Source organism: Komagataeibacter xylinus (assembly GCF_009834365.1).
GTDB lineage: Bacteria > Pseudomonadota > Alphaproteobacteria > Acetobacterales > Acetobacteraceae > Komagataeibacter > Komagataeibacter xylinus_D.
The window spans coordinates 57,195-172,537 of sequence record NZ_CP041350.1 but is presented as its reverse complement, the minus strand read 5'-3'; the positions used below and the strand labels follow the sequence as shown (position 1 = coordinate 172,537).

Genomic DNA, 115,343 nt, shown 5'->3' with positions numbered 1-115,343 from the left:
ATCAAGATCGGCAATCACCATCCCCTCGCCTTCCGTCAGCGGTGTGCCGAGCAGCTTCCCTTCAGGCGAGACGATGGCCGTGAAGCATCCACCCCGCAGCGGCCCTTCCAGCGCAGGGTCGCCCGCTATTTCCTTGATCTGCTCTTCCGTCAGCCAACCCGTAGCGTTCACCACAAAGCAGCCGGATTCCAGCGCATGATGCCGGATGGTGACTTCCATCTGGTCGGCAAATATCTGCCCTACCAGCGAGCCGGGGAACTGGGCGCAATGGATTTCCTCGTGCTGGGTCATCAGCGCGTAGCGGGCGAGCGGATTGTAATGCTCCCAGCAGGCCAGTGCGCCGATGCGACCGACCGCACTCTCTACCACTTTCAGCCCGGAACCATCGCCCTGCCCCCAGACCATGCGCTCATGGTAGGTGGGCGTGATCTTGCGGCGTTTGAGCAGGATTTCACCCGTAGCGTCGAAGATAATCTGGGTGTTGTAGAGCGTGCCAAAATCGCGCTCGTTTACGCCCAGCACGACGACCATGCCGGTCTGGCGCGCAGCCTCTGCCACCATGTCGGTGACCGGACCGGGAATGACGACAGCGCGTTCGTAGAGTTCCAGATGCTCCCCACCGAAGCGGAAAGCCGGCTGGATGAACGAGAAATAGGGGTAATAGGGCACGAAGGTTTCAGGAAAGACCGCCAGTTTCACGCCTTTTTCGGCGGCCTCGCGGATGGCCTGACAGACTTTCCGGGCAGTCCCCAGACCATCGTCACCAAGGACGGGGCTGATCTGGATGGCTGCGGCGCGAACGATACGGGACATGGCTTGCGGTCCTCCCTTCGGCCTTTAGAGGGTCCAGGTATTGAGGATGAAGGCGTTGTCGCGACGGGCCAGCAGGATGATGTCGAGCACGTCCTGCGGATTGATGGGCGTGATGCCGGGGATCAGGTTCTGCTCGCCGTAGCCATAGAGGGCCTGAAGCGCGAAGCGGCAGGCATAGACTTTGCCGCCCTCTTCGAGGATTTTTGCGATCTGCTTGTTGCAGTTCATGTGCCCCGGAAAGGCTTCGTCGCCCAGACGGGGAAAGCCGCGCTGCACACCAAGGGTCACGCCCGGCCCATACAGCAGCACCGACGTCTCGAAGCCCTTGCGGATCAGGCGGGTGGCCTGCAGCAGGTTTACGAACCCGACCGAGCCTTCATTGGCGACGGTGTGGAAGGTTATGAGGGCTTTTTCGCCGGGTTTGGCTTTGATGTCCTCAAAGACCTTGTTTTCATAATTGACGAAACAGTCGCCGTCTTTGTACGGAGCGTGTTCGACTTTCGGCATGGTATCTCTCCCGTGTGCTGCGGTCTCCGGCAGGGAGCCGGGGCTGACCGTGTTGCCGAGGCAAACGTGGCACGGGATGGCAGAGAGCCAAAATATTATATGCCTCATGAAAAGGGTACAAACGGATCAAATCAGATCACATGCCGCCATCCTGCCAAAACAGAGACATACAAAAAATATACGACAACCATACAATCGTAAGGGGCATCCATAAGAATCTGTTTTAGCTTGATTTTATAATCACGCAGTCGTGAATGAAGTGCCTTTTTGTTTTTCCATATGCCCGCATGGCGCACCCCGGAATCAGATGTTCCGATCGATTCCAGACACTGCGCGCAGGTCACACAATATCAGCGAAGCCGGGTGAGCGTTTGTGTTGCAGGACCGACAGCACGCCATGCAGGGATTCCTCAAGGCTTGCAGCATCCGGTGCGCTGCCCAATGCAATGCGCGCCCGCTGCGGCGGCTCGCCGCTGATGGTGAAAACGGTGCTGGGCACCAGCGCCAGGCCTTGCCTGCGGGCATACGCCACAAAATCCGCACTGCCCCACCAGTCCGGCAATTTCAGCCACACATGCGGGCCGTCGGGGTTCATGCAGTGCCCCTCACCCAGAACCTTGCGGGCAATGGACTGGCGCAGGCGCAGCTCCTTGCGGATGGCATGCAGGATTGTATGCGCCTGCTCCGTCTGCATCCATCGCGCCGTGAGCGCGCTGAGCAGACCGGCATTGGTGAGCGCGATCGCCCGGATGGCTGCCGTAACGCGCCGGGTCATGTCCGCATTGGGCAGGGCAACATAGGCCGTGCGCAGGCCGGGGCTGAGCGTCTTGGCGAGGGTGGCCACGTAGCTGACACGGCTATGGTCGAGGGCCGCCAGCGCCGGGAGCGGGTTGTCCATCAGCAGGCTGTAGGGATCATCTTCCGCAATATGCAGATGATGGCGCTGGGCGACCTTCAGGATGTCCCTGCGCCTTTGCAGCGACATGGTGGCCGTGGTGGGATTGTGGATGGTCGGGATACAGTAAAGTAGCCGGGGATGATGTTCGGCGCAGACCCGATCCAACTGGTCCGGCATCATGCCTTCCATGTCGCTATCCACACCAACCAGAATAAGGTCAAACTGCGCTGCTATGGTCCGGATGCCCGGATAGGCAATACGGTCGGTGACAATGACATCGCCGGGCTGGGTATGGGTGCTGACAATGGCCGCCAGAGCGCTCTGGGCACCCGGTGAGACAAGAATTTCGTCCGTTCGCCGCTGGCCGATCACGGGCGCGATCCATTTCGCGCCAAGCTGGCGCTCCTCCAGAGTGCCACCCGTCACCCGGTATGACATCAGGCTGTTCAGATCCTGCTGCTTCAGGATGGCCGTAATATCGCTCTGGATAAGCCGCTGAAGCGGCGGATCCTGCGGGATCGGCGGCAGGTTCATGGTCAGATCCACCACAGCCGGTCCCGTATGGCGCCAGTGGCTTTCCCCCGCACCGACACGCACAAAAGTGCCCCGCCCGACCGTTGCGTCAATCAGACCGCGTCGGCGGGCCTCGGTAAAGGCGCGGGTCACGGTCGTCAGATTGGTGCCAAGATATTCTGCGATCGTTCGCTGTGGCGGTAGCCTGTCCCCTTCCCGCAGGTCGCCCTTGCGGATGGAAAGCGCCAGGGCATCGGCCAGCGTCATGTAAATCGCGTTCCGACTCCGGCTGATCTCTTCTTTCCAGTGGGCGAGATAGGGGTATGCGGACATGGGATGGAATTTCCATATATTCGATGAGATTCCATTCGACCATATACCATACAATCCGTGCAATAATGATCGATACAGATTAATGGTTGGGTGCTCCGTCCAGGTCATCACGCCACTTCGTCGCGTTAATGTCCTCTCCAAAGAGTTAAGTTCACGTAGTTCTATCACTCACTGTTTAAAGCGATCCGACCAGACCCACATCCGTTCGATCCGGAGCCAATAGGTTCATAAGCAAAATGTATCGTTCCATTATCTCTTTGCTGATCGCAGTTGAGGCTGCGTCCGGAATGGGGGTAAGCGGACCGTCCGACTACGGTTCATCTGAATGTGCAACTGGACACGCCAGGACAGCCGTCATGCCATCGGAGCAATATAGAGAACCATTATCGCGTGGGTTAGTCCGAGAGGGCAATGACAATTTTCCCGACATGGCTACCAGTCATGAGATGGTCAAATGCCTCCCTTGCCCGAGCAAAGGGAAACACACTGTCGATCACAGGCCTAGGCCGGACGCGGTCCATGCGCGCGCAAGGTCTTTCACCATCGGTCTGTCACCCACAGGGGGCGTTACATAGAACGGGCACAGATATCCGCTAAAGCCCGGAATCCCCGAACGAGACGGTCTGATGGAAGCCGAATGACAGCTGTGCGGCGAGGATAAGCCGGAGTTGCCTTGCCGCCTTATCAGTCGACCACCCGAACAAGTACCTTGCCAGTGACGGCCCCCTGTTCGAGAGCGGTGTGTGAGTCTGCTGTGCGGTGGAGGGGCACGATCAGGCCAATCACAGGCTTGTAGGCTTTTGCTTCGAGACAGGCGGTGATGTCGATGATAGCAGCCTGCTTGGCCGACAACGGCACGGTGTAGATATAGACGAACCGGAAGACGGCACCGGCGATCATCGCGCGCAGCAGCGGGATCGAACTTTCATCCGCCGCGTCGCGCATCGCGTAGGAGCTGATGACTCCACCGTTCGCCAGACAGTCGAGATCCAGGTCGAGGTTCTCGACGAGATTGACGTCGACAATCCGATCAATGCCTTTGCCCGCCGTGGCGTCCCGTATCCTGGCCGGGACGTCTTCGCCGCGCAGGTTGAGGACTAAATCAGCTCCAGCTTCACGTGCGATTGCCTCGTGCTGCGGTTTGCGGACCGTCGTCGCAACCCACGCTCCCGCCCATTTGGCGAGATGGATCGCGGCCGATCCGACCACCCCGGCACCGCCATGAACCAGAACCCGCCGGCCCTTGAGGTCTCCGTCGGCAAAGAGGCAGCGATGCGCGGTCAACGCCGGAATGCCAAGAGATGCGCCGATTTCATACGACGTCGTGGCCGGCAGCGGCACCGCATTGGCGGAAGGAACGACGACATAATCAGCCGCTGTTCCCTCGGCACGACCTGCCTGCGCTTCAAAGATCCACACACGTTCCCCAATCCTCGATGCCGGGACGCCCATGCCCACAGCTTCGATCACACCGGCACCATCCTGGTGAGGAATGATGCGTTCATAGGGCATAGCAGACGAGAATCCGGTCCGTGCTTTCATATCGGTCGGATTAACGCCAGACATGTGTACGCGCACGAGAACGTCGCCCGCCTTGGGCGAGGGAGTCGGGAGATTGCCGAGGATCAGGACATCGTCCGCCGCACTCTGGCGGTCGTAGTAAATGGCACGCATGATCAATTCCTACTGTTGGAGGACGCCACAAAGCGGACGCTACAGAGCAGAAAATCTTCACATGCAGGCTTTTATGCAAGAAGGCACTTATTTGATATATAGAGATAGATAGTATACTAATAGCCTTATGACATCAGATCCGAAGCCTTTTCGCTGTGCCGTCGAAGTCACAGTCGAAGTTGCCGGCGGCAAATGGAAGCCGCTGATCCTTCATTATCTCCTCGGCGGGACGAAGCGGTTCGGTGAACTACGCCGCCTGATTGGTGGGGTGACGCAACGCTCGCTCACGCTCCAACTCCGGCAGTTGGAAGAACATGGCGTGATCCGTCGTGAGGTGTTCGCGGAAGTGCCTCCCCGGGTTGAATACTCGCTCACGGAGCGGGGCAGGACGCTTGCGCCTGTCCTGGAAGCGATGAAGCTGTGGGGCGAAAATTACGCGGCTCAACAGCTATAGGCGAGCCGCGCGGGTCTGACAGAGCCCAATCCTCCCGCGCCATGTAGCCATGTCCGCGTCGGGGAAACTCAGGGCTGCGCTCGGCGTCCGAAACGAGGCGTGGGCCGTCTGTCTGTTCAACATGGACGGAGCAGGCAGGTGGATAAGGGGGGGAAGCCGAATGTCTGCTTCAGAACTGGCCTGATCATAAACTGCCACCATGGGAGCACGTATAGTCCTTGAATTTTCCATGAGGATTTTTCAGATTCTGACACGTGAGGATGAGGCCGTATAACTATTTCGGGTAATCTTCCGTCAAATGCAGAATCGACTGGCTGCGAAAAAAGTCAGGAGAACTAATTATCAAACGGAGAAAGTGCTTCAATAATTCGGCATTCTGAAATATTACCTCCCCCGCATGATTCTATCATCGTAGAAAGTTCATGGCGCAATGCGATGAGATCCGCAATTTTGCGCTCAATTTCTGCCATATGGTCACGAGCAATTCTATCAACTGTCTTACAATCCTGGGTTCCCTGATCCGTTAGGGATAATAGAGCTCTTACCTGGTCTAATGAAAAACCCAGATCCCGAGATCGACGAATAAAAGACAGTCTCGCGAGTGCCTCATCATCATAAGTGCGATAATTGCCATCGGTCCGCTGTGGCGGAGCCAGAAGACCGATCCGTTCGTAATAGCGGATCGTCTCGACTTTGGTATTCGTCGCCTTCCCCAAGGCACCAATCGATCGCATTCCCTGCCTCTTGACCCTGTAGTTGCTACAGGGAGCATACATTAAAACAGATGATTCGTCAGGGAGGCGCTGGATGGCAGGAGGATGCTGTGGTGGATGCACAGATACGCCGCTACCAATCAATAAATCATGGCGGAGAGCGCTCCTGATCGCGCTTTTTCTCAATGCCAGCATGTTTGCCGTTGAAGCTGGGGCTGGCGTGTCGGTTGGATCTGCATCCGTACAGGCGGACGCGATTGATTTCCTTGGCGACAGCGCCAACTACGCAATAAGCCTCAGTGTTGCCGGAATGGCATTGCGATGGCGAGTTGGCGCGGCCTTTCTGAAAGGCCTGACCCTGTTCATGGCTGGGCTATGGGTAATGGCCAATGCTGGGTGGATAGTAATGAACAGCAACCATCCGCCTCACCCAGACGCAATGGGCGGCATTGGTCTGCTTGCCCTCGCGGTCAATCTGGCCTGTGCCCTCATATTATGGACACACCGGAAAGGTGATGCCAACCGCCGTTCTGTATGGATCTGCTCTCGTAATGATGCGATCGGAAATGTTGCCGTTGTGCTGGCAGCTCTGGGCGTGTTTGGCACTCGTTCTGCGTGGCCGGATATTGCGGTAGCTGCCATCCTTGCGATGCTTGGTATTAGTGGAGGTGTGCAGATTATGCGACAATCGAGAGTAGAACTAACAGATAACAAATCAGATATATCACGACATATCAATGTATAAATCATATAATACTCTAGAATATATTAAGCAGGTAAGGAGACGCACACGCTATAATGCGGCATTCATTCTCCTGATTTTTCCCCTGCTCTGTGGCTGTACAAATAGTGATCACTCAAATATTTCGCCGGAATCAGATGTCCAGAAATTTTCCAGCCGTCAATTTACGGATGCCGGATTGCAAGAATTCATTACAAAAGTTCTCGGACCAAACGTATCGAGTCAGGAAAACGCATGGGGCATCACTCGCCTGACGCTTGCTACCTTGTATTTTCATCCCGATATCCTTGTAGCTAAAGCTGAACTGGAAACGGCTCGCGCTGGAATCAAGACAGCCGGTCAACTGCCCAATCCCAGTTTCACGGTGCTGGGTGGCCCATCGGCTCATTACGTCGGCTACGGCGCGTCAATACTGATCGAATTTTTCGGCAGGCGTTATCACCGTATCAAAGAAGCCAGATATCGGGCTGCCGTCGCGCAATGGGAAGTCATCAATACTGCATGGAAACTACGCAGCGACACGCGGTCTGCTCTTCTCGGCGTCTGGGCTGTATCCGGGCGCCTCAAGCTTGTGGAAGAGACTGCGGCAGCTAAACGCGAACTCTTTACCCTGGAACAGGCACGTTTTGATCAGGGGCGAGCATCCGCTCTCGAAATATCGCAGGTACGGACGGAAATGATCCATGCCGAGTTGTCTGTCAGTGATCTGCGGCGCGAGTATGCCGTCCGTAAGGCAGCTCTGGCAGGAGCAATCGGGGTTCCTGCCGAAGCACTTGATTCCATTGCTCTTGATACAAAAGCATTTGATGTCTGTCCCGACCTCATGGAATACCGCGATTCACAGGACATGAGATACCAAGCCGTAATGCAACGCGCGGATCTGCGGGAACTTCTTGCGTCTTATGACGCCGCCCGACAGGCTCTACGGGTCGAAGTTTCCCGACGCTATCCCGATGTCACCATCAGTCCCGCCTATAACTGGGATATTTCAAATCGCTTTGAGGTAAATCCCTCTCTGCAAATTCCGATTTTCAATCAGAACGAAGGCCCCATAGCTGAAGCTGTTGGGCAGGAGCATGAGGCGGCGGCTCGTCTCCGGCGTGCAGAGAACACGGTGTTTAAGTCCATCTCGCAGGCTACGGCCAATTACCGCGGCACGACATCAATTCTGCTACAGGCGGATGAACTTGCCAAAACCGTACGGGTAAGGCTGAACCAGATGCAGCACCGCCTTCAGTCAGGCGCAATCGACCGACCAACGATGGTTATGACTCATATAGAGCAGATTCAAGCAGAGACCGCTCTTCTTGAAGCAGAAATTCAGCAACGGCAAGCCATAGGTCAGATCGAAGATGGCATGCAGCAGCCCATTTTTGATCACACCAGTGCCGCGCAGGTTTCCGGCCTGCTTGAAAATAACCAAAGGAACTCACCATGAAAGCGAGGGCCTTCTGGCTGCCTCTTGTAGGTCTTTCTGTCTTCCTAGTTCTAAACGTGGCGGACATTGCTGTTGCAGATGATGATGATCCACCAGTTTCGGTTCTTGGCGCAGAGGCGACCGTGACGGTCTCCCCGGAAGCAGTTACGAAGAGTGGCATCGCTTCTGCACGACCCAGCATCGTGCCTTGGAGAAAGTTGGTTCCCGCCTATGGTTACGTTCTGAACGCAACACAACTTATCACTCTTGTTAGTGATTATGCTGACATGAAAGCGCGGCTGGAGAGCATGCAGGCACAGCAGACGCTTGCCCGTGCGAAACTCGATCGTGACAAAGGACTGTATCGCGACCGGCAGAATATCTCTCAGGAACAATTCCAGGAGACAACAGCCAGATTTCAGTCCAACTCAGCTATGGTAAAAGCAGAACAGGTCCGGGTGAATAACGCACTTAATATTATCAGACAGCAATTTGGTTCGGTCATATCTGACGCTACCGAAAAAAATACAATTTTCATTACACAGTTACTTCAACAACAAGTGGTCTTGGTCAAGGTGACCCTTCCACCAGATACGGATCTACCAACCCCACCAAGTCAGGCGGATGTGACCGATTATGGAAACACGGGTGGACACGGGACAATGCTCCACTATTTGTCTCCTGTAACCATGACCGATCCTGCTATTCAGGGGCGTAGCTTTTTCTATTTTGCGTCGGCTGAAAGTCAGCTTGTCGCGGGCATGAATGTTTCCGTTCTCCTGCCTACCGAAGAGGAACGTCCCGGTATCCGGATACCTGCATCAGCTATTATCTGGCTGCAAGGTAAGTCGTGGATATACCGTGATAACGGACACGGAAAATTTACACGCCTACCCCTTACGACCGACGTGCCGGACCGAGAAGGTGGCTACCTGATCCAAGATACTCCAGGACAAATCACACACGAAACGCAAATCGTCGTAGAGCGTACGCAATTACTTCTGTCTGAAGAATTCCGAGCTCAGCTTGAATCAGGAGACGATGACGACTGATGACGGGACGTTCTTTCAGCCTTCAGGCAGCTATTATCGGGTTTTCGATCCGCTTCCGGGGCGTGGTTATCGCAACCGCATGTCTGTTGTTCTTCTATGGCCTGTATGGCTTGAGACATGCCAGCTATGATGTGTTTCCGGAATTCATTCCGCCACGGGTCACGATCCAGACCGAAGCCGCTGGTTTTACGCCGGAACAGGTCGAAACATTGGTTAGTCGCCCAATGGAAATTGCCCTGACCGGCCTCCCGGGTATTCAGCGCGTGCAATCGACTTCGATTCAGGGACTGTCAGTCGTCAACGTCCTGTTTGCGACATCGACCGATATTTATCGCGCCCGGCAACTGGTCGGGGAACAAATGAATGTTGTTGCACAGCAATTGCCAGCCGGTGTTCATGCTCCGACTATGACGCCACTGACCTCATCCGCCGGTCTGGTACTGGTGATTGGTCTGACGTCGGAACAACAGTCCCTCATGCAGTTGCGCACGCTTACTGACTGGTCATTAAGGCCGCGTCTGCTGGCGTTGCCTGGTGTGGCTGGAGTCAGTGTGTTTGGCGGGGAGCGTCGGTCACTCCAGATACAGGTACATCCAGACCAACTCATCTTGCATCATATCGGACTTGATGACGTCCTTGCGGCTGCCCAGGAAGCAACTGGCATACAGGGGGCCGGCTTTATTGATACCCCGAACCAAAGAGTCGTTCTTCAGTCTGACGGTCAGGCCCTGACGCCAGAAAGTCTGGCCCGCACTGTGATTGTCCGCTCTGATAATGGTGCTGTCACACTGGGCAGTATTGCCACTGTAACTGAAGCCCCTATTCCCGCCTTCGGCGCGGCCAGTATCGAGGGAAAAACAGGCATTGTGGTTAATATATGGGAACAGTACGGTGCCAATACGATGGCTGTGACCCGGGAAATCGAGGCGGCACTTACCGATTTCCGCCCGCAATTGCAGGGACAGGGGATTACATTGCATGCTGACCTGTTCCGACCCGCCAATTTCATTACGACCGCATTGGGGAATGCCACACGAGCATTGCTTCTGGGCGGTTTTCTGGTGGTTGCCGTAATCTTTCTTTTCCTTTTTGACCTGCGAACCGCTGCAATCTGTTGCGCCACCATACCTTTGGCTATTCTGATAGCCCTGTCGTTGCTGGAGACACTCGGGGTTACTTTGAATGCCATGACCCTGGGGGGCTTGCTATCGCCATCGGCGAGGTCGTGGATGACGCCGTGATCGGGGTCGAAAATGTTACACGCCGATTGCGTGAGAACCGGCTTCTGGTCCAGCCCGCATCTACAGCGCGCGTCGTACTCGATGCATGCGTTGAAGTCCGCAGTGCAGTGGTTTACGCGACCTTTGCTGTCATTATCGTTTTCTTGCCTGTCATCGCCCTTCCCGGACTTTCGGGACGACTGTTTGCTCCACTGGCAACAGCTTATGTTCTTGCGGTCATGGCTTCTCTTGCCGCTGCTGTAACCGTTGTACCTGCACTCTGCGCATGGCTCTTGGCGACGCCTGGAGAAACCCGGAGAGAGCCCCCCTGGCAGGATGGACCGCCAGAGCTTATGAACGTCTTCTGGCCAGATTAATGCGCCATCCCCGATTTGTTATAGGCGGGATGATCCTGACCACCTTGATAGGGTTTGCGGCCCTTCCATTCCTTGAAAGCGATTTCATTCCTGATTTCAAGGAAGGTCACCTTATCATTCATATGACGGCTGCTCCGGGGACTTCCCTGGAACAGTCTCTGAAATTAGGTAGACAGGTTACAGAAAAACTTCGTCAGCTTCCCGAAATCCGTTCGGTTGCTCAGAGAGTCGGACGCGCCTCGCTGGATGAGGACACGTATGGACCACATACCAGCGAGTTTGAGGTTGATTTGAATCAGGTGGATGGGAAGGCTTCCCGACAGATTGATGCCCGCGTTCGCAAAGCGCTTGACGGGTTCGTTGGGGCCAGTTTTTCTGTCAGTAGTTTTTTGACGATGCGCGTAAACGAAACCCTTTCTGGTTCGTCTTCGGCTGTGGCAATCAATATTATTGGCGATGATCTGGATGTATTGGATATCCAGGCAAATAATATTGTCCGCATGTTGCATCAGATACATGGCGCAACAGATGTCCGGATAGAAGCACCCCCTGGTGTTCCGGAACTTGCTATTCGGCTACGCCCTGCTGATCTGGAGCGCTGGGGGCTTCGGTCGGCGGATGTACTCCGATCCATCCATACAGCCTGGCAGGGTGAAACCGTGGGGCAGATATACGAGCGTTCTGCGGCTTTTAATGTTATGGTTCGTCTTGATGACGCAAGTCGTAATGATGTTGCGTCTGTCGGCTTCCTGCCACTGCATACTGTTCACGGAAACTACGTACCACTCCGCGCTGTCGCAGACATATATGAGACGAACGGTCGCTATCAGGTGTCACATCTGGGAGCACAGAGAACACAGACTGTCACCGCAAATGTTACAGGACGATCAACTCAATCTTTCGTTCAGGACGCACGCACGGCTATAGCAAAAAATATCAAACTGCCTCTTGGAACCTACGTTCAGTTTACATCCGCAGCGGAAGCTGAATCACAATCACGCAAGGAACTGTTTATAAATTCCGGGCTCGCTGCCATAGCGGTCATGATTCTGCTCTCAATAATCACACAAGGATGGCGCAATCTCGCTCTGATACTCGTCAATCTTCCCTTCGCATTTGTCGGCGGCATTCTGGCAATCATTGTTTCCGGCACAACGCTAACTCTTGGGGCAACAGTCGGCTTCGTTACTCTATTCGGGATTACGCTTCGGAATTCGGTGATGATGATTTCGCATTTTGAGACTTTGGTCGAGCGGGAACATCTCACATGGGGAGTAACAACAGCGCTCCGGGGGCCAGAGACCGCGTCGTCCCCGTACTCATGACATCGCTCGTTACGGCGCTTGGACTGGCGCCTCTGGCTGTTGATATGAATGCGCCTGGGCGGGAAATCGAAGGACCTATGGCAGCTGTCATTCTTGGAGGGCTCATGACATCAATGATACTTAACCTGTTTGTTTTGCCTATTCTTGCTGTCAAATTTGGTAGTTTTTCTGAAAACGAAACGGGAGTTCCGGAAACCTTGTTCAAGTGACAGGTATGGGCCACTGCTGCACAGAACTACTTGAAGATTATGTCCGATATGCCAATAGAACCCAGAATGAAAACTGCTTCCGTATCACGCTCGGCCACCATTCGGTCTGACTCGACCTTCTGGTTGGGTTCGGAATTGCCTTCATGAATCTTGACGCTGTCCAGAAAATCTGGATTGCCGCCCGCACCGAACATCATCGTGTCAAGGCCGAAAACCGAAAGCATCGTTGCCCGATCCAAATGATTTATACCAAGGGCTACTGTCGCTGACTCATCTGTGAAGTGACGCGAAGGGCCTGTTCTGATTCTGTCGTGAGAGGGAGGATCGGGAATGGCTGGTGCGATTGCCTTACGGACGGATTATACGGCTTCTGCGTTACGGCGTCTGGCCTCTCGTACGCGGGATGCGAATGTTGCACGGCGCCTTTTGTCTCTGGCTGCGGTGCGCGACGGTGCCAGCCGGGGCGAAGCGGCGCGGATCGGCGGGATGGACCGGCAAACCCTGCGGGACTGGGTGCACCGGTTCAATGCTGCGGGGCCGGATGGCTTGCACGATCAGTGGCGCAACGGGTCGGTCTGCCGCCTGACAGCGGACCAACTGGCAGAATTATCGGCGCTGGTCACGACAGGGCCTGACCGTGCCCGGGACGGCGTGGTGCGCTGGCGTCGGGTCGATCTTCAGCGGGTCATCGAAGAGCGTTTTGGCGTCTCCTATCACGAACGCCATGTCTCCGCCCTGTTGAAGCGGCTTGGGTTCAGCCACGTCAGCGCGCGTCCGCGTCACCCCGGACAGGATCCGTCCGTCATGGACGCGTTTAAAAAAACTTCCCCACGATCCTGAGCGCCCACACCGGGCATCTGCCCAGAGGCAGGCGGATTGAACTCTGGTGGCAGGACGAGGCCCGCATCGGGCAGAAAAACGGTCTTGTCCGGCAATGGGCGCGGCGTGGCACCCGACCACGCCAGCCTGCCGATCAACGCTATGAGAATGCCTGGCTGTTCGGCGCCATCTGCCCCGCACTCGGCAAGGCGGCAGGCCTGGTGTTGCCGTTTACCGGCACGGCCAGCATGCAACTGCATATCGAGGAAATCTCACGCTGCGTCGCACGCGGAGCGCATGCCGTCGTCCTGCTCGATCGTGCCGGCTGGCATACGACACCCAAACTCAGACTGCCGCGCAACGTCAGCCTGATCTTCCTGCCGTCCCGCGCGCCCGAACTGAACCCGGTCGAGAATATCTGGCAGTTCCTACGCGCCAACTGGCTGTCCAACACCGTGTTCAGCGGCATCGAACACATCATCGAAGCCGCATGCACCGCATGGAACAACCTCACCGCCCTGCCACAGACCATCCGATCCATCGGCCTCAGAAAATGGGCTCATATAGGTCAAAGGTGATAGCCCGTAGTATTATACTCCCTGCCCAGTGGCTTCGGGCGTGTCTTGCTACGGCCAACCTAAGCGCCTGTATTCTTGCTGGTTATTTCCCATAACGATCACCCCACTCTCGGCTCCAAGTGATAGCGGGGGACTGCGCGGACTATGTCCGTTATGCGAAAGGCGAGCCAACCCACTTTTATGTCCGACATGAGGCGTAAGCGGACCCACACGTAGATAAAACTGTGATCGTGCTTTGTAACGTAATTAAGGGCTTTTTTCGCACCAATAAGGGACATTCGCATAATTAAGAGGATCAATAACGTGCTGAAATGTATAGGTATTCACTAATATAATTAAGGGTTTTCGACAAAAATCCCAAAATGCGCCTGTTTCCGAGCCTTTTCGCCAAGCCTGTCTGTGTGCCCCTTCCCTGCTGCCCAAGTGACGGCCAGGGGCCATACGCGCGGGCAAGCCTGCCATGCTGAGCGACGTCCGGATCCTCGGCGCCAGCAGGCGCGCGCAGGCCGCGCTGCACGACCGTGTTGACCCCCTGACGCGGCAGCGTCTGGCCGGCATCGAATTGCCGGACGGTACCTATTCCCCGGATACCCCCCTCGCCCAGAACGTGCCGTATGCGTCGGCGGCCCAGCAGATGGCTCAGGACCATGTGGCCGATATCCCATCAGGGTTTGAACTGGCCGTCGGGCTGGAAATCGATGATGGCACCCCCTGTTTCCTGGCCTGGTTCCGGCCGCTCCAGCCCGTAGGGGCCTGTCCCGGGACGGCAGACGCAGCGCCCCCTGCGCCGGTTGGCCAGCCACCTGCTGCCGTCGCGCAATGGTTTTCCGTCGTCTCGGCACAGCCCGTACCCGAACATGACGGCCGCCTGGCCACGGCCCGTCAGGCGGCCGATGCCTATATGCACCGCAGCAAGGCCGAGAACACACTGCGCACCTATCGCGCTGCCGTGCGGTCCTGGTGTCGCTGGGCGGCCGGTCATGCCCTGCCCGCCCTGCCGGCCCGCAGCGAGGATGTTGCCGCCTATCTGGCCGACATGGCGCTGCAGGGGCGCAGGACCAGCACCATCGACCTGCATCGTGCCGCCCTGCGCTACCTGCACCATCTGGCGCAGATTGCCGTACCCACCGCCCACCCGATGGTGACCGCAACCCTTGCTGGCATCCGGCGGGAGGCAAAGGAGACCCTGCCCCGCCAGAAAACCGCGCTCACCTGGGACAGGCTGGTCCGGGTCGTCGAGGCCATCAGTCCCCACGATCTGGTCGGTGCGCGGGACCGGGCCATTCTTCTGCTCGGTTTTGCCGGTACGTTCCGACGCTCCGAACTTGCCGCACTGAAAGCGGACGACCTTACGGTGGACGAGGATGGCATGCAGATCCGGCTGGGCCGGTCCAAGGGGGATCTCCAGCGCAAGGGCGCGCTGATCGGCATCCCGCGGGGCCTGACCCGGAACTGCCCGGTTCTGGCATACGAGACCTGGCTCCGGCAGGCCGGGATCACGGAAGGTCCGGTCTTCCGGCGCATCTGGTCCGCGCGGGACCGCAGGGCGGGCACTACTCCCGTCGGGACCCCGCCCAGGATCGGGCCGCACGCCCTGTCGGACCGGGCGGTCACGGACATCATCCGCAAGCGATGCGGCGACACCCACCTCGAGGGGGACTTTGGCGGGCACAGCCTGCGCCGCGGGGCCATCACCACGGGGGCGAAAGACGGGTATGATCTCCTGGAGCTGAAGCGCTTCTCGCGGCACAAAAGCCTTCAGGTCGTCGAGACCTATATCGACACGGCCAGCATCAAGGCCCGGCACCCGGGAAGATCGAGATTCTGAGACTGTCTTGACCCCTGCCGCCGGAGCGCTTCAACTCGCCTTCAACCGCAACACGTCAAGAGGAATCAAACAGAGGAAACAGCGTGATGGGAATGAACTGCCCCGGGTTTACCGGAGAACGATTTGTTCAATAATCAGGCAGTGATATCAAGCCTGCTCTGATCTGCGTAGAAGGCCCGTTCGACTTCGGCAGGAGGCCTATAGCCGAGTGGCGCCCGCAGGCGTTCGACAGTGCAACGCGCAACCTGCCACTTCTCACGCTGCAGGCCGTGCCAGATCTTGCGCGCACTATAAACAGCACGGTTGTCCCGCTAGATCCGGCGGATATGTTCCATCAGTTCCCCATCGTATCGAACACGTATGCTGGCCCTAGTGTCCTGATCGAGAAGTTTCGCTGATTTTGGTAGTACGGAGGCAGAATCGCTTGACGGCCTGCAGGATGTCGTCGGCGGATCTGGTCCATTTGAAGGGCTTGGGCTGTTCGTTATGGACGGCGATGAAAGCCCTGATGTCGGCCTCCAGGGCTTCGGTCGAACGGTGAATGCCGCGCCTGATCTGCTTTTCAGTGACGAGAGCGAAAAACCGCTCCACCTGATTGATCCATGAGGCCCCGGTCGGCGTAAAATGAACGTGCCAGCGCGGGCGCCTGGCCAACCAGTCACGGATCAGCTTCGTCTTGTGGGTGGCATAGTTATCCATCACCAGATGGATATCGAGGTCAGTCGGCACATTGGTTTCGATCTGGTCAAGGAATTTGCGGAATTCCGTGGATCGGTGCTTCGGATAACACTTTCCAATGATGGTGCCGGTGGCAATGTCGAGAGCTGCGAACAGTGAGGTCGTACCGTGGCGGGTATAGTCATGTGTCCGCCGCTCGACCTGGCCGGGCCGCATCGGGAGCATGGGCTGGCTGCGATCCAGCGCCTGGATCTGGCTCTTCTCATCCACGCACAGTACCAGCGCACGCTCCGGCGGTGCCATATACAGACCAACGATGTCGCGGACCTTCTCCACGAAGAGGGGGTCGTTCGACAGTTTGAAGGTCTCTGTTCGATGCGGCTGTAACCCGAACGCTTTCCAGATGCGATGGATCGTTGACGGTGCATATCCCACGGCCTGTGCCATCGAGCGCAGCGACCAATGCGTAGCACCGCGCGGGGTTTCTTCCAGTGTCCGGCGGATCGTCTCCGCGATTTCCCCGTCGCCGATCGAGCGTGGTGTCCCCGGCCGGGGTTCATCGTAAAGCCCGTCCAGACGGTCCGTTGCAAAACGCCGGCGCCACTTGCCAACCGTGTTGATGTCCGCGCCCGTCAGGTCACGGATCGCCTTGTTCTCATGCCCATCGGCTGCGGCAAGGACAATACGGGCTCGCCGCGCAAGCGCCTGGCCCGTCTTGCGCGCCCTTGCCAGAGATTCCAGTTCCTGACGCTCCAATGCCGTCAGTTCAATCGCAACCGCTACACGTCCCATTCGATTACCCCTGCCATCAGGATAATCATATAAACTTCTCGATCAGGACACTAGTTCAAAGCAAAACGGCATATGTAGCAGCGTGACCTATCTCTCACTTCTTTCATGCCTTGAAAAAGAACGTCGATGATCCGCTTGTACCGTATCGTCATCTCCACATGATTAACAGGTCGGCCTCCTGAACATTTGAGGATGAGCGCCATGGCAGCGTCCTGGTCTATCCCGATGCTGCGATCCGTCTTGCTGTCATAGGCTAGAGCCGCCAAGGTGCGGCAATGCTCAGTCTTACCATGTCCAGCGAACGTCTCACTGCAGCGAGTACGTTCCATGACGATCTTTCGGATGAAACGTCGGCCACATGAAGACAGCGGAATTGGTTGCTGCCCCCTCATCGACATAGCACGCCTTGCGATCGCTCGTAGTGGACGATGAGGAAAAACGACGCATTATCCAAGTCCCCAGTCAGGGTGAATGCATGTTCGATAGGTTTCCTGAACTTGGGGGGAGTGCAATCAAGGAACCGACCACGATCTCGATGACCAACGACGTCCAGAACCACTGCTCATAAAAATCCGGTACGCGCCATCTGATGTTCTGACGTCCGAACATCAGCATCTGCTCCAATGCCCTGAAGTTCACGCATTTTGCGATGGAATGTATTACTCCCATCCAAGAATGATCTTACAAATTCCGCCTGAGAATGTTCTGACGTCCGAACATTGAGCATAAGGATGAACTAGAACCAGAAGACTATCGTAACACGTCGCACAGCAAAATATCATCCTCCATTATATCTTTGATCGCTATCTCCTCGGCTGATTTATGCCTCGTTTTAATGATTCGTCCGCTTTGACAAAGCCTCATTCAAGACACAAGTAATCTATAACATGGTCCTAAGTTGCCACTTCAGTCATGCCGCACCTGGGCCGGATTAGATGTTTGACGAGAAGCAGGCAACATTGATCGTATCTCTCGAAGACCAATTTAGGGCTTCATATCAGCCCATATGCCGTCGATTTTTTCCTTGACAAGAAAGACTGATAACAATCAACATCAACCATCATCGTTGACGTTGATGCTATTTTACGCATCAAAAGTCTGTCTGGGGAAGCCATAATGAACGGTCAAACATTTCGAAATAGCCGACTGACTTTGCGATTAAGTCAGGCCGACATCAAAGATGAACTCAACCGCAGACTTGGCCGAAGCTATGATAAGCCCAAGATTAGCCGGTGGGAAAACGATAAAGAACCAATCCCGGATGATGTCGCCGAGGTGATACGTAATATGGCTGGCGCAGTTCAAGATTCTGCAAGAATACTTGTGCTGGCAAACCAAAAAGGCGGCGTTGGGAAAACAACGTCATCGCTCAACCTCGCATACGCGTTGTCATCACTGGGAGGGCGCGTTCTTCTCATTGATATGGATCCACAAGCCACAGCTACAGCCGGGATACTCGCTGGCGCCAGTGTTGAACTTTATCATCAAGGCAAAACGACCGCTCACCTCATCCTTGGTGGAAAACCCCTTTCTGAGATCGTGGTTGCGGCGGGCACGCTACCAGACGGACGCGAACTGCCTTTCGATTTCATCGCCAGCCATATTGACCTAGCCGAAACGGACGGCCGGAGAGAACCCGGTTTTGACGCCGCGCTACGGGAAGCCATTGATCCTGTCCGTGAGGACTACGACTGGATCGTGATCGATGCACCTCCCAATCTCGGCATGCTTACATGGATGAGCCTTGCTGCTGCCGATGATGCAATTGTCCCTGTGAGAACCGAGCCTTACGACACAATGGGCGTTGGCCTGATTATCGGCACCATCGGCAAGATCCAGCGTCGTCTGAATCCAGGGCTTCGACTCCTTGGTATTTTACCGACCCAATATAACGCACGCAAATCTGTGGACCGCGAAGTCCTTCAACACTTATGTTCCATGATGAAAGACCGCGCTCCAGTTCTGGAACCCGTGCCTTCAAGCGCTGTGTACGGTCATGCTGCACGCGCAGGCAGGATTGCGTTGGAGTCCTCTTCTTCAGCAGCCGCAACGGCACCATACCTTCGACTGGCACAAGCACTCCAAACGAAGACAGATTTTCCGCTTGCAGATATCGAACAGCCTGAAAGTAATGCGTGATGGCAACCCGACGCAAAACAAAAGCCCCGTCTCCTATTCTCGGCGTAGCCGCTGGTCTCATTGACGACGCCAGCAACAGTTTTGTTCGCCAGGACGGAAAATTTCGACATACATTCGAAGTTCCTTTGACAGAAGTGGCGCCAGATCCGGACCAACCGCGAAAAAGTTTCGACGACGAGAGTATCGCAGCACTAGCAGAAACCATGGTCGCTGAAGGACAGCTTCAACCCATTCTTGTACGTCGTGTCACGAACTCACAATCCGACAAACGATGGGTCATAGTCGCGGGCGAACGCCGTTGGCGAGCAGCGCAACATGCTGGCTGGTCCAGCATGCTTGCAATTGAACACGACGGTGATGCTGAAGTCGCAGCGCTCATTGAGAACCTTCAGAGAGTGGACCTAAACCCTCTGGAAGAAGCAACCGGCATCCAACGACTGATTGAAAAAAGAGGCTGGAACCAGAGCCAGGCAGGTGAAGTTCTTGGAAAAAGTCGCGGCGAAATTAGCTCTATCCTGAAAATCCTGACGCTCCCAACCGATATCCTTGAAGAGTTGACGTCAGAGCGAGGTGTGGCACGAAATACCCTTGTGGAACTCGCACGAGTCCCGGATCCTGTGAGACAACAAGAGCTCATTGAACAAGCCAGAACCGGACAACTCACAGTAAAAGCTATTCGACTGGGTCGAGCTGACCTCGAACGGCCAGAATCCGCACCGACCCGCAAACCTTCTGGATTTACGTTTACATCCGTAGACAGGATGGCCCAGCGTCTAAGTGAAGTCCGTGCCCAACAACTCCCGCTTAATTCGGAAGACCGTGAACGCTTGCGAAGACTCCGGGCCGAGATTGATCAGGTGCTGGGTGATGAAAATACGTAACACTGACGAGAGAATCATTGACCCTGGCTGTATTAACCGGTTTGTTTGCATTCGGAACATCGCGCACAAAAGGCAAGGCTGGGGTAGATAATGGCTAGCAACGAAGCTGACCTGTTTGTCGACTCCCTAATAGGGGCTCCGTTAAAGGATGACAGAGCCCTTATGGAATATCCGTTCTTCAGCATCCAGAAGCAACCGCGCATGGAGCCTCTGGTATATGACGACGGGAAAATACAAATTACCATAGAACCTGGCCCAAAAGGGCTTGCGACGATTTGGGATAAAGACATACTTCTTTATGTCGTCTCTCTTATCAATGAACGCATTGAGCGAGGAATGACTGTCGACCATACAGTCCGCTTCGCTGCGCATGATCTCCTGCGCGTCACCGGTCGAGGAACAGGTAAGCGCAGCTACGACCTTTTGCTCGATGCGCTTCATCGTCTGAGATCTACAAATATCATGACAACCATCGAATCTGCAGACGAACGCGACCGGCGCGGGTTTGGCTGGATAGAGACATGGCGCGTAGTCGAGCGGAAAACATCGACTGGACGTAAAATTATGGCAGCCATTGAAATTACGCTCAATGACTGGATGTTTCGTGCCCTCGTCAAGGAACGCAGGGTGCTGACAATTAACCCCACTTATTTTAGTCTCGATAGTGGCCTGGGGCGCCGTATTTATGAAATCGGACGAAAGCATCTTGGTAACCAGGAAATATGGAAAATTAGTCTAGATAAACTCGCCAAGAAAATCGGTACTACACGCGAATTACGATTTTTCAAAAGAGATCTTCTCAAAATTATAGGCGATGACGTTATCCCCGATTATCAGCTATCCCTCGAAGTAGGTCCAAGGGGAGGGCGTCCCGTAGTGATTTTTGAACATCGAGAATCACAATCTTAGCGATAAAATATGAGCAGGACATGTGCGCGATGTTCCGAACCATGAGACGCTGTCGCGTTTGTTTTCCTAGGCTGCTGTGAAGCGCAAAATACCTAAGATATCAAGCCTGCTACTTATCGGATGCCATAACTTGTCATCGCCCAAGGAATCACACGCACGGACGTCCGAACGCCAGAGACCTACCTTAAACGTGCGCGATGTTCCGAATTCATGGCGTTTGGGCAGAGACTGCGCCTCGTAAACACCTTGGGCAACTATCGGCGTGAACTTGATGACCGAATTAGCAAGGTGAAGATCGTTAATGTGCGCGATATTCCGAATATCTGGCCTAATGCCTTTTCCGGCGTGCGCGATATTCCGAAGTTTTCTCTTCCCTATATCCATTCTCAAGAATTGGAGGCCTGTTGCAGTTGTTCTTGACGGTCGCAAAGTATGCCTTCTGCCCTGTCGACGATGATTACTCCCATTATTCACAGCAACGCGATTCTCGTTCGGAATATCACGCACGTCTTATCGGAACATCGCGCACATCCCAACGGAATATCGCGCACGCTTTCTTTCGGAATATCGCGCACGCCTTATCGGAACATCGCGCACAGAAACAGGCCCTAACCAAATGATATTAAACGCGCTTTTCGGCCTTTAACTTTTTAACAGTTTAAAAATAACCTTCTAACTCGACCGTTGGGGATAAGTCTGCCTTCCTTGCATTCCATCTTCAGTTCGCGCTAAGACGCATTACCTTCCGGTATGTAAGCAGCAGCTTTCCCCCTTGAAGAAGCAGCTTATTCGACGTTGAATTAACGTCGCAATCTCTGCAACTACACCAATCGAGAAACACCCCTTTAGGGATATGATTTAGATTCGAGAATCCAAAAGCTAATAAACCGAGAATAAAAAGCCATAATAGAAATATAAGCCAGTATGTAAAAGCACCAGATCGACCAGCACGCCGCAAGGGGCGGCTCCTCCCCGTGCTCGGCGTCTGCGTCGCCTGCGCGCGGGTCCGGTGCTGCCGCTACGCGGCACCCTTGCCCCGCACCGCCCGACCCGGTTGCAATGAGAGCTGAAGGAAAGAGTAATCAGGCGACACAACCTGACTAGCACGCCCGTTCCTGACATCCCGAAAACCTGACCCGGAAACATCCCGGCCTGCAGAAGCAGCACCGGGCGCCGGCGTTTGTACGGAGCACGGCCATGTCGTTCCAGCTCAACCTCTTCGGCACAACCGCTCTCGCAGAAACCCAGAACGACCTTTTCTGGGGCGAACTTGAAGGCGAAGATGGCTCGCCCCCTGTCTTGCCGGCCGCGATGGCCCTTCCCAAGATCGACTTTCATATGGTGGCCGACCGAGGCCTCGCTGACACCTGGAAACAGCGGGCTCGTGACAATGCACTGGCTATCGCGCTGCTCAAGGAGATTGAAGAAGCAGACCGAAACGCCTCTTCCCCCGAACAGATCATCCTGTCACGCTTCATTGGCTTTGGAGCAGGAGAACTGGCGAACAACCTGTTTCCGTCCGGAAGCGATAGCGCCCGCCCAGGCTGGGAAGAAATTGGCGAAGCGATCCATGCCTCCACAACAGACGTTGAAAGGGCAGGACTGAAACGCGCGACACAATATGCGCATTTTACCCCTGAACTGATCGTGCACGCACTCTGGAACAAAGTGCTGCAGATGGGCTTCAGAGGCGGTTCCGTGCTTGAACCCGGCTGTGGGACCGGTCTTTTCATCGCGGCCCGACCGGAAAGGCTCGAGGGACGCATCGCCTTTACCGGGATCGAGAATGATCCGATTACGGCAAGGATTGCGCACAGGCTCTATCCGAACCAGTGGATCCGCAGCGAAGATTTCACGACAGCGAAGCTCGCAGACGGGTATGACCTTGCGATCGGTAATCCACCCTTTTCCAATCGCACCGTGCGTGGCCCGGAAGGCCTGGGGCCGCTTGGCCTGAGCCTGCATGACTTTTTCATCGCCCGATCCATCGAAGCACTCCGCCCGGGCGGCATCGCAGTTTTCGTGACGTCCCGCCATACGCTGGACAAGACGGACAGCACCGCGCGCCGGACCATCGCCGAGATGGCTGACCTCGTGGGGGCGGTCCGGCTTCCGGCCGGGGCGATGCGCGATGATGCCGGCACGGACGTGGTGGTGTTCCGCAAGCGCATGATCGGCGACATGGTCGACGATGAGACCTGGCTGGAGACCGACCCCCTTGCGGATAGCGACCAGGGTAACGGTCCGCTCCTCGTCAATCGCTACTTCCTCGACCATCCGGAGCAGGTGCTCGGTCGCCACGGCTGGACCACCACCCAGTTCGGTCCCGACTACACGTGCAACGCGACTGACGGCTTCAGGATCGATGTAATGTTGCCCGAGGCCCTGAGCCGGATCGGGCAGGACGTGCGCTTTCCGGAACCCCTGGACCAGCGCATTGTCCGGCCGGCAGGAGCCGGTGTGCTGGTCGGCACGGCTGCCGATGGCGCCCAGCTGAAAGAGGGCTCCTACTTCGTCACGAAAGGCGTGCTGCAGCAGATCTGCGATGGACAGGCTGTGACGGTCGCCATCAGGAAGGGGATCAGAAGGACGGCATCTTCCAGAAGCATGCCCGGATCATTACCGCGCTGATACCCGTCCGGGATGCGGCACGCGCAGTCCTGCGGGCGCAGCTGGAGAACCTGCCCTACGGACGCCTGCAGGGTGATCTGAAGCGTGCCTATTTCAGCTTTGTCCGACAGTTCGGCCCGATCAACCTGATGAATGTGACGGTCAGGATCGATCCGGAAACCGGGGTCGAAAACGAAACCCAGCGGCGGCCAAACCTCACGCCATTTTACGATGATCCCGACGTCTGGCTGGTCTCGTCCATCGAGGAATACGACGAGGCGACACAGAAAGGCCGGATGGGACCAATTTTCTCGGAGCGGGTCATTCATGCGCCTGTCGAACCCCAGATCCATTCCGCCCACGACGCCCTGGCCGTCTGCCTGCATGAAACAGGCGGCGTGGAAATGCCGCGGATCGCGGAACTCATGGGAAAGTCCGAAGCTGAGGTCGCGGCCGCACTGGGGGATACGGTCTATCTCGATCCGGTACGGAGTGTGGACGGTCGCGATGTCTGGGTCACGGCTGATGAAATGCTCTCCGGCGCCGTGCGGACCAAGCTGGAAGAGGCACGCGACGCGGCCCGGATCGATGGGCGCTACGCCCGGAACGTCACGGCGCTGGAAGCCGTCCAGCCAGCCGATCTACGTCCGTCTGAGATCACCGCGCGCCTTGGCGCTCCGTGGTTGCCGGTCAGCGACATCATCGCCTTTACCGCCGAGGTGCTCGGGGTCGAAACGGTCATCTATCACGCGCCCGCGGTCGCCTGCTGGACCGTGGAGAAACGGGCGTTCATGGGCAAGGCCGAGGCTACGTCAGTCTGGGGAACGGAACGGCGACATGCCGGCGAACTGCTGGAAGATGCCCTGACGCAGGCATCGCCAAAAATATGGGATGTCTGGCGGGATGGCGATGGCAATGAGCACCGCGAACTGAACACACAGGAGACCGAAGCCGCAAAGGAAAAACTGGCGGCGATCAGGCGTGCGTTCGAGACATGGGTCTGGCAGGATGGCGATCGGGCCGAGCGGCTGGTCAGGCTGTATAACGACACCTACAACAACCTCGTGGCTCGCGCGTTTGATGGCTCCCATCTGCGCCTGTCCGGTGCAAGCACCACGATCAGCCTGCGCCCCCACCAGAAACGGGTCATCTGGCGGATCATCGCCGCGGGCGGCACGTATATCGCGCACGCGGTCGGTTCGGGAAAGACCTTCTCGATGGTTGCGGCCGTCATGGAGCAGAAGCGGCTTGGCCTGGTCAGCAAGGCGATGATTGCCGTCCCTGGTCACTGCCTCGCCCAGATGGCCCGCGAATTCCTCATGCTCTACCCGACCGCGCGGATCCTTGTCGCCGACGAGACGAACTTCGTGAAGGCAAAGCGCCAGCGGTTCCTCGCCCGGGCCGCGACCGGAAACTGGGATGCGATCATCATCACGCATGATGCATTCAGGTTCATCCCGGTGGAGGGGGATTTCGAGCGCCAGATGATCGAGGCGCAGATCGCGTCTTACGAGGACGTGCTGGAAAGCGTCGACGCGGCCGACCGCCTGTCGCGCAAGCGGGTCGAGAGCATGAAGGAGAAGATGCAGGCGAAGCTGGAAGGCCTTGCCGCTCGAAAGGACGATCTCGTGCATCTGGGAGAGATTGGCATCGACCAGATCCTCGTCGATGAAGCGCAGCAGTTCCGGAAGCTGAGCTTTGCAACCAACCAGTCCGACCTCAAGGGGGTCGATCCGAACGGCTCGCAGCGGGCCTGGGATCTCTTCGTGAAGACGCGCTACCTGGCGGCAAAAAATCCGGAACGCCCGCTGATCATGGCGTCCGGCTCCCCGATCACCAATACGCTGGCCGAAATGTGGACGGTCAGCCGGTATATGGATCTTGAGGCGCTGCAGAAGCGCTACCTGCATGAATTCGATGCCTGGGCAGCCAATTTCGGCGAAACCCGTACCGAACTGGAACTGCAGCCAAGCGGGCTTTACAAGCCGGTCACGCGCTTCACCGAGTTCGTCAACGTCGCCGACCTCATGGCGATGTATCGCGACTTCGCGGATGTCGTGCAGCACGATGACCTGCGCCAGTACGTGAAACTGCCTGCGATCCGGGGCGGGCGTCGCGAGATTATTGTCGCGCCGACAAACGATAACTTCAGGGCCTACCAGAAGATGCTGGCGGCCCGCATCAACGCTATCGAAGCACGCCAGGGGCGTCCCCAGAAGGGCGATGACATCCTCCTGTCCGTCATCACCGATGCCCGTCATGCCGCGATCGACCTGCGCTTCGTCGCCCCTCTCGCCGCGCATGACGACACATCGAAGCTGAACCTGATGATCGGGAACGTGTTCCGGATCTGGCAGGAGACATCGGAAAGCCGTTACAGCGATCCTGAAACCGGTCGGCCGTACGACCTGCCGGGGGCGGTGCAGATGATCTTTTCGGATCTGGGCACCGAGAGCGCGATGGAGACACGCGGTTTTTCCGCCTATACGTGGATCCGTGATGAACTGATCCGCCTGGGCGTGCCGCGCGCGGAAATCGCATTCATGCAGCACTACAGGAAGAGTGCGGCGAAGCAGAAGCTGTTCGGTGATCTCAATGCCGGCCGCAAGCGGATCCTGATCGGCTCGACGGCGACCATGGGCACCGGCGTCAACGCCCAGCAGCGCCTCAAGGCCCTGCACCATCTCGACGTGCCGTGGCTGGTCTCCGACATCATCCAGCGCGAGGGACGCATCGAGCGGCAGGGCAACCAGCACGCGGAAATCGAACTCTACGCCTATGCCCAGCAGGGTTCCGTTGACGCGACCAACTGGCAGCTCCTCGAACGCAAGCAGCGCTTTATTGGCCTTGCGATGTCAGGTGACCGTTCCATCCGCCGGATTGAGGACATTGGCGGGGAAGGGGGAAACCAGTTCGCCATGGCCAAGGCGCTCGCCTCAGGCGATGCCCGGCTGATGCACAAAGCCGGGCTGGAGGCCGATCTTGCGCGGCTCGAGAGACTCGCGGCCGCCCATTATGACGACCAGTTCGCCGTAAAACGTGCCATCGACCGGGCCGAGCGTGAGATTGCGGGCGCGGAGCGCCAGATCCCGCTTATCGAGGCGGATATTGCCAGCCGTCAGCCCACGAAGGGGGATGCGTTCGTATTGCGTCGGGACAAGGGGGACGTCAGCGAGCGCGAGAAGGCCGGGTCATGGCTCCTGTCCCAGGTCCGCCTGGCCGCGAAGAACGGTGAGGCAGGGATCTGGAACCTCGGACGCATCGGTGGGTTCGCCGTCATGTGTGAAGCAGGGCAAGGCCGTCGTATGCGCGGCGAAAAGCGCGCGGTCGACGTGACGCTGTTTGTGGAAGCGCGCTCAGGCCGCATTGAAATCGCCGTCGAGGACGACACGAAGGGCCTTGGGCTGACCTCGCGGCTCGAACATGCGCTGCTTCGGATCGATGATGCGCTCCGTGACGCAATCCGGATGCGGGAGGAAGCGCAGCATCGCCTGCCATCCTACCGCGCCCGTCTGGGCCTGCCGTTCGCGGAACAGGCGATGCTTGATGAAAAGCGCGCTGAGCTGAAAGCGCTGGAAGACGATCTGGCGGCGACCGCGACCGATGAAGACCCGGCGCATGACGACACCGAGGACAGGGAGAAGGAAGAAGAGATGGCAGCCTGAGAAGGGCTGCCATCTCCGGCCAGGCGCCGCAAGGGGTGGCGCCTCCCCGTGCTCGGCGTCTGCGCCGCCTGCGCGCGGGTCCGGTGCCGCCGCTGCGCGGCGCCCTTGCCCCGCCAGCCCGGTGCTGGCCGCCGGAGTGCATCAGGAAAGGCGTCCTGAGAACACGGAGTAAAAACCATGGAACTGCGCGAAGTTGATCCGAAAACCCTGCTCGACAACCCCGAAAACCCGCGGAAATCCGCTCCCAACGAGGCGGAAGAGCGCCAGCTGGCGCTGAACGTCAAGGCCGTCGGGATCATCCACCCGCCTCTGGTCCGCGAAACCCCGGGCGGCCTGATGATCGTTGCGGGGCATCGCCGCCGGCGTGCCGCGGTCAAGGCCGGCCTGAAAACCATTCAGGTGACGGTGGCAGGCGATGATGTGGAACTGGACCGGATGCGTGCCGCGTCGGAGAACATGATCCGTCAGCCCATGACCCAGGTTGAACAGTGGCGGGTTGTCGCCAGGCTTCGGGAGGAAAAAAAGTGGAATGACACCGCGATCTGCAAGGCGCTGATGCTCACACCGGTGCAGCTGAAGCAGATCGGCCGCCTGTCTGCCATCCTGCCCGAGATTCTGGCGTGGATCGAGGCGGGCAAAGGTCCCGGCAATCGTGAACTGGCGAGTATCGCCCTTGCGTCCACCGCGCTGCAGGAACAGGTCTGGGGCCATTTCGGGTTTCTGGTTGGCTCGTCGCCGCCCGAGGATGTCGAAGCCTGCGAAGATGAGGGCGAGCAACTGCCCGACGGAAATTGGGAACCCGGTGCTGCCATCCCCGATTGGGACCGGATTGCATCTGCCCTGCGGCAGGACCGTTTTTATGCAAACGAGGCCTCGTTCGATGACGCCATTGCAAAAAGCTGCCGGATCGCCTGGCAGGAAGATCTGTTCGGTGAAGCCGGGAAGGACGGTCGTTATACCGATGACGGCTTCGCCTATGAGAAGGCGCAGCGCCAGTGGCTGGGTCAGAACACGCCTGAAGACGCACTGATCGTGCAGAGCGACGAGAACGGCGAGCCGGTTTTCGAACCCGGCATGGTCCGGATCTACTGGCAGCGCGAGGGCGCCACGAAATTCTTCTGGCTTGATCATCGCCTCAAGGTTCGCGAGGGTTGGTGCGTCCTGCCGGGCAGCGAGGCGGCAGGTCGCGTGACGCCATCCGCCGTCATTGAAGCCCTGCCAGAAGGGCCGAGGGAACGGCCCGATATTTCGGGGCGCGGTTTTGACATGATCGGCAGTTTCCGCACCCAGGCGCTGCATGCCGCATTGGACGGCATGCGGGGCTCTGCCGATCCATGGGTCCTGGTCGGGCTGATGATCGCGGCCCTCAATGCGCAGAATGTCCGGGTGGATGGGGATTCCAACGCACACTACCCGCAGCGCCGTCCGTCACGCCGGCTCGTGGCCGCCGCCGGACTGTTCCAGGATGGCGAGATGGCGCTGGACGAGGCGCTCCTGCGTGGCGCTGCTGTCGACGTGCTCAAAGCCGTTCTGTCCTGCGAGAAGAACGCGACGAATAGCGGCGACTGGGGTGTCCTGGTCGGCCATATCGTGAAAGCGGACGACCATCTGCCCGCCATGGCGGATGAAGACTTCCTGAAAACGCTCAGCAAGCCCGGCATCACGAAGGCCATAAAGGCGGAAGGCATCCTGCCGCGCAATACCGGCAAGGAAATGCGCCGCGCCCTGATGGACCATGTCGGGCAGGGGATCTGGGTGCATCCTGCAGCGCGTTTCCAGGTCGATGTCGCAGCGCTGAACGCCACCTTCGCGGAAGGACTCGTCCCGCCATCCGGAGCGGATGACGATGATGGGGACTTGGCGCATGACGACGATACCGAGTTGGAAGACGACGCGGATGCTGGTGCGCTGGCGGATAGCCCGGGAACCGATGATCCTGCCGCGTCGGGCATTGAGCTCGATGAAGTGGCTGGTGCATCCCCAGACCTGGCGGCAGATCAGGAGGATGACGTGCCGCACGGCAGGGCGGAAAGCCTGGCGCCGCCATCGCAGACACCTGAAGAATTCCTCAGGACGCATGTTGAGTTTGTAGGTTTCAGCTGAGCGAGGCTGTTGCCGCCGTAAGGCTCTGGCTCACGGCCCGTCGCCCCATGGTGACGTCGGGCGGTGAGCCAGCAACTGCCTCAGGCAGGACGTCGACCGCGAAATTCTGCGATGCGCCCCAACCGGGCTTAGCCAGAACGTCAGGTTACGCGTTCACCTGCGTCGGCGAAGGAGAACCGTGATGACCCATGAATACGTGACGGAAAAGCGTCTGATCGGCAGGTATGTGGTTGAACTGGGTTTCCACCCGGATGGTGGGGTTCTGATCCGGACGCCTGAAATCTATCCGCCCGCGGCCCGCCGATGGCGGGGACCCTATGAGAGCGTGGAGGCGGCAGTCGTCGAATTTTCCGCTTTCACGGCGGTTCCCAGAGTCACGTCGGCCGAGCTGGCCCGGCTGAGAGAAAGTGGGTCTGTCGCCGAAATCTGCGGAAAGGACGTGATGGTGTGCCACTGCCCATGGCGGGAAGCCAAGACACTGAGCGAATTTGTCCTGGTAAGGGAGGACGGCAATGCCTGATTTTCGTGTCACGCTGGTTGAGCGCCTGTTTGAAGCCGATGCCGGCGATTTCAGGGTCACGGCGACGGACGCCGAGGCGGCTGGCGCCCTGCGGAACCAGGCGCGCTTCAGTCATGCCCGGACCCTGTTTGTAACCGGAGAACGCGCGGCGGAATCCGCGAACCGTGCCCGTTACGCTGTCTTTGAGCGGCACCGGGCAGACTGTCGTGATGGTCGGATCCGACGGCATATCGATCACTGGCGGCCGGTACATGCCTGGAGTGAAGCGGCTGTCTGGCAGATCCTGCGTCGGCATGGCGTGATCCCGCCGCTTCCCTATCAGCTCGGGTTTGGCCGTCTGTCCTGCCTGACATGTGTATTCATGTCTGCTGATCAGGCTGCAACGCTGCGGCACGTGGACCCGGATCGGTTCGCCCGGCTGTGTGAGTGGGAACGCGCATTTGGCTGCACCATCCGACGCGACCGGGACCTCGGCACGCTGGCCAATGGCGGCACGGTTTACGGCCCCGTGCGCCGGCACCCGGATCTGGTGCGCCGCGCGCTCTGCCACCGCTGGCGTGGCCGTGTCCTCACATCCCCCGAACAATGGGTCCTGCCCGCTGGTGCATTCGGCGAGAGCGCCGGGCCGGTCTGACCCGCCTCATCCTCCAGCAGGGAGAAACCCGATGTTAGCGCCGTTCCAGATCCGGAAATTCCTCGACCTGAGCACCGGCCACCTCCCCCTGTCGGACCGTGGACACCTTGAGAGATATGCAAGGTCAGGTGGCTCCTTTGGGCTGACCTGCCTGTCCGGCCCGCACGGATGGTTTGTCCATGTCCCGCTGGATCCATACTCCCATGATTGGCCGGGGTCGCGGTCACTGCGGGCCATTCTTGCCCTGGCCCGGAATCACGACTGTGATTACGTCCTGTTTGATGCGGACGGCCCGGTCGATGCCTCGCTTCGTTTCTTTGATGACGATGAAGATGAATGACCGGCAACGGCATCGGGCGTCCCTCGGGCCAGAGGCGCCAGTTCTTATTTCTTAAGGCGGGATACTTCGGTGTTCCGCCTTTTTTGTGTCCTCGCAAGGGGGTCACACGAAGGAATACTGCAATGAAACTTCATTTTGACCACGCCCTGGTGGCGCGTCTTCTCGCTCATGCGCAAGCCACGAGCGAACATTCCCCTACCTATGATCAGCTTGTTGACCCGGCCTTTCTCAAGGCTGGCGTGTCGTCGCGCCATCCGACCGGTGCGGATGTCGACCGTGCGAAGATACCGGCAGGTCTCATGCTGGTTGGCGATCATGGGGTGTACCTGAGTGCGCCGGTTCGGCGCTGAATCGAAAGTGCGTTTCAAACGCCGGGAGAACTGACGACTCCCGTCCCCACCAACCTTATACCAACCATTGTTTGGCCTGACTCACGGGGTACCCATCGGTTTAAAAATGTGATTCATAGGATGCAGACCATTCTCTGAAGGAGGCATTCTGGATGGGCAGCCCTCTATCCCTGCGTGACGATCATGATAGTTCGGAGTTGCGACGCCTTGCGCGCAGAAGCCGGCATGCGGGTCAGTCGCGTCGCCTGTTGGCGCTTGCGGCGATTTATGATGGCGCCTCGCGCGGCGAGGCGGCCCTGCTTGCGGGGACAGACCGTCAGAGTATCCGTGACTGGGTGCTGCGTTTCAATGCGGATGGCCCGGATGGCCTTGTGGATCGTCATGGCGGGGGACAGAAAGCCCGCCTGACACAGGAGATGCTGTCTGCCCTGAAAACCCGGCTCGAAGAAAGACCCATCCCTGCGGTGCATGGTGTTGTCCGCTGGCGACTGTGTGATCTCTGCGGGTGGCTGCATGAGACCTATGGCGTCAGCCTGTCGGAAACGCGTCTGGGTCAGATCATACGCCGCGAGGGGTTCCGCCTGCTGACAGCCCGGCCACGGCACTATCGCCAGGATACAGAAGCCCAGGACATTTTTAAAAAGAGTTCCCCGGTGTCATGGCGGCGATCAGGTCCAGACATCCCGGAAAAGATATCGAAATCTGGTGGTCTGACGAGGCGCGGATCGGCCAGAAAACGAAGCTGACCCGACGGTGGGCGAAACGGGGCACCCGGCCCCGGGCCGTTGCTGACCTGCGCACCAGATCCGCGTGGATTTTCGGGGCCATCTGTCCTGAAAAGGGAGCGGCCGCAGACCTCGTGCTCCCTGTCTGCAACCTGCATGGCATGCAGCTCCATCTCGCGGAGATTTCACGCACGGTCGCGCAGGGCGCTCACGCCGTCCTCATTGTGGATCAGGCCGCATGGCATACCAGTCAGAAGCTGGATGTTCCCTACAATATCACCATTCTCCCGCTGCCTCCCCGGGCTCCTGAACTGAACCCGGTGGAAAATCTCTGGCAGTTCCTGCGCAATACATGGCTCTCAAACAGGATCTTCAGAACCTATGACGATATCGTTGATATCGCCTGCCATGCCTGGAACCAGCTCGTCAATCAACCATGGCGCATCATGTCAATCGGACTGCGCAATTGGGCTCATGGGTTATAGCAATCAACGGTTGGTATTAGTTGAAATCGAAAGGTGACAATGAACACAGCATGGTTGGAGCAAGGCCCGAATAGCCAAGAACGGTTACGGTTTAGAGGGTCAGGGGAAGATGCATATGGTCAAGGCTATACTGCTTTAACTCCAGTTTCGGTGATGATTAACGCCATAGCAGTCATTAAACCGTTTGATACGACTGTTTCGCAAGGGAAGGGTATCATGAGGTTGCCCAGTCCGAAGCCCCTGTCTATCCGGGGATGTCAGTCTTGCGACACTGCCTCCATACGAGGAATGAAACGAACAGAGGACCTAAGTGCGTCGCATCTTTCATCAGCGCAAAGCCGGGATAACCTAAACAGGCTTCCTAAACCTGCATGGTTACAGAGTCACCATAGTAGCCAAATGGAGGGTTCGAAAAACCCCTTGGCTCTGAATTGGTGGCTGTGATTCCATACCTTGTGTGATGATTGGGGGGATGGCTCATGAAGCAGCCGGGTTTCTTTGATGTTGACGAGCGGCTTGCCCGGTTAAGCGGGCTTGGCGATCAGTTGGAGGCATTTTCCCGGACTGTGGATTTTGAGGCGTTCCGCCCTGATCTGGAGAAGGCTCTGGCCTATTCAGACAGGAGCAAAGGCGGCCGTCCCCCGTTCGATCCGGTGCTGATGTTCAAGATCCTGGTCATCCAGACGCTGAACAATCTCTCCGACGAGCGAACGGAATATCTGATCAACGACCGCCTGTCCTTCATGCGTTTCCTCGGTCTGGGACTGTCGGACCGGGTGCCCGATGCCAAAACGGTCTGGCTGTTTCGCGAGCGTCTGACCGAGGCAGGCGCCATCCAGAAGCTGTTCGAGCGCTTTGACGCCACCCTGCGTAACGCTGGGTATCTGCCGATGTCCGGCCAGATCCTGGATGCCACGCTGGTGGCAGCGCCAAAGCAGCGCAATACCAAAGGGGAGAAAGCGGATCTCCGGGCGGGACGTATTCCAGAAGACTGGCAGGACAAGCCCGCAAAGATGTCGCACAAGGATCGTCATGCACGATGGACACTTAAGTTCACGAAGGCGAAGCGGCAGGACGATGGAACCATACCGTCGAGCGATCTCGCCATCCCGTTCTTTGGCTACAAATCCCACATCTCCATCGACCGGAAGTTTCGGTTCATCCGAAAATGGAAGACGACGGATGCCGCCGCCAGTGATGGTGCGCGATTGAGAGAGGGGCTGTTAGATAAAACCAATACGGCCTCAAGCGTTTGGGCTGATACAGCTTATCGCTCGAAAGCGAATGAGGACTTCATGGACAAAGAGGGTTTTGTCTCAAAGGTTCACAGAAAAAAGCCGCATCTCAAGCCTATGCCCCGACATATCCAGAAATCGAATGCTGGAAAGTCCGTGATCCGATCACGCGTCGAGCACGTCTTTGCCGACCAGAAATCACAGACGGGATTGTTCATCCGAACTGTCGGTATCACCCGGGCCACCATGAGGATCGGGCTGGCCAATATCGTCTACAACATGCGCCGCTTCCTCTTCCTCGAAAGGTTGAACGCGAGCGCGTAGTCATCCAGCGGGAGGGCAGTCCCCGATCTGCTCAAAACGCAGATCAAAAGCTACCCCAAAAACCGTAAATCAAATCGCCAAAACCCTGAAATCACGAGCCAGGCGCATCAACCAACGGTTCTTCGATCCCTCCAGATTTATTTCTGTAGGATTTCATATTATTTTCGTCGCGATATAAATAAAAGACAAGTCGTATACAAAATATTGAAACAACGGCTTTCGATAGAACGATAACAAGAATTATATTCATGACATCCTTCAATTCATTTAATATATGGCAATATTCAATACGTCATGTCTGTACTCCGAATATCCGGCCGATGGCAGCCGTCATGGCCATCGCTACGATGCCCCAGAATATGACCCGCATTGCCGGACGCCATGGTGATGCTCCACCTGCCCGCGCGCCCACTACTCCCAGCACTGCCAGGCCAATCAGGGATACGGCGGATACACTCCACGACACCACGCCGACTGGTGACAGCAGGGCCGCCAGCACGGGCAGTATGGCTCCGGAGGAGAACGCGCCCGCCGATGCCAAAGCTGCCTGTACCGGACGTGCCGCAGTGGCCTCGGAAATACCAAGTTCATCACGGGCATGGGCGCCCAGCGCATCATGTTTCATGAGCTGGAGGGCAACCTTGCGGGCCAGGATATCATCCAGTCCGCGCTGACGGTATATGCCAGCCAGTTCGCTCACTTCGGCGTCCCAGCTACTACCAAGCTCCTTTTTTTCGCGGGCGAGATCAGCCTTCTCTGAATCCGCCTGCGAACTGACGGACACATATTCCCCTGCGGCCATGGACATGGCCCCGGCAACCAGACTGGAAATGCCTGCCAGCAGGATGCTTCCCTGTGTCGCGTGGGCGCTGGCAACGCCAATGATCAGGCTGGATGTTGACAGAATGCCATCATTAGCCCCCAGGACAGCGGCCCGCAGCCAGCCCAGTCGGGATGTTGCGTGGATCTCCTTGGGGCGTGGCGGTGTTCTACTTTCCATATTCATCGGATATATCCCCTGTACCTAGCATTCTCTGAAAAACATCGTCCCTGAGAATAAAGTAATGAAAACACGCGGCCAGTGCATGGCCCGTGGCAAGCACAATGATCAGCCAGCCGTTCCACTGGTGCAGCCAGTGCAGCAGGCTGATGGTCGATGCTGAAAATTTGCCGAAAGGCGGCATGAACTGAATAGACAGGAAGCTCATGGCCTGTCCGTTGCCCCACCGCCACATATATCCGAGGAAGATTTCCAGAAAGACCAGTCCATACAGGCTATATTCCACGCTACGCGCCAGCACGGCATCAAGCCAGCGATCAGCGGCGCGGATATGCCGCCCCCAACCCAGTCGCCACAGCAGGCGGGCGGGAAACAGAACGCTCAGTACCATGCCAGCCGTCAGGTGGGTGACCACCAGTTGATGATGTAGCGGGTTCTGGAACAGCCCCCATAAATTCGCGGTTGCGAACTGCAGCACGATAATGGCCGCGCAACCCCAGTGGAAAATGATCGTCGGTACGTCATAACGCGCGGGGGAAAGGCTGGATCTGTTGTTCATCCGGACGATCATATCGTTCAAACATGACGCGAACCTGAACGGACAGGCGACAAATGCCGCTGCAGGCCGGGATCCATCTACATGGTTATGTTGGTGGCAATGCCAAGGACACTGTTCCTACGTGGAGCGGTCCATATCTCCACAGCAGGCAAAGGGGTTGTTCGATCATGTCACGGCGACCAGTGGGGTCGACAATCTATCGCTGCTATACCTGTGAGGAGCATGCGGTCCGTAACCTGGCAGAAGATGCGCACGCTACGGCGCGGCGCAGCAAACCGGATTACAAATGGCGGACCGATCGCGTCTGCGCATCACGGAATGGCTGGTTTTCCCTGTGCGATCCGGTTTGCCAGATCACTCCATAGGCGCGCTGTTGCGAGATTGATGTCCGCCTTTACTGAAAAAGGGGACTGGGTGCGTGAGAAAGGAGAAAGGGACATCCGTTCGCCGATAACGAAATGTCCCTGCGAAAACAGCATGACGGACAGCGATCCCTGCTGTCCCTGTCCCGTAGGGCGCATAACGGAAATGCGCATATGCGGCGGTGGGGTGGCGATGGCGTGGAAAGCGTGTAGTTCGGCGTCTCCCGACGGGCAGGCGATGCTCCCCAGCACCGCATCACGCAGGACGGAATGGGGATATCCGCCGTACATGCCGTCGACATGCAGGCGGATACCCTGTTCCACTGTCTCGCAAATACCATCTGTTTCTGTATCTGTTTCGGCGTGGGCTACACAGCCAGATATGCTGATCATCATCAGGATCGCCAATCCGTAATGCACTATCAATCTCATAATATGTGTCCGGCCTCCCGCCATCCGACCCTGTCCATGCCAGCATGTCGATGCTTTCTGTTCCTGTAACACGCAAACATGACGTGAACCTGAACAGGGGAAATCAGGTTACGGGGGATCGACTTGTGGCAGAAGACCAGCCACTACGAGGAGTGTAGGGCAGCCGATACTTTTAGGGAACAGTCTGCTATTCAGTATTCCCAGGCAGGGAGACGACCATGTTGTGCAGGTAACCGACGTGCGACGTCTGAACTGCTTCTCATAAAAGCTTCAGCGGAGATAAATTATTTTCCGCTATGTGTTTTCGTCTATGGAAAAAATAAGAACAGCCTTCAGGCGGATTTTTCACGAGAGAGTAAAGTAAAATTACAGGTACGAAATAATATTATAATCCTTTTTTATTCGTATTGAGTATTTAACAAAAATATCATGTTGTGGAAAGAAGGCCGGGTGTATGATACTGGTCTGGATTACGACGTTTTTTTGCGATCATATGAGAATCATTTGCGACCGTGCGAACTGACATCACGCAGGATTCCGGCAGTTTCCATTACCGGATTGTTCCGGCACGTATGTGAGGGAATTTTCGTCTGGAGTGTCGGCAGTTTCATCTCCGTCGCGGGTCATGCCCAGACCGCCATTGCGGATGGGCAGGCCCGTCTGGGCCGCTCCGCTCCTCTCCTGGCCCAGAGCGACCCGGCGACCACGCGTGATTCCTGGCAAACGGGCGCAATCGCGACCAGCCAGAGCCAGGATATGCCGTCTGCCGGTGGGAGCCTGCTGGGGGATATGGGGGGCTGCGTCCATGGCTGGCCCGTTACGGCATGACGTTGAGCATTCAGGATGTCAACGAGCTATGGGGCAACGCTACGGGCGGGATCGCCAGTACCAACGGCGATGGCAGGGGATCGGGCACGGGCCCTTCCTATATCGGCATTACCATGCCGACCCTGATGGCGGACCTGGAAAAGATGATCGGGCTCAAAGGCGGGACGTTCAACATCAGTGCCCTGCAGATCCGGGGACGGTCCATCACCCAGGACCATCTGGCCGATTTCAATCCCATTAGCGGATTTGAGGCGGATCGCTCCACCCGTCTGTTTGAACTTTGGTACCAGCAGTCCTTTCTCAGGGGCGCGCTGGACATCAAGATCGGCCAGCAGGATCTCGATACGGAATTCCTGATCAGCGATTACGCGTCTCTGTACCTCAATGCCAATTTCGGATGGCCAATGGGACCATCGGTCAATCTTTATGCTGGCGGTCCTTCATGGCCCCTTGCTGCCCCTGCAATCCGGTTGCGCTACCGACCCGGCGAAAAATATACAGTCATGTTCGCAGCGGCAGATGACAATCCGTCGGGCAATCAGGATAGCAGTGTCTTTGGCGTGACCGGAAACCCGGCGGACCCTACCAGTCAGACAACAAGGGATGGTAGTGGTACGCAGTTCAATATGGGAACCGGCGCGCTACTGATCACCGAAATTCAGTATGCCTTCAATCCCCAATCCGGCGACAGCGCACATGCGGTTAGTCATCCGGGCTTATCGGGCGTTTATAAGCTTGGGGGATATTATGATACCGCCCGTTTCCCGGATTATCGGTATAATACGCAGGGCCAGTCGCTTGATGCCTATGGTGGCACGCCGCGGCAGGTCCGGGGAAACTGGCTGGTTTACGGGATAATCGACCAGTTGATCTGGCGTCCGTCGCCTGCTGCATCGCGTGCACTGGGCCTGTTTGTCCGGGCGACGGGGAATAGCGGTGATCGCAATATCATAAGCTTTGCCATTGATGCTGGCCTGAACCTCAAGGCGCCCTTTTCAGGCAGGATGAATGATTCACTTGGTCTGGGCTGGGGTATCGGTCGCGCCACGTCGAGCGTGCGCGCATATGATCGCGCGCGCGGTGCCCTGGTTCAGGGAAACGAAAACCATTTTGAACTGACCTATCAGGCCCAGATCACGCCATGGATGGTCGTGCAGCCTGATTTCCAGTACGTGCTGAATCCTTCCGGCGGTATGGGCGACCCGTCCTGTCCGACGCGCCGCATTGGTAATGAAGCCGTATTCGGGTTGCATACCAATGTAAATTTCTAGCGGTAACTGGAATGGAAAGCCGGGGATAACCAGAGCAGGTCATGTTTTCCCAAAAAGCCCGGAAACAGGATTACAGGGGTCAGAATGTCACGTTACCGTGCAACCCGAAGATGGCTTCGTCATGCACACGCTGTCCCTTGCTATCGAGAACACCGCCACTTGGTGACACGATGCCCTGGATATCAGGCTGAAGCATGAACCACGGTGTGGCCTGGATCTGATAGGTCAGTTCCAGATGATACTCCGTGCCTTGCATAGGCAGGCCAGAGCGCCGGTCTGCCTGGGCAAGATAGGGACTGGCCGCTCCCAGACCTGCTCCAAGTCCCAGCACGTCGTCTGTACGCCCAAACGGTCCCTTCAGGGCGATCCCGCCATCAATGGCATAGACTATCTGGTTGCGATCGGTGTCCCCTGTCCAGTTGCCCCGGACAAAAGCGTCAAGCTCCGTTTTTCGCCCGAAATGCTGCAGCGTCTGATCCACGATGCCATAGATCGCCCAGTTGGTTTTGTGGCTTTTTCTGAAATCAGACTGGTCGGGAAAGCGTCCGGTGTCAAAGTAGCCACCAAGTTTGTATGAGCCCTGTCTTCCGAATATTTGTCTGCGGTAATGGACCTCTCCGAAGAAAAGTGCGCCTGTGTTGAAATTGAACCGTGTGCCACTCGGGTCGCGGTTCTGGTTCCATGGATCCTTCATGTTAATGAAAGGGGCTCCGATAGGGTTGTCATCAGCAGCCGCAAACAAAAAGTTCCATTGTCGGGAAAGGGTATAGCGTAACCGTATTGCTGGCGTGGTGACGGGTGAGACCGGTCCTTGGTCATACAGGTCATTATCGGCCAAGATGGGCCAGGAAAAAGAAGCATTCAGGAAGTTCAGCCCGACACTGCTGACCATGAAATCATGGCCGAGATCCAGCTTTCCGATCCGGAAGGCCAGCCGTTCCCCTATGAATTTCTGGCTGTACCACAGTTCGTACAGACGCGCGTTATCATCGGCTTCGATATTTGATGTCTGGTTGAAAACATACAGGGGAGCATTACTGAACGGCCGCCCCCGAATTTCCATGGCGCTGATGTCGAATGTTCCCAGTGGCAGGCCGGTCAGGGCGTGCAGGTCCGTCACCATTTCCACTGCCGTAGAGCCAATGTAGTTATTTGACGCCTGCGCACTCCCCACGGGGTTGGACCACAATTCATTGGTATCGGATATACGGATATCAATTCCCTGCGCCAGCAACCAGTCCCGTACGCCACCCCAGTTCCCCGATAGATGGGCATGCGGGTCAATATGATCAGGAATATTCTGTTGGGGAGTCACACCTGCGCTCAATACGCTGATGGGAACCGGCTGAGCATATGCAAAAGGGAAGGTCCCCAATAATATAATTATAGGCAACCATGAATCATAATGATTATACCAGACACAATTCATATTTCGAATATAACATTGTATAATAAAAACTTAAAAACAAATTACTTATTGAATAATTCTTTTCATTAATTCAATATACACTTTAATAAGTGTAATGGCCTCGTTATGTCGTAATTTATACGAAATATGCTTTAACAAGCAGTACGTACTAGAGACTTTATTGTACATAACGTACACTCCTTCATCCCCCCTTAACACAGTTTAGACGGGCACAAGTTCTGCTTCGACATGACGTACAACGGGCGGAGTCTGCCAGCGGCCCTGATCCACGTCCGCGATCTCGCGGTCGATCTCGGCAATGACCTGCCGCGAAAACGGGCCGAGATGCAGGTATAGCGCGCTGGTCATCACCACATAGGGCAGCGCTCTAGGGTTATGCAGGGCACAGTCCAGCATCATGCGCCAGAACTGTCCAGCCGTGCCCGGTCCTGCGCGGTGGATACGGAACATAAGCCGGACAAAGCTGCGCAGGTCGCCCTTTATTATCCGGTGCGCGCGCTTGCGCCCGAGCATCCGGCCAAGCCTGCGGACACGGCCGAAATAGGCAACCGGGTCATAGATCGCCGCCAGCACCGTCCTGTAATCGTTCAGCACGTCGCGACGCGGGCGCTTTGTCTCGAAATTCAGCCCGGCCGTACACTGGTCACCCGACTGCGTCTGTTCGCTGCCGGAAAAAAGACGGCCTTCCGCCAGCAGGCGGCGCGTCAGCTGCGTCGTGGGCAGGGCATAAAGCAGGCCGACCATGCAGACCGGGATCGACGTATCCTCGATACATTCGATCATGCGCGGCGCAACGCTGTCCTTTTCACTGTCGAAGCCCACGATGAAGCCCGCATTGACGAAAATCCCGGCCTTGTGGATTGTCTCGATGCTCTGCTGCAGGCTACGCCGTGTGTTCTGCTTTTTCTGCATCAGCACGAGGGAGTCCGTATCCGGGCTTTCGATACCGACGAATATGGCAAAGAAATTCGTATCCGACAGGCTGCGCAGCAGGTCGGGATCATCCGCGAGGTTGATGGAGGCCTCGGTCGAAAATTCGAAGGGAAATTTCTTCTCATCCTGCCAGCGTTTCAGGTCGGGCAGGAATTTCTTCAGCGCCTTCTTGTTGCCAATCAGGTTGTCATCAACAAAATCCACATGCCCGCGATAGCCAAGGGCGTACAGGGCATCGAGTTCGGCCATGACCTGTGCATTGGTCTTGGTACGCGGCACCCGGCCATACAGTTCGATAATATCACAGAATTCGCAACTGAACGGACACCCGCGCGAAAACTGGACGCCAACATGCAGGTACTGGTCCAGCTTCAGCAGGTCAAAGCGGGGCAGCGGGCTTTTGGTGACATCGGTCTTGCCCATCGGCGCTTCGAACACGCCCTGCCGGTCACCGCGCCGCCAGGCGGCGATGAAATCGACCATGATTTCCTCGGCTTCGCCCAGGACCTGAAAATTCGCATCACTGTAAAGTGCGGGGCTGGATGTGACATCGGGGCCGCCAACCACCACCGGTTTGTCACAGGCACGGCACATTTCGATAATGCGGAGGGCATCGTTACGCTGCGGCAGCATGCCGCCGGTCATCACGATATCGGCCCATGCGAAATCCGCATCATCCAGTTGTTCGGTATTGCGGTTGACCAGCCGGATTTCCCAGTTTTCGGGCAGCAGGGCCGCAACGGTAATCAGGCCGAGCGGTGCGGCGGGGTAGCGTGCACCGACCAGGTCACAGGCCTCCTTATAGTTCCAGAATGAATTGGCGTTGAAGCGCGGGAAGATCATCAGAACCTTGCAGGTGTCGGCCATCATGCAAGGTTCCATTGTTTCAAGGGCTGGCTATGATCAAAACAGCTGCCTTCCCACCCATTTCGAGAGGCGGTAGCTTCAGGCAGGATGCAACTCAACGGTAAGGGTGACATGGGGTGAACCCCTTTCGTAGTGGGATCGGTCAGGTGGGCTGGTACAATATCTGTGACCACCACTATTGCTTTTGTCCAGGTTATCTCGGACGACCGTGGCTAACGGCACGAGCAGACTATGATGCTCAGGCATGTCAAAGCAGTACAAGAAGATAGCTATATGCGAAATCGGGGCACGGTGTTTGTTTTCATATCCGTAGGGCGTTGACCACAGGAACCCTGACGGTTTCTTGTGGATTGCGACGAATTTTACTGTTTATGGAGATTCTCAATTGGAAATATTCCATAACGCCATGTTTGCGACAAAGTATTTCTTCTTGTTTTTACAAGAGCTTTGATAGAGCGACAAGATGGCCGCACGAAGATTGGGATTTATTAATCCAGATCACGGAATCAGGGATCCGGTAACCCTTAAGCGTTGCTGCTTTGGCGTCGGCTGAAGCGCACGGGCTCACTACCTCGCGGCATGACCGTCATCCGTAATCACCATATTGAACGGTTCTGTCCTCTCCCGGCTCACAGCTTTTCAGGCAGGCGGTGTGATGATCTGCGCTCGCTGTAGCGATCGACAAGGTAGTTGGCCCGGTCCCGCAGCAGCCAGGTGAACTTCATCAGTTCCTCCATGACGTCCACCATGCGGTCATAGAGGGGAGACGGTTTCATTCGGTCGTCGTCACCGAACTGGGTGTAGGCCATCGGCACGCTGGACTGGTTAGGGATGGTGAACATCCGCATCCATCGGCCCAGCACCCGCAGGGCGTTGACGGAATTGAAGCTCTGTGACCCGCCGGAGACCTGCATGACAGCCAGCGTGCGGCCCTGTGTGGGTCGGATCGAACCTTCCGTGAGGGGAAGCCAGTCGATCTGGTTCTTGAACACAGCGGTGATGGTGCCATGCTGTTCAGGGCTGCACCAGACCTGGCCTTCCCACCAGATCGAGAGTTCCCGCAGTTCCTGAACCTTTGGATGCGTGACGGGTACGGAATCCGCGACCGGCAGGCCAGTCGGGTCGAATACCCGTGTCTCGGCCCCCAGTACGTTCAGGATGCGTTCGGCCTCCAGCACCAGCAGGCGGCTGAAGGACCGAGGACGCAGCGAGCCATACAGCAGCAGGATGCGTGGCGGGTGGTCAACCCGTGGTTGCGGTTCCAATCGTGCGAGATCGACCTGTTCGAGATACTCCGGGTGCAGGGCGGGCATTTCCGGCTTGGACATCGTTCCGTCAGATCCTTCGGTCTTGTCAGGGATGGCTGGTCAGGGGCAGCCACAAGGCCAGTGCGGCAAGTGTGACCAGCAGGACGGGTGGCGTGATCACCAGACCCACCGTCATGTATTGCCCCCAAGTGATCCGATGGTTTTTGGATGCCAGCACATGCAGCCACAGCAGGGTGGCGAGACTGCCGATCGGCGTGAATTTCGGCCCGAGGTCACAGCCAATGACGTTGGCATAAACCATCAGGTCGCGGGTCAGAGGCGCGATGTCATGGGCCTGCTGGATCGCCAGCGCGCCGACCAGAACGCTGGGCATGTTGTTCATAACCGACGACAGGACCGCCGCCAGAAAGCCGGTGCCAAGCGTGGCGATGAACGGACCCTGATGGCCAAGCCAGACCAGTGCCGCCGCAAGGTGATCGGTCAGTCCGGCATTACGCAGCCCGTAGACCACCAGATACATCCCCAGCGAGAAGAACACGATCTGCCACGGCGCGCCCCGCAGCACGCGGCTGACGGGAATGACCTTTCCATATCCGGCGACTGCCAGCAGGATAATGGCAGCCAGGCAAGCCACGATACAGACCGGAATATGAAATGGCGCGGTCAGGAAATAAGCCGCCAGCACCAGGGCCAGCAGCGGAAAAGCCGCGCGGAACACATGCCGGTCACGAATGACAATGGCGGGTGCTGGCAGTTCGGTGACGGGATAGGTCTGGGGCACCTGCCGCCGGTAGTAGAGCCACAGCACGGCAAGTGTCGCGCCAAGGGCGGCCAGATCGACGGGGACCATGATCGCGGCGTAGCGGTCAAAGGGAATGCCAAAGAAATTGGCGCTGACGATGTTCACCAGATTGGAAATCACCAGCGGCAGGCTGGTGGTATCCGCGACAAAGCCGGTCGCGATTATGAAGGCCAGCGCCGCGCCATGGTTCAGGCGGAGTTGTGTGAGGATGGCAATGACGATGGGCGTGAGCAGCAGGGCTGCGCCGTCATTGGCGAAAACCGCGGCTATGGCCGCTCCCAGCAGCACGATCAGGGGAAACAACGTCCGGCCTCGCCCTTTGCCCCAGCGCACGACATGCAGGGCCGCCCAGTGGAAGAACCCGGCCTCATCCAGAAGCAGCGAGATGATGATCAGCGCGACAAAGGTGAAGGTGGCGTCCCAGACGATGTGCCAGACGACAGGGATATCGTGCCAGTGGATCACACCCGTCGCCAGCGCTACGGCGGCACCGGTCATAGCGCTCCAGCCGATACCGAGACCCCGAGGCTGCCAGATGACGAAGACCAGCGTTGCAATAAAAATGGCTAGGGCCAGCATCAGACAATCCGCTTTCCGGGCACATCCACGATTGTCTCACCGTCCTCCTTGGCAAGTGCGCCGCGCCGCGGAGTGGGAAGAATATCGAATACCCTCTCGGATGGACGGCAAAGCGCAATACCTAGCGGGGTAACCACGATGGGTCGGTTGATCAGGATCGGATGCGCGATCATGGCGTCGATCAGCGCGTCATCCGTCAGGGCCGGATTATCAAGACCGAGTTCATCATAGGGCGTGTCCTTGCGCCGCAGCAGATCGCGGACCGGCCCCCCCATATGGGCGATCAGCTCGACCAGTTCCGCGCGGTTAGGTGGCGTTTTCAGATACTCGATGATGCGGGGTTCCGCATGGCTGTTGCGGATCAGTGCGAGCACATTGCGCGACGTGCCGCAAGCCGGGTTATGGTAAATTGTGGTGGTCATGGGCAAGGTTCCCCAGACGGACAGCAGGAACCCAGATTCGCGACCAGAGGCGCGCAGAGTTCAGGGCTGCCTGCACAGCAATCCCTGACGAGAAAGAGCATCAGGTCCTGTAGCCGGTCCAGACTGGCACGATAGACAATCAGGCGGCTCTGGCGTTGTGAGGTCAGCAGCCCGGCACGGGTCAGGATCGCGAGGTGAGTCGAGATCGTGTTCTGCGGGACATCGAGGCAGCGTGCGACATCTCCAGCGGGCAGGCCATCCGGTTCATGGCGAACCAGCAGGCGGAAGATATCCAGCCGCGTGGACTGTGACAGGGCGCTGAGCGCGGCCAAGGCTGATTCCGTATCCATATATCCTTGATCGTGGATATATAAAATAATGTCAATCCTTGCCGTGGCACGCGGTTTCGCGCGTTCACACCAAAGCCATGAGGGCCTGTATTCCTCATCCTGCTTGTGGCGGTGGCAACCGGACTGATCGCGGGCGTGACGGTCGCACCTGCCCTCGTGGTGCCGCCTGCACCGGTCGGTCCGGTAGCGTCCGGTTAACCAGCGGCGCCCTATCCGGCAGCACCGGCCTATTCGCCACCCTATTGAATGAGCCGTTGATCGCGGGCATCGGAGGTCGTGTCAGTTACCATCATGCATAATCGAAAAGCGTCATGAACCCGAAATCCATGTGGAGTTGCTGGTGGCAGTGAAAGAGAGTCGGTCCTGGGTTGTCGGCAACAAAATCGCATTCGAGTTCCTGGAAGCTGCCCAGCATCACAACGTCCTTGATCACGCCCCGGGTTGCCCTGCTGCCAATCCCGGTCAGTTCGAAGCTGTGGCGATGCAGGTGAAGCGGATGGATGTCATCGCTGGCATTGCGGACCCTCAACCGATAGCGTCGTCCCTGCCGCAGGATATGGTGCGGCTGCCTTGTCTGCATCGAGAAGGCTTTTCCATTGAGGGTCCACTGGTTGAAGCCGTTCAGGGCCGCGTTGTGCTTGACGATCGTCATCCCGATCGTCTCATCAGGTGTGATGGAGGGGAGGGAACGGCCAAAGCGCGCATAATCCCAGCGCGCGGGCCGGGGTGCGATCCACCATGGCCTGCCCGTCAGCCCGGCATACGCGACGACAACGCCCATCCCGCGCCGGCGATCATCATCTGCCAGGTCTCCCATTACCCAGACACCCGGGTGATCCATCCGCACCATGGCTGAGATACGTTCCGCCGTGCCTAGCCACAGCACTGGAACCTCGGCCTGCGTGGGGACCGGATTGCCATCAAGGGCCATGACCCTGAAGGTGTGGCCCGGCAATGCAAGGCTACGGATTTCACCGGCGCTGCCGTTCAGGATGTGAAACAGTACATGCTCGCCCTGTTTCACTCGGATGGGTTCGCCATGGCCCAGCATCTTTCCGTTGATCGCGAATGACCTGTAGCCGACCTCCAACCCCTTCGTCTTTTGCGTGGCGGTCGCGTCGGCGGCCTTTCCCATCTGCTGGAGGTCGTCAACCGGTTCACCCGCAAGCGCATCCCCCGCCATGTCGCCCCCACGACTGAAGAATGGCTCGAATTCCTTCAGAACAAGGAATATCTCGCGGTCATAGGCACCGGGATTATCCTTTGGTTCGATATAGAGTGGCCCGACCTGCCCGGTATAGGTGCCACGATTGAGATCGCCCCCGGCCATGACATGTGTATGGTAGAAGCGAAAACCCGATGGTCGTGGCAGGAAGCTGATCCGCCGCATGCCATGCGGTGGTATGAACGGCGTGCCTTCCTCCGCCGCCCCATCCACCACGCTCGGGATCATCTGGCCATGCCAGTGTACCAGTTCCGGCGTGTCGGTATCATTGAAGATATCGACCATACTGCGCCGGCCTTCCTCAAACCGCAGTAGGGGGCCGGGAAACTGGTCATTATAGAGCGTGGTTGAAATTATGCGGTCAGGGGCAAGTTCAACCCGTCCCGTGGCGATCCGCAGCGTATGGTCTGCTTTTTCACCCATGACGGGGCTGCTGCGTTGGGCCCCATGCGGGATCATGGCCGTCAGTGTCGTTGACCCGGCCAGCGTCAGAAAGGAACGGCGATCGAGCATCATGATACTGTCCAGTCATGAGGAAACAGGTAGGTTTCCGAACGCCCGCAGCCATTGGCCGGTTCCGCGGAAAAGACAATACCCGCGCCGTGTGGTGCGTCGCCCCGTTTCCATGACGTGGCTGAAGGGACGGGCTGACACGCGTTCATCCGGGGCAAGCAGTCACGCTGGCTAAGCCTGTCCATAACCGGGCATGGATCGCTGCCAGATCACGCATTTCATTGCAACGGTGGTACCACGCCCAGGATCGCCGGGAGATACCATATTTCCATATATCGAAAAACGAAGATATATGGAAAATTATGGATCTGACTGGTGAAGTGACCGATGTTTTCACGCGAACGGGCAGGACCGACCGTTCAGGAGGACGAATGATTGCCGCGACATATGCTGCCGGGACATTGGCTCTCGAGGTGCAGGGATTGTGCTGCGCCTATGGTGGCCCGTTCACATTCTCCGTCTTGACGGGTCAGTGCGTGGCGATCACCGGCCCATCGGGCAGCGGGAAAACAGTGATGCTCCGCATGATCGCGGATCTTGACCCGCATGAAGGCGAGGTACGTATTAATGGACAGCCCTGCTTAGACATGCCAGCGGAGCGGTGGCGGCGTCTGGTGCAATATGTCCCGGCGGAACCTGCATGGTGGTCCGATATCGTTCTTGTCAGGTTGTGAAACGTCATTGGGATGATGTAGGGTGGGCAATACCGCGTTACTCTTCATGGTTTTCTTCCGTTTGCAGGGAGACTGAATGATGCTTCAGATCCATCCACAGGCACGCACGACACCGGCCGTCCGGGCTGACATAGCCCGCTCATCGGAATCGACATCCGTGCTCGCCAGACGCTACGGGATCAGCGCGGAAACTGTCCGCAAGTGGCGCAGGCGTGGTTCAGACGCCTGCCAGGACCGCAGCAGCCGTCCCCGGAAACTGGCCTGGAAAGCCTCGGAGGAAGAGCGCGCCATTGTCTGTCACCTTCGGCGTTCTACCGGTTTTGGCCTGGATGACCTGACCTTTGTCGTGCGGCATTTCCTGCCACATCTGAACCGGGACAACATCTGGCGTATTCTGAAAGATGCCGGATTGAACAGGCTGCCTCCTGCTCCAAAGACCAGACCAGTTCGGGGACAGGGAACATTCCGGGATTACGATCCCGGTTATGTCCATATTGATGTGAAACATCTGCCCAAATTGCAGACGGCAGATGGAGAACGGCGGAAACGTTTTCTATATGTCGCCATTGATAGATGCTCCCGTTCGGTACATCTGGCCGTCTATGACGCGGAAAATGCCGATAATTCCGTCGATTTCCTCAAAGCTGTCAAAACCGCCTTTCCTTTCCGGATCACCCATATTCTGACCGATCGTGGTTCCTGTTTTACGGCGGATGCCTTCGAAAAAGCCTGTCATGACATGGGAATCGACCGACGCCGGACCAAAGCTTACTCCCCTCAGACCAATGGAATGGTCGAACGCTTCAATGGCCGTGTCGCCACAGAGGTGTTGCCGGTCTGTGTCTCAAGCCATAAGGATCTGGAAATTCTGCTCAGAGGCTTCTGTTTCGCTTACAATCATCGCCGGCAGCGTGTTCTGGGCGGCATAACTCCCACCCAATGCATCACGTCGTGGCTTGAAAAACATCCCGCGTTCCGTAATCCTGATCACATCAAACCGGCTGATCGTGACATCATGAAACAGGTCGATGAAATCCTTGATTACGCCAATGACGTTTCACAACCTGACAGCTAGCACTACAGTTGTGTTTTGATGTGAGAAGCATAGGCTTTTGCCTGATGTATTCGTCTGAATCGTGACCAGTGCAGGATATGGTTGAGGGAGATCTGGCGCTGGGTCAGCCTGACGATAAGACGCCGGATTTCCTGAATGGACCACCGGATCAGACCTGGTGCGGGTTCGCTGGTTTTTTTTTGGGAGACCTGTCGTTTGCCTGTGCCCTGACCCCGGCCATCAGGGCATAGGCCAACATGACAAGGGATACGTGACGATGCCAGCCGTGCCAGGAGCGGGTTTCATTGTGATCGAGGCCGAATTCGTTTTTGGCCGTTCTGAACCCCTCTTCAATCCGCCATCGCGTGCCTTCGACCTGAACCAGCTTTTCAGGCGTCGTTCCTGAGGGGCACCAGACAGTGAAGTATGCAAGGTCCCCGTCGGCTGGGTTCCGGCGCACAAGGAGACCCCGGATCCAGGTTCTGTTGTCGGCCGGGGTATAGTCTGCCCCCTCGAGTTCGGCGAGCGGACACCACAGCCAGTCATACTGACGATCGCCTTTCGTCCCGTGTCCGGCTGACAGGGAGACCCAGTCTTCTTCTGGAGCGTCCCGGGCGATATCACGGGCTTCTCCCGCAACCGGTCTCTCTCCCAAGCCCCAGGAGTTGAACCAGTGACTGCCTGCCACCCCCAGAACATACCCTTTTGCGGCATGACGCAGGCTCATTTCGATTTCCCCTACGCCATAGACACTGTCAGCAGCGACCCATTCGAAGGGAAGGCCGGCCTGCAGGCCGCGTTCGATCATCTGTCGGGCCAGAGAAGGTTTGGTTGCAAACGTTACGTCCGCAGGAACAGAGGCCGCAGACAGCCGTACCGGATCTGATGTCCAGGCTTTGGGAAGATACAGGGCGCGATCCACGAAAGCATGACCCCGTGAAGAAACATAGGCTGCAAACACACCAACCTGACAGTTCGTGATCTTGCCAGCCGAACCCGTGTACTGGCGCCCTACACCACAGGACGCCTTGCCTTTCTTGAGAAAACCGGTCTCATCGATGGAGGGTTCTAAAAACCCCTATTTTGATTTTTCCTGTAGTAGCGATATCAATGGGTTACGATTTTTATACAGGCGGAGAAGAGGGTTTTTAGAACTCTCCCGATCACAAGAACCGCGTCTTCATCATCCAGGGTACTCTGAACATGATCGCGGACAATGTCGCGCAGACCGTCAGCGTCCCACTGCGTCCGGCCCAGCAAAGCCTGCTGACGCCAGGGGCCTTCGTCGCCTGCGGCTTCCGCACGTTGCCAGCCCGTCTTGCGCGGCAGATTGCCCAGGAGCGTTTCCAGATAATGCTCCGCTGAGACCGCAACCCGATCCTGACCAAACAGGGGCGTATTTTTTCCTTGACCGCCCGTAATCCCTCAACCGTCAGCGACAGCGTCTCCTCAACAGACGCGCCACCTGTCATCCTGTTCCGTTCCATACCAACACACGGAATCATATCTCACATCAAAACACAACTGTAGTGCTAGAAGCTGGCCTTTAAAGACGCCACATAGCTACGCATGGGGAATGGGTGATATTCGTAATACCGGGCGTTGTTGATATTATCGATGCCGGCATCAAAGGTCACAGGACCTTTCATACGCCAGTGCGCATGGATATCCACGACAAGAAACTTGTCAAAAGCACCAAATACGTGACCGACATGATCCGTATTATCGAGGGTGGAGTACATCCTGCCCTGATAGCGAAGGGCTGCTGATAGGTCGAGGCGTGGCGTGGCGTGCCAGGTCGCCTGGAATGTGTCCCGCCAGGCCGGGACATAGGGCACATGTTTTCCAGCCGCCGTAGTGCCTGTAGCACTTTGAAAACCTGGGTCAGCAAGTACGCGGGAGTCCACATAGGTCACGCTATTGGTTAGATCGAGGCCCCGGAACAACGCATTTTTCCGTTCTGCCACAAACTCCACTCCGCGGTTACGTACCTCGCCCACGTTCTGGACTGCCGTTGTATAAATGTTATTGATCAGCGTGCTTTGCGAAATAAGGGCGTTATGGGTGTTTTCCTGAAATAGCGACAGACGTAGGCTGCCATTGTGCGTGCGACGTTCAATCATCGCCTCACCAGAGAAAACCTGTTCGGGGCGGAGATTGGCATTGGGAACCGCATAGGTCCCCCGGTTGCGACAATCTGGTAAAGTTCCGCCACGGTCGGATAGCGCCATGCCTCCCCGAATGACAGCTTGACCTCCCATCGGGGATTGATCTGCCAGTCGAGCGTTGCCTTGGGCGAAAAATTGGTCGAATGTTCCGACGGCTGGCTGGCCGCCATCTTTCCCGCCAGATTAAACCCGTCAGAGGCCCGCCAGAACTCAAGCCTTCCACCAGCCGTCAGGGTAAGACCCGGCGCGAACTTCCAGACTTCCTGTGCCCACAGGGCGTAGGTCGTTGTCCGTCCCCGCCCGTTGGCATAGAGCGTGCCATTGCCAGTGGGCGCTGAAGACGCCCAATTATCGGTGTTGTAGGTCGGGTTCCGCAGGTCATACTGGTCACGATGCGCACCGAAACTGAGCTCATGCGCCCCGCCTGGACCAGTGGGCCGCCAGATGCCCTTGATATCCGCGTTCGTCCAGCCTGAACCGCTCATGTTGGCAATGTAGCCATCGCGGGTAAAATTCGTGCCACCCAGCACGCCTGCCGGATTGCGCTGGCTATCCTGCAGATAATCATAATCAGTAAAAATGGCCTCGGCGTCCCAATGCCCTTTCGTACTGGTCTTGAGCGCTATGGTGTTCATCAGATGCTGTTCATTATAGGTGTAGGTATCATTGGCAAAGCCGGACACACCGCCAAATGTCGTAGCCCCAGATGCGGTTGACAGATAGGACTGCGCATGCGCCCGGGTCTGGCTGTCCCAGAATCCGATCATGTAGTTGAAATGTAGCCAGTCCATAAAATCATAGCGTATCCGCAGCGTCAGGTTGTCCATCGTGCTATGTTGGAGGCCGCCAGCGCCCATGACGTTGGCGACAGATCCTGTTTTGCTCAGGGACGGAATACCACCTGCGGTACCGGCAGGCATCGACGTGTTTGTGACGTAAAAAAGCGGCTCACTGAGGCTTTCCTCCCGGTTGGCGCTAAACAGCCATGAAAAATGTCCCGATCGATCGCCGATTGTGACTGCGCTGTTTGACGATCCATAATTGCCCTTGGTTCTATAACCGCCATAAGTCTGCACACTTCCGGTCTGCTTGAGCGTCGCCGTAAAGCGATCCGGCATGCGGGTTGTAATCAGCACGACACCCCCCATCGAATTGCCGGGGTACGCGGCGGCAAAGGGACCGTAGAGCATGTCGACCCGCTCAATCTGCTCGGGAGTGACCATGCCCCAGCGGGGAGCACCATTTGTGTTGTTGTTGGAGATGAGGGCAGAAATCGACGCGTCATCGACATAAACCAGGCTGCGCGCGCTGGAGTTCACACCCCATGTCCGTGTCTCCAGCGTGGCCTGTGTATCGCCGTTATTGCGTTTACGGACAACGAGGCTGGGCATGTATTTGAGCGCATCCTCGGTATCCACGATGTTGGTCGTGGCCTCGATCTGCTGCCGGTCGATGCCTGCTGTCGTCTGCGGTAGGGCAAATCGACGAATATCTGGTGCACTCCGATGCCCCACGACTGCAACATGCTCCGTTGGGCTGCCCGAGGAACTGAGGGATACATGACCATCGGAAGGGGGTATGGCCTTGCGAGGAAGATTCTCCTGCTCCTTCGACAGGGCGGGCGTCGTTATTCCCGCGGCGACAAATAAGCAAATGGCGAGCGCCGCATAATGCGCGTCAGCACTGCGCACGACGCGTGCACGTACCGTATGACCTGACATGACGTCTGTCCTGAACTGGGCTGCAATAGCCAGCAGGCATTCATCGTCCGACTCTTTGCGGCTCTCATGTTCGTCACGCGCAGGAACCGCAATAGCCCTGCGTGGGAGAACAAAAAATTGGCAAAGAAACAGAAAACCGCCCGCTAGAGCATAATCCGATCAGTCTGGTTCATATCCAGCGGCGGTGAAGCACGCTGCGGCCTGGCGATGAGAGATATCGTCAATTGCTCCACAGACGGTATTTTGAAGAGCGTCGAGGGTTCGCGGTGCCACCCGTCTGATCCACGCCTTCATTTTGGCGAAGATGTTTTCGATCGGGTTGAAATCAGGACTGTAGGGCGGCAGGAACAACAACCTGGCGCCGACTGCCTCCACAGCCTCGCGGGCAGCGGCTCCTTTATGGGCGGGCAGATTGTCCAGAATGACGACGTCTCCCGGCGACAGGGTTGGAACGAGCACCTTGCGGGTATAGGCGGCAAACCATTCGCCGGTCATTGGGCCGTCCAGCATCATCGGTGCTGTCATGCCGGAGAGGCGCAGCCCGCCGATGAACGTCGTGGTTTTCCAGTGCCCGTGGGGCACGGACATCCGACAGCGCGTGCCCCGTTGTGACCGCCCCCGCAGGCGGGCCATCTTCGTTGAGACGGCTGTTTCGTCGATGAAGATCAGACGGGCCGGATCAAGGTCAGGCTGACTGTCAAACCAGGCCTCGCGCCGCTGTGCGACGTCGGGCCGTGTCTGCTCGCTGGCGTGCGCCGTTTTTTTTGATGGTCATGTCGTGACGGTCGAGACAGCGCCAGATCGTACTCGGCGCAAAGCGGACACCGTGTTCCGCTGCAAGTGTCTCCGCCAGTTCGACAAGGGAAATATCGGCCTTTGTTTCAATCGCGGCCAGCAGGAAGGCTGACCACGCTTCAATCCGGTGAGAACGGCGATCACCGCCCTGTTTAAGCGCATGGTCACGACCGCTGGCCTGCCACTCGGCAACCCAGCGGATAACGCTCGACGAAGACACACCAAAACGAACCGCCGCCGCACGACGGGTCATGCCAGAGGCAACAGCCGCAATCGTGCGGCGGCGAAGGTCAGCAGACAGGGCTCGGGTCATACGGGCCGGCCTCCATACCGGCACATAGTATGAATCAGATTTCGACCAGTATGGGAATCTTAAAATGAACCTATTAGATCAGATTATGCTCTAGCGCACCGGCCATGCCAATGAACCGAAATGGCGTCCGGTTACGGCATGGCGCTGGAATTCAGTCGATATCGGGCGGTCCCCGCAACGGCGGCAGAAGACGAATGGCATATACAGGTGGAGCGCGTGGCTGCTGCGGACGGCGTCGCATGGATATCCACGCCATGGCCACAAACGGCAGGAATGGGAGATCCCCATGAAGCATGACGGGGATATGCAGCAGCGGACACAACGGACACGAAGCATCGTGATGATGAGATGATGTGTGACAGGCCTGTGCATGATGCACATGCAGCATATGGGCCATGGCGACAGGCGTGGCAGGGCTGTCGGCGGTCCTACACGATCGTGCCTCGACCGGGGCAGCAATGTCTATCCCGGTTAGTCGCTGGATGGTGAGGCGAGGCGTCTCATCAGGCAGCGTCTGGCTCTGGATGAACAGCTGTCCAAGGAAGCCGAGGAAAACGATGGCGACAACAAGCCAGCGACCCATCCGGGGTCGTGCCGCAGGAGCGATGCCATCCGTCATAGGTGAGGGGCAGATTCCTCTTATTTCAACACGCTAACTGGAACAGCATCTGGGGCATTGATTGTCAACTGCATTCGCATCCGGAGACTGCGTATACCTGACATTACCGGACAGAAAAGCACAGCAGGTAATGGCCTGAGAACCCCGCAGTCGGCCTTGTCGTAATGAGATATTAGGAGGAACCATAAGGAACATCACTTCAAATTTCCACGCCAAAGAACGTCCCATAAGAAATATTATGCCAACAAGTTGGATAGTTTTAACCTCATCTTGCTGTCGGTCACGTATCCTAGTAGACCAGATTCTTGTTATGATCCTACACTGTAAAAATATAAGGCGACATACATCAAATAAAAAATAGGTAAACGTCTTATATTGCGTGATGGGAACTGCGTAAATCAGAAACTCATAAAATAAATATTTCAAGTTAATTGCTTCAATTATACATCTCACCGAGAAATTCCCGCAGAGCCGGTTCAAAATTCTGATTTTCGTGCCCAGGCCTGGTAAGCTTAAGGAGCGCGAAGCGCTGTAGGACCGACAGATGTCCCCACTGTTCGGGCGTGGGTGCCCTCAACCCACTGGATTGCGCTTTCAGCGTGATCGCATCGGGCACGCCAACAGCCAGTTGCCAGACTTCCATCCGGGCCGGTGGAAGCAGTTTTGGCTCTTCTCCCGCCCGGGTCCTGATCAGGTGCAGGAGGAACGACCGGTATGCCGCCCGTTCCGGCGGCATGGTGGCGGGGCGGTCCACCAGTGCCTGCCTGTCGTGCTGCGTAAAACGGCTCCACTGGCGCAGGCTCAGTTTTACACCGCACAGATCCAGCTTCATGCGCACGATCATGGGAACGCAGCGTAATGACAGGGTAAAATCCATTTCGAAATTGAACAGCATGGTTTCCCTCCCCCGCACGGTTCACAGTGATCGCGCGCAGGCAGGGGCAGGATCGGCGGGCACGGGACCGATCCAGCGCATGAGCATCTGGTGTTCGGCATTGTCCACCCACCCCAGCGCCGTCATATCGCTTATGATCCAGTCAAGGTCGGACGGCAGCAGGCTGCCCCCGGCAAAGGTCACGCATTCGCGTGCGTCCCCACCGGGCAGGATGGCCTCCGTCGCCGCCAGCGGCAATGTCAGCCCGCCATCCGCAACGGGGGCCGCCAGTGCGCGTGCGATGTCCGCGCGGCGACCCGGCTGCTGGCAGAACGCAATCGCGTCCCGCAGGGCATGCGACATGCGGCGACCCGTCGCATCGCACGACAGGAGTTTCCCCGATGCGACAATGATCTTTTCAACATGGTCGGGCAGGACGGTGGCGGATCCGCCCACGCGAAAGGCAAGTCCGCGTTGTTCTGCCTCCGTGCCCCATGGCGGACCGACACAGCCGCCATCAATCGCGTTTTCCGCCAGCGCATGGATCATGTCGGTCGGGGGCATGACAGAGAGGTCGATTTCATCCTCCATGCTGACATCGATCATCTTCAGGAAACGCCGGAGGATGAGGAGATGGGTGGAATACATATGCACGACGGCGATACGCGGCTTTCTCCCGATGCTCATGGCCCACAGGTCAAACGCCTGCCGCCCCGGGGAGCCGGCATTCCATGTGCCTTCCACCGGGTTGGCGCCACGCAGCATGATCGTGTTGCCACTCCGACTGATCCGGCCTAGCGGGCGTAGCCCCGTGTCATGCCCGCGCCGCCCGAGCGCGGTCATCATGGCCAGCGGCGCGAAAATGACGGCCGCATCCAGCCGGTTCCATGCCAGACCATCGGCGATGTTGGCCCAGGATGGGGAGACGACGATCTCGGTTTCCAGTCCATGTCGGGCAAAAATGCCCTGGTGCCGCCCCATGATGACTGGTGCGCTGTCAGCCAGCTTCAGCACGCCGATCCGTAACGGTGTGTTCATGATGCCTCATCCTTTTTCTGCGATGCCAGATACTCCCCGGCGACGGCTGCGATGCGACGCGATGTCTGCATGGCCCGGCGCTGGAACCACCGATAGGCCTGCGCTTCGCTGGTTTTTTCATTTTTCATGAAACATCTCTTGGCCTGTTCGATAATCCTACGCTCGGCAAGCACACGCTGCGCTTCGGTCAGTTCATCGCGTGTGCGGCGAAAGCGGGCATACAGCGCGATGGCGGCACGCAGCAGCGGCTTTACATCACGGGGTAGTGCCTCAAGCACGTTGTAGGAACATATGCCCGTATCAAAGGCCGTTTCCATCAGTTCCACATCGTCCTCATCCACAAACAGGGCGACCGGTCGTTCCTGTGCCGAACAGGACAGGGCGCGAATACTGTCCAGCGCGTCACGGTCGGCCCTGTTCATGTCAACCAGCACGACATCGGGCCGACAGGCCCGCACGGCATCGACCAGCGCCGTGCCGGGGGGAACGGTCAGGACATCCAGCGACGCATCGGCGTGCAACGTCTCCGACAGGGCATGGCCCCTGCGGGGGTTTTCGTCCGCGACCAGCACCCTCAGGCGCGTGCCGGGCACCATGTCCTCACACATCAGTACACATCACGCAGATAGCGGCCTTCGCGTGTCAGGTTGCTTACGAATGCATCCGCATCGCCAGATGACAGGTCACCGTGACGGGCCACGATCCGGCGCAGTGCCGCATCGACATCCCGCGCCATGCGGGTCGCATCACCGCATACATAGATATAAGCTCCATCGCGCAGCCAGTCCCTCAATTCGCTGCCTGCGGCTTCCATCCGGTCCTGCACGTACACCCTCTCGGGCTGGTCACGTGAAAAGGCGGTATCAAGGCGCGTCAGCACCCCGTTTGACAGGTAGGCGTCCAGTTCATCATGATAGTAGAAGCCTTCCGCCGCGTGGCGTTCTCCGAAAAACAGCCAGTTCCGGCCCGAAGCCTGCCGTGCCGCGCGTTCCTGCAGGAACCCCCGGAATGGCGCAATGCCGGTACCGGGGCCGATCATGATCATGGCGGCGGCATCATCTGCCGGCAGCCGGAAATGCGTGGTGGGCTGGATGAAAACCGGCACGTCCGCCCCCGCTTCCAGCCCCGCCAGCCAGTTCGAGCATATGCCCGGCCATGGCGTAAGGCTGACCCCCATTGTCAATTCCACCACCCGCCCGGATGCCTGTGGCGAGGAGGCGATCGAGTAAAGCCGCGGCTGCATGCGCCGGAACAGGCTTGGTATGTCCTGCGCCGTGACCGACAGCACTGCATCGTTCAGCAGGTGGGGCAGGAAACCCGGCGCACAACCACCCAGTGCTTCCAGCATGGCCGGGTTGGGGCGGCTCAGGTCAAGGTGGCGCGTAAGGGCTTCGCGCAGCCCCACCGTTCCGCAGCCGCGCAGCACGACGGGCGTCTCTTCCGGCAGGCGCAGCGCGCGCAGGGCCGCCTGCACATGGACCGCCGGGTTGCTGGGCCATATGCCCAGCGCATCGCCGGGGAGCCAGTTCAGTTCCGTTCCACTCACATCCAGGCCGATGCGCCGCGTATCCCTGTCGCACCCTGCGGCGCACAGGCGCTCGTTGATGGACAGCCGGGCCATGACCGGGGCCTCCCGCGTGCCGGAAACCGGGGGCGATGGTGCTTCCACCGGCGCGGGCGGGGCAACCTGCCCACCGGTTGCGACCTGCGCAAGGGCCGTAAGCATGGTTGTCCGCCACGTCTCGACCGTATCCTCGAAATCCGGCTCGCAGTCCACGCGTTCCACGAATGGCGTTGCCCCCAGTTCCCGCAGGCGTCCGTCCAGCGCACGGCCGAAACCGCAGAAACTGGCATACGAGGAATCCCCCAGTGCCAGCACGGCAAATATCAGGCCGGGCATGGGGGCCTGGCGTTCACGCAGCATGTCCCAGAACGGAGCGGCGCAGTCTGGCGGGTCTCCGTCACCGAAGGTGGATACCACGAACAGCGCCGGCCCTGCGGCGGTGATGTTTACATCAAATGCATCAAGGCATTTTCCTTCCGCCGCGTGGCCGGCTTCGCGCAGCCAGCCAACGATCGTGGCTGCCAGTCCTTCCGCCCGCCCGGTCTGGGATGCCCACCATACGCTGATACCCGGCGTGGCGGCCGCAGGCGCCGGCATGGTCCCGCCGCCTTCACCCGGCTGCATGCGGCTGTACAAGCCTGCAAAAATACCGCTGATACGGGCGCGCGCCTGTGCCGGCAGAGGTGCCGATGCGGGCAGCACGGGTACCTCGCCCACGCCCGGCGGGGCCATTTCCAGCCCGTCAAGGAACCCGGACAGCCATGCCCGTCCCTCCTCGGGCAGGGTTGCGGCAACGGACTGGTCCGGTCGCTCCAGACCGAGATGGCTGGTAAGGGCGCGCAGCATCATGGCGGCCTCTCCTTTCCTGACTGGTTCCACATCATCGGCGGCCGGGCGTGCGGCCTGTTCCACCCGTTCCAGCGCCACCGCGCAGAGTTTGAAGCCGGGTTGCAGCGAAATCGGGTCAACTGCGTCCGGTGTGAGGGAATTGACCGTCAGATCCGGCCCGAAACGGTCATTCCAGTGGAACGGGGCAAAGCAGGTGCCGGGCCGTACCCGCGCGGAGATCTGGACCGGCAGGACGATCCGCCCCCGGCGTGACGTGATTTTTACGCGATCATCCTTTAACAGCCCAAGCGCATGGGCATCGGGCGGGGCAATTTCCACAAAGGGGCCGGGATTCAGGCGGTTCAGGCTGTCCACGCGCCCGGTCTTGGTCAGCGTATGCCACTGGTGCTGCAGCCTGCCACTGTTCAGCACGAAGGGGAATTCCTCATCCGGCCATTCGTCGGGCCGCATCCATGGACGGGCAAAAAAGACCCCCTTCCCGTCTGGCGTGGCGAAGACGGGGCCGGTCCCGTCAGGAGACAGGTAACGGATCGGATGCCGGTCCTGCATGTCGCCTGCGGGCGCGGGCCACTGCACCGGTCCGTTGCGCAGCCGCGCGTGGCTGACGCCCGCGATGTCATAGCCGGTTTTGGGGTTGCTGAACCGGCTGGCCTCGGCAAACACTTCGGCGGCGGATGTGAAGGCGAAATCCTTCCCATACCCCATGGCGCGCGCCACGCGGGCGATGATGTCCCAATCGGGCAGCGCCTCGCCCGGCGGTGGGACCGCCTTGCGCGCAAGGGTCATGGTACGGTCGGAATTGACCTGCACGCCGTCCCCTTCGGCCCACAGGGCGGCGGGCAGCACGATATCGGCAAAGCGCGTCGTCTCGCTATCCGCGAACGCATCCTGCACGATCACGCATTCCGCGGCTACCAGCGCCCGGACCACATGGCGGCGATTGGCAACGGTGGCGACGGGGTTGGTGCAGATGACCCAGCATGCCCGGATGTCACCGCGTTCCATCGCCTCGAACATGGCAATCACGCCATTGCCCCCGGTGTCGCGCAGGGTGCCGGGGGTAGCGCCCACTGTTCTTCGGTAAAGGCGCGGTCCGCCGCCACCAGTGCGCTGCGCTGCCCCGGCAGGCCCGGCCCCATATAGCCCATTTCACGCCCACCCATGGCGTTGGGCTGTCCGGTCAGTGAAAACGGCCCGCTGCCGGGGCGGCAGATGGCGCCGGTGGCAAGGTGGAGGTTGCACAGCGCGTTGGTGTTCCATGTCCCGGCAACGCTCTGGTTCAGGCCCATGGTCCACAGGCTCATCCACTCCCCGGCCTCCGCGATCCAGCGCGCGGCGGTCAGGATGTCCTCGACCGGCAGGCCGGTAATTTCGGCCACGGTCGGGGGGGCGTAGTCATCCAGAAAGGGTTCCATCGTCTCCCACCCTGTCGTGTTCCGGGCGATGAATTCCCTGTCGATCGCATCGTTCTGGACCAGAAGGTGCAGCAGGCCGTTGAGCAGCGCCAGATCCGTGCCGGGACGGATGGGTAGGTACAGGTCGGCCTTTTCCGCCGTGGCCGTCTGGCGTGGGTCAACCACGATCAGGCGCGCCCCTGCCCGCTTGCGGTCCATCAGCCGCAGGAATAGGATCGGGTGACAGTCGGCCATGTTGGCGCCAATGACGAAAAACAGGTCAGTGCAGTCGAAATCCTCATAACTGCCCGGCGGGGCGTCGGCGCCAAGCGACAGCTTGTAGCCGGTGCCTGCGGCGGCCATGCACAGGCGGGAATTGGATTCAATATGCTGGGTGCGGACAAACCCCTTGGCCAGCTTGTTGATCAGGTACTGTGCTTCCAGCGACATCTGCCCCGAAACGTAAAAGGCGATGGCGTCGGGTCCATGTTCATCAAGGATGGCGCGCAGACGTGCCGCCGTGGCGTCGATGGCCTGCTGCACGCCCGCAGGTGCGGCCTGTTCCCTGCGCCGGGGGCGGATGGCGGCATGGCGCAGGCGCTGGTCGGACAGGAGCGGCCGGTCGCACGAACTGCCCTTGGTACACAGGCGGCCGCCATTCGCGGGGTGCGCGCCATCGCCCCGCACTTTTGCAATACGGCCGTTCTCCACCTCCAGTATGACCCCACAGCCCACCCCGCAATAGGGGCAGACCGTGCGGATGTCCTCCCGCGCCATGGGATCAGGCCGGAATGGGTTCCGGCGTGGCTGTAGCCGTCCGGGCCCGGATCGCCACTTTCCCGTTTTCCACGCGGGCGTCCCATGTCCGCAGCCGGACGGCGGGATCCTCCAGGCACTGTCCATCTTCCAGACGGAAATGCTGTTTGTAGAGCGGGGAGGCCACCACCACCTGTCCCTTCAGGTCGCCCATGATGCCGCGCCCGATTACATTGGCGTTTGAAAACGGATCATGGTTGTCGATCGCATAGACCCGGGCGGGCACGCCCTGCGTTGCAGGTAGGTAGAACAGGGCAATCTGGCTTCCGTCATGCCAGGCTACGACACCTGATTTTGCCACCAGGTCATCAAGTCCGCACAGTTCGGTCCAGTCATGCGGGCCGGCTGATGCTACGGTTTCGGGCAGGTTTTCGGCCGGACGGACCTGATCGCGCTCGGGAATGGTGCGGATGTTCGGGTCGGGGCGGCTGTCATTGACGAAGGTGCGGAACCGCTTGAGTTTTTCACGGTCCGTCAGCGCGTCGCGCCACTCGCAGTGATAGTGGTCCACCACCATCTGCATCTGCCGTTCCAGTTCCGCGCAGATGCCAAGGCTGTCGTTGATGATGACATCCTTGAGGTAATCCAGCCCGCCTTCAAGATTTTCACGCCAGACCGAGGTACGCTGCAGCTTGTCCGCTGTCCGGATATAGAACATCAGGAAACGGTCGATGTATTTCACCAGCGTCTGTGCATCGAGATCAGTCGCGAACAGTTCCGCATGGCGCGGGCGCATGCCGCCATTGCCGCAAACGTAAAGATTCCACCCATTCTCGGTTGCGATCACCCCCACATCCTTGCTCTGTGCCTCGGCACATTCGCGGGTGCAGCCGGACACGGCGAATTTGAGCTTGTGCGGCGAACGCAGGCCCTTGTAACGGTTTTCCAGATCCAGCGCCTTGCCCACACTGTCCTGCACGCCATAGCGGCACCATGTGCTGCCAACACAGGACTTTACGGTCCGGGTGGACTTGCCATAGGCCTGCCCGGTCTCGAAGCCTGCTTCCAGCAGTTCAGCCCAGATATCGGGCAACTGGTCCAGTTGCGCACCGAACAGATCGATACGCTGGCCGCCAGTGATCTTGGTATAGAGACCGTATTTCTTTGCTACCTGGCCCAGGACAATCAGCTTGTCCGGTGTGATCTCACCGCCCGCAATGCGGGGTACGACCGAATAGGTGCCGTTTTTCTGCATGTTGGCCATGAACGTGTCGTTCGTGTCCTGCAGCGGAATATAGAGCGGGTCCGTAATCGGCTTGTTCCACGCCGATGCCAGGATGGAACCGACAGCGGGCTTGCAGATATCGCAGCCCAGGCCACCATTGCCGTATTGCGTCATCAGGTCTTCAAAAGTCTGGATTCCATGCACACGGACAAGCGAGTACAGTTCCTGCCGCGTGTAGGAGAAATGTTCGCACAGGCTGTGGTCCACCGCAATGCCGCGCGCTTCGAGTTCGGTCTCGAACACGTTCTTGAGCAGGCCCGAACACCCGCCGCAGCCGGTACTGGCCTTTGTGTACTGCTTCAGGGCGGCAATATCCGTACAGCCGCCTTCAATGGCGGTGCAGATCGCCCCTTTCGTCACGTTGTGGCACGAACAGATCATGGCCGTATCGGGCAGCGCGTCAGCGCCCAGCAGGTCCGCTCCCTCCCCACGCGGCAGGATCAGGGCCGCGGGGTCCGCCGGGGGTTTGATGGCGTTCTGTACATATTGCACGATCGTGTCGTAATAGGCGTTATCCCCACCAGCACGGCCCCGATCACACGACTGCCATCATCCGAGAGCACAAGGCGGCGGTAGGATCCGTCCACTTCCCCGATGAAACGGTAGCTCCGACTACCCGGTGTCGCGCCATGCGCATCGCCAATCGAGCCGACATCCACACCCAGCAGCTTGAGCTTGGTGGACATGTCCGCACCGGTAAAGGCAGCTTCTTCTCCCGCCAGGGTGGATGCGAGCGTGCGCGCCATGGTGTAGCCCGGTGCCACCAGGCCAAAAACCTGCCCGTTCCAGCACGCGCATTCCCCGATTGCGTAGATTGCCGGGTCGGACGTACGGCATTGCCCGTCGATCACAACACCGCCGCGCGGACCGATGGCAAGCCCGCAGTCACGTGCCAGCTTATCCTGCGCGCGGATGCCTGCGGAAAAGACCACCAGATCGGTTTCAAGGAATGTACCATCGGCAAAGACAAGGCGGTGACGATGTGTCTCGCCCGCGGTGATCTGCTGCGTGGCATGGGATGTAAGCACTTCGATCCCCAGTGCCTCGATCCGCTGCTTCAGGGCCTGACCACCATCATCATCAAGCTGCACGGGCATGAGGCGCGGCGCGAATTCCACAACGGCCGTGGACAGGCCCAGCCCCGACAGCGCATTGGCTGCCTCCAGCCCCAGCAGGCCGCCGCCAATGACCACGCCGTGCGATGCGCCCTCTGCTGCAGCCCGGATCATGTCAAGGTCATCCAGCGTGCGATAGACCAGCCCCGCTGTGCCTGTATTGCCCGGAACCGGCGGCACGAACGGCGTGGAACCAGTGGCAAGGATCAACGTGTCGTAAGGTAGCGGGCCTTCGGCGCTTTCCACCATCCGGGCCGCGCGGTCGATGCGGGTCACCCTGACGCCACGGTGCAGGGTCAGGCCGTGGTGGGTATGGAAATCATCCACATGCAGGCGCAGCGCCAGCGCGTCGCGTCCGCTCATATATTCGGTCAGGTGCACACGGTCATAGGCATCGTGAAGTTCGTCACCAAAAATGTGAATCGCGCAGTCCTCATGCAGACCATGCGCCACAAGTTGTTCGGCACAGTAATGGCCAACCATACCGTTGCCGATGATGACGATGTTTCGCGTTCCGGTCATGTTCGTTTCCCCTATCGTACAATCGGCTGTCAGAATTTGAATTCCATGGTCTGCATGTAGAATGCCCCGTCCTTCGCCCCCGCACGGTGCATCCCCTGCGATGCGACGAAGCCTGCGATATCGTGCGTCCATGTCCAGTGGGGCGCGAAATTCCACGCAAGCTGTGTCTGGGGCGTGGTGCCAATGAACCCGCCCAAAAGCCCGTTGCGCCAGCTATAGATCTTGCCGGTGCCATACACTGCATCCTGCGTGCTTTCGCGCCAGAAAACGGGAACATGCAGCTTGAGACGCAGGTTCGCCAGTGGCGCTGCCGTAATGACCGGCCCGATGCCGACGAGGTTCTGCGATGTCAGGGCCAGTGTCACGTCATTATAATACGGCAGCGGGAAATAGGGCGTAGCAAATGTGCCGACCGCGCCATCCTGACTATGGTAGGACCCGCCTGAAAACAGGTCGCCCTGCAATGCGATGGACGGTTTTGCCTTCAGGCTTTTTGCCGTCCATCCCAATGTCCCGTTAACGGCATAGGCGCGCACTGCGCGTGTTGCGCCCCCGCTGGCGGGACGGAATTCGCCGCCCTGGAACACGCCCGTCAGGCTGATATCGAAGGGGCCGACATTCCCCCACATGCGTGCACCGATATTGTCGCGGCGGGTCGATCCGGCCTGCGTGCCCGTTGTGGTGGCCAGCGCCGCCGATGCACCGTTGAACAGGTAGCCAATGAAGAACACATCAGCAAAAACCTGGCTTTTCTGTCCCATGACCGAAAACTTCGGCAGTGCCGTGGACGTATAGATCCCATACATCCGGGCGTTGTAGTTCGTGCCGTCGGCAAAGACATTGCGCGGCAGCTTGTTGGTCTGCATGAAGTCAAACAGGTCCAGCCGGAAGGATTTCCACACCGCATAGCCACGGAATCCATCCCATGACTGCTGTGCGTTGGTCAGGTCGCGTGCGGACTGCATGGTGACAGGGGCATCGAGAAAGATCTGGCGACCGCCGATCACGCCCATCCGTGCGCCCAGCATCCTGCCTTTTACCTCCAGAATGCCCTGCTGGAGATCCAGCCGTTCGCGCTGCACCCCGGTCTGGTAGCCATAATAATTCGATCCCCCGGCGTCGCCCCACAGGAACTCGGCATAGGCGCGGACATGTTCACCCAGGTGCAGGTCGGCACCATACTGGCTGCGCAGTAGTACGCGGCTGGCGTTGGTCTTGCCCGCGGTTCCCATCTGCGGCTGGTTTTCAAAGGCGTAGCGTAGCCGTTCCTCCCCACTAATGGACAGCCAGATATCGCCCTTGTCCGTCAGGGGAATATATTTCAGGCGGTTGAACCAGTCGTTCCGGCGCTGTTCAGGTGGCGTATTGACAATGTCGCTCCAGTCCTCGGCCCAGCGCGCCTGTCCGAAACCACCAACGGTCCCGAAACCGGCCGCGGCCCCTTTTCCGGCATTGAATGCCCCCCAGTCGGGGCTGTGTGGCAGTGTCACGTGGTGGATGGCCGCCTTCTCAGGTGGACGGGACGAGGTCGGGCGGATACCGGTTGCCGTGACACCCGCGGCGGGTGCCGTGTCGGCAAGGGCCGCATGGCCGGTACACAGGCTGGCAAGAACGGTGGTGAAGCCGACCGTAAGCGAAGCGGGCCGGAGCGCGTCGGAAATACAGGTCACGGGATACGTTCCTGATCTGATATTATGAAGAGGCGGTCGCATCGGCTTCAGCCGACATCCGGGGCCGTTCAGCCGCCCAGCGGCGACGGCACACGCCAACACAGGCAAACGCCACCAGCGTAACCGAGGCAAAGCCCAGGAAGCCGGGACCGTAGGACCCCGTAGCCTGTCGCGCGGCTCCGAGTGATGACGCCAGATAGAACCCGCCAACCCCGCCGCTCATGCCCACCAGCCCGGTCAGGATACCGACGCGGCTGGGGAAACGTGTGGGCACAAGCTGGAAGACCGCGCCATTGCCCAGACCCAGCACGAGCATGCCCAGGAAAAAAGCCGGGAAGGCCAGCCAGATCGTGGGCAGGCCGAACCCGATCACGGCAAAGATGGCGACAGCAAGCGCGAACAGGATGCTCAGGGCGCGTTCGCCGCCGATCCGGTCGGCCATGGCGCCCCCCAGAGGACGCACGAAGGACCCGACAAACACGACCAGCGCCGTACAGCTTCCGGCAATGGCAGGCGGCAGGCCGTACTGGTCGTTGAAATAGATGGTCAGGAACGAGGCAAGCCCCACAAAACCGCCGAATGTCACGCCATAAAAGAACATCAGCAGCCAGCAGTCGCCGCTGCGCAGGACGGGCAGCCACGTCAGCAGACCGCCACTGGAGCGACGCTGCGGCGGTTCACTGGCCAGAAATATAAAGGCGACCAGCACGGCGGTCAGTGGCAGCGTTGCCAGCCCCAGCACATTGACCCAGCCATAAAGCACGGCCAGGCCAGGTGCAAACAGCGAGGCAAGCGCCGTGCCGGAATTGCCGGCCCCGGCAATTCCCAGCGCCGTGCCCTGATATTGTGGCGGATACCATGCGGAGGCCAGCGGCAGCGCAATCGCGAACGACGCCCCGGCGACGCCCAGCACAAGTGCAACCCCGAACAGTGCGCCATAGCTGTGTGGCGCGATCAGCCATGTCAGGAACAGCCCGGCGATGACAAGAATCTGGGCGCCAATCGCGACCCGTCGCGGCCCGAAATGATCGACCAGCGCGCCGGCGAGTACACGCAAAAGCGCACCTGCCAGAACCGGGGTCGCGACCAGCAGGCCCTTCTGACCGGCATTCAGATGCAGGTCGTGAGCAATCGAAATGCCCAGCGGGCCAAGCAGGACCCACACCATGAACGAGACATCGAAATACAGGAACGCCGCAAGAAGGGTACGCGGGTTTCCGGCTTTGAGGAATCCTGTGTCCACGTCATCGCATCCAGTCCCCATCCATCAGGTGTGACGGAGACGCCTTTATTCAGGCACGGAGACCATCGTTGGCCGTCCGGGTGTCGTCGTGATTGTTTGTGCCATTTCCACGTCGTTCACCGCCATTGATGAACGCGTCTTTCAGGAAACCTGTCTGGTATTTAATTGCACGCGGAACAATGCGATGTCAAAACATTTTTCTCGTGTTGTCATGGCAGAATCATATGAGCCAAAGCCGTCGTCCCAGAAAAGATACCTGCCAAACCGCGCAATTTCGAGACATTGCATAAAAGATCGTGGCAGGGGATCGCAATGACCGGCGAGACGGTTTTTGCGTAGATACCACTGGCACAATCGCCCGGTCGTTGGAGCGTGCATTCCGGGAGCGCTTCGCCACCGCGTAAGTGGCCGATCGGACACCCATGCCGCCGCCACCTTCAAGCAAGGCAACATATGGGCGCATGGTTGGACCGATCCCCGAAACCAAGAACGCCATGCACTTCCGCTGGCTTGGATTTACGTCCCAAGATCCGTTCCTGCACACCGTCGCGGTCCACGAATACTCCCGCTTGTGCCCACTGGCTGGCCGGTCATTTGAAATCACCCTGCTGCAAGGATTATGCGGACGGCATCAGGCCATCAACCTGTAAGCAGGCTTCATGCCGCTGAGTGGGAAACGGATGGAGCATGTTCCCGATACGCTGGGCACTGGAGCACCGCGTACGAGATTATGCAGATGTTTTCGGACCACCCAACAAAACGACCCATGCATAAAAGGTATGCGTGGCCATAAAGGTATAAAATATTGACATCTTTAAAGACATCCAGAAAGATATTCCTAAATATATATCTTTAAGAAAGATCGGAAAAAATGGCGTCACCTCTGGATGACAAGACCCGCAGCATCATCAAGGCCTGCGTGCCCGCGCTGGAAGCACATGGTCTGGCGATAACGACGGAAATGTATCGCCGCCTGCTGGCCAATCCAGATATTCGCGATCTGTTCAACATTTCGCACCAGAAGGACGGGGAACAGCCAAAGGCACTGGCGCTTGCAGTGCTGGCCTATGCCCGCAATATCGACAACCTTGGTGCCATGGCCGGTGCGGTCGAACGCATTGCGGAAAAGCATGTCGGGCTGAACATCCTGCCCGAGCACTATCCTTATGTTGCCGATGCCCTGCTGGGCGCCATCGCCCATGTTCTGGGGGATGCGGCAACCCCCGATATCATGGATGCGTGGGGCAAGGCCTACTGGTTCCTGGCTGAAATCCTGATCGGGCGGGAAGAACAGATTTACGTGGCCCATGCCGCGGCCCCCGGTGGCTGGGTTGGCTGGCGTCCCTTCCGTGTCAGCCGCCGCACGGTGGAAAGTGAGACCGTTACCTCCTTCGAACTGGCGCCCGTCGATGGCAAGCCCGTCATGCGCCATGTGCCGGGGCAGTATCTCAGCTTCCGCCTCGACGTGCCGGGATATGGCTCGGAACGGCGGAATTACAGCATTTCTTCCGCACCCGGTTCACAGTCCTACCGCATCAGCGTCCGTCGCATCGACAATGGCGTGGTATCCGACTGGCTGCATGACAGCGTGCAAGAGGGCACGGTGCTGCAGGTTTCCGCTCCGGCGGGTGATTTCACGCTGGGCAACCCGGCCCCCGCACCCATCGTATTCCTCAGCGCGGGTTCTGGCCTGACGCCATTCATTTCCATGCTGGGCGCGCTGGATGCGGCTGCGGCCACGGGCGTGCGTTACATCCACACCACCCGTACGCCCGCAACGGAAGCCTTTGGCCCCTATATCCGCGACCTTGCCGCAAAGGGCATGCTGCGCGCCGATCTGTTCTACAGCCGCGCTACACCGCAGGCAGCACAGGACGCCACAGGCGTCACCACTCACGCAGGCCGCATGACACCAGCATGGCTTACGCACGAAATCGACCGGTCCGCGAGCTATTATATCTGCGGTCCCGACAGCTTCATGCGTGATGCCATCGCCACGCTGAAGGCGGGTGGCGTGCCCGAAAGCCAGATCCGTTTCGAATTCTTCGGTTCCGCGGCGGATGCGGCCCTGGTCGGATAGGCATGGCGCACCCCATCCATGTCAGGCGGGTTTATGACCCGCCCGCACCCGATGATGGCAGCCGCGTGCTGGTGGACCGGCTGTGGCCCCGTGGGGTCAGCAAACAGCGCGCTGACCTGACGCTGTGGCTGAAAGATATCGCGCCCAGCACCGGACTGCGGCAATGGTTCGGGCATGACCCGGCCCGGTGGGACGGGTTTCAGGAACGCTACAGCGCGGAACTGCAGGCCAATCCCAATCCGGTGCAGCAGTTGCTGGACATGGCGCGCGCCGGTCCCATCACCCTGCTGTATGGCGCGCGTGACACGCAGCATAACGAGGCGGTTGTACTGGCCGCCTACCTTCATCGCCTGCTGGACCACGCGTGCTGAACGATACCGCCATTTCCTGTGTCAGCACGGCAGAAGGCATATCCCTTCGACCCGAATGGTCGCGGGTTGACGTGCTCCCCATTTTGTATCCACCCAAAATGAAGAGTTCCCGGTTTTCATGTCTCGAGGTTGATGAGAAGACAAGGGACGTTCGTGTGCAGGTCTTGCACTTAGGTGGTTCCTGACGCTCCGCATGAGGAAACGCGCGGCCTGTGCCACCTGATGAAGCGCAGAAAGGACGATCTCGTAGGCGTTTGATGTCCTGACGCGCTTTCCCAGGGCCTGGTCATACACGTAGCGCGGCGTGTGCTTCACAATGCCCAGGGCATACGCTCGGTTCAGGGCATTGATAACGGTTCGACGACAGGCCCCAGACTTCTCGGCCATCGCCTCATGGCTGGGAAACATGGCCCCATCGTCGCCCATGAATTCTGGCAAAACAGCCAGCGCATGAGCCTCGCCAAGCGTTAGCTTACCTTCCGAACGGAAACGCCGAAGCACGGCCTGAAACCGACGAATGATCTGCCATTTTGTCAGGGGGCGGGAAGTCTTGGAAGCGATGGTCATTGTCTATCCTCACTCGGACTGACCATTTTCTCTTGAGGGAACCACCCAGTTTGGGCTATCGTTCTCTCGGAAAGCTGGCCCGTCCACTTGTACTGGCGGGTCAAGCTGAAAGGTCGGAGTTCGCGCTCCGGCCTTTCGCCGTTTCTGGGGCCTACCTTTCGCCCTTTCCCGAAAAAAAGCAACCTTGCCGAACCTTCATTCGGGGATCGCTAAGGCTCAGCCTTGGCCGCTGGAAATTCGTGAGATTTCCGCGCTCCGCACGACAAACCAAAAGTTTGTATAAGTGCGCCCTTCTGGATTTGGCACCAAACCGGCGCACGGCAAACGAAAGTTTGTGTAAGTGCGCCCTTCCGAAAAAGGGATGATCGGATGAACAAACACCGCCTGATCGAATTCGATTCTGTCGAAGCCGCTCGTGAACCAGATATGCAAAGCGTGCTTTTGGAAATGGCGAAAGAAGATGGAAATGCCGCGGGCATAGAACACGCTCTGAACATCATCTCTGCGGCAAACCAGAAAAACAAATCTGCTCTTAAAAAGCTCTAGTGTCCTGATCGAGAAGTTTATATGATTATCCTGATGGCAGGAGTAATCGAATGGGACGTGTAGCGGTTGCGATTGAACTGACGGCATTGGAGCGTCAGGAACTGGAATCTCTGGCAAGGGCGCGCAAGACGGGCCAGGCGCTTGCGCGGCGAGCCCGTATTGTCCTTGCCGCAGCCGATGGGCATGAGAACAAGGCGATCCGTGACCTGACGGGCGCGGACATCAACACGGTTGGCAAGTGGCGCCGGCGTTTTGCAACGGACCGTCTGGACGGGCTTTACGATGAACCCCGGCCGGGGACACCACGCTCGATCGGCGACGGGGAAATCGCGGAGACGATCCGCCGGACACTGGAAGAAACCCCGCGCGGTGCTACGCATTGGTCGCTGCGCTCGATGGCACAGGCCGTGGGATATGCACCGTCAACGATCCATCGCATCTGGAAAGCGTTCGGGTTACAGCCGCATCGAACAGAGACCTTCAAACTGTCGAACGACCCCCTCTTCGTGGAGAAGGTCCGCGACATCGTTGGTCTGTATATGGCACCGCCGGAGCGTGCGCTGGTACTGTGCGTGGATGAGAAGAGCCAGATCCAGGCGCTGGATCGCAGCCAGCCCATGCTCCCGATGCGGCCCGGCCAGGTCGAGCGGCGGACACATGACTATACCCGCCACGGTACGACCTCACTGTTCGCAGCTCTCGACATTGCCACCGGCACCATCATTGGAAAGTGTTATCCGAAGCACCGATCCACGGAATTCCGCAAATTCCTTGACCAGATCGAAACCAATGTGCCGACTGACCTCGATATCCATCTGGTGATGGATAACTATGCCACCCACAAGACGAAGCTGATCCGTGACTGGTTGGCCAGGCGCCCGCGCTGGCACGTTCATTTTACGCCGACCGGGGCCTCATGGATCAATCAGGTGGAGCGGTTTTTCGCTCTCGTCACTGAAAAGCAGATCAGGCGCGGCATTCACCGTTCGACCGAAGCCCTGGAGGCCGACATCAGGGCTTTCATCGCCGTCCATAACGAACAGCCCAAGCCCTTCAAATGGACCAGATCCGCCGACGACATCCTGCAGGCCGTCAAGCGATTCTGCCTCCGTACTACCAAAATCAGCGAAACTTCAGAATCAGGACACTAGCAGCCTGTCGGGTTGGGGTACCCTGTGAAGGGGTGAGGTTGTAAGGTGGTGAGATGAGCAGCTTCATCCCGTTTGACCGGTCTCAGCCGTATCTTCTGCCTCCTGATCTGAAGTCGTGGCTTCCTGCTGACGATATGGCGCATTTCATTGTCGCAGCCGTTGAGCGGGTTCCGATGAGTGCGTTCTGCGTGCCAGTGCGCACGGGTGGCAAGGCACAGTACCATCCGCGTCTGATGTTGGCCCTTCTGATCTTCAGCTATGCGAACGGGTTGTTTTCCTCACGCCGGATCGAGCGGGCGACATATCGCGACATCGGGGTACGCTTCGTGGCGGCGAACCTGCATCCGGATCATGATACGATTGCGACCTTCCGCCGGACGAACCGGACAGCCATTGAAGCTGCATTTGCGCAGGTCCTGCTTCTGGCGCGCGAGACGGGTCTGCTGCGTCTGGGTGTAGTATCGATCGACGGCACGAAAATTGATGCCGACGCTTCGAAATACCGTTCCCTGCGCTACGACCGGATCAGGGCGCTGCGCGAACAGCTGGCGGTGGATATCGCGAAACTGATGGACCAGGCGGAGCACGCAGATGCCACAGACAGCGATCCGCAGGCATTGCCGGAAGCGCTTGCCCGACGGGAAACACTGAAAGCGAAGCTGGACGAAGCCTGCGCCCGGCTGGAAGCAGAGCGGCGCGATCGGCATACGAGAAAAAGAAGGCGGTGTATGACGCAAAAACAGGGCGTCGCGGCCGGGCGCCCAAACCGCCCGATGATGAACCACCACCCGACCGGCAGATCAGTCTGACCGATCCCGACAGCCGCCTCATGCGGCGCTCGGACGCCCATGAATTCCGGCAGGCTTACAATGCCCAGGCCGTGGTCTGCGCCGAAGGCAGTCAGTTGATCGTGACAACCGACGTTGTCGCCACGTCAGCGGATGCGCCGTCCTTTGCCAGCACCGTGCTGTCGATGGAACACACGATCGGTCTCCCAAAGACAGTGCTCGCCGACACCGGTTACGCCAGCGGGCAGGCGGTCCGGGACCTGCGGAAAAAAGGCATTGATCCGCTGGTCGCCATCGGACGTCCCTGTGCCCGCAGGCCATATGATTTCCGGCCACCTCCTGAAAACACGGAGCCACGCCGGATAACCGAACCCTGGCGGCTTGCCATGAAGGACAGGCTGGAAACAACAGAAGCCGGGTAATCCCCCCATAAAAAGAGTGACTTTTGAATGAGAATTTTCTCAGCGTAAGAATTGAGGAGATTCTGATGGAGAGTGATCGCTTTACTGACGCCCAGATCATGGGTGTGATCCGCCAGGCTGAGGGCGGTGTCCCGGTTCCTGACCTGTGCCGGGAGCATGGGATTAGCAACGCCACGTTTTACCGGTGGCGCGCGAAATATGGCGGCATGGATGCTTCGATGATCAGTCAGATGAAGGCTTTGGAAGAGGAGAACCGTCGGCTGAAGCGCATGTATGCGGATTTGAGCATGCAGACGGATATCCTGAAGGAAGCCCTTGGAAAAAAATGAAGCGGCCAGCCCAGCGCCGGGAACTGGCCGCACAAGCTGTGGCGCATCATGGGGTCAGCATTGCGCTGGCCTGTCGGATTTTTGGGATATCCGAGACCTGCTTTCGCTATCGTCCGCGACTGGCAGCGGAGAACGACAGGATTGCCGCTCTTCTGGTGGGACTGACCCAGGCTCACAGGAGATGGGGATTTGGTCTGTGTTTCCTGTATCTGCGCACTGTGCAGGGACAGCTCTGGAATCATAAGCGGGTTTATCGGATCTATCGGGAACTGGAGTTCAACCTGCGGATTAAACCCCGCAGGCGTCTGGTTCGCGAAAAGCCTGAAAAGCTGTCGGTTCCGGCCCTTCCCAACAGGGTCTGGTCCATGGATTTTATGGCGGACAGGCTGATGGATGGACGTGCTTTTCGGCTCCTGAACATTCTGGATGACTTCAATCGTGAAGGACTGGCGATCGAGGTTGATTTTTCCCTGCCAGCCTGTCGGGTTGTCCGCTGTCTGGAACAGGTTATGGAGTGGCGTGGCAGGCCAGAAGCCATCCGAATGGATAATGGCCCTGAATATGTCAGTCATACGTTGGTTTCATGGGCCGAAAAACAGGGGATTACCCTGATCTATACGCAACCGGGTAATCCGCAGCAGAACGCCTATATTGAACGCTACAACAGAACTGTCCGGCAGGAATGGCTGGAGCAGTATTTGTTTGAAAGCATTCAGGACGTGCAGGAGGTCGCAACACAATGGCTCTGGACATATAACCATGACAGACCCAACATGGGGAACAGCGGGCTAACCCCCGCCCAGAAACTAAAAACAGCTGCCTGAATTCTCATTCAATGCCCCACTAAAAATGGGGGGATTACCAATGAGCACATGTCACTGTTCCTCTTTGGGAGAACCATTCTGCGGCACATGCTGCTGTGCCAGATCTGAAATATCAAAAGCACCTATACCACTCTCTCAAACATCTCCCATCTGAGAAAAACCGAAACGGCCAGACCGTCCCAAAATACATCCACACAACCGTTTTCAAGATCACCGTTCACAGTTCTGTCCTGCGGGTGTTTCTGGGTCTTCACCTTTTCCTCATTCCATATTTTTTCGTCACATGTGGTGGTTTTCTGGTGGTTTCTTGGTTGTTTTTTGGTGGCATCTCCCTTCAGGAAAATATGTGGTGATTTTTTGGTGTTTTTCTGGTGTTTTTTTATCCCTTCTCTCATATGGAATGTGGTGGTTTTTTGGTTGCAAACTGGTGTTTTTCTGGTTGTTTTTTGGTGGTTTTCGCTTTTTGCGGGTTTACTCGCTCACGCTCGCTAAGAGAGGACGCTGTTTTCTGCATAAATGGGTGTGGGAAAGGTCTTTTTTCTGCTCTGTTCTGACGGATTTTGCTCCTTAATCTGGCTATACACATAACGCAGTTCTCCGAACTGCGTAACTCATTGAAAACAAAATACTTTGTGCAGCCTATACATTTTATGTGTCGGACGCGCGTCCGACATTTAATTGATTTTTTGGCTGTTTTCTGTAACTATATGTCCGACAAAATGATGTACATTGAACTGGAGCCGTTATGCGCGAGCGTAAATACACGGTGAGATTTACCGAAGACGAAGCAGAGTGGCTCCAGGAGGTTGCTCTTGATGGCAACGTGTCTGGCTATATTCGGGACGCTGTTTTGAGACAGTCCAAAAGTGACCGCAAACTGGTCAACATGAACGATCAGCTGGTGTATCTCGGTCAAAATATGAGGGTGGTGACTGATCTGCTGAATGACCTTGACCGTAAGGTTTCTGGCAAACCCACAATGCCGGAAACAACCAGCTCTGAGGAGGATGGTGGCATCCCAGACGAGCTGATGGGTATAGTGCTGGAAATCCTACTACTGACACGCGCGAATTCAGATAGGCAGGATATCCGTATGGCACAGGGATCGGTTGAATATGCCGGATTGCCAGTGTGGGAAGGCAAGAAGCGCTCCCTAAAAACCGGATAATCTGAACTTCATCTCAACACATAAGGGGCGCGGCGCGTACGAATATCGTTCAAACAGCTTCGATAGGACCCGGATAAGCCTGCACGAGAGGATCATGGGTCAGCAGAAGCAGCCCTTCCACCATCGCCTGAGCCACAAGAATGCGATCAAAAGGATCCCGATGCACATCTGGCAGTTGTCCTACTGCCAGAGCATGCTGGCTGGTGATCGGTAACTCCTCATAGCCATTTTCGATCAGGCCGCGCCGCAACAGATAGGGATCAACCTGGAAGTCTGCACGTACCAGTCCCACCTTGATGGTGACTTCCCATAAACTGGCAGCACTGAAAACCAGAATATTATTCTGATCGTCAATCAGGGTTCTCGCACGCTCTGACAGTTTGTCAGGCTCTCCTGCGGCCCAGAGAAGCAGATGGGTATCCAGAAGCAGCTTCATGCCGAGCCATCGAACAGAGAAATGATGTCCTCCTGTCCCATGCGATCAAAATCCTCTGGCACCCGGATTTTTCCCGTCAAAAAACCCAGACGCCGTTGCTGTTGTTCTTCAGGAGCCGTAATCGGGCTGACCCGCACCATCGGCCGACCGGCTTTGGCAATGATGAAGCTTTCCCCTTTCATGGCCGCATCGATCAACCGGGACAAATGGGTCTTGGCTTCATGAATGTTGACTGTGCGCATAAGAGAAGCCTCCTCATCTTCTACAACAAGACTTAGTCATATGAGTCTAGTCTATCAAGGACTAAGTCTTCTCTCTTCAGAAAATCTGATGGCGCATTTGATGACAATATTCCGACTGGCGATACCGTGATACGTCACGTAAACGCGAAAACAATGGAGAGTGATGAATATCGACAGTTCTGGCGACAGCGTGGCTGCGATACTAAGCGGAAGCGGCATAGCCCGCCGAAGGCATCTGGCGGGAAGGTACGTAAATCGCCCCTCATTCTATTTTCTGGAGTTCTTATCGTGGAAAAAGAAGCAAAATCCCTGTCTGGTAAACCATCAAATCCACATAGCGACACAATGGATGAACTTCTTGCCGTCTCGGATTATTCCAAGCCTCAACCTTTAGACGAACGAGAGTGGATTGACGCTCCTGCTATAGGGCGGGAACTGGTTTAAGTATTTCTTTCTGAGAAAATGATCTACCAACGAACAAACCCCGCCAGAAAGACGGGGTTTGTCTCGACCCTTTAGCACTCTCTCAGAAAGGTAAAGGACATCCTGCTTAGGATCTCTTTCATCACAGTGCAAAGCTAAAAAAGGCCAGACGCTTCAGGTTTGCGCTGTGATCGGGACCAAGGAAAAACCAGCATTTCCGTATAGGTTTTCATGATGAACCGATACCCGTTGTAGCCGTTCATCCAACGTCGATTCCTGCGAGTAACCTCGTTATTATTGTGTTTCTGGTCGCAGTTATACCCTGTCGGATACGACATTGGCGGCCAGGAACGCCGCATAGCCCAGTTCGTCCATCTGACCTGCTGCCAGTGCAAGGACGGCATTCGCCGCATCTTCCTGAGTTGCAGTAAAACGATAGCCGTTCAGTTCCAGAAACAGCACACCGAGCACAAAGCCCGTACGCTTGTTTCCATCGATGAAGGGATGGTTTTTTACGATACCCGCCGTATAGACGGCCGCAAGAAATACTGGATCCAGCGGATCCGCATAGGCCGCATGCTGCTGTGGCCGGGCAAGAGCAGATTTCAGAAGACCTGCGTCACGCACTCCGGAAGCGCCGCCATGCGCCGCTAACAGCCGGTCATGCAGGATCAGGGCATCCCGTTCGTCTATCCAGACGAAGTCTGTCATTGGGCCAGAACATGCAGCGTATCACGGTAACGCCGCATAATATCCTCAGCCTTCGCCATTTTTGTTTCGAAGTCGGGATCATAGGGCACGAGCCGATATCCGCCGTCTGGTGCTTCGGTCAGATACAGGGGCGCGCCGTCCTGGGTGTTCAGCCGTGAGATCACTTCCTTGGGCAGTACTACCCCGAGTGAGTTTCCGAATTTTCGCACTTTCAGTTCGACCATGACAGCCCCCTTTATGTTATTATTATTGTAATAACTTTTTGCGGTTTCAGCAACCACCATGCTCACCGGCCTGTCTGCTCATAGTGGTAAGCAGTCTTTCTTACGCGACGTTCCTTGGCCGACCGCCTTTAGCACCATTCCGGCGTGCTGCCGCTGCCTTTTCCTGGCTGGCGGACGATCCGCCCACGCGTCCCATCTGTGCTGCCATCCAGCTTCGGGAACCGTAGATACCGTGGATCAGACCTTCGACCAGAACATCGGCGTCGAGACGGGGCCAGTGAAGGCCATTACCCAGCGGAGTGATCTCGATATCGGCCAGATCATTCAGGGAAGCGTCCTGCAAATCTTGTATCAGACTCACAGGCACGCTCATCTCAACACCGTTGGAGAGCGTGACGTGAAGAGCGCGGCGAGCACGGATAAACCGTGCGGAGACCGCATGAGGAATTGTCGCTCTATGAAGCGCGTCTGCTTCACGAGCGGCCTGATAGTTCATGTCATTCGCCATGTATCTTCTCCCATGCTTCAGCCAACATCTCAGCGTGGTCCTGCACGATGACAAGGGCTTCCTGTATGACCTTATCTTTCATGCCACCTGCTCGTATCAGTCGGGCTTTCCTGCCAATTTCAATCACCGCTTCTCCATCCGCGCTTATGACGTGAACGTGCATTGGCACATGATCTGCCGTGTAAATCACGACACGAAATCCATTGATGCGTAGAAGCGTCGGCATAATGCATCATATCCCTAACGCTTGGGTTTTTCAATCAGAACTATCCCACTGAAAGTCAGGAGGAGGATATCTGGACGGTCAGACAGAAATGGACAGCCCATCAATTCCTGATAAAGCCAGCAGAGCGCCATGGGAGGCCGCACAAAGCGCAATTCCCGTTATTGCCAACCCAACTAGCCGCCACACACAATAACGCCTGTACGGCCATCCTGTGGCGTCTGGTGGGCATGCTGCGACACGTGAGCTGCTGAATGATCGCCTGAATACCGGTGCGTCTTGAGCAGATTACGGTCTTGCCCGGTTCTTCTGGTGTTGCAGGCGTTGGGCGAGCGCGGAGCGGGAGCCCCGTAGGGCGCCGAAGGCGCCGACGCGGGAGAGGAGGGTGCTGGTGGAGAGACGATGCGGGAATGCATCGTCAGATTATGATTTTGCGCCGTAGGCATGTCCGTTTAGCGCAGCCCTGGAAGGGCGAGCAGGGGGATGCCGGGTGGGAGATCGCGCGAAGCGCGATCGGGGCGGCCGTAGGCCGCGAGCCGGCGGGGGCGTAGCCCCCAAGAGGCGGTGCCTTTTTTGTTAAGAATTTTGTTAAAATATATAGTGTAAGAGAGTTAAGCACTAAAAAACCTATGAAAAAACGATTGATAACAGTCTGTTACGGTTATGGGTGGTGGGTGAAACCGGGAGTGTCCTGAAGTCTGTGTATCTGGCCTGGCCCATGGGTTTTCAGATACTCAAGCGGCGAAGCGCTCGCCGAACATTATGGCGAACTGGTTGCGGGCTGCAAACCATTCCCGAACATTCCGCCCGTCTTTCTCGAAGCTGCGGATCGCCAGGTAGATCAGCTTCGTTGCGGCATCGTCGGTCGGGAACGAACCGCGCGTCTTGATCGATTTGCGGATGACCCGGTTCAGGCTCTCGATGGCGTTCGTAGTGTATATGATCTTGCGGATCGCCGGATCGAAGGCAAAAAACGGGATCACTTCTGGCCATGCCCGGCGCCATGCCGGGGCGATCGACGCGTATTTCCCGGCCCATTTCTCCTCGAACGCATCGAGCTCTGCGGCCGCCATGTCAGCGGTCGCCGCCCCGTAGATCCGGCGCAGGTCGGCAGCCACGGCCTTGCGGTCCTTCCATGAGCAGAAGTTCAGGCTGTGGCGCACCAGGTGAACAATACAGGTCTGAACCATCGCCTCGGGAAAGGCGGCGGTGATGGCCTCGGGAAAGCCTTTCAGCCCGTCCACGACCGCGATCAGGATGTCCTGGATGCCCCGGTTCTTCAACTCGTTCATGACCGAAAGCCAGAATTTGGCGCCTTCATTCTCGGCGATCCAGAGCCCCAGAACCTCGCGCACTCCCTCGCGGGTGACACCGAGAGCAACGTAAACCGCCTTGTTTTTAACGGTCCGGCTGTCAGCATCGCGGATCTTTACCCGAAGGGCATCGAAGATCACGATGGGATACATCCGATCCAGCGCCCGGCCCTGCCACTCCCGGACCTCGTCCAGCACGGCATCGGTGACGCGGCTGATCAGGTCGGGAGAGACCTTCAGGCCATAAAGATCAAGCAGATGGGTCTGGATGTCCCGGACCGTCAGACCGGCGGCATAGAGACCGATGATCCTGTCGTCGATCCCGTCGATCCGGGTCTGGCCCTTCTTTATAAGCTCCGGCTCAAAGCTGCTGTCGCGGTCGCGCGGCACCGTCACCGGAAAGGCGCCGTCCTGGCCTTTCAGCACCTTGGTCGTGGAGCCATTCCGCCGGTTCGACTGGCCCGGCGGGGCAGCCTTGCCTTCCTCATAGCCCAGATGCGCGCTCAACTCTGCACCCAGCATACGCTCCATGAGCCGAATTTTCAGCTCCTTCAGCAACCCGCTGTCTCCGAGCAGGTCTTCAGGACGCTTCACGCCCGTCAGCAATTCGTCCAGGAGTTCCTTCGAGATGGTCATTCATACTTCCTTTCGGTGAAGTATGGACCAGATCAATTATACACAGAAGATCGGACACTCTCGTGAAACCACGTGTTTGGGTGGGTGAAACCACGACAGTTGACCATACTTATCCACAGGAAAACGCAGCATTCCCTATAGCTTGAGTGGTTTCGAGTCGTAGTAACTCTCATTTTGACTACAGAGAGAACTCATTGGGTGGGTGAAACCACGATAGTTTAACGAGGCCGCCCTCGTGACAAACGATCCATCAACCCATCCACCTCTTCAGCACGCCGACGATCTGCTTCTACGCGCTCTCTTTCTTTTTCGAGCTTCCTATGCAGCTCAGTCGCTGCCTCAATACCTCGCAACTGAAACATCACTGCCGGTGTACCTTCAACAGTCTGAGTCAACGACATAGTGTAATCAGGAAGTTGGTCTGCTTCGATGATCTTCCGCAGCATACGATTAAATTCTTTAGGCTGCGCATCGCTACCTGTTTTTTCATGCAGCACCTCGACACGGCATATCCACCCACCTCTCTGCTGACCAGCATGTTTACGTGCGATCCGATAGAGGGCCCGCTCTAGCAGCCTGTCGGGTTGGGGTACCCTGTGAAGGGTAAGGTTGTAAGGTGGTGAGATGAGCAGCTTCATCCCGTTTGACCGATCCCAGCCGTATCTTCTGCCTCCTGATCTGAAGTCGTGGCTTCCGGCTGACGATATGGCGCATTTCGTTGTCGCAGCCGTTGAGCGGGTTCCGATGAGTGCGTTCTGCGTGCCAGTACGCACGGGTGGCAAGGCACAGTACCATCCGCGCCTGATGTTGGCCCTTCTGATCTTCAGCTATGCGAACGGGTTGTTTTCCTCACGCCGGATCGAGCGGGCGACATATCGCGATATCGGGGTGCGCTTCGTGGCGGCGAACCTGCATCCGGATCATGATACGATTGCGACCTTCCGCCGGACGAACCGGACAGCCATTGAAGCTGCATTTGCGCAGGTCCTGCTTCTGGCGCGCGAGACGGGTCTGCTGCGTCTGGGTGTAGTATCGATTGACGGCACGAAAATCGATGCCGACGCATCGAAATACCGTTCGGTGCGCTACGACCGGATCAAGGCGCTGCGCGAACAGCTGGCAGTAGATATCGCGGAATTGATGGAGCAGGCGGAGCAGGCTGACACCACGGACACGGATCCGCAGGCCCTGCCAGAAGAGCTTGCCCGACGGGAAACACTGAAAGCGAAGCTGGACGAAGCCTGCGCCCGGCTGGAAGCAGATGCGAAGGCGCAGGCCGAGGCGGCGCGACCGGCATACGAGAAAAAGAAGGCGATGTATGACGCAAAAACAGGGCGTCGCGGTCGGGCGCCGAAACCGCCGGATGATGAACCACCACCCGACCGGCAGATCAGTCTGACCGATCCCGACAGCCGCCTCATGCGGCGTTCGGACGCCCACGAGTTCCGGCAGGCTTACAATGCCCAGGCCGTGGTCTGCGCCGAAGGCAGTCAGTTGATCGTGACAACCGACGTTGTCGCCACGTCAGCGGACGCGCCATCCTTTGCCAGCACCGTGCTGTCGATGGAAAACACGATCGGTCTCCCAAAGACAGTGCTTGCCGACACCGGTTACGCCAGCGGGCAGGCGGTCCGGGACCTGCGGAAAAAAGGCATTGATCCGCTGGTCGCCATCGGACGGCCCTGTGCCCGCAGGCCTTATGACTTCCGACCACCTCCTGAAAACAGGGAACCACGCCGGATCACCGAACCCTGGCGGCTTGCCATGAAGAAAAAACTGGAAACCACAAAAGCCGGAAATATTTACAGACTACGAAAACAGACCGTTGAACCGGTCTTTGGAATTATCAAAAGCATCATGGGCTTCAGAAGATTCAGTCTGCGTGGCCTTGCAAAAGTCACGACTGAATGGACCCTCGTCGCTCTCGCATACAACTGCAAAAGAATGGCACGGCTTCAGGCAGCATAAGCCGGGTCAGCCTCGGCGTTATCAGCCGCAAAATGCCCAACCCGACAGGCTGCTAGGGCCTGTTAGATCTTGAATTTCTTCCCATATTGTAGGGATGGAAGAAGGAGACAGAACAGGCGCCTTTACGGACGACACATGGGCGATCTGGGAACCTCTGGTTGAGGCGGTTCGCCCAAGGGGCAAGACGCCACCCCATGATCTGCGGCGTACGATAGCAGCAATTTTCTGGCGCCATGAGAATGGCGCGAAATGGCGGAGCATCCCCGCTGAACTGGGTCCATGGTGGCGGGCGGCGCAGCTTTTCATCCGCTGGTAGAAACTCGGCGTATGGGAACGCTTGCTCGAACTGGTTCAGGAACAACAGGGAGTGGCGTTCGGAATGACTTTTCTGGATGGTACGAACATCAGGGCTCACCACAAGGCGGCGGGAGCCCAAAAAAGGGGCCTCTTTCGAAGAACGGGACCATCGTGAAGCACTTGGCCGCTCTCGCGGCGGCTATGGCACGAAAGTCTGCGTGATCGCTGACGGACATGGAAAAGCCTTCGGTTTTGCGCTGGCCCCCGGACAGGCTCATGAACTGCCCCAGGCACCAGCCATGCTCGACAACCTCCCCTCCATTCCCCTGTGGGTAGTGGCGGACAAGGGCTACGCGTCTAACGCCTTTCGTGAACGGATATGGGACATGGGAGCCCGGCCCGCCATTCCTGCGAAACGACGCGATGGGTCGGTCGCCTGCCCAGAATGGGCCTATCGGTGTCGACATTTTGTCGAGAACCTCTGGGCTCGCCTCAAGGAGTGGGGTGCTGTCGCAACCAGATACGAAAAAACAGCAACGTCGTTCCTCGCGGTCATCCACATCGCTGCCGCAGCAGACTGGATCAAGCCCTAACAGGCCCTAGCTGTCAGGTTGTGAAACGTCATTGGGATGATGTAGGGTGGGCAATACCGCGTTACTCTTCATGGTTTTCTTCCGTTTGCAGGGAGACTGAATGATGCTTCAGATCCATCCACAGGCACGCACGACACCGGCCGTCCGGGCTGACATAGCCCGCTCATCGGAATCGACATCCGTGCTCGCCAGACGCTACGGGATCAGCGCGGAAACTGTCCGCAAGTGGCGCAGGCGTGGTTCAGACGCCTGCCAGGACCGCAGCAGCCGTCCCCGGAAACTGGCCTGGAAAGCCTCGGAGGAAGAGCGCGCCATTGTCTGTCACCTTCGGCGTTCTACCGGTTTTGGCCTGGATGACCTGACCTTTGTCGTGCGGCATTTCCTGCCACATCTGAACCGGGACAACATCTGGCGTATTCTGAAAGATGCCGGATTGAACAGGCTGCCTCCTGCTCCAAAGACCAGACCAGTTCGGGGACAGGGAACATTCCGGGATTACGATCCCGGTTATGTCCATATTGATGTGAAACATCTGCCCAAATTGCAGACGGCAGATGGAGAACGGCGGAAACGTTTTCTATATGTCGCCATTGATAGATGCTCCCGTTCGGTACATCTGGCCGTCTATGACGCGGAAAATGCCGATAATTCCGTCGATTTCCTCAAAGCTGTCAAAACCGCCTTTCCTTTCCGGATCACCCATATTCTGACCGATCGTGGTTCCTGTTTTACGGCGGATGCCTTCGAAAAAGCCTGTCATGACATGGGAATCGACCGACGCCGGACCAAAGCTTACTCCCCTCAGACCAATGGAATGGTCGAACGCTTCAATGGCCGTGTCGCCACAGAGGTGTTGCCGGTCTGTGTCTCAAGCCATAAGGATCTGGAAATTCTGCTCAGAGGCTTCTGTTTCGCTTACAATCATCGCCGGCAGCGTGTTCTGGGCGGCATAACTCCCACCCAATGCATCACGTCGTGGCTTGAAAAACATCCCGCGTTCCGTAATCCTGATCACATCAAACCGGCTGATCGTGACATCATGAAACAGGTCGATGAAATCCTTGATTACGCCAATGACGTTTCACAACCTGACACCTAGCACTACAGTTGTGTTTTGATGTGAGATATGATTCCGTGTGTTGGTATGGAACGGAACAGGATGACAGGTGGCGCGTCTGTTGAGGAGACGCTGTCGCTGACGGTTGAGGGATTACGGGCGGTCAAGGAAAAAATACGCCCCTGTTTGGTCAGGATCGGGTTGCGGTCTCAGCGGAGCATTATCTGGAAACGCTCCTGGGCAATCTGCCGCGCAAGACGGGCTGGCAACGTGCGGAAGCCGCAGGCGACGAAGGCCCCTGGCGTCAGCAGGCTTTGCTGGGCCGGACGCAGTGGGACGCTGACGGTCTGCGCGACATTGTCCGCGATCATGTTCAGAGTACCCTGGATGATGAAGACGCGGTTCTTGTGATCGGGAGAGTTCTAAAAACCCTCTTCTCCGCCTGTATAAAAATCGTAACCCATTGATATCGCTACTACAGGAAAAATCAAAATAGGGGTTTTTAGAACCCTCCATCGATGAGACCGGTTTTCTCAAGAAAGGCAAGGCGTCCTGTGGTGTAGGGCGCCAGTACACGGGTTCGGCTGGCAAGATCACGAACTGTCAGGTTGGTGTGTTTGCAGCCTATGTTTCTTCACGGGGTCATGCTTTCGTGGATCGCGCCCTGTATCTTCCCAAAGCCTGGACATCAGATCCGGTACGGCTGTCTGCGGCCTCTGTTCCTGCGGACGTAACGTTTGCAACCAAACCTTCTCTGGCCCGACAGATGATCGAACGCGGCCTGCAGGCCGGCCTTCCCTTCGAATGGGTCGCTGCTGACAGTGTCTATGGCGTAGGGGAAATCGAAATGAGCCTGCGTCATGCCGCAAAAGGGTATGTTCTGGGGGTGGCAGGCAGTCACTGGTTCAACTCCTGGGGCTTGGGAGAGAGACCGGTTGCGGGAGAAGCCCGTGATATCGCCCGGGACGCTCCAGAAGAAGACTGGGTCTCCCTGTCAGCCGGACACGGGACGAAAGGCGATCGTCAGTATGACTGGCTGTGGTGTCCGCTCGCCGAACTCGAGGGGGCAGACTATACCCCGGCCGACAACAGAACCTGGATCCGGGGTCTCCTTGTGCGCCGGAACCCAGCCGACGGGGACCTTGCATACTTCACTGTCTGGTGCCCCTCAGGAACGACGCCTGAAAAGCTGGTTCAGGTCGAAGGCACGCGATGGCGGATTGAAGAGGGGTTCAGAACGGCCAAAAACGAATTCGGCCTCGATCACAATGAAACCCGCTCCTGGCACGGCTGGCATCGTCACGTATCCCTTGTCATGTTGGCCTATGCCCTGATGGCCGGGGTCAGGGCACAGGCAAACGACAGGTCTCCCAAAAAAAAACCAGCGAACCCGCACCAGGTCTGATCCGGTGGTCCATTCAGGAAATCCGGCGTCTTATCGTCAGGCTGACCCAGCGCCAGATCTCCCTCAACCATATCCTGCACTGGTCACGATTCAGACGAATACATCAGGCAAAAGCCTATGCTTCTCACATCAAAACACAACTGTAGTGCTAGCTGTCAGGTTGTGAAACGTCATTGGCGTAATCAAGGATTTCATCGACCTGTTTCATGATGTCACGATCAGCCGGTTTGATGTGATCAGGATTACGGAACGCGGGATGTTTTTCAAGCCACGACGTGATGCATTGGGTGGGAGTTATGCCGCCCAGAACACGCTGCCGGCGATGATTGTAAGCGAAACAGAAGCCTCTGAGCAGAATTTCCAGATCCTTATGGCTTGAGACACAGACCGGCAACACCTCTGTGGCGACACGGCCATTGAAGCGTTCGACCATTCCATTGGTCTGAGGGGAGTAAGCTTTGGTCCGGCGTCGGTCGATTCCCATGTCATGACAGGCTTTTTCGAAGGCATCCGCCGTAAAACAGGAACCACGATCGGTCAGAATATGGGTGATCCGGAAAGGAAAGGCGGTTTTGACAGCTTTGAGGAAATCGACGGAATTATCGGCATTTTCCGCGTCATAGACGGCCAGATGTACCGAACGGGAGCATCTATCAATGGCGACATATAGAAAACGTTTCCGCCGTTCTCCATCTGCCGTCTGCAATTTGGGCAGATGTTTCACATCAATATGGACATAACCGGGATCGTAATCCCGGAATGTTCCCTGTCCCCGAACTGGTCTGGTCTTTGGAGCAGGAGGCAGCCTGTTCAATCCGGCATCTTTCAGAATACGCCAGATGTTGTCCCGGTTCAGATGTGGCAGGAAATGCCGCACGACAAAGGTCAGGTCATCCAGGCCAAAACCGGTAGAACGCCGAAGGTGACAGACAATGGCGCGCTCTTCCTCCGAGGCTTTCCAGGCCAGTTTCCGGGGACGGCTGCTGCGGTCCTGGCAGGCGTCTGAACCACGCCTGCGCCACTTGCGGACAGTTTCCGCGCTGATCCCGTAGCGTCTGGCGAGCACGGATGTCGATTCCGATGAGCGGGCTATGTCAGCCCGGACGGCCGGTGTCGTGCGTGCCTGTGGATGGATCTGAAGCATCATTCAGTCTCCCTGCAAACGGAAGAAAACCATGAAGAGTAACGCGGTATTGCCCACCCTACATCATCCCAATGACGTTTCACAACCTGACAGCTAGCTTTTTTCCTCTTTTTCCTGACAACGGCTTTTGATTGCGTCCCCTGTGTCGCTGTCATAATCTGCATTCATGGTCCGCACTCCTTCTACAAAACCTGCCACCCGCAAATCCGCCGCATCCGCGAAAGTTGGCACGACCGTCACGAAAGACAATCTGAAAGCCCTTGGTGCGGATCGGCTTGCAGACCTTCTGGTCGAACTGTCGGAACAGGATGCCGTGCTCACCCGGAAGCTGCGCATGGCGCTGACAGCCACTCATGCGAAAGACAAACTCGGCAAGGAGATCGAAAAGAGGCTGCGAACGATCCAGCGTTCCCGTGGATTCCTGCCCTGGGACCGGATCAAACCCCTTACGACCGAGCTCGATGCCTTACGGCAATCCATTCTCAACGATGTTGCAACGACGGATGTCGGGCAGGCCATTTCCGCCATGCGTCTTCTCGTGGAACTTGCTCCTTCCGTCTATGAGCGCTCTGATGACAGTTCCGGTTACCTGTCAGATGTGTTTCGCGAAGCGGCCTCCGATCTTGGCTCCCTCTGGGGACGACAGGCTGGTCGGGATCCGGCTGTCACTGTCAGGGATATGCTCACACTTCTCGATAACGACGGGTATGGCACCTGTGACCGCCTGCTTGTCTCGTGCGGTGAAGCACTGGGGAAGCCGGGCGCGGCCATACTCAGAAGCACGCTGCTTGCACGACTGCACGACCTTCCCGCCTCAAATGCGAAGGGAGACTATCGTACCGACTTTGCGCGCATGCAGACCCTCGGTCATCTGAAGGATCTGGCCGATGCAATAGGTGACGTCGATGCCTATATCGAAGCAGTCAACCTGAGTGAACGTCAGTCCTCTTCTATCGGCGATGTTGCACGTCGCCTGCTGGACAAGGAGCGTGCCCGTGAGGCGCTCGAATGGCTCGACCGGGAGACTGAGGAGACGCCCCGGTTCCGCTGGGAAAATGACGATCTTCGGATCGAAGCGTGCGAAACCGTGGGCGATCGCGACACAGCCCAGTCCCTGCGATGGAAAATCTTTCAGGAACGCCTTAGCCTGCCGCACTGGCAAGCATATCAACGCCATCTCAGCGATTACGACGCGATTGATGCTGAAGAACAGGCACTCAATCACATCCGTAATTTCCCGGTCAGGGGCGTAGCCCTTTCCACTCTTCTTAAATGGCCAGCGCTCGACGCTGCTGCCCGTCTCGTGCGGGAGCATACGGCAGAACTGGACGGGCGTGATTACGGAACACTACGTCCGGCTGCGGATCGTCTGTCTGAATCGTATCCCAATGAGGCGACCCTTCTTTACCGCCTGCTGGTCGAGGCCGTGCTGAATAAGGCGCTTTCCCGCTATTATTCCTATGCGGCGAAGGATCTCGCCTCCTGTCGGCTGCTTGCACAAATGCTGACAGCGACAAACGGCATGGAAACCCATGAAGCCTTTATGACCCGCTTGAAAGCGCAGCATAAGCGCAAGCTGGGTTTCTGGTCGCTGATCGGTGAATAATTAAAGACAGCGATAGGGGCAGCAGAATGTCTGTCAGGTTGTGAAACGTCATTGGCGTAATCAAGGAGTTCGTCGACCTGCTTCATGATGTTCACGATCAGCCGGTTTGATGTGATCAGCATTACGGAACGCATGATGGTTTCCTTCACTGACATTCAACTCCTCAGCATCCTCTCAGGACCACAGGGAGCCGTCCACGCCATCAGTTCTCAGTGAAAATCAACACCGATAGGTCTGCACGACGGGCCAGCCTTCACGGACGGCCATTTCATCGCGCAGGCGCAACTGGTCCTCGATGGAGGCCGCACTCTGGTTGTCGGACGAATGGTGGGCATAAAGAGCTACGCGGGTCATTCACTCTCCCCTTTCCGGCCTGTCCTTCCCGTCCGGGCGATGGCCGGGAAGAGGGCAATTGTCGTTGGCCGCCCGCCCCAATTTCCGACGGGCGAACTCTTCGCGGGCGATCTGGCGGCCCATTGCGCTCGCCAGGGCAAACATCAGTTCATCGCACCGCGCTTTCGCGGCAGGATCGACCGGCCCGTTATCGTTGGCCGGGACGATACCGCCGAGTTTGCGTTTCGTATCTTTTACCATGCCGCCACTTCCCATTTCCGCAAAAAAACAGGGTATGAGGCATCGAAACACTCACGGTCGGAACATCACAAATCCCGTGTTCGGGCGTTTACGTATGTCATAGCGGTAATCGGCGGGACTGGCGTAAGTCTCAAACGCCCCCGCTTCGCGTTCAATTCGGAGAAATTGCGGATCTTCACCGCACGATCGGGGAATCGAGCGACGATTTCCAGTTCGCCCCCAAATGCCGGCATGACATCAATCGGGTATAGCTTATAAGCCCACAAAACTGTCCGAACGGACGGGGCCACCTCAAAATATACATAAAATTATTATTTGATATCGAAATATATATATATATATCAATCTTGAAAGGTACCCAAAATTCTGATATATAAAACTGCATCATATATGTGAATTGATGCAGAAAAGAACATTGATATGAGCTGCGACATAACAGGCATAGCAGAGCGATTGCAAGCGGCGCGCAAAACCAAGGGGTTAAGCCAACGCGAGTTGAGCGAGTTGGCTGGGGTGCCTCAAGCGCAGATTTCCCGGATCGAAGCAGGAACTGTCGACCTACGCCTCTCAAGCTTGGCCGCGCTCGCTCATGCCCTTGATCTGGAGCTTGCTCTTGTTCCACGCAAGGCTGTGGCCGTCGTGCGTTCCCTAAGCCGCGATGCGATCAGCTCCAACCGCAAAGACGTCGTTGCAATCCAAAAGGAGATGCAGCGAATCAGTGAGACAATGCGCGGCATCCAAATGAGCATGCCAGACCTCGAAGGACTTCAGCGACTTCAGAAGTCTATCTCCGACTTGCACCGGTTCCGAGTATCGATGCTCGACCTCGAGGAAATGAAAAAACTGCGTCACATAATTGAGCAGATCGGTCGTCCAGGAAAAGAGATGGTCTCACTCAATGAAAGCCTCAAAATAATGCGAACGATCCGCAACAAGGCTTCACATGATCCGCTACCCGATAGCGGAGATACCCTATCACGTCCGGCCTACTCTCTTGATGAGGAGGACGATGATGCCTGATGTTTCCTTCCTGACCGTCAAACTCCATGGCAAACCGATCGGGACACTCACGCATCTTGGCGATGAACGATCAATCTTTACGTTCAATGACGCCTATATTGGTAACGCAGATAGAGAAACGCTCGGTTTGTCCTTCAAAGACCAGTATGGAGAGTTGCGGAACGACTTCAGGCCGATCAAAGTGAAGCTCATGCCGTTCTTCTCGAACCTGCTTCCTGAAGGTCGTCTCCGCAGCTATCTGGCAGAAAAGGCGGGCGTCAATGAGACGCGTGAGTTCTTCCTGATCCAAGCCCTCGGCCGCGACCTGCCCGGGGCTGTGACGGTCGAGGTCGCTGAAGATGAAGCACGGCCTTTGTTTGATGATCTCGATGATCAAGTCGAGGTTAAGGGCTCAAACACCCATGAAAACGCGCTCCGGTTTTCGCTTGCTGGGGTTCAGTTGAAATTTTCAGCCGTCATCGACGCTGCCGGTGGCCTGACCATTCCAGCAAGTGGGATCGGGGGCGGTTGGATCGTCAAGCTTCCCTCAAGAGAGTATCATGGCGTCCCTGAAAACGAATTCTCGATGATGACGCTTGCTCGCATGGTTGGCATCAATGTCCCACCTATCGGCTTGGTAGATATTAGCGGTATCAAAAACTTGCCGGACGGCATCGACCAGCTTGGAGACAAGGCTTTTATCATCGAGCGCTTTGATCGTCGCGAAGATGGCACATCCATCCATATCGAGGACTTTGCTCAGGTCTATGGGGTCTATTCCGAAGATAAGTACAAAAAAGCAAGCAACCGCAGCATCGCGTCGGTGATCGCGGCTGAGTCCGATCATAACGATGTTGCCGAGTTCATCCGTCGCCTGACTTTCAATACCCTCATCGGCAACGGGGATATGCATCTGAAAAATTGGTCACTCATCTACCCCGACCAGCGGACCGCCAAGCTCTCTCCTGCCTATGACTTCGTATCGACGATTCCCTACATTCCGGGCGATCAGTCGGCCTTGAATTTCAGTCGTACGCGACGGTTTGATCAATTCACGAAAGAGGAACTTCTTCACCTCGCCGGCAAGGCCGCGCTGCCGAGAAAGCTGGTCCTCGACACGGCACGTGAAACTGTCGGTCTCTTCATGGATCGATGGTCATCCGAGAAGGCGCATCTTCCGATGTCCCGTCATATAGTCAAGGTCATCGACAACCATCTAAAGACTCTGCCTATCATAGGCGAGGCGACCAGCTAAGAAACGAAGCAGAATGAATATTGCCGCTGGATCCGGAGATAAGACTTTCAAGCAATGATGTCCGCTTTGCGAAACACAGTCCAGCACTCCGCATGACCAATGTGTAGGCGTAAGCGAACATCGCGAAGATGAATTATCCTTCTGACACAACATTCAATGAAAATTCCGGGCCTTCACAAAGATATTTTCGACAGACCTGTCCTGATCAAGGTTGGAGAGAGGCTGCAGCGACCGATTCCCCACATCGGCCAGCAGGTGGGAGAGATCACCGATCTCGCGTGCCACCAGATGCATCACCTCCCCTTCCTTCTGCAGCCGCCCGACAACCCCCAGCATCTGGCCTGACAGGACCACCCGGCGGAAACGCTCGAACATATCAGGCCAGATGATCACGTTGATCGCGGCCGTTTCGTCTTCCAACGTCATGAACACCACACCTTCGGCCGAACCGGGCCGCTGGCGGACCAGCACCAGTCCGGCCACCGACAGGCTGCTTCTGCCCCGGGCCTCCAGGGCCTGCCGACACGTCACTATCCCGCGCTCAACGAGATCTGGGCGCAGGAACGCCACGGGATGATCCCGCAGGGTTAGGCCGGTACGGTTGTAATCTCGCGCGACCTCAGCCCCGTCCCGCATGGGCTGGAGCAGCACGTCGGGTTCTTCCGCCTCACGCATGACGGCGGCTGCGGCAAACAGCGGCAGGGGTTCGTCACGTAGTGCTTTGATCGCCCACAGCGCCTCGCGCCGGGCCAGACCCAGCCCCGGCCGGAAAGCGTCCGCCTCGGCCAGACGGGTCAGGGCCGCCCCCTTCACCCCTGCCCTGCGCCACAGATCATCGACCGAGGCAAAGGGCCGGTTACCCCGCGCTGCCACGATCCGGGCCACATCCTCGTTGGCCAGTCCTTTCACTAGGTTCATACCCAGGCGGACGGCAAACAGCCCGTCATCCCGCTCCGGGCCTTCGAGCGTGCTGTCCCAGCGCGAGGCGTTGACGCAGACCGGCCGGATCTCGACCCCATGCTCGCGGGCGTCGCGCACAAGCTGGGCCGGGGCGTAGAACCCCATCGGCTGGCTGTTCAGGAGGGCGGCCAGAAACACATCTGGATGGGCGCATTTCATCCAGGATGACGAATAGGCAAGGATGGCAAATGAGGCCGCATGGCTTTCGGGAAAGCCGTAACTGCCAAACCCCTCAAGCTGCTGGAAGATGCGCTCGGCAAAGGTCGCGGGATAACCCCGCGCCGTCATGCCTTCGATCAGTCGCGTGCGGAAACGCGAGACCGTGCCGGTATTCTTGAACGTCGCCATGGCCCGGCGCAACTGGTCGGCCTCGGACGCCGAAAACCCGGCACACACCATGGCCACCTGCATCACCTGTTCCTGGAACAGCGGAATGCCCAGCGTCTTCTTGAGCACCTTTTCGAGTTCCGGCGTCGGGTAGATCTCCTTTTCCTGCCCGGCCCGCCGGCGCAGATAGGGATGCACCATGTCCCCCTGGATGGGACCGGGCCGGACAATGGCCACCTCGATCACCAGATCATAGAACACCCGGGGCCTGAGACGTGGCAGCATGGACATCTGGGCGCGGGATTCGATCTGGAACACCCCGATCGTGTCCGCCTTCCGGATCATGGCGTAGGTCCGCGGATCCTCGGCCGGAATGGTCTGCAGCGTGTAATGCTGTCCCTTGTGTTCGGCCAGAAGGTCCAGCCCCTTCTTCATGCAGGTCAGCATACCAAGGGCCAGCACATCGACCTTCATGAATTTCAGGACGTCGATATCGTCCTTGTCCCATTCGATGATCTGGCGACCGTCCATGGCCGCCGGTTCGATCGGCACCAGTTCATCCAGCCGGTCATGGGTCAGGACAAACCCGCCGGGATGCTGCGACAGGTGGCGCGGCATGCCGATCAGGCAGCGCGCCAGATCCAGCGTCAGCCGGATCCGCCGGTCGGAGAGGTCGATCCCCGTTTCATTCAGCGCGTCATCATCCAGCTTGCGCCCCCAACCCCAGATCTGGCCGGACAGGGTGCGGATCAGGTCTTCGGGCAGACCCATGACCTTGCCGACATCGCGCAGCGCGCCCTTCGCACGATAGCGCGTAACCACGGCCGTAAGGGCTGCGTGGTTGCGGCCATAATGACCATAAATCCACTGGATGACCTGCTCCCGGCGCGCATGCTCGAAATCCACGTCGATATCGGGCGGCTCGCGGCGCTCTTCGGATACGAAGCGCTCGAAGAGCAGCGACGTCCGTGCCGGATCGATGGCGGTAATGCCCAGTACATAGCAGACAGCGGAATTGGCCGCTGATCCCCGCCCCTGGCACAGGATGCCCTGCGAGCGGGCGTAACGGACGATGCTGTGGACGGTAAGGAAATACGGTGCATAATCCATGCGCCCGATCAGGGCGAGTTCATGGTTGAGGATGTTCCTGACCTCGGGCGGAATGCCTTCGGGATAGGCCGCTGCCGCCCCTTCCCAGGTCAGGGCTTCGAGCGCCTGCTGCGGCGTCTGGCCCGGGACGGAGACCTCGTCGGGATATTGATAGGCCAGATCATCGAGCGAGAAATGGCAGCGCTCCACAATATCCGTGGTCCGGGCCACCGCCTCGGGATACCGGCTGAACAGTCGCACCATTTCTGCAGGCGGCTTGAGGTAACGGTCCGCATGGCGCTCACGGGCAAACCCGGCCTCGTCGATGGTGGTGTGGTTGCGGATGCAGGTCACCACATCGTGCAGGATACGCCGGTCGTGGGTGTGGAACAGCACGTCATTGGTCACGACCGCTGGCACCCGCGCCTGATGGGCGAGGTGCGCCAGTTCATACAGCCGCATCTGGTCATTGGGCCGACGCCGCAGGGTCAGCGCCATGGAGGCCCGGTCGCCAAAGGCATCCTGCAGCTTGCGAAGCTGCAGGGCGCAGGCATCATCCGCCGTATCCGGGATCAGGATGACAAGGAGGCCCTCACCCCATGTGACCAGATCCTCCCAGAGCAGACGGCATTTCCCCTTTCCGGCCCGGGCCTTGCCAAGGCTCAGCAGCCGACACAACCGGCCATAAGCGGCCCGATCCGTCGGATAGACCAGCACGGGCAGAAAATCGGCCAGATCGAGACGGCAGCCCACGACCAGGCGGATGCCGGTCTCTTTGGCCGCGACATGGGCCTGCACCATGCCCGCCAGGGAATTACGGTCGCAGATGCCCAGCGCTTCAATGCCAAGGGCCTTCGCCTGCTCGAACAGTTCAATTGGTGAGGATGCGCCGCGCAGGAACGAGAAATACGTCGTCACCTGCAGTTTGGCGTATGCCACGCTCATTCAAAGAGACCATGCAGGAACCAGCCCTGCGAACCGGTCTCGCCATGTTCGCCATCCCCGGTCCGGTAAACCCAGAATGTCTCGCCGCTGGTATCTTCCACCCGGAAATAGTCCCGCACGGTGGTCAGTTCGGCATCGCCCTTCCACCATTCGCCAAAGACCCGCTCGGGGCCATCAGCGCATCTGATCCGGCGGCGGATGCCACGCCAGATGAAGAAGATCGGCGGATGGTCGGGCAACACGGCCATGGTCTGGATCGGCTCGGGACGGGGCAACAGGCGCGTGGGGCGTGGCCAGTGATCCGGCCACTCCTTTCCGTCCTCGGGTGCGAGTGCGGGCACGCGGCAGACAGCCCGTTCCGGCACGTCGCTTTCCACCGGGGCAAAGCGATACAGGGCCTGTGTGCCGACGCGGTTGGCCAGGGTGTCGATCAGGTCGGAGACGTCGGCCTCTTCTTCCTCGATCAGGGCGGAGACACCCTGGCGGTGCAGGATCGGCTCGGCCAGCGACGCGGTCAGCACCATGCGCTCGATCCCGAAGCCCGGATCGATGGTCTCGATCCTGTCACAGAGCAGACGGGTCAGGCGTCTGACGTCCCGCACCGGCATGGCCGTAGCCACACGGACGGCCTCGGTTCGGCTGTCCACCCGGTGCAGCAGCAGGTCGAGGCGGCGCACGCCCTGCTCGCGTTCCTCCAACCCGGCGCACAGGGGCGGCACGAGTTTGGTGATGTAGCGGGCAATGGTCTCGGCTGCGCTGATCGGTTCGGCAAAGTTCCGGCTGACCTGCACCGGCGCCTGCAGCCGGACCGGGACAATGGCTTCCGCCTGCCGCCCGAAAGCCTGGTCCAGCCTGCGGGCGACATCCAGGCCGAAGCGCAGGGCCAGCGGTGCGCGCGGCATACCGGCCAGCGGGCCGATGCGTGACACGCCCAGCCCATGGAGGCCATCAATGATATCCTCTGGCAGGCGCAGGGCCTCGATGGGCAGGTCGACAATCGCTGCCGCCGTCTCACCGGGCGGCACGAGGGTGATACGTCCCCGGCCATAGCGCGCCAGCGCATGGGCGGCACCCCATGTATCGGCAATCGCGGCCCGGGCCGTCATTCCGGACTTCTTCAGGCGGGTGACCATGTTCTCCAGCATGACGGCCTCGCCCCCATGCAGGTGATCGGCACCGGTCGTATCCAGCACGATGCCGTCGGGTGGATCGGGGGCCACGATGGGAGCGATGCGGTGCTGGAACCACAGCGCTAGCCGCTCCAGCCCTGCCCGGTCACCGTCCGGGTCGGCATCCATGATGAGCAGATCGGGATGGAGCGCCTGCGCTTTCGCGACAGGCATGCCGGGACGCAGGCCCAGCCTGCGGGCGGCGAGATCGACCGATAGCACGACCCGTCGCCGCCCTTCCCGTCCGACGAGCGCCAGCGGGCGGTCAGGCGCGGGCGCGTCGGTTCCCAGCCGCTTCCTGAGCCGGTCTGTCGGCCAGAGCGGCAGGTAGAGCGAGACGACACGGTGCCAGTCTCCCTTTGGCATCACAGGCCTCCACTTCAAAATCGGCGCATTCGCCCGCGCGGGCACGGATCAGTTCCAGCAGCCAGCGGGACCGGCCGACGCCGGGCACTGGCAGCGGCACGGATGGGAGGACGGATACCCGCCACCGGGTGACCGAAGCGGTGGGCTGGCCGAAATCCGCCGCATCCGTCTGCCGCCGCCAGCGCCGTATGGCGATGCCCAGTGCGCCGGATGTCTCGGCCGCCAGCTGCAGGCGACGTGACGCGGTCATGGACAGGCGGGCCACCTCGGCGACGACTGCGCCCAGCCCCTGATGGCGCAATGCCTCCTCGAAACAGGCCAGCACATCGACGTCCGAACTGGCTGCGACATAAATGGTCCGTCGCGCCGACAGCCCGACCTGCTGCAGTGCCGGGGCGTACAGGTCCTGACGGGTGGCGATCCACAGTACCTTGCCCCGTGTCCGGGCTGCGATCCCGGCGGAAAACAGGCCGGACGCTGCTGCATTCAGGGCGTCATGGCCGCCGCCGGCCACTTCATGCAGCGCGCCCAGCGCCAGTCCGCCGTCTGGCAGGCGACCGTCAATCTCGGGCACCCCGAAGGGCAGCACGCCCCGCCTGCGCCGGCCCTGGCCTTCGAGGCGGCTGACCTGTGCTCTCAGCGCCTCCAGCGCGGGACGTGGTTGAGATGCGGGCATGGGGTCGGACAGTCCATTCGGGTGTTTCTGGTATGGAATTAGCGATTGTGTTCGTTATTTGTTCTGGTACGGTGACGAATGTCAACCTATTCTCGAGAAGAGTCTGTGATCCGGACGCGGGTACAGGCCTGCCGTCCGATCGTGGCTTGATGAAAAGTGTCTGAAGTACAGGGATTTATCTGGGGCGGTTCTGCAGTGTCTTGCCTACAGGAGTGGAAACTACCCGATAGGGCACCCTTACGCGGACTCGCGAAAGAAAAGCGTGAGGGGCAACCTCTATGCGATAACCAGTAGCCAGCAGGGGATCCGGAAGGCGGACAGAATCACGCCTGAACGTACCGCCAATCCAATCTTCCGCCTTTATCGGACATTTTCTCCAACACCGGTGATCGGGCCAATACCAATATCCGCACTCCCGCCTCGCCGTGGTAGCGACGCTGGAAAAGGGCGAAGCATTGCTGTGTGATGTCGCTCATAGCCTTTTCCGAACCTGAGCGTCCGCCAGATGGGAAATAGTGGTCTATTCACAAAGCCGAGCTGTTCCCGCCCGTCAAAATATCTGAATCTCTGCGCTCTCGACAGACGTTGCCAAATCCTCGAAATATGAAATGACTCACGCGGCAAACTCGAGGCACAGATTTATGCGCGTATCCCAAATGTAAAATATGAAGTCGGCGGGTGTGGCAGATCATGATTGAAGCATGAATCAGTTCCAGGAAAGTAATCTCAGGCCAGACTATCGATTTTACGCCTACAGTTCGGAACCCCACATCGACAAATTTCCGGCAACGCATGCTCCGGCTGAGCAAGATAAGAGGGAACTGTGCTGCGGCTTCCCAGCTAATCTCATCGCCAGGCGGGAAATCGTAAGATTTAGCGCCAGCTAGAACCTGTTTTTCCTTATAAAGTTAATGCATGACAAAGGCCGGGGCTTTGGGACACTCCTCACAATACATGATCCCGATATCTATCTGCTTTATATTCAGCTTTTCAATGATCTCGGCATTAGAGCCTGATCCGAAAGTTTTTCAGCACTGACAATGCCTTGCGGTTCTGCGGGTCAGCATGCGGATTGAGGCGATCAAAGTCCACGCTGTTGACGAGGCTATGGACTTTTCCCAGTCTTTGGCGAGCCGCCTGCAGCGACCGAGCCAGGCGAATGTTCGTTCGACCACCCAGCGGCGAGGCAGAATTTCAAAGCCCTTGGCTGTGTCTGATCGCCTGATGATTTCGACCGTCCATTTTCCCATGCTGGCGAGCGCGGATCGCAGTTTATTACCGGCATAGCCGCCATCGGCGAAGATGTGGCGAAGCCATGGAAAGTGTTTGCGTATTGCCGCCAGGACATCGACAGCCCCGTCACGATCCTGAATGTCAGCGGCATGAACAAGGAGGAAGATCAGGAAGCCGCAGGTATCCGTCAAAATATGGCGCTTGCGACCTTTGACCTTCTTTCCAGGGGAGTGTCCTGAAGTCTGTGTATCTGACCTGGCCCACGGTTGTTCAGCTACTCAAGCGGCGAAGCGCTCGCCGAACATTATGGCGAACTGGTTGCGGGCTGCAAACCATTCCCGAACATTCCGCCCGTCTTTCTCAAAGCCGCGGATTGCCAGGTAGATCAGCTTTGTTGCGGCATCGTCAGTCGGGAACGAACCGCGCGTCTTGATCGATTTGCGGATAACCCTGTTCAGGCTCTCAATGGCGTTCGTGGTGTATATGATCTTTCGGATTGCCGGATCGAAGGCAAAAAACGGGATCACTTCTGGCCATGCCCGGCGCCATGCCGGGGCGATTGACGCGTATTTCCCGGCCCATTTCCCCTCGAACGCATCAAGTTCGGCGGCCGCCATGTCAGCGGTGGCGGCCCCGTAGATCCGGCGCAGGTCGGCAGCCACGGCCTTACGGTCCTTCCATGAGCAGAAGTTCAGGCTGTGGCGCACCAGGTGAACAATACAGGTCTGAACCATCGCCTCGGGAAAGGCGGCGGTGATGGCCTCGGGAAAGCCTTTCAGCCCGTCCACGACCGCGATCAGGATGTCCTGGATGCCCCGGTTCTTCAACTCGTTCATGACCGAAAGCCAGAATTTGGCGCCTTCATTCTCGGCGATCCAGAGCCCCAGAACCTCGCGCACTCCCTCGCGGGTGACACCGAGAGCAACGTAAACCGCCTTGTTTTTAACGGTCCGGCTGTCAGCATCGCGGATCTTTACCCGAAGAGCATCGAAGATCACGATGGGATACATCCGATCCAGCGCCCGGCCCTGCCACTCCCGGACCTCGTCCAGCACGGCATCGGTGACGCGGCTGATCAGGTCGGGAGAGACCTTCAGGCCATAAAGATCAAGCAGATGGGTCTGGATGTCCCGGACAGTCAGGCCGGCGGCATAGAGACCGATGATCCTGTCGTCGATCCCGTCAATCCGGGTCTGGCCCTTCTTTACAAGCTCCGGCTCGAAACTGCTGTCGCGGTCGCGCGGCACCGTCACTGGAAAGGTGCCCTCCTGGCCTTTCAGCACCTTGGTCGTGGAGCCATTCCGCCGGTTCGACTGGCCCGGCGGGGCAGCCTTGCCTTCCTCATAGCCCAGATGCGCGGTCAACTCCGCACCCAGCATACGCTCCATGAGCCGAATTTTCAGCTCCTTCAGCAACCCGCTGTCTCCGAGCAGGTCTTCAGGACGCTTCACGCCCGTCAGCAATTCGTCCAGGAGTTCCTTCGAGATGGTCATTCATACTTCCTTTCGGTGAAGTATGGACCAGATCAATTATACACAGAAGATCGGACACTCTCCTTTCCAGCGTCATAACCGGAAATTCTACCACTTTCCGTGGTTTTCACCGACTGGCTATCAATCACGCCCGCGCTCGGGGAGGCCTCACGCCCTTCAATCTCCCGCAGGTTCATGACCAGTACCGTGTTCATCGCTTCGAACAGTCCGGCATCACGCCATGCGTAAAAGTAGCGCCTGACCGTCGAGACCGGTGGAAAGCATTTCGGCAGCAGACGCCACGCACACCTACCCAAGGCGATATAAAGTATCGCGTTTACAACCTCGCGCATATCCGCCGTGCGAGGCCGTCCGCCCCGTTTCGCCGGAGACACGAACGGCATAATCAAAGCCCACTCGGCATCCGTCATATCCGATGGATATCGCAATCCCTCCCGGCTATGTTCGTGTCGGGCAATACCAGTCCATGCCACCATTCACTCCATCTCTTCGCAAAGACGGATGAATCACAACATGCTGGTATTGTTCAAAAACTTTCGGATCAGGCTTGTCTTATGCATTCCGTGTCGCTGCGTGCGACAAAGGACTGATTTTTCCGGGGTGGCCACCCCGGAAAAATCAGGAAGGGGACGGGTCGGCAACAGGCAGACCGTAATGGGTCGTCTTGAGAGTATGACCACCCCTTCTTTTCCTTGTGCCCTGAACGGATACCCGAGGTTCGGCCTCGGATGACAAGCATAGGACATGGAAAAGATGACGCATCCAGTTGCGGCTTCCAAGGCCGAGTTGCCACCCGCATCGATCACAATTGGGATCGATGTATCCAAGGATCATCTCGACGCCGCCCGTCACCCCGGCGGTGATACCGTCCGTGTCGCCAACACCCGCAAGGGCCAGACCGCACTTCTGCGCTGGATCGGCGACATCAAAGCCGTTGCCCAGGTGGTGTTCGAGCCAACCGGCCCCTATCACCGCACACTGGAGGAACGCCTGGCGGCCGTTGGTATCCCGCAGGTCAAGGTTAATCCACGACAGGCGCGGCGTTTCGCCGAAGCCACCGGCAAACTCGCGAAGACAGATCGCGTCGATGCGTTGATGCTGGCACGCTATGGTGCCCTGCTGGATCCCGTGGCGCGTCCAGTCCGCACGGATCTACAGAACCGTCTGGCCGAACTGGTGGCTGCGCGCCGCAGTCTGATGCGAGACCGCACGGCAACGCTCAATCGTCTCAAGACCCTCACGATCAGCTTGCTGCAGCGCCACGCGCGTCATCGCCTGCGGCAGATCGAGGCGCAGGTCACATCCCTCGATGCGGCAACTGACGCGCTCGTGGCGGAAGATGCGCATCTGTCTCGGCGCCGGGACGTGCTGGCCAGTATTCCGGGACTGGGAACGGTCACGGCTCATGCGCTTCTGGCCGACATGCCCGAACTCGGCATGATAGAAGAAGGTCAGGCAGCTGCACTGGCCGGGCTGGCACCCATCACGCGCCAGTCCGGCACATGGCGAGGCCGCAGCTTCATCCAGGGTGGTCGTGCCACCGTAAGGCAAGCTCTCTACATGCCGGCCATCGTCGCCATGCGGTTCAACCCAGACCTCAAGCGTGTTTACGATCGCCTTATCGCAAAGGGAAAACACGCCAAGATCGCCATTACCGCAATCATGCGAAAGCTCGTTGTCCTCGCAAACGCCCTGCTTCACAAAGATCGGCTTTGGACGCCAAAAGCCGCTTGACCACAACGGATACTCTTAGTGTCTGACCGAAAATGAGTTGAGTGATTTCAGCAGGTTATGATTCATGGGTTTGCGAGAACCTGATGAGATCAAGATGGCCTGGACTGAAATCACCCGAGCGCAGTATCGCCGGGACGACCTGGAATATGCAAGCGACCTGCGCGATGCGGAGTGGGCGCTGATTGCGCCGCTGATGCCCGAGAAGAAACGGCTGGGCAGACCACGACGTACGGATTTGCGCCGGGTCATGGAGGCGATCCTCTATATCGTCACGACCGGCTGCCAATGGCGGCAGTTGCCCCGGCACTTTCCGGCCTTCACGACCGTACAGGGCTATTTCTACCGTTGGATCCGCGAGGGAAGATGGGAAGCCATTAACCATATTCTCGTGATCCTGTCGCGTGAGCAGGACGGGCGAGACGCCACGCCTTCGGTAGGCATTATTGACAGCCAGTCGGTTAAAACTGCTGAAAACGGCGGTCCACGCGGTTATGACGCGGGCAAGAAGATCAGGGGACGCAAGCGGCATATCACGACCGACACGCTGGGTCATGTCGTGGCGGCTGTCGTGCATCCCGCCGACATTCAGGATCGTGACGGTGCGCCGCTGGTAGCGACCAGAATACGCTCATTATTCCCTTGGCTTCGCCATCTGATCGGTGACGGGGGATATGCTGGCGAGAAGTTGCGTGGTGCGCTGGCTGAACTCGGCCGATGGACGATCGAGATCGTCAAACGTAGCGATCGGGCCGAAGGCTTCGTCGTCTTGCCCAAACGCTGGATCGTGGAGCGTAGCTTTGCATGGCTCGGACGTTGCCGTCGCCTCACGAAGGATGTCGAGGCAACAATCTCGTCATCCCACGCGTGGTTGATGATTGCCCATATCCGCAGAGTTCTGCGAAAAATCAATCAAACCGCTTTCTGATTCAGGCTCTTAGACAGAATCAGAACATCACAGATGAAATCCCCGATATGATCCTTCACAAGATCCATCAGAAGAGGAATGACATGAACTGCAATTGGAACTACGCCGATTTTAATTGTACCAGCCAGCTTCTGATGAGATAGGGAGACGACATTCTGGATTTCTAAAACTCCTCGCAGAATTTCATGTCCCCATCTGAGGATCTGGACACCTTTCGGCGTCAGGCCAAACACTTTCCTCTTCCGGTCGACAATAACAACGCCAAGCTCTTCCTTCATGACACGTATGGCACGTGAAAGGGATGGCTGCGATACGTTGCATGCAGCCGCCGCCTGCGAGAAGCTCTTGAATTTTTCTATCTCCCGAAGATAGTACAGCTGCTTGAGAAACATGTCATACCCCGCGAATACATACTCGCTGGCGACCGGCGCGCGCGATCATTTCCCTATGGATGTGATAATTTTCTTCATGTTCCGGAACGAACAGGATAATGGAAGCTTTTTATTTGTTCAGGATGTGGGATACAATCCCGTAAGACGCCTGCCGCCGCAGAACAGCGTCTGCTCGTCCTGTCGCGCAATGGCAATTAGGGTCTGGTTCATCTTTTCAGCGGTACGGAAGGCGCGATACGTCGGGGCGGAAATCGCGACCACGACGGCAATACCGGCCCGCACTGTCTTGAGCGCCATCTCAAACGAATACCGGCTTGTCAGCAGACAGAAACCCTCGTGGAAAACGTCGGGGTGGCTCGCACGCACACCAATCAGTTTATCAAGCGCATTATGTCGGCCCACGTCCTCCCGGATCATGTGAATATTGCCGTTATTATTCGCCCATGCAGCGGCGTGGACCATCCGTGTCGCCGCGTTCAGCGTCTGCCACTTCCGCAGTTCATGCAATGCATTGCGTATTGCTGTTACCGATAGGGATGGCCCCTCCCCCAACGGGGCTGCTGCTACAGCGTCATATTCCGGTACAGTCTCACTGCCGCATATGCCACAACTCGAATGCCCTGTCTGCATGCGGACATTACGGCGCATGAGCCGCGTCAGCGCCCTGCCCCTTATAAAAATATCAAGGGTCAGACCGTCTTCCGCTGCTACAATGTTCACCGAACGAATATCTGCGACTGAACCGACGATCTGTTCGGTTATACAGTATCCATGGGCGAAGTCCTCCAGATCTGCAGGCGTCATCATCATCGTGCCATACGGAAAGATCCCGTTGAACAGGAGGCTGACCGGTACTTCTTCTGCCACGTTCAGGCTGAAGTTCTCATCCGGACAGGACAGGGCACTGACATCTAGCGAGTAAAAAAGAGTGGACATTATGGCAGCCTCGAACTCAGGTGGGCACGGTTCAGTAGTCAGAGGGTGTGGCACGGCACCCATCCGACCTCACCGCTCGCATAATGCTCCTTTTTCCAGATCGGAACGCGCTGCTTGATTTCATCAATGATGTAACGGCAGGCACTAAAAGCCGCATCGCGATGGGCAGCGGAGACACCAATCCATACTGCCGTTTCACCGACCGGCAGGTACCCAGTCCGATGCATGGCGGTTGCACGGCAGATGGCAAAACGCTGTTTCACCTCCTGCACGATGGCCTGCCCTTCCGTCAGCGCCAGTGGAACGAACGCATTGTAATCGATGCCGGACACGGTCTGACCTTCGTTTGTCTCCCTGACCCATCCCTCAAAAGAACAGAATCCGCCTGCTTCAGGAACCATCAGCGCCCTGCGCAGGGCGCTGATGTCAACCGGCGCATCCGCCATGATGAAGTCGCTCATCCGCCTGTCACCGGTGGTATGAAGACAACATGATCACCTTCGCCCAGAGGCTGCTCCCACGGGGCGAAGGCAGCGTTGATCGCAACACGCATGCAGGCGGGCGCCAGCGCAAAGCCGTATGCAGCACGGAGTTCATCATACAGTGCGGCGGCCGTCGGGGCCGATGTGTGCCGTCTTTCGTGTGCCCGTCCGACTTCATCCTGAAGCTGGGCGAAATACTGTAACTCTATGTTGGGCATTTTACTTCCTGATCAGAACATCCAAGGCGTTTCAACACCCGGTCACGTTCATCAGGTGCATTGATGTTTTCCAGCGCACCTGTTTTTTTTACTTCGAGGAGACGAACCGTTGAATGGGTGAGCATCTGGCGTGGCCGAATTTTCTGGTTCACCGCCTGTTTGTCCAGGGCGGCCAGCGTAGCGGGCTCCCATATCGTACAGAGCGGCTCAGGCAATCCATCACTTTCACTCAGATAGGCCGTGGCGGCCAGATCCGCGTTGCGTTCATTAACAAGGACGGCAAGCGTCATATCATCCAGCATCGGCAGGTCGCAGGCGACAACAAGCCACGCCACATCCGGATAAGCCATATGAGCCGACAGCACGCCGACCATTGGCCCGCCGCCGAGCATGTCCTTGATCTCCTGTCTGTCCATAATACAGGGATAGGACGCCCGAAGAGGATCATGGTCCTGATCAGGACGTATCGAGACAAAACAGCGCGCTACGTGCCGCTCAAGCTGGTCAAAAGCACGGGCAAGCTGCGGGCGGCCATCATAAGACTGTGCCGCCTTGTCCTGCCCCATGCGACGACTTTCGCCACCTGCAAGGACTAGCCCATACAGCTCCGCCGTCATGGCTTGCGACCCTGGAAACATTGGGATTTGCACATGAAGCCCACGTCATCCACCGATATAATGCATTTCGATTTTTCCCCGATCAGATGCCTTTCCTGTGCCGGGCCGTGATGATCGGGAATGCATCCGTTGCTCACTGTAACGATCCGTTCGATGGCGCCAGACCCGTGACAGGATTGTACGCAGCCGTTCATCTACCGCGACATCACAGGTATTTCCGCGCAGGAGTGCGCGCAGATCCATGCCTGTCGTTGCGAAAAGACAGGTATAGAGCTTTCCATCAGAAGACAGGCGGGCACGCGCGCACATGCCACAGAACGGTTCACTGACGGACGAGACAAACCCGATCTCCCCTGCCCCGTCCACATAGCGATAACGACGCGCCACCTCGCCGCGATACCTGGGTGGCAGCGCTTCAAGGGGCCAGCGTGCTGCAATGCGGGCGCGCAGTTCGCCTGAGGGCACGACATCGGCACGCTCCCACCCGTTACGATTGCCCACGTCCATGTATTCGATAAGCCGGACCGTTACACCCGTATTGCGAAAGCGTGCCAGAATATCCGGCACGCCCGCATCATTCACGCCCCGCTGGACCACGGTGTTGATCTTGACGCCGCCTGCAAAGCCTGTAGCACATGCGGCATCGATGCCCTTGAGCACGGCAGGCAGATCCCCCCTGCCCCCGCTCATATGGGCGAACACGGCCGGATCAAGACTGTCGAGGCTGACCGTTACGCGCCGCAGTCCTGCCTGACGGAGTGCTGGCGCAAAACGGGGCAACAGCACGCCATTGGTTGTAAGCGCCACATCCTCAATGCCTGGCAGAGCGCTCAGGCGGCGGACCAGATCGGGCAGGCCGGGCCGCAGGAGGGGTTCCCCGCCGGTCAGCCGTATTTTCGTCACCCCCAGTTCGGCCGCCATGCGCGCGACCCGTTCAATCTCGTCAAAATCCAGCCGTTCCTTCAGGCCAAGAAACCGGAAGCCCTCGTGATAGGTGGCTTCGGGCATGCAGTAGGGACACCGGAAGTTGCACCGGTCCATGACCGAAATGCGCAGGTCGCGTAATGGGCGCCCAAGCTGGTCTACAGGCGGCACGGCACGGGCCGCGCGACTGTTATGATCGTCCTCCATGGCCGCCTGCCCTGTCAGCCTGCGATCCGGATGGGCGGCGCGGATGCAACACTTTCCACCACCCTGACCGGGATGGATTTGGCTGCGGGCGTTCCACTGATCTCGTCAAAATAGTCCAGCGGCAGCAGCGGGTTCAGTTCCGGGTAGTATCCGGCAATGGCGCCGCGCGGCATGGGGTAGTCAAGCACGTTCAGCCCATCGACATAGCGCCTGACCCCGTCATCGCTGTAGGTTTCAAGGCCAATTACATCCCCGTTCGCCAGACCGCGTTCGGCCATGTCGTCCCTGTTCATGAACACGACAAGGCGGGTGTTGTACACCCCACGGTAACGGTCACTGTTGCTGTAGATGGTCGTATTATACTGGTCATGCGAACGGATGGTGGCCAGACGCAACATGGCCGGGTCCTTGACCGGCACATCGACTTCCAGTCCCGGCAGAACGAGGAAATTCGCCTTGCCATTGGGCGTTTTCCACACACGCCGACGGGGTGGAATGTCGAGGTGAAAGCCATGCGGGTTCCTGATCCTTTCAGAAAAATCCGCATAGATTTCAGGATAGACGTCGGCAATCCTGTCCCGGATCAATGAGTAGTCAACCATGTAATCCGCCCATGGCGTGCGGGAGTTGGGCAGTGTTGCCATGGCCATGCGGCAGACGATCTCCGTCTCCGGCAGCACCTGCTCCGTCACGGGTTCGAACACTCCGCGCGATGCCGTGACATTCGCCATCGCATCCTCAATGGTCACGAACTGCTCACCAGCTTCCGTGCGGATGATTTCCGAGCGGGCAACAACCGGCAGGAGCAGCGCATCCTTGCCATGCACCAGATGCCCCCGGTTCAGTTTTGTGGCCACGCCAACCGTCAGGTTGAGGTTGCGCATGGCGGCATAGGAACGGTCCGTATCCGGCACGGCGCGGATGAAATTACCCCCCATGCCGAAGAACACCTTGGCGGTGCCCGCTTCCATGGCCTCGACCGCTTCCAGCACGTGGTGGCCGTGTTCGCGCGGTGGTTCAAACCCGAATACATCCCGCACCCGGTCCAGATAGGCGTCGGTGGGTTTTTCATCGATGCCCACCGTGCGGTCACCCTGCACGTTGGAATGGCCACGGATCGGCGCGATACCGGCACCGGGCTTGCCGAAATTGCCGCGCAGCAGCAGTAGGTTGGCTACCTGCTGGATCAAGCGCGATCCTTCCTGATGCTGCGTCAGACCCATGCCGTAGCAGATGATCGTGGCATTGGATTTCATGTAGATATCCGCGATCTTGCGGATCTGTTCCTCGGTTATGCCCGAGATGCGGGTAATCTTGTCCCAGCTACAGCCCATGACATCATCACGCAGGGCTTCCATGCCTGCGGTATGTTCATGGATGAAGTCGAGGTCCAGCACCTTCTCGCCGCGTTCCTCGGCTTCAAAAAGCGCCTTCATCATGCCCTTGAAGATGGCCAGATCGCCACCGATGCGCACATGCACGAATTCGCTGGAAATGGGAGTCGAGCCGAACGTGCCCATCTGCAGCACATCCTGCGGCTCCGTAAAGCGGATCAGCGCGCGTTCGGGCATCGGGTTGATCAGGACAATCGGCACGCCGCGTTTGCGGGCCTCAACCAGGTTGGTCATCATGCGCGGCGAATTGGTGCCCGTATTCTGCCCCACTACGAATATCGCCTCGGCATGCTCGAAATCGCCCATGACGATCGTGCCCTTGCCAATGCCGATGGCGGGCGGCAGGCCACGGCTGGTCGGCTCATGGCACATGTTCGAGCAGTCGGGGAAGTTGTTGGTGCCGAATTCACGCACGAAGATTGAATAAAGGAACGCGGTCTCGTTCGCCGTGCGGCCGGATGTGTAGAACTCCGCCTGATGCGGGCTGTCGAGGGCACGCAGGTGCTGGCCGATCAGGGCGAATGCGTCATCCCATGCCACCGGCACGTAGCGGTCGCTTTCCGCGTCGTAACGCATCGGCTCGGTCAGGCGACCCTGCATTTCCAGCCAGTAATCGCTTTTCTGCATCAGTTCGGTGACGGTGTATTTTTCAAAGAACTCCCGCGTCACACGCCCCTTTGTGGCTTCATGCGCCAGCGCCTTGGCCCCGTTTTCACAGAACTCCAACGTCTTGCGATGGTCCGGGTCGGGAAATGCGCAACTGGGGCATTTGAAACCGCCGGGCTGGTTCATGGACAAGAGCCCGCGCGATCCCTTGACCAGCACGCTCTGTTCCATCAGCACTTTCGCGGTGGCCCCGGCCGCACCCCACCCGCCTGCCGGATGATGATAGGGTTTGTATTCAGGCGTTTTTTCGTTGCTCATGATCTCGACCCTCTCGGCATTATTCAGTTGGGCATGCGTGTGTGGCCACGCGATACGGCTGTCGGATTGGGGGAAGCACCTGCGTCATGCAGCAGCCCGGCATGCGGTTGCAGCAGGCCGAACTCCAGCATTGCGGGCACGAAATTTTCGTTTTCATGCTTCGAGCGGGCAAGCTTCACCAAAGCAAATCGCTGGAGTGGTTGCAGGGTTGCCCATTGCGCAGCCGTAGGCGGCGCGACCCCATCAGCCTGTGCCTGGGTCTTTACGGTATCGGGCATCCGGTCCGCATCACGCCAGGCTTCCAGCCCACGGCTGGCAAGCGGGCGCAACGGTTCGTCACTGCGGGTTGCGATCAGGTGCGCGACCAGTTCGCGGTAGGTTGCCTGTTCGGGCAGGGTTTCGCACGGCAGGTCGGCAAGCTGGCCCCTTTCGTCGCGCGTAAACCGGCTCCACTGACGCAGGCTCAGTTTGATGCCGACGATATCAAGCTTCTGCCGCGCGATCATTGGAATGCACCGCAGGGACCCTGCAAAGTCACGTTCAAAGTCGAAAAGCATTGAACCATATCCCTTATTGGAGGGAGGGGAATATCGGGCAGTCATGCCGCCCGGTTTACCGGGGAACGATCAGGTGCAGCAGCGACGCCGCCCCGAAAAATACCGTGGTGCTCAGCGACCAGATCGCAACAAACCACGCAATCCGTGCACCGGTGCGCGGGGGCGCATCATCTCCGTTGCCCCGGACAATCTCAGTGATAGCCATCGGTTTCCGTCACCTTTCCGCGAAAGACGTGGTAGGAATAGATCGTGTAGGTCAGGATGATCGGCAGCAGGATGGCGGTGCCGATCAACTGGAAGAACTGGCTCGATGGCGGGGATGACACATCCCACAGCGTCAGGCCCGGCGGTACTGCATAGGGCCATACCGTAATGCCCAGGCCGGACAGGCACAGGAAGAACCAGCCCAGCGCGCACAGGAACGGCCCCTTCGAGTGCCCCCTGCGCAGCCCCATGACGAACAGAACGGCCAGCACGACGACCAGCAGCGGCACGGGGGCGACAAACGCGATGTTGGGCCAGTCGGTCCAGCGGCGCAGATAGGGGGCATGCAGCAGCGGCGTCCAGAAGCTGACCGCCACAATGCCGATGAACAGGCCCACGGCCAGCCGGGCGGCCCAGCGGCGGCAGGATTCCTCCAGCACGCCGGTGGTGCGCCAGATCAGCCATGTCGCCCCCAGTAGGGCATAACCACACATGACCGACAGGCCACACAGAACGCTGAACGGGGTGAGCCAGTCGAGCGGGCCGCCAGCGAAGGCACCATCGACAACCTCGATCCCCTGCACCACACCACCCAGGATCGCGCCCTGACAGAAGGCGGCGATGGCGGAGCCGGCCATGAAGCCGGCATTCCACATCCCTTCCCGACCAGTCCCGCGTGTCATGACACGGAATTCGAACGCCACGCCGCGGAAGATCAGGGCGAGCAGCATCAGCACGATCGGCAGGTAGAAGGCGGGCAGCAAAGTGGCGTATGCGCCGGGGAAAACCCCGTAAAGCACGGCGCCCCCAGCACCATCCATGTCTCGTTCCCGTCCCATACGGGTGCGATGGTGTTGACCATCACATCCCGGCGGCCCGGATGGCGTTCAAGTGCGAACAGCATCCCGATGCCGAGGTCAAAGCCGTCAAGGACGACATAGATCGAAATGGCGGCCACCAGTATGACGGCCCACACGATGGGAAGCCAGTATGCGAAGTCCATCATGCCTCAGGCTCCTTTGCCAGTAGAGGGGTCAATCACGCCCGGATGCATGCGGGCTGCCAGAATCTCGGGAGCGTGGGCAGGGCTGGCATCATGCTCGCCTTCCTGCGGCGCGCGGCCCAGCATGCGGACGAGAATGCCCATCCCGGAACCGAATACGAGCACGTAAACCACCACGAACGCCGTCATCGAAAACGCCATGGAGGACAGGGCGACGGGCGATACGCTGTCAGACGTGCGCAGCAGGCCATAGACCGTCCATGGCTGGCGGCCGACTTCCGTCGTGATCCAGCCGCATAGCAGCGCGAGGAAACCCGTCGGCGCCATGCAGAGTGCGACACGGTGGAAAAGCGGGTTGGTAAACAGGGTGCTGTTCCGCCGCAGCCAGAGCGACCATAGCCCCACCAGCATCATCAGCATGCCAAGCGCCACCATGATGCGGAAGGAGAAGAAGATGACCGGTGAAGGCGGTCGCTGGTCGCGGGGAAAATCCTTCATGCCCGGCACCTTGCCGTTCAGGCTGTGCGTCAGGATCAGCGATCCGGCCAGCGGCAGTTTGACGGCATAATCCGTATGCTCGGTCTTCATATTGGGAATGCCGAACAGCAGTTCGGGCGCATGATCTTCCGAGACCCAGTCCCCTTCCATCGCCGCAATCTTGGCGGGCTGGTATTTGAGCGTGTTCAGGCCATGCGCGTCGCCAGCAAGGATCTGCAAGGGGGCCACGATCGCTGCCATCCACATGGCCATGGAGAACATGACCCGCACCGGCTCGCTGGAGATCTTTCCGGCCTTGCGTGCCCTGAGCATGTGCCACGCCCCCGTGGCCCCCACGATGAAGGCAACGGACAGGAAAGCCGCCAGCCCCATATGCACCAGACGGAACGGAAAGGACGGGTTGAAGATAATGGCCAGCCAGTCAGCGGGCATGAAGCGCCCGGTGGCGGGGTCGATGGTGTAACCGCGTGGTGTCTGCATCCATGAATTGGAGGACAGGATCCATGTCATGGAAATCAGGGTGCCGACCGATACGCAGCACGTGGCCGCAAAATGCAGTTTGCGCCCCACCTTGTTCATGCCGAACAGCATGACGCCCAGGAAGCCTGCCTCGAGGAAAAAGGCGGTCATGACTTCATAGGACAGCAGGACGCCGGTAATCGGCCCGGCTTTTTTGGAAAAGATCGACCAGTTGGTGCCGAACTCATACGACATGACCAGACCCGAGACGACGCCCATGCCAAAGACAATGGAGAATACCTTGATCCAGTACCGGTACAGGTCAAGGAATACGGATCGTCCGGTCCTGAGCCAGAGCCCCTCCAGAACTGCCAGATAAGCCGCCAGCCCGATCGAAAAGGCCGGAAAAATGATATGGACGCCTACGGTAAAGGCGAACTGAAAGCGCGCCAGAAGGAGTGCTGGATCATGTGCGTACTGCATCGATACTTTCCAAAACTTATGACGAGAGAAAGAAATACAAATAAGTTCTCGGCATATCGGTTCGGTGCAATGAACTGGCCTGAAAGACCGCTGCATGCCCCGGTGTCCCAGAAAACATAGTAGATCAATCAGACGCATGGCGTCCAAGAGGGATTATACATAAGATCATAAACAGCTTTTATAAGCGTATCATTTATAGGATATGTGTAGTTATGGCGAAATATAGACAATCGAAAATATGAATAACCGATCATAAGATATTGGCGCGGATCTCCCGGTTTTAGGCACATAATGGCGTCATCGGTTGCTCCGGTTATCCATTCTTAATATGATGCAAATGAAGCAGAGTTTTCCTGTGGACCTGTTATGTCTGCATTCCTGATCATACGGAATTGAATGGAAATGCGAGACGCATGGCCGGAAAAAATGCTGGCGTGATGGCCGTAACGTATTGCGATGTGAGACTAATCCTGGAGTTCCCTTAAGAGATGGTGGCTGGTTTTGTGTGCTTTAAACTCTCAGGGCACGTCGGAAGACAAATATCAGTCATCTGCATGATCCCGCCTGGAACCTGCCAGTCAACCGCACAGCGTAGGCTCCGTGCACGACGCAACAAACGACTAGGATTCTTTATTTGGAAATGAACCAACGCCAGCAATACGTTCGTGTCAGTATCTCTATTATTACCTCGAGTATGCCCGAGCATAGCGATATCGCCATGCGAGACGGTATCATATTGGATTAACGCGAACCGGGCAGAGCGTGGCAGGACATTTCCCGGATAGTAATATCACTACTGAACATACGTGGAATCTGGCTGGATATTTGCCATTTCTGCACGGGCAAAATCCTGCACCTGAAGATAGCTCGAATTGTCACCAACAAAAGCACAGTGATAGACGTGAGTATCATAAAACACGTAAGCCGGAGTCCCGTTCAGCATCATCATCTGCAATGTATTGGGTTCGATAGACTTGGACCACGACTGCGCATGAAATTCGTCGGATGAAAGACGCTTGAAATGATTTTGTACCAAGCATCGATCATAGGCCTGATCGACATCCGCAGGCCATGTGCAGCCGGCCAGCAACACAACCAGACTCAATATCCCGAAGGCTTTCATATCCGTTTTCATTTTCATACGACCCGACCAGTCAAGCAGATGTCTTAAGATCTGGCGCCGCAATCTCAATATTCTCCCTGTCTCAGCGATGCCAATCGTGTTGCCAACTCCGATTACACCAGGTGCTCATAGAGAGGACACTGCAGCGGAGATGACGGACGGGAGAGCGCAACAGCGTTGACCTGAGACCCTCCCGCTGAAGAAGTCAGAAAGATGCGCAATAAAATGTGTGACTTCCTTGCGCATTCCAGGCCTCAGGCGAACCGGATATCCAGCGTGCGGAGATACGTCTGCAGGCCGGCGTCCTGTATTGGAATCAATCGGGCCTCAGCACCGGATTCATTGAAGTGCGCGTGCCAGTAGCCCGGCGGGGTCACAAAAACGCATCCTGATTCCCAGTCTACCCGCGTGGGGTCCTTGATCTGGCCGTTTTCGTCGAGCTCGGTGCCAACCAGGGAATAGCAGCCCGGCTCACACTCGACGATATAATCCAAAGCAATCGACTGATGGCGGTGCGGCTTCTGTTCGGTACCCGCACCAATCGTCCCATACATAGCCCAAAGGGTATGCGTAACAGTCCGCGTCAATGGAAACTCTTCAGCAGCCAGCAGCACACTGATACGGCTCCGCTCCGCAGCCGCTGGTGAGCGCCTCACCCGGTCAAGTTCTCGGTTCGCATCCGCGGATCGAAATAGAACAGGGCGGAACCGGGCCGTCTCAACGCGCGCACCAAGATAGGTCAGCAGCGGCGCATCGTGTACTGCATAAAGCGCAGCGTCAGACGAGGCCGTAAGCGTGGCGCCGTCAATGGCGGGAACAGCGAAGAAGTCGCCATGGCTCCACTCGAACGCAACATCGCCGTTGACGGCGCGTCCCTGGCCACGGATGACATAGAACACGATCGATGTCGCATTCGGCTCCATTTCGATCGTATCGCCTGCGTTGATGCGGACAAAACTTGCCAGCAGGCCGGGGCCTGTTGCCGGGCCCGGACACTTCAAAGCTGTGCTCAGATCAAGGGGAACGATCCGACTTTCTCCGCCCGCATACAGCGATGGAGAAAAGAAGTGGTAGGGAACACGCGGCGTCAAGGTCGGCCGGATCGGATTGGCGGCCTTGCTATATTCATAGAACTGTCCCTGGGCGACGGTATCACGCGCGTCGGTCCCGGGATCAATCACCAGACTATCCATTTTTGCTCTCCATTCTGTCGCGGAGCCAGATAAGGGCACGCGATGCTCTGGATAACCGGCCTGGCATTGCTCCCGCTACCTAAGGCGCGGCAAATGACTTTTGCCAAAATTGACATGGTGGCGACGCGCCATCCGTCCTACCGGAGAGTCAGTGAACTTCCACGCTATGCGATCTCGCCTACCGACCCCTCCAATCCGGAATCCAGAGGTCGATGCGAGCCTACATGTCAGTGAGGTTCGTCTATGAACGACAGGAGAATCAAGTGAATCAGTCTGCGCAGTCAACTGTTTCGCCGAGCCAGACGGACGTGCCCCGGACCGGCTCTCCACGCCCGCGCGTCGGCCTTGTGGGATTAGGCCATATGGGTTCCGCGTTTGCCCAGAATCTGGTGAGTTGCGGCTACCAGACGGTTGTTTTCGATCGCAATGCAACCAAACGGGACGCATGCGCAGGTGCACAACCGGTTGACTCCCTTGCCGGACTGTCTCAGTGCGACATTATCTTCTCTTCGTTGCCTAACGACGCTGCTCTCTCTTCTGTGACCGAAGGCCATTCCGGCCTGATCACCGTCATGAAGAAAGGGGCTGTTCACGTCTCGACGAGCACGGTCAGTCCCACGATCGCAAGGCATCTGGCGGGCCTGCATCAAAGTAGTGGTCAGGGTTACGTTGCCTCTCCCGTGCTTGGCAATCCTGACCTCGCGAAGGCGCGGAAAGTGTTCTTCATGGTCGCAGGCCCTGCCGATCACGTCGCCTCGGCAGTTCCTGTCATACAAAACCTGGGTCAGCATATCTTCCTGATGGGGGATGACCCTGGTCATGCCAACCTGATGAAATTGGCTGCAAACGTGATGATTGCAACTACTTTGGAAAGCATGGGAGAAACCCTGGCACTTCTCCGCAAGGGCGGCATTTCCGCTGAACTCGGTTTCGACGTTCTGACGAACTCACTTTTTGATTCGAAAGTCCATAAGGCCTACGGCGGAAAAATCCTGCACGAACGCTACCGTCCCGCCGGAATGGTCGTACCGCTGGCGCTCAAGGATATGCGCCTCGCCTTAACCGAGGCCGAACACGCCACAACCCCCATGCCTTTTGCAAGCCTCGTGCGAGACCGCATGGTCGCAATGATGGCACGAGGTTGGGAAACGCTCGATTGGTCAGCCCTGGGGCTCCTTGCGTCCCGGGACGCCGGGCTGCCTTCAGATCCCGGACTTTCTGACCTCTTCTAGTTACAGACGGCCAACTTCCAGCCGTAACTTGCCCGAAAGGAAATAATTTGATGCCTATTCAAAACCAGAATGATCCGCTGAGCAGCCCGGCCCGTCGCTCCATCCTCGCGCTTGGCGGCGGCGTCGCGGCAGTCGGACTGGCAGCATCTACACTCAATACAGCTTCAGCATCCGAACGCCCGGTCGCGGAACCGGTCAGCGGGCCCTACCCTGTCCCGCCGCCTGAAAAAACGGCAGGGCCGATAAAACCGGCTCGCGGCACAAACCTGACCGGCAAAGTTGCCGTCGTTACAGGCGCAGCTCGCGGTATAGGTCGCGCCATCGCAGTTGAGTTCGCAGCCAATGGCGCAGACGTCATCGCACTGGATATCGCGGGGCCAGTGAGCCCGACAGCCGATGCTGCCCCCGCAACAAAAACCGAACTGGAGGAAACGGTAGCGCAGATTCGCGCTTATGGGCGCCGGGGCGAGGCGATCGTTGCCGACATTCGTAAGATCAAGCAACTCCGCTCGGCGGCCGACCATATTGAACGGACCTACGGAAAAATCGACTGCGTCGTCGCGAATGCGGCTATCCAGGGGTGGAAACCCCTGCTTGAAATGGATGACAACGACTGGGAGGATCAAATCCAGAACAACCTTACCGGTACGGCCAATACCGTGCGTGCGTTCGCACCAAAAATGGTGGCACGGAAATATGGACGACTGATTCTTCTTTCTTCCATGCAAGGCCGGATGGGCACGATGAGCGGTGCATCCTACTCGGCGTCTAATACCAAGGGCTACTGTCTCTGACTCATCTGTGAAGTGACGCGAAGGGCCTGTTCTGATTCTGTCGTGAGAGGGAGGATCGGGAATGGCTGGTGCGATTGCCTTACGGACGGATTATACGGCTTCTGCGTTACGGCGTCTGGCCTCTCGTACGCGGGATGCGAATGTTGCACGGCGCCTTTTGTCTCTGGCTGCGGTGCGCGACGGTGCCAGCCGGGGCGAAGCGGCGCGGATCGGCGGGATGGACCGGCAAACCCTGCGGGACTGGGTGCACCGGTTCAATGCTGCGGGGCCGGATGGCTTGCACGATCAGTGGCGCAACGGGTCGGTCTGCCGCCTGACAGCGGACCAACTGGCAGAATTATCGGCGCTGGTCACGACAGGGCCTGACCGTGCCCGGGACGGCGTGGTGCGCTGGCGTCGGGTCGATCTTCAGCGGGTCATCGAAGAGCGTTTTGGCGTCTCCTATCACGAACGCCATGTCTCCGCCCTGTTGAAGCGGCTTGGGTTCAGCCACGTCAGCGCGCGTCCGCGTCACCCCGGACAGGATCCGTCCGTCATGGACGCGTTTAAA

87 protein-coding genes and 21 pseudogenes (2 of these 108 cut by a window edge) are annotated in these 115,343 nt (G+C 57.9%); 44 read left to right on the top strand and 64 right to left on the bottom strand.

Annotation, left to right across the window (positions count from 1 at the left end; translation table 11 throughout):
- The 5 genes from FMA36_RS18785 to FMA36_RS18765 form a co-directional block, all read right to left on the bottom strand.
- Positions 1 to 813: the 5' portion of a Nit6803 family nitrilase gene (locus tag FMA36_RS18785; protein ID WP_159264430.1), read on the bottom strand. It extends 162 nt beyond the left edge of the window; only the first 813 of its 975 coding nucleotides appear in the window; its start codon is at positions 811 to 813; its stop codon lies beyond the left edge, outside the window.
- Positions 814 to 837: 24 nt separating this feature from the next.
- The gene (locus FMA36_RS18780) at positions 838 to 1,320 is read right to left on the bottom strand and encodes an MSMEG_0572/Sll0783 family nitrogen starvation response protein (protein ID WP_159264429.1); all 483 of its coding nucleotides are present in this window, start codon (positions 1,318 to 1,320) and stop codon (positions 838 to 840) included.
- A 340-nt stretch (positions 1,321 to 1,660) separates the two neighbouring features.
- Complete coding sequence (locus tag FMA36_RS18775; RefSeq protein WP_159264427.1) at positions 1,661 to 3,064, bottom strand: aminotransferase-like domain-containing protein; 1,404 nt, start codon at positions 3,062 to 3,064, stop codon at positions 1,661 to 1,663.
- A 395-nt stretch (positions 3,065 to 3,459) separates the two neighbouring features.
- Complete coding sequence (locus tag FMA36_RS18770) at positions 3,460 to 3,585, bottom strand: zinc-binding dehydrogenase (RefSeq protein ID WP_082267141.1); 126 nt, start codon at positions 3,583 to 3,585, stop codon at positions 3,460 to 3,462.
- A 163-nt stretch (positions 3,586 to 3,748) separates the two neighbouring features.
- Positions 3,749 to 4,738, bottom strand: a complete 990-nt coding sequence (locus FMA36_RS18765) for an NADPH:quinone reductase (protein WP_159264425.1) — start codon at positions 4,736 to 4,738, stop codon at positions 3,749 to 3,751.
- A gap of 127 nt (positions 4,739 to 4,865) precedes the next feature.
- On the opposite strand from FMA36_RS18765, the gene FMA36_RS18760 reads away from it, so the two are divergent.
- Entirely contained in the window at positions 4,866 to 5,192 is a 327-nt protein-coding gene (locus FMA36_RS18760; protein ID WP_019092466.1) for a winged helix-turn-helix transcriptional regulator, read from the top strand.
- A 335-nt stretch (positions 5,193 to 5,527) separates the two neighbouring features.
- Here FMA36_RS18760 and FMA36_RS18755 read toward each other — a convergent pair whose 3' ends face one another.
- Positions 5,528 to 5,926 carry a MerR family transcriptional regulator gene (locus FMA36_RS18755; protein WP_003618791.1) on the bottom strand — a complete coding sequence of 133 codons (399 nt, stop codon included), beginning with the start codon at positions 5,924 to 5,926 and terminating at the stop codon, positions 5,528 to 5,530.
- Positions 5,927 to 5,999: 73 nt separating this feature from the next.
- On the opposite strand from FMA36_RS18755, the gene FMA36_RS18750 reads away from it, so the two are divergent.
- The 4 genes and pseudogenes from FMA36_RS18750 (at position 6,000) to FMA36_RS18735 (ending at position 12,247) form a co-directional block, all read left to right on the top strand.
- Complete coding sequence (locus FMA36_RS18750) at positions 6,000 to 6,650, top strand: cation efflux transmembrane domain-containing protein (RefSeq protein WP_159264422.1); 651 nt, start codon at positions 6,000 to 6,002, stop codon at positions 6,648 to 6,650.
- Positions 6,643 to 8,085, top strand: coding sequence for a TolC family protein (locus FMA36_RS18745; protein ID WP_019088956.1), 1,443 nt, complete (start codon positions 6,643 to 6,645; stop codon positions 8,083 to 8,085). The genes FMA36_RS18750 and FMA36_RS18745 overlap by 8 nt, the downstream gene beginning before the upstream one ends.
- The gene (locus FMA36_RS18740; protein WP_146891046.1) at positions 8,082 to 9,116 is read left to right on the top strand and encodes an efflux RND transporter periplasmic adaptor subunit; all 1,035 of its coding nucleotides are present in this window, start codon (positions 8,082 to 8,084) and stop codon (positions 9,114 to 9,116) included. Before FMA36_RS18745 ends, FMA36_RS18740 begins: the two co-directional genes overlap by 4 nt.
- Positions 9,116 to 12,247, top strand: a pseudogene (locus tag FMA36_RS18735) (efflux RND transporter permease subunit). Before FMA36_RS18740 ends, FMA36_RS18735 begins: the two are co-directional and overlap by 1 nt.
- Before the next feature lie 26 nt (positions 12,248 to 12,273).
- Here FMA36_RS18735 and FMA36_RS18730 read toward each other — a convergent pair.
- Positions 12,274 to 12,471 (bottom strand): hypothetical protein, encoded by a 198-nt coding sequence (locus FMA36_RS18730; protein WP_159264420.1) that lies wholly within the window; start codon positions 12,469 to 12,471, stop codon positions 12,274 to 12,276.
- Positions 12,472 to 12,577: 106 nt separating this feature from the next.
- On the opposite strand from FMA36_RS18730, the gene FMA36_RS18725 reads away from it, so the two are divergent.
- Together FMA36_RS18725 and FMA36_RS18720 are read left to right on the top strand one after the other, a co-directional pair.
- Positions 12,578 to 13,644 (top strand): IS630 family transposase gene (locus FMA36_RS18725; RefSeq protein ID WP_110571345.1). Its coding sequence is split into 2 segments (ribosomal slippage): positions 12,578 to 13,064 and positions 13,064 to 13,644, totalling 1,068 coding nucleotides; the frame shifts between segments, so codons are not numbered across the junction.
- A gap of 460 nt (positions 13,645 to 14,104) precedes the next feature.
- Positions 14,105 to 15,472 (top strand): tyrosine-type recombinase/integrase, encoded by a 1,368-nt coding sequence (locus FMA36_RS18720; RefSeq protein WP_053324182.1) that lies wholly within the window; start codon positions 14,105 to 14,107, stop codon positions 15,470 to 15,472.
- 203 nt (positions 15,473 to 15,675) lie between these two features.
- On the opposite strand, the pseudogene FMA36_RS19970 reads toward FMA36_RS18720, so the two are convergent.
- Positions 15,676 to 15,819, bottom strand: a pseudogene (locus FMA36_RS19970) (IS3 family transposase); the annotation flags it as partial.
- A gap of 22 nt (positions 15,820 to 15,841) precedes the next feature.
- The gene (locus tag FMA36_RS18710; RefSeq protein WP_159264419.1) at positions 15,842 to 16,942 is read right to left on the bottom strand and encodes an IS630 family transposase; all 1,101 of its coding nucleotides are present in this window, start codon (positions 16,940 to 16,942) and stop codon (positions 15,842 to 15,844) included.
- A 1,116-nt stretch (positions 16,943 to 18,058) separates the two neighbouring features.
- Here FMA36_RS18710 and FMA36_RS18700 point away from each other — a divergent pair.
- The 12 genes and pseudogenes from FMA36_RS18700 (at position 18,059) to FMA36_RS18645 (ending at position 33,862) form a co-directional block, all read left to right on the top strand.
- Positions 18,059 to 19,081: a ParA family protein gene (locus tag FMA36_RS18700; protein WP_025440117.1), complete on the top strand. Its 1,023-nt coding sequence runs from the start codon at positions 18,059 to 18,061 to the stop codon at positions 19,079 to 19,081.
- Positions 19,081 to 19,962, top strand: coding sequence for a ParB/RepB/Spo0J family partition protein (locus FMA36_RS18695; RefSeq protein ID WP_010517477.1), 882 nt, complete (start codon positions 19,081 to 19,083; stop codon positions 19,960 to 19,962). The genes FMA36_RS18700 and FMA36_RS18695 overlap by 1 nt, the downstream gene beginning before the upstream one ends.
- A gap of 90 nt (positions 19,963 to 20,052) precedes the next feature.
- Entirely contained in the window at positions 20,053 to 20,871 is an 819-nt protein-coding gene (locus FMA36_RS18690) for a replication initiator protein A (protein ID WP_010511482.1), read from the top strand.
- 210 nt (positions 20,872 to 21,081) lie between these two features.
- Positions 21,082 to 21,291 (top strand): hypothetical protein, encoded by a 210-nt coding sequence (locus FMA36_RS19360; RefSeq protein WP_206065362.1) that lies wholly within the window; start codon positions 21,082 to 21,084, stop codon positions 21,289 to 21,291.
- A gap of 777 nt (positions 21,292 to 22,068) precedes the next feature.
- Positions 22,069 to 27,146: pseudogene (locus FMA36_RS18680) on the top strand (lactate dehydrogenase).
- 177 nt (positions 27,147 to 27,323) lie between these two features.
- The gene (locus FMA36_RS18675; RefSeq protein ID WP_159264417.1) at positions 27,324 to 29,249 is read left to right on the top strand and encodes a ParB/RepB/Spo0J family partition protein; all 1,926 of its coding nucleotides are present in this window, start codon (positions 27,324 to 27,326) and stop codon (positions 29,247 to 29,249) included.
- 181 nt (positions 29,250 to 29,430) lie between these two features.
- Positions 29,431 to 29,769, top strand: a complete 339-nt coding sequence (locus FMA36_RS18670) for a hypothetical protein (protein ID WP_054206975.1) — start codon at positions 29,431 to 29,433, stop codon at positions 29,767 to 29,769.
- A 76-nt stretch (positions 29,770 to 29,845) separates the two neighbouring features.
- Positions 29,846 to 30,403, top strand: a pseudogene (locus FMA36_RS18665) (phosphoadenosine phosphosulfate reductase domain-containing protein); the annotation flags it as partial.
- A 31-nt stretch (positions 30,404 to 30,434) separates the two neighbouring features.
- Positions 30,435 to 30,743, top strand: coding sequence for a DUF5983 family protein (locus tag FMA36_RS18660; protein WP_010515656.1), 309 nt, complete (start codon positions 30,435 to 30,437; stop codon positions 30,741 to 30,743).
- A 122-nt stretch (positions 30,744 to 30,865) separates the two neighbouring features.
- Positions 30,866 to 31,072, top strand: a pseudogene (locus FMA36_RS18655) (DUF3085 domain-containing protein); the annotation flags it as partial.
- A gap of 173 nt (positions 31,073 to 31,245) precedes the next feature.
- A protein-coding gene (locus FMA36_RS18650) for an IS630 family transposase (protein WP_159264414.1) occupies positions 31,246 to 32,303 on the top strand; the annotation gives its coding sequence in 2 pieces (ribosomal slippage) (positions 31,246 to 31,750 and positions 31,750 to 32,303; 1,059 coding nt in all).
- Positions 32,304 to 32,782: 479 nt separating this feature from the next.
- Positions 32,783 to 33,862: an IS5 family transposase gene (locus FMA36_RS18645; RefSeq protein ID WP_010516652.1), complete on the top strand. Its 1,080-nt coding sequence runs from the start codon at positions 32,783 to 32,785 to the stop codon at positions 33,860 to 33,862.
- A gap of 292 nt (positions 33,863 to 34,154) precedes the next feature.
- Here the strand turns inward: FMA36_RS18645 and FMA36_RS18640 are convergent, their stop codons facing one another.
- From FMA36_RS18640 to FMA36_RS18630, 3 genes are all read right to left on the bottom strand, one after another.
- Positions 34,155 to 34,862 (bottom strand): VIT1/CCC1 transporter family protein, encoded by a 708-nt coding sequence (locus FMA36_RS18640; protein WP_159264459.1) that lies wholly within the window; start codon positions 34,860 to 34,862, stop codon positions 34,155 to 34,157.
- Complete coding sequence (locus tag FMA36_RS18635; protein ID WP_240906629.1) at positions 34,852 to 35,421, bottom strand: cytochrome b; 570 nt, start codon at positions 35,419 to 35,421, stop codon at positions 34,852 to 34,854. The genes FMA36_RS18640 and FMA36_RS18635 overlap by 11 nt, the downstream gene beginning before the upstream one ends.
- A gap of 311 nt (positions 35,422 to 35,732) precedes the next feature.
- Positions 35,733 to 36,215 carry a hypothetical protein gene (locus FMA36_RS18630; protein ID WP_129551082.1) on the bottom strand — a complete coding sequence of 161 codons (483 nt, stop codon included), beginning with the start codon at positions 36,213 to 36,215 and terminating at the stop codon, positions 35,733 to 35,735.
- Between the two features lie 558 nt (positions 36,216 to 36,773).
- On the opposite strand from FMA36_RS18630, the pseudogene FMA36_RS18625 reads away from it, so the two are divergent.
- Positions 36,774 to 38,314: pseudogene (locus tag FMA36_RS18625) on the top strand (carbohydrate porin).
- A 79-nt stretch (positions 38,315 to 38,393) separates the two neighbouring features.
- Here FMA36_RS18625 and FMA36_RS18620 read toward each other — a convergent pair.
- The 7 genes from FMA36_RS18620 to FMA36_RS18590 all read right to left on the bottom strand — a co-directional run bounded on the left by FMA36_RS18620 (position 38,394) and on the right by FMA36_RS18590 (position 46,705).
- Positions 38,394 to 39,641 carry a carbohydrate porin gene (locus tag FMA36_RS18620; protein WP_240906628.1) on the bottom strand — a complete coding sequence of 416 codons (1,248 nt, stop codon included), beginning with the start codon at positions 39,639 to 39,641 and terminating at the stop codon, positions 38,394 to 38,396.
- A gap of 303 nt (positions 39,642 to 39,944) precedes the next feature.
- A complete protein-coding gene (locus tag FMA36_RS18615; protein WP_206065360.1) occupies positions 39,945 to 41,546 on the bottom strand; it encodes a B12-binding domain-containing radical SAM protein in 1,602 nt (533 codons plus the stop codon).
- 626 nt (positions 41,547 to 42,172) lie between these two features.
- Positions 42,173 to 42,871, bottom strand: a complete 699-nt coding sequence (gene arsH, locus FMA36_RS18610) for an arsenical resistance protein ArsH (RefSeq protein ID WP_159264412.1) — start codon at positions 42,869 to 42,871, stop codon at positions 42,173 to 42,175.
- A gap of 25 nt (positions 42,872 to 42,896) precedes the next feature.
- Entirely contained in the window at positions 42,897 to 44,192 is a 1,296-nt protein-coding gene (locus FMA36_RS18605; RefSeq protein ID WP_159264410.1) for an arsenic transporter, read from the bottom strand.
- Positions 44,192 to 44,614 carry an arsenate reductase (glutaredoxin) gene (gene arsC, locus FMA36_RS18600; protein WP_010516670.1) on the bottom strand — a complete coding sequence of 141 codons (423 nt, stop codon included), beginning with the start codon at positions 44,612 to 44,614 and terminating at the stop codon, positions 44,192 to 44,194. Before arsC ends, FMA36_RS18605 begins: the two co-directional genes overlap by 1 nt.
- Positions 44,611 to 44,964 carry an ArsR/SmtB family transcription factor gene (locus FMA36_RS18595; protein ID WP_010516672.1) on the bottom strand — a complete coding sequence of 118 codons (354 nt, stop codon included), beginning with the start codon at positions 44,962 to 44,964 and terminating at the stop codon, positions 44,611 to 44,613. Before FMA36_RS18595 ends, arsC begins: the two co-directional genes overlap by 4 nt.
- 289 nt (positions 44,965 to 45,253) lie before the next feature.
- Entirely contained in the window at positions 45,254 to 46,705 is a 1,452-nt protein-coding gene (locus FMA36_RS18590) for a multicopper oxidase family protein (protein ID WP_159264408.1), read from the bottom strand.
- Between the two features lie 368 nt (positions 46,706 to 47,073).
- Here FMA36_RS18590 and FMA36_RS18585 point away from each other — a divergent pair, with 368 nt between their 5' ends.
- Positions 47,074 to 47,376 carry an ATP-binding cassette domain-containing protein gene (locus FMA36_RS18585; RefSeq protein ID WP_083819146.1) on the top strand — a complete coding sequence of 101 codons (303 nt, stop codon included), beginning with the start codon at positions 47,074 to 47,076 and terminating at the stop codon, positions 47,374 to 47,376.
- A gap of 79 nt (positions 47,377 to 47,455) precedes the next feature.
- On the top strand, positions 47,456 to 48,451 hold the full coding sequence (locus tag FMA36_RS18580) for an IS481 family transposase (protein ID WP_029329762.1): 996 nt from the start codon (positions 47,456 to 47,458) through the stop codon (positions 48,449 to 48,451).
- A gap of 148 nt (positions 48,452 to 48,599) precedes the next feature.
- Here FMA36_RS18580 and FMA36_RS18575 read toward each other — a convergent pair.
- From FMA36_RS18575 to FMA36_RS18520, 12 genes and pseudogenes are all read right to left on the bottom strand, one after another.
- Positions 48,600 to 49,490, bottom strand: a pseudogene (locus tag FMA36_RS18575) (IS701 family transposase); the annotation flags it as partial.
- Between the two features lie 104 nt (positions 49,491 to 49,594).
- Positions 49,595 to 49,917 (bottom strand): annotated as a pseudogene (locus tag FMA36_RS18570) (IS701 family transposase); the annotation flags it as partial.
- A gap of 45 nt (positions 49,918 to 49,962) precedes the next feature.
- A pseudogene (locus tag FMA36_RS18565) lies at positions 49,963 to 52,319 on the bottom strand (TonB-dependent receptor).
- Between the two features lie 159 nt (positions 52,320 to 52,478).
- Positions 52,479 to 53,427 (bottom strand): IS630 family transposase gene (locus FMA36_RS18560; protein WP_240906627.1). Its coding sequence is split into 2 segments (ribosomal slippage): positions 52,479 to 53,088 and positions 53,087 to 53,427, totalling 951 coding nucleotides; the frame shifts between segments, so codons are not numbered across the junction.
- Between the two features lie 151 nt (positions 53,428 to 53,578).
- Positions 53,579 to 54,046, bottom strand: a complete 468-nt coding sequence (locus FMA36_RS18555) for a hypothetical protein (RefSeq protein WP_010516903.1) — start codon at positions 54,044 to 54,046, stop codon at positions 53,579 to 53,581.
- Positions 54,047 to 54,482: 436 nt separating this feature from the next.
- Entirely contained in the window at positions 54,483 to 54,941 is a 459-nt protein-coding gene (locus FMA36_RS18550) for a nitrate reductase associated protein (RefSeq protein WP_026019823.1), read from the bottom strand.
- Positions 54,942 to 54,962: 21 nt separating this feature from the next.
- Positions 54,963 to 55,958, bottom strand: coding sequence for an ABC transporter substrate-binding protein (locus tag FMA36_RS18545; protein WP_019092084.1), 996 nt, complete (start codon positions 55,956 to 55,958; stop codon positions 54,963 to 54,965).
- Positions 55,955 to 56,566: an ANTAR domain-containing response regulator gene (locus tag FMA36_RS18540; RefSeq protein WP_010515344.1), complete on the bottom strand. Its 612-nt coding sequence runs from the start codon at positions 56,564 to 56,566 to the stop codon at positions 55,955 to 55,957. The genes FMA36_RS18545 and FMA36_RS18540 overlap by 4 nt, the downstream gene beginning before the upstream one ends.
- Positions 56,566 to 60,542 (bottom strand): annotated as a pseudogene (locus tag FMA36_RS19825) (molybdopterin-dependent oxidoreductase). Before FMA36_RS19825 ends, FMA36_RS18540 begins: the two are co-directional and overlap by 1 nt.
- A 4-nt stretch (positions 60,543 to 60,546) precedes the next feature.
- Positions 60,547 to 63,443 (bottom strand): annotated as a pseudogene (gene nirB, locus FMA36_RS18530) (nitrite reductase large subunit NirB).
- A gap of 29 nt (positions 63,444 to 63,472) precedes the next feature.
- Positions 63,473 to 65,113, bottom strand: a complete 1,641-nt coding sequence (locus tag FMA36_RS18525; protein ID WP_159264406.1) for an alginate export family protein — start codon at positions 65,111 to 65,113, stop codon at positions 63,473 to 63,475.
- A 22-nt stretch (positions 65,114 to 65,135) separates the two neighbouring features.
- Positions 65,136 to 66,356: a nitrate/nitrite transporter gene (locus FMA36_RS18520; RefSeq protein ID WP_053323963.1), complete on the bottom strand. Its 1,221-nt coding sequence runs from the start codon at positions 66,354 to 66,356 to the stop codon at positions 65,136 to 65,138.
- 461 nt (positions 66,357 to 66,817) lie between these two features.
- Between FMA36_RS18520 and FMA36_RS18515 the strand changes: the two genes are divergently transcribed.
- From FMA36_RS18515 to FMA36_RS18505, 3 genes are all read left to right on the top strand, one after another.
- Positions 66,818 to 67,006, top strand: coding sequence for a hypothetical protein (locus FMA36_RS18515; RefSeq protein WP_019092494.1), 189 nt, complete (start codon positions 66,818 to 66,820; stop codon positions 67,004 to 67,006).
- 221 nt (positions 67,007 to 67,227) lie between these two features.
- On the top strand, positions 67,228 to 68,436 hold the full coding sequence (hmpA, locus tag FMA36_RS18510; RefSeq protein ID WP_130732827.1) for an NO-inducible flavohemoprotein: 1,209 nt from the start codon (positions 67,228 to 67,230) through the stop codon (positions 68,434 to 68,436).
- A 2-nt stretch (positions 68,437 to 68,438) separates the two neighbouring features.
- Complete coding sequence (locus tag FMA36_RS18505) at positions 68,439 to 68,807, top strand: DUF488 domain-containing protein (RefSeq protein ID WP_019092496.1); 369 nt, start codon at positions 68,439 to 68,441, stop codon at positions 68,805 to 68,807.
- 21 nt (positions 68,808 to 68,828) lie between these two features.
- On the opposite strand, the gene FMA36_RS18500 is transcribed toward FMA36_RS18505, so the two are convergent.
- Positions 68,829 to 69,374, bottom strand: coding sequence for a helix-turn-helix domain-containing protein (locus FMA36_RS18500; RefSeq protein WP_019092497.1), 546 nt, complete (start codon positions 69,372 to 69,374; stop codon positions 68,829 to 68,831).
- A 369-nt stretch (positions 69,375 to 69,743) separates the two neighbouring features.
- On the opposite strand from FMA36_RS18500, the gene FMA36_RS19265 reads away from it, so the two are divergent.
- The 5 genes and pseudogenes from FMA36_RS19265 to FMA36_RS18480 all read left to right on the top strand — a co-directional run bounded on the left by FMA36_RS19265 (position 69,744) and on the right by FMA36_RS18480 (position 74,602).
- Complete coding sequence (locus FMA36_RS19265; protein ID WP_019092498.1) at positions 69,744 to 69,920, top strand: hypothetical protein; 177 nt, start codon at positions 69,744 to 69,746, stop codon at positions 69,918 to 69,920.
- Positions 69,921 to 69,970: 50 nt separating this feature from the next.
- A complete protein-coding gene (locus FMA36_RS18495) occupies positions 69,971 to 71,071 on the top strand; it encodes an IS630 family transposase (protein ID WP_019092710.1) in 1,101 nt (366 codons plus the stop codon).
- A gap of 53 nt (positions 71,072 to 71,124) precedes the next feature.
- A pseudogene (locus tag FMA36_RS18490) lies at positions 71,125 to 72,275 on the top strand (IS1182 family transposase); the annotation flags it as partial.
- A gap of 71 nt (positions 72,276 to 72,346) precedes the next feature.
- Positions 72,347 to 73,434, top strand: a protein-coding gene (locus tag FMA36_RS18485) for an IS3 family transposase (protein ID WP_159264404.1) whose coding sequence is annotated in 2 segments (ribosomal slippage) — positions 72,347 to 72,608 and positions 72,608 to 73,434 — 1,089 coding nt in all. Because the reading frame shifts where the segments join, the coding sequence is not laid out codon by codon here.
- 745 nt (positions 73,435 to 74,179) lie between these two features.
- The gene (locus tag FMA36_RS18480) at positions 74,180 to 74,602 is read left to right on the top strand and encodes a hypothetical protein (RefSeq protein WP_019092503.1); all 423 of its coding nucleotides are present in this window, start codon (positions 74,180 to 74,182) and stop codon (positions 74,600 to 74,602) included.
- 49 nt (positions 74,603 to 74,651) lie between these two features.
- Here FMA36_RS18480 and FMA36_RS18475 read toward each other — a convergent pair whose 3' ends face one another.
- Together FMA36_RS18475 and FMA36_RS18470 are read right to left on the bottom strand one after the other, a co-directional pair.
- A complete protein-coding gene (locus tag FMA36_RS18475; RefSeq protein ID WP_019092504.1) occupies positions 74,652 to 75,038 on the bottom strand; it encodes a type II toxin-antitoxin system VapC family toxin in 387 nt (128 codons plus the stop codon).
- A complete protein-coding gene (locus FMA36_RS18470) occupies positions 75,035 to 75,280 on the bottom strand; it encodes a type II toxin-antitoxin system Phd/YefM family antitoxin (protein WP_019092505.1) in 246 nt (81 codons plus the stop codon). The genes FMA36_RS18475 and FMA36_RS18470 overlap by 4 nt, the downstream gene beginning before the upstream one ends.
- A 288-nt stretch (positions 75,281 to 75,568) precedes the next feature.
- Here FMA36_RS18470 and FMA36_RS18465 point away from each other — a divergent pair, with 288 nt between their 5' ends.
- Positions 75,569 to 75,724: a hypothetical protein gene (locus FMA36_RS18465; protein ID WP_202898839.1), complete on the top strand. Its 156-nt coding sequence runs from the start codon at positions 75,569 to 75,571 to the stop codon at positions 75,722 to 75,724.
- A 294-nt stretch (positions 75,725 to 76,018) separates the two neighbouring features.
- Here the strand turns inward: FMA36_RS18465 and FMA36_RS18460 are convergent, their stop codons facing one another.
- The 6 genes from FMA36_RS18460 to FMA36_RS18435 all read right to left on the bottom strand — a co-directional run bounded on the left by FMA36_RS18460 (position 76,019) and on the right by FMA36_RS18435 (position 79,956).
- Positions 76,019 to 76,414: a type II toxin-antitoxin system death-on-curing family toxin gene (locus FMA36_RS18460; protein WP_019092507.1), complete on the bottom strand. Its 396-nt coding sequence runs from the start codon at positions 76,412 to 76,414 to the stop codon at positions 76,019 to 76,021.
- A complete protein-coding gene (locus tag FMA36_RS18455; RefSeq protein ID WP_026019902.1) occupies positions 76,411 to 76,638 on the bottom strand; it encodes an AbrB/MazE/SpoVT family DNA-binding domain-containing protein in 228 nt (75 codons plus the stop codon). The genes FMA36_RS18460 and FMA36_RS18455 overlap by 4 nt, the downstream gene beginning before the upstream one ends.
- A gap of 100 nt (positions 76,639 to 76,738) precedes the next feature.
- The gene (locus tag FMA36_RS18450) at positions 76,739 to 77,146 is read right to left on the bottom strand and encodes a DUF2442 domain-containing protein (RefSeq protein ID WP_026019903.1); all 408 of its coding nucleotides are present in this window, start codon (positions 77,144 to 77,146) and stop codon (positions 76,739 to 76,741) included.
- Complete coding sequence (locus FMA36_RS18445) at positions 77,136 to 77,372, bottom strand: DUF4160 domain-containing protein (RefSeq protein WP_040133518.1); 237 nt, start codon at positions 77,370 to 77,372, stop codon at positions 77,136 to 77,138. Before FMA36_RS18445 ends, FMA36_RS18450 begins: the two co-directional genes overlap by 11 nt.
- Positions 77,373 to 78,103: 731 nt before the next feature.
- Entirely contained in the window at positions 78,104 to 79,318 is a 1,215-nt protein-coding gene (locus FMA36_RS18440; RefSeq protein ID WP_061276891.1) for an IS256 family transposase, read from the bottom strand.
- Positions 79,319 to 79,536: 218 nt separating this feature from the next.
- Complete coding sequence (locus FMA36_RS18435; RefSeq protein ID WP_206065366.1) at positions 79,537 to 79,956, bottom strand: replication initiator protein A; 420 nt, start codon at positions 79,954 to 79,956, stop codon at positions 79,537 to 79,539.
- On the opposite strand from FMA36_RS18435, the gene FMA36_RS18430 reads away from it, so the two are divergent.
- The 5 genes and pseudogenes from FMA36_RS18430 to FMA36_RS18410 form a co-directional block, all read left to right on the top strand.
- Positions 79,943 to 81,286, top strand: a complete 1,344-nt coding sequence (locus tag FMA36_RS18430; protein WP_110570495.1) for an IS1182 family transposase — start codon at positions 79,943 to 79,945, stop codon at positions 81,284 to 81,286. The two genes, FMA36_RS18435 and FMA36_RS18430, sit on opposite strands and share 14 nt — an antisense overlap.
- Positions 81,287 to 81,380: 94 nt before the next feature.
- A pseudogene (locus FMA36_RS18425) lies at positions 81,381 to 82,176 on the top strand (IS5 family transposase).
- A 103-nt stretch (positions 82,177 to 82,279) separates the two neighbouring features.
- Complete coding sequence (locus FMA36_RS18420; RefSeq protein WP_159264451.1) at positions 82,280 to 83,275, top strand: IS481 family transposase; 996 nt, start codon at positions 82,280 to 82,282, stop codon at positions 83,273 to 83,275.
- 45 nt (positions 83,276 to 83,320) lie between these two features.
- Positions 83,321 to 83,643, top strand: a pseudogene (locus tag FMA36_RS18415) (IS701 family transposase); the annotation flags it as partial.
- Positions 83,644 to 83,747: 104 nt separating this feature from the next.
- Positions 83,748 to 84,638: pseudogene (locus tag FMA36_RS18410) on the top strand (IS701 family transposase); the annotation flags it as partial.
- Between the two features lie 148 nt (positions 84,639 to 84,786).
- Here FMA36_RS18410 and FMA36_RS18405 read toward each other — a convergent pair.
- A complete protein-coding gene (locus tag FMA36_RS18405) occupies positions 84,787 to 85,782 on the bottom strand; it encodes an IS481 family transposase (RefSeq protein WP_029329762.1) in 996 nt (331 codons plus the stop codon).
- A gap of 166 nt (positions 85,783 to 85,948) precedes the next feature.
- On the opposite strand from FMA36_RS18405, the gene FMA36_RS18400 reads away from it, so the two are divergent.
- Positions 85,949 to 87,388: a DUF6880 family protein gene (locus FMA36_RS18400; protein WP_159264402.1), complete on the top strand. Its 1,440-nt coding sequence runs from the start codon at positions 85,949 to 85,951 to the stop codon at positions 87,386 to 87,388.
- Positions 87,389 to 87,420: 32 nt separating this feature from the next.
- Here the strand turns inward: FMA36_RS18400 and FMA36_RS19965 are convergent.
- The 3 genes and pseudogenes from FMA36_RS19965 to FMA36_RS18390 form a co-directional block, all read right to left on the bottom strand.
- Positions 87,421 to 87,526, bottom strand: a pseudogene (locus FMA36_RS19965) (IS481 family transposase); the annotation flags it as partial.
- 87 nt (positions 87,527 to 87,613) lie between these two features.
- A pseudogene (locus FMA36_RS18395) lies at positions 87,614 to 87,742 on the bottom strand (resolvase); the annotation flags it as partial.
- A complete protein-coding gene (locus FMA36_RS18390) occupies positions 87,743 to 87,982 on the bottom strand; it encodes a hypothetical protein (RefSeq protein WP_034933542.1) in 240 nt (79 codons plus the stop codon).
- 420 nt (positions 87,983 to 88,402) lie between these two features.
- Between FMA36_RS18390 and FMA36_RS18380 the strand changes: the two genes are divergently transcribed.
- Both FMA36_RS18380 and FMA36_RS18375 read left to right on the top strand, forming a co-directional pair.
- A complete protein-coding gene (locus FMA36_RS18380; protein ID WP_159264400.1) occupies positions 88,403 to 89,002 on the top strand; it encodes a helix-turn-helix domain-containing protein in 600 nt (199 codons plus the stop codon).
- Positions 88,992 to 90,236 carry a type II toxin-antitoxin system HipA family toxin gene (locus FMA36_RS18375; RefSeq protein WP_110531863.1) on the top strand — a complete coding sequence of 415 codons (1,245 nt, stop codon included), beginning with the start codon at positions 88,992 to 88,994 and terminating at the stop codon, positions 90,234 to 90,236. The genes FMA36_RS18380 and FMA36_RS18375 overlap by 11 nt, the downstream gene beginning before the upstream one ends.
- 153 nt (positions 90,237 to 90,389) lie before the next feature.
- Here FMA36_RS18375 and FMA36_RS18370 read toward each other — a convergent pair whose 3' ends face one another.
- From FMA36_RS18370 to FMA36_RS18345, 7 genes and pseudogenes are all read right to left on the bottom strand, one after another.
- Complete coding sequence (locus tag FMA36_RS18370; RefSeq protein WP_159264398.1) at positions 90,390 to 93,557, bottom strand: error-prone DNA polymerase; 3,168 nt, start codon at positions 93,555 to 93,557, stop codon at positions 90,390 to 90,392.
- On the bottom strand, positions 93,554 to 95,092 hold the full coding sequence (locus FMA36_RS18365) for a Y-family DNA polymerase (RefSeq protein ID WP_408885666.1): 1,539 nt from the start codon (positions 95,090 to 95,092) through the stop codon (positions 93,554 to 93,556). The genes FMA36_RS18370 and FMA36_RS18365 overlap by 4 nt, the downstream gene beginning before the upstream one ends.
- Positions 94,992 to 95,768, bottom strand: coding sequence for an ImuA family protein (locus tag FMA36_RS18360; RefSeq protein WP_159264396.1), 777 nt, complete (start codon positions 95,766 to 95,768; stop codon positions 94,992 to 94,994). Before FMA36_RS18360 ends, FMA36_RS18365 begins: the two co-directional genes overlap by 101 nt.
- Before the next feature lie 323 nt (positions 95,769 to 96,091).
- Positions 96,092 to 96,244: a hypothetical protein gene (locus FMA36_RS19260; protein ID WP_010518348.1), complete on the bottom strand. Its 153-nt coding sequence runs from the start codon at positions 96,242 to 96,244 to the stop codon at positions 96,092 to 96,094.
- A 552-nt stretch (positions 96,245 to 96,796) separates the two neighbouring features.
- Positions 96,797 to 97,240, bottom strand: a pseudogene (locus FMA36_RS18355) (IS5 family transposase); the annotation flags it as partial.
- Between the two features lie 39 nt (positions 97,241 to 97,279).
- On the bottom strand, positions 97,280 to 98,494 hold the full coding sequence (locus FMA36_RS18350) for an IS256 family transposase (protein ID WP_159262340.1): 1,215 nt from the start codon (positions 98,492 to 98,494) through the stop codon (positions 97,280 to 97,282).
- Between the two features lie 59 nt (positions 98,495 to 98,553).
- Positions 98,554 to 98,970: pseudogene (locus tag FMA36_RS18345) on the bottom strand (transposase); the annotation flags it as partial.
- Positions 98,971 to 99,247: 277 nt separating this feature from the next.
- Here FMA36_RS18345 and FMA36_RS18340 point away from each other — a divergent pair.
- On the top strand, positions 99,248 to 100,228 hold the full coding sequence (locus FMA36_RS18340) for an IS110 family RNA-guided transposase (protein ID WP_167518071.1): 981 nt from the start codon (positions 99,248 to 99,250) through the stop codon (positions 100,226 to 100,228).
- Positions 100,229 to 100,322: 94 nt separating this feature from the next.
- Positions 100,323 to 101,153 (top strand): IS5-like element IS1032 family transposase, encoded by an 831-nt coding sequence (locus FMA36_RS18335; protein WP_035366909.1) that lies wholly within the window; start codon positions 100,323 to 100,325, stop codon positions 101,151 to 101,153.
- On the opposite strand, the gene FMA36_RS18330 is transcribed toward FMA36_RS18335, so the two are convergent.
- The 13 genes and pseudogenes from FMA36_RS18330 to FMA36_RS18270 form a co-directional block, all read right to left on the bottom strand.
- Positions 101,138 to 101,545 carry a LysR family transcriptional regulator gene (locus tag FMA36_RS18330; protein WP_034932222.1) on the bottom strand — a complete coding sequence of 136 codons (408 nt, stop codon included), beginning with the start codon at positions 101,543 to 101,545 and terminating at the stop codon, positions 101,138 to 101,140. The two genes, FMA36_RS18335 and FMA36_RS18330, sit on opposite strands and share 16 nt — an antisense overlap.
- Before the next feature lie 117 nt (positions 101,546 to 101,662).
- Positions 101,663 to 102,481 (bottom strand): formate dehydrogenase accessory sulfurtransferase FdhD, encoded by an 819-nt coding sequence (fdhD, locus tag FMA36_RS18325; protein WP_019086422.1) that lies wholly within the window; start codon positions 102,479 to 102,481, stop codon positions 101,663 to 101,665.
- A gap of 38 nt (positions 102,482 to 102,519) precedes the next feature.
- Entirely contained in the window at positions 102,520 to 102,942 is a 423-nt protein-coding gene (locus FMA36_RS18320; RefSeq protein WP_010516127.1) for a molybdenum cofactor biosynthesis protein MoaE, read from the bottom strand.
- Positions 102,939 to 103,181, bottom strand: a complete 243-nt coding sequence (locus FMA36_RS18315) for a MoaD/ThiS family protein (protein WP_010516126.1) — start codon at positions 103,179 to 103,181, stop codon at positions 102,939 to 102,941. The genes FMA36_RS18320 and FMA36_RS18315 overlap by 4 nt, the downstream gene beginning before the upstream one ends.
- A complete protein-coding gene (locus FMA36_RS18310; protein ID WP_240906636.1) occupies positions 103,169 to 103,798 on the bottom strand; it encodes an NTP transferase domain-containing protein in 630 nt (209 codons plus the stop codon). Before FMA36_RS18310 ends, FMA36_RS18315 begins: the two co-directional genes overlap by 13 nt.
- Before the next feature lie 45 nt (positions 103,799 to 103,843).
- Complete coding sequence (gene moaA / locus FMA36_RS18305) at positions 103,844 to 104,929, bottom strand: GTP 3',8-cyclase MoaA (RefSeq protein ID WP_159264390.1); 1,086 nt, start codon at positions 104,927 to 104,929, stop codon at positions 103,844 to 103,846.
- A 14-nt stretch (positions 104,930 to 104,943) separates the two neighbouring features.
- Positions 104,944 to 107,247, bottom strand: a complete 2,304-nt coding sequence (locus FMA36_RS18300) for an FdhF/YdeP family oxidoreductase (RefSeq protein ID WP_159264389.1) — start codon at positions 107,245 to 107,247, stop codon at positions 104,944 to 104,946.
- Positions 107,248 to 107,270: 23 nt separating this feature from the next.
- Positions 107,271 to 107,804 carry a nitrate reductase associated protein gene (locus tag FMA36_RS18295; protein ID WP_159264387.1) on the bottom strand — a complete coding sequence of 178 codons (534 nt, stop codon included), beginning with the start codon at positions 107,802 to 107,804 and terminating at the stop codon, positions 107,271 to 107,273.
- A 55-nt stretch (positions 107,805 to 107,859) separates the two neighbouring features.
- Complete coding sequence (locus FMA36_RS18290) at positions 107,860 to 108,009, bottom strand: DUF2474 domain-containing protein (protein ID WP_159264384.1); 150 nt, start codon at positions 108,007 to 108,009, stop codon at positions 107,860 to 107,862.
- Positions 107,996 to 109,014, bottom strand: a pseudogene (gene cydB, locus FMA36_RS18285) (cytochrome d ubiquinol oxidase subunit II). Before cydB ends, FMA36_RS18290 begins: the two are co-directional and overlap by 14 nt.
- A gap of 3 nt (positions 109,015 to 109,017) precedes the next feature.
- Positions 109,018 to 110,451: a cytochrome ubiquinol oxidase subunit I gene (locus tag FMA36_RS18280; protein ID WP_159264382.1), complete on the bottom strand. Its 1,434-nt coding sequence runs from the start codon at positions 110,449 to 110,451 to the stop codon at positions 109,018 to 109,020.
- A gap of 793 nt (positions 110,452 to 111,244) precedes the next feature.
- The gene (locus tag FMA36_RS18275; protein WP_240906635.1) at positions 111,245 to 111,637 is read right to left on the bottom strand and encodes a hypothetical protein; all 393 of its coding nucleotides are present in this window, start codon (positions 111,635 to 111,637) and stop codon (positions 111,245 to 111,247) included.
- A 191-nt stretch (positions 111,638 to 111,828) separates the two neighbouring features.
- Complete coding sequence (locus tag FMA36_RS18270; RefSeq protein ID WP_159264380.1) at positions 111,829 to 112,767, bottom strand: cupin domain-containing protein; 939 nt, start codon at positions 112,765 to 112,767, stop codon at positions 111,829 to 111,831.
- A gap of 212 nt (positions 112,768 to 112,979) precedes the next feature.
- Between FMA36_RS18270 and FMA36_RS18265 the strand changes: the two genes are divergently transcribed.
- The 3 genes and pseudogenes from FMA36_RS18265 to FMA36_RS18255 all read left to right on the top strand — a co-directional run.
- Complete coding sequence (locus tag FMA36_RS18265; protein WP_159264378.1) at positions 112,980 to 113,999, top strand: NAD(P)-dependent oxidoreductase; 1,020 nt, start codon at positions 112,980 to 112,982, stop codon at positions 113,997 to 113,999.
- Between the two features lie 50 nt (positions 114,000 to 114,049).
- Positions 114,050 to 114,769, top strand: a pseudogene (locus FMA36_RS18260) (SDR family NAD(P)-dependent oxidoreductase); the annotation flags it as partial.
- 85 nt (positions 114,770 to 114,854) lie between these two features.
- Positions 114,855 to 115,343 (top strand): IS630 family transposase gene (locus tag FMA36_RS18255; protein ID WP_110571345.1). Its coding sequence is split into 2 segments (ribosomal slippage): positions 114,855 to 115,341 and positions 115,341 to 115,343, totalling 1,068 coding nucleotides; it runs 578 nt beyond the window's last position; the frame shifts between segments, so codons are not numbered across the junction.

Excerpts from the sequence above, each read along its gene's own strand:
- FMA36_RS18780 (WP_159264429.1), bottom strand. The coding sequence starts at position 1,320 with ATGCCGAAAGTCGAACACGCTCCGTACAAAGACGGCGACTGTTTCGTC.
- FMA36_RS18775 (WP_159264427.1), bottom strand. The coding sequence starts at position 3,064 with ATGTCCGCATACCCCTATCTCGCCCACTGGAAAGAAGAGATCAGCCGG.
- FMA36_RS18770 (WP_082267141.1), bottom strand. The coding sequence starts at position 3,585 with ATGGACCGCGTCCGGCCTAGGCCTGTGATCGACAGTGTGTTTCCCTTT.
- FMA36_RS18765 (WP_159264425.1), bottom strand. The coding sequence starts at position 4,738 with ATGCGTGCCATTTACTACGACCGCCAGAGTGCGGCGGACGATGTCCTG.
- FMA36_RS18760 (WP_019092466.1), top strand. The coding sequence starts at position 4,866 with ATGACATCAGATCCGAAGCCTTTTCGCTGTGCCGTCGAAGTCACAGTC.
- FMA36_RS18755 (WP_003618791.1), bottom strand. The coding sequence starts at position 5,926 with ATGCGATCGATTGGTGCCTTGGGGAAGGCGACGAATACCAAAGTCGAG.
- FMA36_RS18750 (WP_159264422.1), top strand. The coding sequence starts at position 6,000 with ATGGCAGGAGGATGCTGTGGTGGATGCACAGATACGCCGCTACCAATC.
- FMA36_RS18745 (WP_019088956.1), top strand. The coding sequence starts at position 6,643 with ATGTATAAATCATATAATACTCTAGAATATATTAAGCAGGTAAGGAGA.
- FMA36_RS18740 (WP_146891046.1), top strand. The coding sequence starts at position 8,082 with ATGAAAGCGAGGGCCTTCTGGCTGCCTCTTGTAGGTCTTTCTGTCTTC.
- FMA36_RS18730 (WP_159264420.1), bottom strand. The coding sequence starts at position 12,471 with ATGCTTTCGGTTTTCGGCCTTGACACGATGATGTTCGGTGCGGGCGGC.
- FMA36_RS18720 (WP_053324182.1), top strand. The coding sequence starts at position 14,105 with ATGCTGAGCGACGTCCGGATCCTCGGCGCCAGCAGGCGCGCGCAGGCC.
- FMA36_RS18710 (WP_159264419.1), bottom strand. The coding sequence starts at position 16,942 with ATGGGACGTGTAGCGGTTGCGATTGAACTGACGGCATTGGAGCGTCAG.
- FMA36_RS18700 (WP_025440117.1), top strand. The coding sequence starts at position 18,059 with ATGAACGGTCAAACATTTCGAAATAGCCGACTGACTTTGCGATTAAGT.
- FMA36_RS18695 (WP_010517477.1), top strand. The coding sequence starts at position 19,081 with ATGGCAACCCGACGCAAAACAAAAGCCCCGTCTCCTATTCTCGGCGTA.
- FMA36_RS18690 (WP_010511482.1), top strand. The coding sequence starts at position 20,053 with ATGGCTAGCAACGAAGCTGACCTGTTTGTCGACTCCCTAATAGGGGCT.
- FMA36_RS19360 (WP_206065362.1), top strand. The coding sequence starts at position 21,082 with ATGGCGTTTGGGCAGAGACTGCGCCTCGTAAACACCTTGGGCAACTAT.
- FMA36_RS18675 (WP_159264417.1), top strand. The coding sequence starts at position 27,324 with ATGGAACTGCGCGAAGTTGATCCGAAAACCCTGCTCGACAACCCCGAA.
- FMA36_RS18670 (WP_054206975.1), top strand. The coding sequence starts at position 29,431 with ATGACCCATGAATACGTGACGGAAAAGCGTCTGATCGGCAGGTATGTG.
- FMA36_RS18660 (WP_010515656.1), top strand. The coding sequence starts at position 30,435 with ATGTTAGCGCCGTTCCAGATCCGGAAATTCCTCGACCTGAGCACCGGC.
- FMA36_RS18645 (WP_010516652.1), top strand. The coding sequence starts at position 32,783 with ATGAAGCAGCCGGGTTTCTTTGATGTTGACGAGCGGCTTGCCCGGTTA.
- FMA36_RS18640 (WP_159264459.1), bottom strand. The coding sequence starts at position 34,862 with ATGGAAAGTAGAACACCGCCACGCCCCAAGGAGATCCACGCAACATCC.
- FMA36_RS18635 (WP_240906629.1), bottom strand. The coding sequence starts at position 35,421 with ATGAACAACAGATCCAGCCTTTCCCCCGCGCGTTATGACGTACCGACG.
- FMA36_RS18630 (WP_129551082.1), bottom strand. The coding sequence starts at position 36,215 with ATGAGATTGATAGTGCATTACGGATTGGCGATCCTGATGATGATCAGC.
- FMA36_RS18615 (WP_206065360.1), bottom strand. The coding sequence starts at position 41,546 with ATGATGGCCGACACCTGCAAGGTTCTGATGATCTTCCCGCGCTTCAAC.
- arsH (WP_159264412.1), bottom strand. The coding sequence starts at position 42,871 with ATGTCCAAGCCGGAAATGCCCGCCCTGCACCCGGAGTATCTCGAACAG.
- FMA36_RS18605 (WP_159264410.1), bottom strand. The coding sequence starts at position 44,192 with ATGCTGGCCCTAGCCATTTTTATTGCAACGCTGGTCTTCGTCATCTGG.
- arsC (WP_010516670.1), bottom strand. The coding sequence starts at position 44,614 with ATGACCACCACAATTTACCATAACCCGGCTTGCGGCACGTCGCGCAAT.
- FMA36_RS18595 (WP_010516672.1), bottom strand. The coding sequence starts at position 44,964 with ATGGATACGGAATCAGCCTTGGCCGCGCTCAGCGCCCTGTCACAGTCC.
- FMA36_RS18590 (WP_159264408.1), bottom strand. The coding sequence starts at position 46,705 with ATGATGCTCGATCGCCGTTCCTTTCTGACGCTGGCCGGGTCAACGACA.
- FMA36_RS18585 (WP_083819146.1), top strand. The coding sequence starts at position 47,074 with ATGATTGCCGCGACATATGCTGCCGGGACATTGGCTCTCGAGGTGCAG.
- FMA36_RS18580 (WP_029329762.1), top strand. The coding sequence starts at position 47,456 with ATGCTTCAGATCCATCCACAGGCACGCACGACACCGGCCGTCCGGGCT.
- FMA36_RS18555 (WP_010516903.1), bottom strand. The coding sequence starts at position 54,046 with ATGACGGATGGCATCGCTCCTGCGGCACGACCCCGGATGGGTCGCTGG.
- FMA36_RS18550 (WP_026019823.1), bottom strand. The coding sequence starts at position 54,941 with ATGCTGTTCAATTTCGAAATGGATTTTACCCTGTCATTACGCTGCGTT.
- FMA36_RS18545 (WP_019092084.1), bottom strand. The coding sequence starts at position 55,958 with ATGAACACACCGTTACGGATCGGCGTGCTGAAGCTGGCTGACAGCGCA.
- FMA36_RS18540 (WP_010515344.1), bottom strand. The coding sequence starts at position 56,566 with ATGTGTGAGGACATGGTGCCCGGCACGCGCCTGAGGGTGCTGGTCGCG.
- FMA36_RS18515 (WP_019092494.1), top strand. The coding sequence starts at position 66,818 with ATGGTTGGACCGATCCCCGAAACCAAGAACGCCATGCACTTCCGCTGG.
- hmpA (WP_130732827.1), top strand. The coding sequence starts at position 67,228 with ATGGCGTCACCTCTGGATGACAAGACCCGCAGCATCATCAAGGCCTGC.
- FMA36_RS18505 (WP_019092496.1), top strand. The coding sequence starts at position 68,439 with ATGGCGCACCCCATCCATGTCAGGCGGGTTTATGACCCGCCCGCACCC.
- FMA36_RS18500 (WP_019092497.1), bottom strand. The coding sequence starts at position 69,374 with ATGACCATCGCTTCCAAGACTTCCCGCCCCCTGACAAAATGGCAGATC.
- FMA36_RS19265 (WP_019092498.1), top strand. The coding sequence starts at position 69,744 with ATGAACAAACACCGCCTGATCGAATTCGATTCTGTCGAAGCCGCTCGT.
- FMA36_RS18495 (WP_019092710.1), top strand. The coding sequence starts at position 69,971 with ATGGGACGTGTAGCGGTTGCGATTGAACTGACGGCATTGGAGCGTCAG.
- FMA36_RS18480 (WP_019092503.1), top strand. The coding sequence starts at position 74,180 with ATGCGCGAGCGTAAATACACGGTGAGATTTACCGAAGACGAAGCAGAG.
- FMA36_RS18475 (WP_019092504.1), bottom strand. The coding sequence starts at position 75,038 with ATGAAGCTGCTTCTGGATACCCATCTGCTTCTCTGGGCCGCAGGAGAG.
- FMA36_RS18470 (WP_019092505.1), bottom strand. The coding sequence starts at position 75,280 with ATGCGCACAGTCAACATTCATGAAGCCAAGACCCATTTGTCCCGGTTG.
- FMA36_RS18460 (WP_019092507.1), bottom strand. The coding sequence starts at position 76,414 with ATGACAGACTTCGTCTGGATAGACGAACGGGATGCCCTGATCCTGCAT.
- FMA36_RS18455 (WP_026019902.1), bottom strand. The coding sequence starts at position 76,638 with ATGGTCGAACTGAAAGTGCGAAAATTCGGAAACTCACTCGGGGTAGTA.
- FMA36_RS18450 (WP_026019903.1), bottom strand. The coding sequence starts at position 77,146 with ATGGCGAATGACATGAACTATCAGGCCGCTCGTGAAGCAGACGCGCTT.
- FMA36_RS18445 (WP_040133518.1), bottom strand. The coding sequence starts at position 77,372 with ATGCCGACGCTTCTACGCATCAATGGATTTCGTGTCGTGATTTACACG.
- FMA36_RS18440 (WP_061276891.1), bottom strand. The coding sequence starts at position 79,318 with ATGACCATCTCGAAGGAACTCCTGGACGAATTGCTGACGGGCGTGAAG.
- FMA36_RS18430 (WP_110570495.1), top strand. The coding sequence starts at position 79,943 with ATGAGCAGCTTCATCCCGTTTGACCGATCCCAGCCGTATCTTCTGCCT.
- FMA36_RS18435 (WP_206065366.1), bottom strand. The coding sequence starts at position 79,956 with ATGAAGCTGCTCATCTCACCACCTTACAACCTTACCCTTCACAGGGTA.
- FMA36_RS18420 (WP_159264451.1), top strand. The coding sequence starts at position 82,280 with ATGCTTCAGATCCATCCACAGGCACGCACGACACCGGCCGTCCGGGCT.
- FMA36_RS18405 (WP_029329762.1), bottom strand. The coding sequence starts at position 85,782 with ATGCTTCAGATCCATCCACAGGCACGCACGACACCGGCCGTCCGGGCT.
- FMA36_RS18400 (WP_159264402.1), top strand. The coding sequence starts at position 85,949 with ATGGTCCGCACTCCTTCTACAAAACCTGCCACCCGCAAATCCGCCGCA.
- FMA36_RS18390 (WP_034933542.1), bottom strand. The coding sequence starts at position 87,982 with ATGGTAAAAGATACGAAACGCAAACTCGGCGGTATCGTCCCGGCCAAC.
- FMA36_RS18380 (WP_159264400.1), top strand. The coding sequence starts at position 88,403 with ATGAGCTGCGACATAACAGGCATAGCAGAGCGATTGCAAGCGGCGCGC.
- FMA36_RS18375 (WP_110531863.1), top strand. The coding sequence starts at position 88,992 with ATGATGCCTGATGTTTCCTTCCTGACCGTCAAACTCCATGGCAAACCG.
- FMA36_RS18370 (WP_159264398.1), bottom strand. The coding sequence starts at position 93,557 with ATGAGCGTGGCATACGCCAAACTGCAGGTGACGACGTATTTCTCGTTC.
- FMA36_RS18365 (WP_408885666.1), bottom strand. The coding sequence starts at position 95,092 with ATGCCAAAGGGAGACTGGCACCGTGTCGTCTCGCTCTACCTGCCGCTC.
- FMA36_RS18360 (WP_159264396.1), bottom strand. The coding sequence starts at position 95,768 with ATGCCCGCATCTCAACCACGTCCCGCGCTGGAGGCGCTGAGAGCACAG.
- FMA36_RS19260 (WP_010518348.1), bottom strand. The coding sequence starts at position 96,244 with ATGAGCGACATCACACAGCAATGCTTCGCCCTTTTCCAGCGTCGCTAC.
- FMA36_RS18350 (WP_159262340.1), bottom strand. The coding sequence starts at position 98,494 with ATGACCATCTCGAAGGAACTCCTGGACGAATTGCTGACGGGCGTGAAG.
- FMA36_RS18340 (WP_167518071.1), top strand. The coding sequence starts at position 99,248 with ATGACGCATCCAGTTGCGGCTTCCAAGGCCGAGTTGCCACCCGCATCG.
- FMA36_RS18335 (WP_035366909.1), top strand. The coding sequence starts at position 100,323 with ATGGCCTGGACTGAAATCACCCGAGCGCAGTATCGCCGGGACGACCTG.
- FMA36_RS18330 (WP_034932222.1), bottom strand. The coding sequence starts at position 101,545 with ATGTTTCTCAAGCAGCTGTACTATCTTCGGGAGATAGAAAAATTCAAG.
- fdhD (WP_019086422.1), bottom strand. The coding sequence starts at position 102,481 with ATGTCCACTCTTTTTTACTCGCTAGATGTCAGTGCCCTGTCCTGTCCG.
- FMA36_RS18320 (WP_010516127.1), bottom strand. The coding sequence starts at position 102,942 with ATGAGCGACTTCATCATGGCGGATGCGCCGGTTGACATCAGCGCCCTG.
- FMA36_RS18315 (WP_010516126.1), bottom strand. The coding sequence starts at position 103,181 with ATGCCCAACATAGAGTTACAGTATTTCGCCCAGCTTCAGGATGAAGTC.
- FMA36_RS18310 (WP_240906636.1), bottom strand. The coding sequence starts at position 103,798 with ATGACGGCGGAGCTGTATGGGCTAGTCCTTGCAGGTGGCGAAAGTCGT.
- moaA (WP_159264390.1), bottom strand. The coding sequence starts at position 104,929 with ATGGAGGACGATCATAACAGTCGCGCGGCCCGTGCCGTGCCGCCTGTA.
- FMA36_RS18300 (WP_159264389.1), bottom strand. The coding sequence starts at position 107,247 with ATGAGCAACGAAAAAACGCCTGAATACAAACCCTATCATCATCCGGCA.
- FMA36_RS18295 (WP_159264387.1), bottom strand. The coding sequence starts at position 107,804 with ATGCTTTTCGACTTTGAACGTGACTTTGCAGGGTCCCTGCGGTGCATT.
- FMA36_RS18290 (WP_159264384.1), bottom strand. The coding sequence starts at position 108,009 with ATGGCTATCACTGAGATTGTCCGGGGCAACGGAGATGATGCGCCCCCG.
- FMA36_RS18280 (WP_159264382.1), bottom strand. The coding sequence starts at position 110,451 with ATGCAGTACGCACATGATCCAGCACTCCTTCTGGCGCGCTTTCAGTTC.
- FMA36_RS18270 (WP_159264380.1), bottom strand. The coding sequence starts at position 112,767 with ATGGATAGTCTGGTGATTGATCCCGGGACCGACGCGCGTGATACCGTC.
- FMA36_RS18265 (WP_159264378.1), top strand. The coding sequence starts at position 112,980 with ATGCGAGCCTACATGTCAGTGAGGTTCGTCTATGAACGACAGGAGAAT.